The sequence below is a fragment of the Streptomyces sp. NPDC015144 genome, from assembly GCF_043079735.1.
Classification (GTDB): Bacteria; Actinomycetota; Actinomycetes; order Streptomycetales; family Streptomycetaceae; genus Streptomyces.
Window position 1 is genome coordinate 57,672 of record NZ_JBIBUU010000007.1, and the last position, 111,901, is coordinate 169,572.

The window sequence follows — 111,901 nt, forward strand, 5'->3', positions numbered from 1 at the left end:
CTAGAGTTGGGCGCCGCACCAGGAGGCGTAGCCGATGAGGGCTTCCGGGGTGCGGCGGGCCGCGCGTACCAGGCCGGCGGTGGTTTCGCGTACGGACGGGTGGTACTTGGCCTGCTGCGGCGCTGCTTTGCGGGCCTTGAGCAGGGAGGCGAGTGCCGCGTCGGTCCTGCCGGTCCAGAGCTGGGAGCGGGCGGTGTCGATCCAGAAGTGGCCGAGCCGGTCCGGGAAGTAGTCCGCCGGGGGGTGTACCAGCTTGGCGAGCTGGAGGGACTTTCCGTGGTTGCCCAACTCCATCTCCGCCGCCGCCGCGTGGATGGCCACGTTGGTCGGACCGAACGACTGGACGTGTGCTCCGTCCCGGGCGCCGCCGACCACCTCGCGCCCCAACTGTTCGGCCAGGCGCCGCGCTTCGGCCAGTTCGTTGCGGGCCGAGTCGGCGTCGCCCTGCCGGGTGGCCAGCATCGCCGCGCGCAGGTGCAGGTTCCCGGCGGAGCAGAGAGCGGGGAGTTCACCGGCACGTACGCCGGGTTCCACGGTCTCGCGCGCCCTTGCGGTGATCTTCTGTCCGACCTCGTGCCGCCCGGTGGCGAAGGTCGAGTAGGCGCGCATGTAGCCGTACAGGCTCATCAGGTACGGGTCGCCCGCGCGCTGGGCGGAGTAGTCCATGCGCGACAGCAGTAGCGCCACCAGGTCCGACAGGCCGAGCCCGTAAGCCACGTCGTAGGCGGACCGGTACACGTGCGCGAGCAGCCGGTGCGCCTCCTCGGCCGGTCGGCCCTGCGCGGTCTGGGAGACCTGGACCAGTTCGTCGATGAGCGGGGGTGCCATGGCGACGATCCGCCCGAAGTTCGCCTTCCTGCGGGCGAGGAGCACCGCGTGAACGTCGGCGTCGATGTCCGGCAGGGGCCTTACGGGGAGTTCGTCGAGCGGGAAGTCGTAGTTGTCGAGTGCGGCACGCAGGTCGGTCAGGGGGCCGTCGAGCCGGTCGTGCGCGTGGTCGGCCGCGTAGGGCTGGCCGGTGAAGGTGGTGACGGGCACACCCATGGCCCGTGCGACGGCCGCGATGAACGAGCCGCTGGCGGGGCGGCGACCCTGTTCGACCTTGACCAGGAGCGAGTAGGAGACGGTTGCTTTGGTGGCGAGTTGCTTCTGCGTCAGGCGGTGCAGGCGCCGGTACGCGGCGATCCGTGCCCCTGTCCCGACGCCGGTGGGCGTGGACATACTGTGCTCCGTCCTCGTAGTCGCGTACTGGGACGGTACCCGTCGGCATGCGGCGGGGGATGCGGCTTCGCGCGCCGTCGACGGGGTGGATCGCGCGGTTCGGACTCTCTCGGCCTCGCGATTCCTGCGGTCCGTGTCTGCGGGCCTGTTCCGGTCAACCACCTTGTGCCCCAACGTTGTTGACCTGTCACGCGGTCGAACCCGGCTTCCGTGTCCTCGGCCCCGAAGGGCCTGCGGGCCGGGTCCGGGTGCGACGCTCCCGATTCACCGAGGGATGCCCGGAGGTGGCTGACGTGGCCCCTGCCGCGCCGTCGTCGGCCGTGCGGAATCGGGGGTTGCCTTTCCCGGGTTGCTGTCGAAGAGGGGCGAGTGGGGGAAGAGGGGCGAGCGGGGAAGGTGCCGCCGTCGTGGGGCCGGGGTGACCGCAGGAGTGTGATCCGGCCCTTGGGGCGCGCTGCCGGGCTCACCCGCTCCTGTTGTACTTCGGCAGCGCCACCCGGCAGGGCGAGGCGATCGGGTACGCCAAGGCTCATTTCGAGGACACGAAGCTTCCCGTGGTGCCCGAGCCCGGGGCCGTGATCGCGCATGAGATCACTGCGGAGGGTGTCGCCGACATCCGTGCCTGACCGCTACCGCCTGACAGCGAAAGGAACCTGATGGCAGAGAAGTTCGAGGTCGAGGCTCTGGGATACGTCGTCGGGGGGCGGGCGGAGCCGACCGACGACTACTGGGGCGGTACGCGCGCGATCATCCGGTTGGACGGGGCCTTCCCGGTGGAGGCGACGAAGGGGCTGGAGGAGTTCTCGCACCTCGATGTGGTCTTCCGGTTCCATCTGACCGACCCGGCCGATCTTCCGCTCCGGGCCCGGCGGCCCCGGGACAATCCCGACTGGCCCGAGGTCGGGTTCGTGGGGCATCGCAACATGCGTCGCCTCAACTGGCTGGGCGTCTCGCGCTGCCGACTGGTCGGGGTGGACGGGCTGGACCTTCATGTGGAGGATCTCGACGCGGTGGACGGCACCCCGGTGATCGAGGTGAAGCCGTGGTTCGAGGAGATGGGGCCCCGGGGCGAGGTCCGGCAGCCCCGGTGGGTCAGCGACATGCTCGGCGACTACTACGCCCCGGCCCGGGACTGACCCGCGCGTTCCTCGCGTACGACGCCCGCGCGTTGCTCGCGTACGACGCCCGCGGGTTCCTCGCGTACGACGTACGAAAGCCTCCGCCCCGCGAGACCGTTCGCGGGGCGGAGGCTTTCGGGCCCGGTCGTGTTACGCGACCGTGCGGATGAGCTTCTTGTTGACGAACTCCTCGATGCCGGGGCGGCCCAGCTCGCGGCCGAAGCCGGAGCGCTTGATGCCGCCGAAGGGCAGTTCGGCGCCCTCGGCGCCGACGCCGTTGACGAAGACCATGCCAGCCTCGATGCCGTCGGCGACGCGGGCGGCCTGCTCGGGGTCGGTGGTGAAGACGTACGAGCCGAGGCCGTACGGGGTGTCGTTGGCGATCCGCAGGGCGTCCTGCTCGTCGGCCGCCCGGAAGACCATGGCGACCGGGCCGAAGAGTTCCTGGCGGGCCGTGGCGTGCTCGGTGGTGAGGCCGGTGAGGACTCCGGCCGGGAAGTGGGCGCCCTTGCGCTCGCCCTCGGTGTGGAGGGTGGCGCCCTCCGCGACGGCGGCGGCCACCTGGCGCTCCAGGGTGTCGGCCGCGGCGACCGAGGAGAGCGGGGCGCCGGACTGGCGGGCGAGGAGCGCGGCGGTGAACTTCTCCACGAACGTGTCGTAGAGGTCGGACACGACGACGAACCGCTTGGCGGCGTTGCACGCCTGGCCGGTGTTGTCGAGGCGGGCGGCGACGGCGGAGTCCACGACGGCGTCGAGGTCGTCGGTGGAGAGCAGGATGAACGGGTCGGAGCCGCCGAGTTCGAGGACGACCTTCTTCAGGTGCCGCCCGGCGATCTCGGCGACGGCGGCACCGGCGCGCTCCGAGCCGGTCAGGGAGACGCCGTGGACGCGCGGGTCGGCGATCACCTCGGCGATCTGCTCGTTGGTGGCGTACACGTTGACGTACGCGCCGACGGGGAAGCCGGCCTCGGCGACGAGCCGCTCCAGCAGGGCCGCGGTGGCCGGGCACTGCGGGGCGTGCTTGAGGACGATGGTGTTGCCCAGGGCGAGGTTCGGCGCGGCGAACCGGGCGACCTGGTAGGCGGGGAAGTTCCACGGCATGATGCCGAGCAGGACGCCCACCGGGCCGCGGCGCACGACGGCGCGGCCGGGGCCGGAGGTGACGGGAAGCTCCTCGTCGGCGAGGAAGCCCTCGGCGTGGTCGGCGTAGTAGTGGTAGATGTCGACGCAGAAGTCGATCTCGCCCTCCGCCTCTTCGAGCGGCTTCCCCATCTCGCGCACGATGCCCGCCGCCAGCTCGGCGCGGTGCTCGGCGTGCAGGTCACCGAGCCGGCGCAGGAGCGCGGCCCGCTCGGCGACGGTGGTGGAGCGCCCCCAGGCGGTGGCGGCGTGGGCGGCGTCGACGGCCGCGGTCACCTCGGCGTCCGTGGCGGTCGGGTAGGCGTGGGCGGTCGTGCCGGTGGAGGGGTCGGTGACGGCGTACATCGGGTCTCCAGGAAGTGCGGGGGAGTGGTGCCGGTGCCGTGGCCGGTCCCGCGTCCGGGTGGGGCGCGGGGCCGGTACGGCGAAGTCCTACGGTTCGAGTATGGTCCGGGCGCCGACGGCGGACTTCAGGTCCTCGAACGCGGCGGCCGCCTCGTCGAGCGGACGGACGTTGCCGATCAGCTCGTCCAGCGGCAGCCTGCCGGCCAGGTACAGGCGGGCCAGCTTGGGGATGTCGATCGCGCCGACGCTGGAGCCGTAGTTGCAGCCGAGGATACGCTTGCCCTGGTCGGCGAGGTCGAAGAGGTTGAACGCGCCCGTCGCCTCGACGGGGGCCATGCCGACGAGGACGGCCGCCCCGCCGGAGGTGAGCATCGCCGGAAGGGTCTCGATGACCTTGGGGCTGCCGATGGCCTCGAAGGCGTAGTCGGCGCCGCCCAGCTCCTCCTGGCACCAGGCGGCCACGTCGGTGGTGGCGGCGTCGAGGGTGTGCGTCGCCCCGAAGCGTTCGGCTGCGGCCAGGCGCTCGGGCGAGAGGTCGACGGCGACGATCGGGTCGGCCCCGACCAGCCGCAGCCCCATCACCACGGACAGGCCCACCCCGCCGGCGCCGATGACGACCGCGGACTCGCCGGGGCGGACGCCCGCGGTGTTCATGGCGGCGCCGATCCCGGTGGAGATGGAGCAGCCCAGGAGGGCGCCGATGCCGAACGGCAGCTCGTCGGGGACCTTGACGGCGGCCGACTCGGGTACGACGACCCGGCTGGTGAACGCGCCGAGGCCGAGGTAGGGCCAGACCTCCTCGCCGTCGGCGTCGGTGATGGGGGTCGTGCCGTCGGGCAGGGTGTTCGCCACGGCCTGGGTGCCGGTGCAGAGCCAGGCCATCCCGGCCAGGCACTTGCGGCAGCGGCGGCAGGGCGCGAACCAGGAGAGGACGACGTGGTCGCCCGGCTTCACCGAGCTGACGCCGCCGCCGACGTTCGTGACCACACCGGCGGCCTCGTGGCCCAGGACGAGGGGGCGGTCGCTGGGCCAGTCGCCCGTCAGGATGTGCAGGTCGGAGTGGCAGACCCCGGCGGCGCGGACGTCGATCTCCACCTCGCCCGGTCCGGCGGGCCGGTGGGAGACCTGGCGGGTGTGCAGGCCCGCGACGGGGTCGTAGGCGATGGCGGGGGAGAGGTTCGCGGACATCAGAGAGCCTTGATTTCTTCGGACGGCGAGGTGTTCGACGACGGGGTGTTCCCGGAGGTGGGGGCGTTCCCGGACGGGTTGGTGGGGGACGCGAGGCGGGTGTGGGGCTTGGCGACGGCGATGTAGACCAGGCCGACGACCAGCAGCGCGGAGAAGACCACGATCACGGCCCAGACCTGGACCCAGCTGCCCGACGGAGGGGCGAGCTCGGCGCGGGGCCAGGCGATGTTGACCGCCTCGAAGAGCAGCCACACCACGGCCAGGACGTTCACCACCAGGCCGGCCCGGCCCAGGCGGAACTCGCCGTCGGCCGGGTTCCACCGGCCGCGCAGCCGTGCGTAGAGCGCGACGAGGGCGACGGTCAGGAAGATGAGGTAGAAGCCGCCGGAGCCGAAGGAGATCAGCGTGGCCGCCGCGTTTCCGTTGAGCCCGAGCAGCAGGCCGAGACCGGCCAGGACGGCCGTGACGGTGAGCGAGACCCAGGGGATCTGGCGCTCCCCGACCTTGGCGAGCTGGGTGGAGCAGGGAAGCTGCCGGTCGCGGGCGAAAGCGAAGACGGCCCGCCCGATGTACGTCTGGATCGAGATGGCGCAGGCGAAGAACGCGACCAGGACCACGACGACGAACGGCTTCTCGCTCCAGCCGCCCAGGCTCTGCGTCACCGCGTCGAAGACCGGGTCCACGGTCTTGCCGGAGACGGCGTCCTCGGGGCGGCGCAGCGAGAACGTCACCGCGACCGAGGTCAGCAGCACCGTGAACGCCACGAACACGTAGCTGCGCAGCAGCGCCCGGGGCACGCTGCGTCGCGGCTGCTCGGTCTCCTCGGCGACCTGCGTGGTCGCGTCGAATCCCAGGAAGGCCCAGCCGGCCACGGCCAGACACGTCACGAACCCGGCCACGGCGGATCCGCCCGAGGCGGATTCCGCGCCCAGGGTGTCGAAGAGGATGCCGAAGCCGTTGTTGCGGGCGAAGACCAGCAGGAACACGCTGATGGCGATGGAGGCGACGCCCTCCGCGACGATGCCCGCGTTGAGGAAGTGCTTGACCGGGTTGACGCCGAGCAGGTTGATGCCCAGGGCCACGACGATGAAGACCACGCCGAGCAGGACGTGGGTCGCGGGGGAGAGCTCCGCGTCGCTGAAGAGCATGTGCAGCCAGCTGGAACCGAGGTACGCCACGGTCGTCAGCGACGCGATGGCCGAGGCGAGGTAGATCCAGCCCACCAGCCAGCCCAGCCGGGGCCCGCCCAGCCGGCGGACCCATTGGTAGACGCCGCCGGTGATCGGGAACTGCGAGGAGAGCTCGGCGTAGACCGTGGCGACCAGCAGCTGTCCGAGGAAGGCGACGACGACCGCCCAGATCCAGGTGGGTCCGGCGAAGACGAACCCGAGCTGGACGACGGCGTAGATGCCGACCACCGGGGAGATCGTCGCGAAGCCGAGAGCGAATACGGCCCAGGGGGAGAGGGTGCGCTTCAGCTCTTGCTGGTAGCCGTACTCAGCCAGGTCGCCGGCATCGGCGCGGTTGTGGTCCACGTTGTACTCCTGGCATTGCTAGGGCCCGCGTCCGGCGGCGCCCACAGGTGGAGGTCGGTCGCCGGCCTGCCGTTCCCACCGGCTACGAGGCCGGTGCCACGGTGGTCGTTCGAGGGGCGACCATGTATTGGCTGTAGAGCCAATTGTTATTTGGCTGCACAGCCAATAGCATCTTCGCCATGGCGTCAAGGGGTACCGGGAAACAAGTGCGCAAATCGGCGGCGGAGCGGCGCCGCGAGATCGTGGCCGCGGCCGCGCTGGTCGGGCTGGAGGAGGGCCTGGAGTGCGTCACCCGGCAGCGGATCGCCGACGGCCTCGGGGTCCAGTCCGGACTCATCCACCACTACTTCCCGGTGGTCGAGGAGCTGGTGGCGGAGGCGTTCGCCCGGGCCACCACGGCGGAACTGGACGGCCTGCTGCCCGAGGCGGCGGCCGGGGCCGAAGCGGCGGACGGAGTGGACGGGGTGGAGGGAGGACCCCTGGACGCCTTCCGGCGCTTCTTCACCCTGATATCGGGCGCCGAGTTCGACAACGTCAGCAAGCTCTGGCTCAACGCGCGGCACCTGTCCCGCTACCGCCCCGCGCTCCACGGCCAGGTCGTCAGCCAGGAGCTGCGCTGGTGCCACCGCATCGAGCAGATCATCGCGCGCGGGGTGCGGGAGGGGGAGTTCCGCTGCGAGGACCCGTGGGCGTCGGCCGTGCGCATCCTCGCCGTCGTCGACGGCGCCAGCGCGTACATCAACACCAGCGCGGACCGGCGTACGGAGCCCCTCGCCGACCTCGCGCGCAGACTCGCGGAGGCCGAGCTGGGCCTGGCGGCCGGTGGTCTGAGACTGCCCTGACGCGCCTCTCTCCATGGCGTCCAGGTTTGTGGAAGTCTCATAAAGTCCCGCCTCCGAATCGGTGGCTCGCGCTCCTGATTCCCCTTTTCCCTCGCTGAAATGATCGTTGTGGAGCGATTCGGGTGCTGTTGGGCATCCACATAATCCGAGGAGGCCCGTATGACCCGCGACGGACGTGTGCTGGTGACCGGCATCGGTGCGATGACACCGTTGGGGGACGATGCCGCGGCGCTGTGGGCGGGCCTGCTGGACGGCAGATCGGGGGTGCGGTCCCTGACGGAGGAGTGGGCGGAGGACCTGCCCGTGCACGTCGCGGCCGCGCTCCCCACGGACCCCGCCTCGCTGCTCCCCAGGACCGAGGCGAGGAAGCTGGACCGGGGCGAGCAGATGGCCCTGCTCACCGCCCGGGAGGCATGGCGGGACGCCGGGGCGCCGCAGGTGGAGCCGGAGCGGCTCGCCGTCGTCCTTGGTACGGGGACCGGGGGCGTCCTCACCACGCTGGGGCAGGACGACGTCTTCGAGCGCGCCGGGGCCCGCCGGCTCTCGCCGTTCGCGGTGCCCATGCTGATGCCCAACGGGCCCGCCGCCTGGGTGAGCATGGACCTGGGCGCGAAGGGCGGCGCACGGACGGTGGTGAGCGCCTGCGCCTCCGGGGCGGAGGCCCTCGCCCTGGGGCAGGACCTGATCCGCAGCGGGCGGGTGGACGTGGTCGTCGCCGGTGGCGTGGAAGCCTGCCTGCACCCCTTCACCCTCGCGGCGTTCGCCCAGATGAAGGCGTTGTCGACGCGGTCCGAGGACCCGGAGGCGGTGTCCCGGCCGTTCGACGTCGGGCGGTCCGGCTTCGTGATGGGCGAGGGCGCGGGAATGATGGTGCTGGAACGCGAGGAGTTCGCCCGCGCCCGTTCCGTACGCGGCTACGGGGCGCTGGCGGGCGGCTCCGTCGGATCGAGCGCGGACCACATCACGGCCTCCGACACGGCGGGCCAGGTCCGCGCGATCGAGCTGGCGCTGCGCGACGCCGGCCTGGCCCCGGCGGACATCGGCGTCGTCCACGCCCACGCCACCTCGACCGAGTCCGGCGACCTGGCGGAGGCCGAGGCGGTCGCCCGTACGATCGGCGACCACGCCGCGGTGACGGCGACGAAGTCGATGACCGGCCACATGCTGGGCGCCTCCGGCACGGTCGGCGCCATGGTCGCCCTCCTCGCCCTCCGGCACGGCACGCTCCCGGCCATCCGCAACCTCGACGAACCCGATCCGCGCGTGGAGCTGGACCTGGTACGCGGCGAACCCCGCACCGGCCGGTGGACCGCCGCCCTGGCCAACTCGTTCGGCTTCGGCGGCCACAACGTCAGCCTCGTCCTCACCGGCTGACCGTGGCGGGCGGCCGCGCGGCTCAGCGCTCCCGGGGGACCCGGACGCCCGTCAGGGCGAGGACCAGGGCCAGGGCCGCCGCGCAGATCGGTACGGCGTAGCCCTGGACGCCCCCGACATGCTCCACGAACCAGCCGCCGGTCGCCGAACCGGCCGCGATGCCGCCCAGCAGCGCGGTCACGGCCAGGGTCATCCCCTCGTTCAGCCGGCCCTCGGGGGTGAGGCGCTGGATCAGGGTCATCCCGGTGACCATGGTCGGTGCCGTCGCCGCGCCGGCCAGCAGCAGCGCGGCCGCCAGGACGAGCACGGAAGGGGTCGAGGCGGCGGCGATCAGGGGCAGGGACATCAGGGCCGTCATCCCGGTCAGGCAGACCAGCAGGCGCCGCCGGATGCTCGCGGCCGGGCGGAGCGAGCCGTAGAGCAGCCCCGCGACGCAGGAACCGGCCGCCTGGAGCGCCAGGACCGCACCGCCCGCGTGGGCGATCGTGACGACCTCCATCGAACCGAAGACCGCCCCGGTGGCCAGGAACGCGGCGAGCAGCGGCGGCATGCCCCGGGTGCGGAGCGGGGAGCCGGTGCGGGTGCGGGGGGCGACGGGGGGTTCGGTGGCGCGCTGGGCGGCGAAGACCAGTACGCCGGTCATCAGCAGGACGGCGGAGACCAGGGTCCCCGCCTCCGGGAAGAGCGCCCCGCACAACAGCGCGGCCAGTGCCGGGCCGAGCATGAAGCAGAGCTCGTCGGCGGCCTGCTCGAAGGAGTTCGCGGTGTGCAGCGCGGCGGGGTCGCCCCGGTGCAGATGGGCCCAGCGGGCCCGGGACATCCCGCCGGTGTTGGGCGTGGTGGCGGTCGCGGCGTAGGCGGCGAAGAGGGTCCAGGCCGGGGCGTCGTAGTGCACGCAGAGCAGCAGCGCCAGCGAACCGAGCACGGCGATCGCGGTGGCGGGCACCGCGATCCGGGCCTGCCCGTACCGGTCGACGAGCCGGGCCGTCCAGGGGGCGACCACCGCCGTGGCGGCGAGCCCGGTCGCGGTGACGGCCCCGGCCAGGGCGTACGAGCCGCGCGTCCCGGCGATCATGATGACCGCGCTGACGCTGAACATCCCGCTGGGCAGCCGTGCGATGAGGTTGCCCGCGGTGAAGGCGCGGGCGCCCGGGGTGGCGAGCAGCCGGACGTACGGATTGCTGGACGCCCGCCGGACGGGGGCGGTGCGCGGGGCGATGACCAGCTGGCCGCCGGAGACGGCGAGCAGGGGGGAGGACGAGGACGGGGACGAGGAAGGGGCTGGAGCGGTCTCGTACGGCATGGAGCAAGCCTCCGGGCGGGCGGCCCCCGGGGTCCAACACCTTCTCCGCACCGATTCACGCATCTGTGATGTGAATATTGACGCACCTGTGTTGTAGGTTCCGGTGTGGTCTCCTCCGCCGCCGGATCCGGCGCCCCGACGCAGCACCCCCGCCCCCACACCGACCCGCGCCTCCTCCGCGTCTTCGTCGCGGTCGCCGAGGAGCTGCACTTCACCCGCGCCGCCGCCCGCCTCTACGTCGCCCAGCAGGCGCTCAGCCGCGACGTCCGCCGCCTGGAACGCGAGCTGGGCGTGGAGCTGTTCGTGCGGACCACCCGGCAGGTCGCCCTCACCGCGGACGGGGAACGGCTCCTGCCGTACGCGCGACGGGTGCTGGAGGCCCACGCAGAGCTGGCCGCCGCCTTCACCGACCGGGCGGACCTGCCTCTCTTCGTCGACCTCAACACCGACGGCATGACGGCCGCCCGGGTCCTCGCCCGCGCCCGCGAACTGGCCCCCCGGTGCGAGCTGATGGCGCGCTTCGAGAGCGGGCTGACCTGGGCGGCCGACGAGATCCTGGCCGGCCGGCTCGACGTCTCCTTCGGCCGCGCGGCCGGACTCGGCCCGGCGGTACGGGCCCGGCTGGGCATGCGGCCGGTGCGGTACGAGCCGATGGCCGTGCTGCTCCCCGACGACCACCGGCTCGCCGCGCGCGAGACCGTCCCCCTCGGCGATCTGGCCGGGGAGACCGTCTACGCGGGCGCCGGAAATCCGCGCACGGTGGAGTGGACGGAGTTCGCCCGGCTGCTCTTCACCGCATGGGGCATCGAGCTGGCGCCGCCCGTCCCGCTCGCGATCGGTGTCGCCGAGTTCCAGCGGGTCATGGCGAAGTCCCGGAACCCGGTGCTGGTGGTCGACGAGTTCCCGCCGATGCCGGGCACCGTGGTGCGCCCGCTGGTCGACCCCGTACCGCTCTCGCCGCTGCTGCTGGTCTGGCGCAAGGGGCTGCGCCATCCCGGGCTCGACGCGCTGTGCGAGGCCGCCGCGCTGCTCGGGGCCGAGGAGGGGTGGCTGGTGCGCCCGCCCGGCAGCTGGCTGCCCGAACCCGACGCGACCCTGATGCTCGGCGGGCGGTGACGCGGCCGTGACGCTCGGGGGGCGGTGACGCGGCCGTGATGCTCGGTGGGCGGGAACCAGTACGTATACCGTCGCCGGACACGGCCGCGAGATGAACCCACGGCGTAACCGGCGGGAAACACGGGTGAACCGGCCCCGTCATGTGCCCCGCGCATCATGGGCGGCCGCGGGAACGCCAACGGGAGCGGAACGGGAGTCGGCCGACCACATGCACCAGGACGACGAGGAGTACGGACCCCTCACGGGCTTCACCGTCGGGGTCACCGCCGCGCGCCGCGCGGAGGAGTTCGGGGCGCTGCTGGAACGGCGGGGCGCCTCGGTCGTGCACGCCCCCGCCCTGCGGACCGTGCCGCTCGCCGACGACGGCCAACTGCGGGCCGCCACCCGGGAGATCATCGCCTCCCCGCCGGACGTGGTCGTCGCCACCACCGCGGTCGGCTTCCAGGGCTGGATCGGTGCCGCCGCGGAGTGGGGCCTCGCCGACGCGCTGCTGACGGCGCTGGACGGGGCCGAACTGCTGGCCCGCGGCCCCAAGGCCAAGGGCGCCGTCCGGGGAGCCGGGCTCACCGAGACGTGGTCGGCCGCCTCCGAAGCCATGGCCGAGGTGCTGGAACGGCTCCTGGCCGAGGGCGTCGCGGGCCGTCGCATCGCCGTCCAGCTGCACGGCGACTCGCTCGCCGAGTTCATCGGGCCGTTGCGCGCGGCGGGCGCCGAGGTCCGCCCCGTCCCCGTCTACCGCTGGACGGAGCCCGAGGACATCGCCCCGCTCGACCGGCTGCTCGACCTCACCGTCGCCCGCGGCCTGGACGCCCTCACCTTCACCAGCGCCCCGGCCGCCACGGCGCTGCTCGGGCGGGCCGAGCGCCGCGGGCTGCTCCCGGAACTGCTGGGCGCGCTGCGCGAGGACGTGCTCGTGGCCTGCGTCGGACCGGTCACCGCCCGGCCGTTGGAGGAGCGCGGGATCGGCACCGTGCAGCCGGAACGCTTCCGGCTCGCCCCGCTCGTCCAGCTCCTCTGCGCCGAACTGCCCGCCCGCGAAACGGAGTGGGAGATCGCCGGGCACCGGGTGGCGGTCCGTGGGCGGGCGGTGCTCGTGGACGGCGGGCCGCGCCGGGTGACACCCGCCGGAATGGCGCTGCTGCACGCCCTGGCCCGGCACCCCGGCCGGGTGGTGTCCCGCGCCGAACTGCTGCGCGCGCTGCCCGGCGGCGGTCTCGACGAGCACGCGGTGGAGACGGCCGTCGCCCGGCTGCGCACGGCACTGGGCGACCCCGCTCTCATCCGTACGGTGGTCAAACGCGGCTACCGGCTGGCGCTGGACCCGCGCTGAGGAGCTGACGGGGCCGCGTTGTCAGTGCCCGCTGCTACAACGGACCCAGAGGCAACGGGCGAGCGGGCAGGGGGACTCCATGGGCACCTGGGGCAGTGGCAACTTCGACAGCGACGCGGCGGCGGACCATCTCTCGGGCATCACCGGGCGGCTCGTCGAGCGGATCGCGGAGGCGATGGCCGGTGATCCGGTCTGTCTGGAGCCCGACGAGTACGAGGGCGTCACCGTGCCGTGCGACATCGAGCTGCTCTGCCTGATCGCGGAGCAGGGGTACGCCGGCGCGGGTGTGCCGGAGCCGGCGGTGGTCGCGGGCTGGCGGGAGACGTTCATGCCCGTGTGGGAGGGGACCATCGACGATCTGGAGCCCACCCCCGAGTACAAGGAGGAGAGACGGGCCGAGCTGATCCGCACCTTCGACCGGCTGGCCGCCCTCGCGGAACGGGCGCACTGACCGGGCCGCGCCCGGGAAAGGACGGGGCTGCCGTGGCCTGCCGGGATACCTTGCGGGGATGGACGACAACGACATCTACCAGCTCGACGCGGAGATACGGCTGCGCCCCGTCGAGCTGCGGGACGCGGCCTCCCTCGCCGACTCGCTGACCCGTAGCCGGGCCTACATGCAGCCGTGGGAGCCCATCCGGCCCGACCACTTCTACACCGAGCAGGGGCAGCGCGAGCGGCTGACCGGGCTGCTCGTGGAGTGCGAGGCCGGCCGGGCGAAGGGCTGGGTGCTGGCCGACGCGGAGGACCGCGCGGTCGGCGGGTTCAACCTGAACGGCATCGTGCTCGGCCCGCTGCGCAGCGGCGCGCTCGGCTACTGGGTGGACGTCGAGTGCGCGGGGCGCGGGCTGGCCACGGCCGCCGTGCGCCGGATCTGCGAGCTGGCCAGGGACGGGCTGGGGCTGCACCGGATCGAGGCGGGGACGATGGTGGACAACGTCGCCTCGCAGCGGGTGCTCGCCAAGTGCGGCTTCGAGCAGTACGGGTTGGCGCCCCGCTTCCTCCACATCAACGGGGACTGGCGCGACCACCGCGTCTTCCAGCGGATCCTGCACGACGGCCCGCCGCGCGACTGAACCGTCCCGGCGCGTCCGCATCCCCGGCGCGGGCGGCAGGGGTTCCGGGCGGGCCGTCGGCGGGGCACCCTGGGGGAGACCCGACCGGTGACCCGAGGCGGTGGCATGCCCATGATGACCGGCAAGAGCGCGTACGAGTGGCGGTTCGACGCGGGCCGGCCCTGTCTCGACCTGGTGGCGACGGGCATCGGCACCACCGGTTCGTGCGAGCTGCTGGACGGCGCCGAGCGGCTCGCCGACTGGCTGGTCGCCACCGGGCTCGTACCGGACGGCACCCGGCTGGACGCCGTGGACGAGAGCTGGGTGGTCCGCTTCCGGCAGTTACGGGCCGGTGTCGACCGGCTGCTGACGGCGGAGCTGGGCGGCCGGGGCGACCGGTACGCCCTGGAGCGGGTCAACGCGCTCGCCGCCGGGGCACCGCCGGGGGTACGGGCGGTACGCGGCCGGGGCGGCAAGCTGGTCCGCACGCTCAGCGGCGATCCCGAGTGCGGGGAGCTGCTGACCGCCGTCGCCCGCGACGTGGTGGACCTCCTCACCGACCCGGTGGCGCGGGCCGGGCTGCGCCGCTGCGAGGCCGTGGGCTGCCGACGCTTCTATCTCGACACCTCGCGGGGCCGCCGCAGGCGCTGGTGCTCCAGCGAGGTGTGCGGCAACCGCGAACGGGTGGCCAGGCACCGGCGCCGGGCGGCGGCCCGGGCCGCGGGCGCGGGCGTGTCCTGAACCGGGGTTCCGGACCGGATGCGAGGTGGGCCGGCGCGGGTGCCGTCCCGTCCCCGGGGTCCGGACCCGCTGCGCACCATTTTCGGCATGCGCGGCAGGTGCGCGGCGGGCATCCCTTCGCCTAAGGTTGACGGCTGCCCAAATGCACATCAGAAAGGGGCCTCGGTGGCCGCGCAGGATGCCGCTGTCGATTCGTTGCGGGACCGGGAGATCGGGGTCGAGCAGAAACACCTCGACCGGGTGTACCACCGCCTCGAGGAGAAGATCCACGAGGCGGAATTTCTCATGGACGACGCCGTCAAGCGCGGCCAGGTCGGAACGCCCGGGGCGCTCGCCGAGCGCGACGCCCAGGTGTTCCGCGCCGGGATCCACCTCAACCGGCTGAACAGCGAGTTCGAGGACTTCCTCTTCGGCCGGATCGATCTGCTGCTCGGCAAGGACGGCGAACGCGGCCCCGACGGCGCGTACACCTCCGTCGAGCCCGCCGACGACGCGGTGCGCGACGACGCCACGGCCGACATCGCGGAGACGCTGCACATCGGCCGGATCGGGGTCCTCGACGCCGACTACGCCCCGCTGGTCATCGACTGGCGCGCCCCGGCCGCCGCCCCGTTCTACCGTTCGACGCCGAAGGACCCCGGCCGGGTCGTACGCCGCCGGGTCATCCGCTCCAAGGGCCGCAAGGTCCTCGGCGTCGAGGACGACCTGATGCGCCCCGAACTCACCGCGTACCTCGACGGCGGAAAGCTGCCGGTCATCGGCGACGGCGCCCTGATGGCGGCGCTCGGCCAGGCCCGCAGCCACACCATGCGGGACATCGTCTCCTCCATCCAGGCCGAGCAGGACCTGGTGATCCGGGCCCCCGCCGCCTCCGTCACCGAGGTCTCCGGCGGCCCCGGCACCGGCAAGACCGCCGTGGCGCTGCACCGGGCCGCCTACCTCCTCTACCAGGACCGACGGCGGTACGCGGGCGGCATCCTCATCGTCTCGCCGACCCCGCTCCTGGTCGCCTACACCGAGGGCGTGCTGCCCTCGCTCGGCGAGGAGGGGCAGGTCGCGATCCGCGCGGTCGGCTCGCTCTCCGACGACGCGGCCGGCGTCGAGGGCGCCACCACCTACGACGAGCCCGCCGTCGCCCGGATCAAGGGCTCCTCGCGAATGCTCGCCGTCCTGCGCAAGGCCGCCCGCGGCGCCCTGGAACAGCCCGGCACCCCGCGCCCGCGCCACGACACCGGCGGCCAGCTCGCCCTCGGCGAGGAGGAGCCGGCGCGGACCACCGCCCCGGCCACCCCGGCCCGGCTGCGGGTCGTCGCGTTCGGCGCCCGGATCGAGCTGGAGGCCGACGAGCTGCGCCGCATCCGGCAGTCCGTGCTCGGCGGCACCGCCCCGGTCAACCTGCTGCGCCCGCGCGCCCGCCGGATGCTGCTGGACGCCCTGTGGAACAAGTCCTCCGGCCGGGGCCGCTACACCGACCCCGAACTCGCCGCCGAGCTGCGCTCCTCGTTCGACGAGGACGTCTCCACCGAGACGGACTTCCTCGACTTCCTGAACGCCTGGTGGCCCGAACTGACCCCGCGCGGGGTGCTCGCCGCGATGGCCGACGAGAAGCGGCTCGGCCGCTGGGCCCGCCGGGTCCTCAACCAGGGCGAGACGCGCCGCCTCGCCCGCTCCCTGAAGCGGCTCGGCCCCGACGGCAAGGGCCCCCTCTCCGTCCACGACGTGGCGCTCCTCGACGAGCTCCAGACCCTGCTCGGCGCCCCGCCCCGGCCGAAGAGGAAGCGCGAGGCCGACCCGCTGGACCAGCTCACCGGTCTGGAGGAGCTGATGCCGCAGCGCGAGGAGACCCAGCGCGAGCGGGCCGAGCGGCTGGCCGCCGAGCGCACCGAGTACGCGCACGTCATCGTCGACGAGGCGCAGGACCTCACGCCCATGCAGTGGCGGATGGTCGGCCGCCGGGGCCGCCACGCCACCTGGACGATCGTCGGCGACCCGGCCCAGTCGTCCTGGTCGGACCCGGACGAGGCGGCCCGCGCCCGTGACGAGGCGCTCGGCAACCGGCCGCGCCGCCGCTTCACCCTCACGGTGAACTACCGCAACCCCGCCGAGATCGCCGAGCTGGCCGCCAAGGTGCTGGCGCTGGCGATGCCCGGGATGGAGTCGCCCGCCGCGGTCCGCTCCACCGGCGTACGCCCCCGCTTCGCGGCCGTGGGCGACGGCGACCTGGCGGCGGCGGTGCGCGAGGAGGCGCGGCGGCTGCTCGCCGAGGTCGACGGCACGGTGGGCGTGGTCGTCGCGATGAACCGGCGCGCGCAGGCCCGGGAGTGGCTCGCCGAGCTGGGCGAACGGGTGGTCGCGCTGGGCAGCCTGGAGGCCAAGGGCCTGGAGTACGACGCCACGGTGGTGGTCTCGCCCGCCGAGATCGCTGACGAGTCCCCGGCCGGTCTGCGGGTGCTGTACGTGGCGCTGACGCGGGCAACGCAGCAGCTCACGGTGGTGTCGGGGGCGCGGGACCTGCCCGACGGGGACGGGGTCCCGGACCTGCTGAGGGACTGAGCGCCGGCCGGTCCGCCCGGGGAGCGTCCCCGGGCGGACGGATCGTTCCGCCGGTCGGCCCGCGCCGTGGGGAATCGCTTCTGCGCGGTCTTTGTTAGCCTGGTGTCGGCACCGGCTCGATCCAAGCCCCCGGGCCCAACCTTCGTCGCTTCGAGCGACCACTTGCCGCGAGGCGAGCATGGCGGGCCGGTGTCGTACAGCTCGACGACAGACCCGCGTCACCTTCCGGTGGCGCGGGTCTGTTCTCGTTTGCGGGACGCACCCGGGGCGGGCGCGCGGGGCGCGTCGGCGGGTCCGGGGGTGGGCCTGTTCTCGCGGGTCCGTTTCCGGTCGGGGCTTCCACTGAAGCCATGACTTCTCGTATGGTGGAAAAAGATTTCCGAAGTGCGGCAGGCGATTACCGGCTACCCGCCAGTAGGTGCGACGATCGGAAAGCGTGTCCGAGGTGAGCGCCCCGGCCGCGCAGCAATGAAGCTAAGGAAAGCGAAGGTCTCGGCCATGGCAACGGCGCCCAGCGTCTCGTACTCGATGACGGTCAGGCTGGAGGTGCCCGCGAGCGGTACCGCGGTCTCCCAGCTCACCACGGCCGTGGAGTCCTCCGGCGGGTCGGTCACCGGTCTCGACGTGACCGCCTCCGGCCACGAGAAGCTGCGGATCGACGTCACCATCGCGGCCACCTCCACCGCACACGCCGACGAGATCGTCGAGGGGCTGCGCGGCATCGACGGCGTCGTCCTGGGCAAGGTCTCCGACCGTACGTTCCTGATGCATCTCGGCGGCAAGATCGAGATGGCGTCCAAGCACCCCATCCGCAACCGTGACGACCTCTCGATGATCTACACCCCCGGTGTGGCCCGGGTCTGCATGGCGATCGCCGAGAACCCCGAGGACGCCCGGCGCCTGACCATCAAGCGCAACACGGTTGCGGTCGTGACGGACGGCTCCGCCGTCCTCGGCCTCGGCAACATCGGCCCGATGGCCGCCATGCCGGTGATGGAGGGCAAGGCGGCCCTCTTCAAGCGCTTCGCCGACATCGACGCCTGGCCGATCTGCCTGGACACCCAGGACACCGACGCCATCGTCGAGATCGTCAAGGCGATCGCCCCCGGCTTCGCGGGCATCAACCTGGAGGACATCTCCGCCCCCCGCTGCTTCGAGATCGAGGCGCGGCTGCGCGAGGCCCTGGACATCCCGGTCTTCCACGACGACCAGCACGGCACCGCGATCGTCGTCCTGGCCGCGCTGACCAACGCGCTGCGCGTGGTCGGCAAGGGCATCGGGGACGTGCGGGTCGTCATGTCCGGCGCCGGAGCCGCCGGTACGGCCATCCTGAAGCTCCTGCTGGCCGCGGGCGTCAAGCACGCCGTCGTCGCCGACATCCACGGCGTGGTGCACGCCGGTCGCGAGGACCTGGTCTCCGCCGCGCCCGACTCGCCGCTGCGCTGGATCGCCGACAACACCAACCCGGAGTCGGTCACCGGCACGCTCAAGCAGGCCGTGGTCGACGCCGATGTCTTCATCGGCGTCTCCGCGCCGAACGTGCTGGACGGCGCGGACGTCGCCGCCATGGCCGAGGGTGCCATCGTGTTCGCGCTCGCGAACCCGGACCCCGAGGTGGACCCGGCAATCGCCCGCGAGACGGCCGCAGTTGTCGCCACCGGCCGCTCCGACTTCCCGAACCAGATCAACAACGTGCTGGTCTTCCCGGGTGTCTTCCGCGGCCTGCTGGACGCCCAGTCCCGGACGGTCAACACGGAGATGATGCTCGCCGCCGCGGGCGCCCTCGCCGATGTCGTCGCCGAGAACGAGCTGAACGCCAACTACATCATCCCGTCGGTCTTCAACGACCGGGTCGCCGGTGCCGTCGCCGGCGCCGTCCGGGACGCCGCGCGGGCGGCCGCCGGTGGTACGAAGGGCGCGGGCGACCGCGTCTGACCCGCGCCGCCCCGACCCGGCGGGCCCCCGGCTACGGCGCGTCGCGGGACGCGCCGCCCCAAACGCCCCTTTAGGGTGGGCGGGCGGCGCGAACCGGTGAGTCCCGCACCCACTGCGGAACGCTTCCGGAGAGTCGACGGAACGTCACCACGGCGAGGCCCTGGCGCTTTTCGTGTGACTCCGGAGGGTGCCGGATTGGCGTTACCGCCGCAGGTGGGGGCAGGATGCGTAATCGGGCGCGAGGGTCTGACGACAGACCCGGGTCCGGGGACTGTCCGAGGGCCCTGGCAGCATCGGCTTCGATCTCACGCCTCACAGGCAAGAAGAACACGGGAGTAACAAACATGAACCGCAGTGAGCTGGTGGCCGCCCTGGCCGACCGCGCCGAGGTGACTCGCAAGGACGCCGACGCCGTGCTGGCCGCGCTCGCCGAGACCGTCGGTGAGATCGTCGCCAAGGGCGACGAGAAGGTCACCATCCCCGGCTTCCTGACCTTCGAGCGCACCCACCGTGCCGCTCGCACCGCTCGTAACCCGCAGACCGGCGACCCGATCAACATCCCGGCCGGCTACAGCGTGAAGGTCTCCGCGGGCTCGAAGCTCAAGGAAGCCGCCAAGGGCAAGTAAGGCTTCACAGCCTCATCGCCCCACAGGCGCGACGAAGGGCGGTCACCCATCCCGGGTGACCGCCCTTCGGTGTACCGGCCGTCAGGGCCCCGTTCTGTGCCTCTGCGAAGGCCCGCCCGGCGGCGCGTCCCGCCCGCCCCGGCCCGCACAGGCCCCGGAACGCGGGAACGGGGGCCCGGGACACTGTCCCGGACCCCCGTCGGAAGTCCTCCGGCGCCCGCGCTCAGACCAGCGGGCCGCCCGGCAGCTCGACCTTCGCGCCGAGCTTCTCCAGCTTCTCCATGAAGTTCTCGTAGCCGCGGTTGATCAGGTCGATCCCGTGCACCCGCGAGGTGCCCTGCGCCGCCAGCGCGGCGATCAGGTACGAGAAACCGCCCCGCAGGTCCGGGATGACCAGGTCCGCGCCCTGCAGCCGGGTCGGGCCGGAGACGACCGCCGAGTGCAGGAAGTTGCGCTGGCCGAAGCGGCAGTCCGAGCCGCCCAGGCACTCCCGGTAGAGCTGGATGTGCGCACCCATCTGGTTGAGCGCGGAGGTGAAGCCGAGCCGGGACTCGTACACCGTCTCGTGGACGATGGACAGGCCCGTGGCCTGCGTCAGGGCCACCACCAGCGGCTGCTGCCAGTCGGTCTGGAAGCCGGGGTGCACGTCCGTCTCCAGGGCGATGGCGTTCAGCGGGCCGCCCGGGTGCCAGAAGCGGATGCCCTCGTCGTCGATCTCGAAGGCGCCGCCGACCTTGCGGAAGGTGTTGAGGAAGGTCATCATCGAGCGCTGCTGCGCGCCCCGTACATAGATGTTCCCCTCGGTGGCCAGCGCCGCGGACGCCCAGGAGGCCGCCTCCAGGCGGTCCGGGATCGCCCGGTGCGTGTAGCCGTCCAGCCGGTCCACACCGGTGATCCGGATGGTCCGGTCGGTGTCCATCGAGATGATCGCGCCCATTTTCTGCAGTACGCAGATGAGGTCCTCGATCTCCGGCTCCACGGCCGCGTTGGACAGCTCGGTGACGCCCTCGGCGAGCACCGCCGTCAGCAGCACCTGCTCGGTCGAGCCCACCGACGGGTACGGCAGCCGGATCTTGGTGCCGCGCAGCCGCTGCGGGGCCTCCAGGTACTGGCCGTCCGCCCGCTTCTCGATGACCGCGCCGAACTGCCGCAGCACGTCGAAGTGGAAGTCGATCGGCCGGCCGCCGATGTCGCAGCCGCCCAGCCCGGGGATGAAGGCGTGGCCGAGCCGGTGCAGCAGCGGGCCGCAGAAGAGGATCGGGATGCGCGACGAGCCCGCGTGGGCGTCGATGTCGGCGACGTTCGCGCTCTCCACATGGGTCGGGTCCAGGATCAGCTCGCCCGGTTCGTCACCCGGACGGACCGTCACACCGTGCAGCTGCAGCAGCCCCCGGACCACCCGCACGTCCCGGATGTCGGGCACGTTGCGCAGCCGGCTGGGCCCGCTGCCGAGCAGCGCGGCGACCATCGCCTTCGGCACCAGGTTCTTGGCGCCTCTGACGCGGATCTCGCCCTCCAGCGGGGTTCCGCCGTGGACAAGCAGGACATCGTCTGTGCCGGTCATGAATCTCGCGTTCCGGAGTGGTCGGGCAGGGGGCCAAACGAAAGAGTAATGGCCCGCCACCCCCTCCCCGTAAGAGAACGGGGGGTGTACGAACGTCATGAATCCGCCACAACACGCTCTGCTCCCCGGGTCTTGCGGAGCGTCACCGTCCGCATGGCCCTCCGCAGGGCGCGCTCCCCGTGCACCCGTGCGCCCTGAGCTGCGCCGCGTCCTGCCGGGTGGCGGGGCGCCCCGCCCGGTGCCCGCGCGGGGCGAAGATGCGGGATCATTTCTGCCATGACCGAGGTGTCCTCGCTCACAGGGCGACTGCTCGTGGCCACACCCGCGCTCGCGGATCCGAATTTCGACCGCGCCGTGGTGCTCCTCCTCGACCACGACGAGGAGGGCTCCCTCGGCGTGGTCCTGAACCGGCCGACCCCGGTGGGCGTCCGCGACATCCTGACCCCCTGGGCGGGCCTGGCCGGCGAGCCGGACGTGATCTTCCAGGGCGGCCCGGTCTCGCTGGACTCGGCGCTCGGCGTGGCGGTCATCCCGGGCGACGAGGGTCCGCTCGGCTGGCGCCGGGTGTACGGGGCGATCGGCCTGGTGGACCTGGAGGCGCCGCCGGAACTGCTGGCGGCGGCCCTCGGTTCGCTGCGGATCTTCGCCGGTTACGCGGGCTGGGGCCCGGGGCAGCTGGAGGCCGAACTGACCGAGGGCGCCTGGTACGTGGTCGAGTCGGAACCCGGTGACGTCTCCTCCCCGCGCCCCGAGCGCCTGTGGCGTGCGGTCCTGCGCCGTCAGCGCAGCGAGCTGGCGATGATCGCCACCTACCCGGACGACCCGTCGCTGAACTGAAGGCCCTGACGATCGGTACCCTTGGCGGTTATGAGCACTCTTGACGAGCCCGAGCGCGGGGCAGGTACCGGAACCCTCGTGGAGCCGACGCCGCAGGTGTCGAACGGCGACGGCGACCACGAGCGCTACGCCCATTACGTCCAGAAGGACAAGATCATGGCGAGTGCCCTGGAGGGCACCCCCGTGGTCGCACTGTGCGGGAAGGTCTGGGTGCCGGGGCGCGACCCCAAGAAGTACCCCGTCTGTCCCATGTGCAAGGAGATCTACGAGTCCATGGGCGCCGGCGGCGACAAGGACAAGGGCGGCAAGGACAAGAAGTAGCGGTCCTCCCGGCCGTTCGGCCGTATCGCTCGGGGCCCCCGGGGTGCGTTCCCACACGCACCCCGGGGGCCTTCGCGTTGCCCGGGGCGTCCCCGTCCGCAGGTCCGCCGCGTTGCACGGGCTGCTCCACCGGGTCACAGAGTGGTTGAGACCACTTGTCGGTATCTGCGCGCGCACCTACTCTCCTGCCAGTTGTGCAGTACGAAACGCCCGTTGCGTATGTTGCAACACCTACCGGTAGGGGTTCCCGGATGAAACTGTCTGCCCGAATTGCCGCCCCGGTCGCGGCGCTCGTCCTGGCGGGGCTCACCGCCACCGCCTGCGCGCCGCAGACGTCCGACAACAAGGCCGAGGGGGACGCGAAGACCGGCACCCTGCGGGTCTGGCTGTTCCAGGAGGTCGGCAACAAGCCCAAGGAGAAGGTCGTCGACGCGGCGGTCGCCGAGTTCGAGAAGGCCCACAAGGGCGCCAAGGCCGAGATCGAGTACATCCCCGTCGACACCCGCGCCCAGCGCATCAAGGCGGCGTTCAACGACCCGAAGAGCGCCCCGGACCTGATCGAGTACGGCAACACCGACACCGCCGGATACGTCAAGGACGGCGGACTCGCCGACATCAGCGAGGAGTTCGCCGCCTGGGGCGAGGCCGCGGACACCGACCCCGTCGCCCGCCAGTCGGTGACGGTCGGCGGCAAGGTCTACGGCGCCCCGCTCTTCGTCGGCGTACGGGCGCTGTACTACCGCACCGACGTCTTCCGGGAGCTGGGCATCGAGGCCCCGAAGACCCAGGCCGAGCTGATCTCCACCGCGAAGAAGATCCACCGGAAGAAGCCGGACCTGTACGGGCTGGCGGTCGGCGGCGCGTACACCTACGGCGCGATGCCGTTCATCTGGGCGGCCGGCGGCGAACTCGCCGAGGAGAACGGCGGCACGTACCAGGCCGCCATCAACAGCGCCAAGGCCCGCAAGGGCATCGAGGCGTACACCTCGCTCTTCGGCGACGACAACTGTCCGGCCGCCAAGTGCGCCGCGATGGGCGGCAACGCGACCGTCACCGCCTTCGCCTCCGGCAAGGCCGCCATGGCGATCGGCGGCGACTTCAGCCACGCCGCCGTGGAGGCGGGCTCGGTGAAGGGCAAGTACGCCGTCGTCCCGCTGCCCGGCACCACGGACGGCTCCGTCGCCCCCGCGTTCGCGGGCGGGAACAACATCGGCGTACTGAAGAGCAGCGCGCACCGGAGCCTGGCCGTCGACCTGATGAAGTCGCTGACCGGCAAGCGGACGCAGGAGAAGATGTTCGACGCGATGGGCTTCCTGCCGACCTACACCGACGTGCGGAACACCGTCGCGAAGAAGGAGCCGTTCGTCGAACCGTTCGTCCGGACGCTCGGCGCGGGCGCCAAGTTCGTCCCGGCCTCGCCGGGCTGGGGGCAGATAGACGCCTCGCTGGTGCTGCCGACGATGTTCCAGGAGATCGTCAGCGGCCGTAAGGACGTGGCGAAGGCGTCGGACGACGCGGCGAAGAAGATGGACGCCGCGTTCGCCGACGCGGGCTGACGATGACCACGACCAGCACCACACCCCGCACCACCGCCAAGGCAAGGGCCGGGGCCGGGGCCGCGCACCGGGCGCGCGGCTCCGGCTGGACCCCCTGGCTCTATCTGCTGCCCGCGCTCGTCCTGCTGGGCGGGCTGCTCGTCTACCCGATCTACCAACTCGGCCTGATCTCCTTCCTGGAGTACACCCAGGCCCAGGTCAGCGGCGGCGAACCGACCACCTTCCGGGGCCTGGGCAACTACGCCGAACTCTTCGGCGACGGCCAGTTCTGGCAGGTCCTCCTGGCCACCGTGCTCTTCGCCGCCGCCTGTGTCGTCTCCACCCTGCTCGTCGGCTGCGCGCTCGCCGTCCTGCTGACCCGGATCAGGGCCGTGCCCCGGCTCGTCCTGATGGTGGCCGCGCTCGGTGCCTGGGCGACGCCCGCGATCACCGGGTCCACCGTCTGGGTGTTTCTCTTCGACCCCGACTTCGGCCCGGTCAACCGGGTGCTGGGGCTCGGCGACTTCTCTTGGACGTACGGGCGCTACAGCGCCTTCGCCCTGGTGCTCCTGGAAGTCCTGTGGTGCTCGTTCCCGTTCGTGATGGTGACGGTGTACGCGGGCATCCGGGCGATCCCCACCGAGGTGCTGGAGGCGGCGGCGCTGGACGGCGCCTCGCAGTGGCGGATCTGGCGCTCGGTCATGGCCCCGATGCTGCGGCCGATCCTCGTCGTCGTCACCATCCAGTCGATCATCTGGGACTTCAAGGTCTTCACCCAGATCTACGTCATGACCAACGGCGGCGGCATCGCGGGCCAGAACCTGGTGCTCAACGTGTACGCGTACCAGAAGGCGTTCGCCTCCTCGCAGTACAGCCTCGGCTCCGCCATCGGCGTCGTCATGCTGCTGATCCTGCTGGCCGTCACGCTGGTCTACCTGCGCCTGGTACGGCGCCAGGGGGAGGAACTGTGAGCGCCCGGAGCACACCGCTCATCCGCCGGCCCGGCCGGCTGGCCGCCGAGGCGGCGGCCCTGCTGATTGCCGCCGCCGTCGCCTTCCCGCTGTACTGGATGGTGCTCTCCGCCCTCAAACCGGCCGGGGAGATCCAGTCCACCAGCCCCCGCCCCTGGACGTTCGCGCCGTCCCTGGACTCCTTCCGCCGGGTCTTCGAGCAGCAGGACTTCGGGCGGTACTTCCTCAACAGCCTGATCGTCGCCGGCACGGTCGTCATCGCCTCCGCGCTGGTCGCCTTCCTCGCGGCGACGGCGGTCACCCGGTTCAGATTCCGCTTCCGCACCACCCTGCTGATCATGTTCCTGATCGCGCAGATGGTGCCGGTCGAGGCGCTGACCATCCCGCTGTTCTTCCTGATGCGGGACTTCGGCCAGCTCAACACCCTCGGCGCGCTGATCCTGCCGCACCTCGCGTTCTCGCTGCCGTTCGCGATCTGGATGCTGCGCGGATTCGTCCGGGCGGTGCCCGAGGCGCTGGAGGAGGCCGCGTACCTCGACGGGGCGAGCCGCACCCGCTTCCTCTGGCAGATCCTCTTCCCGCTGGTCCTCCCCGGCCTCGTCGCCACCAGCGTCTTCTCGTTCATCTCCACCTGGAACGACTTCCTGTTCGCGAAGTCGTTCATCATCAGCGACACCTCCCAGTCGACCCTGCCGATGGCGTTGCTGGTCTTCTTCAAACCCGATGAGAACGACTGGGGAGGGATCATGGCGGCATCGACCGTGATGACCGTCCCCGTACTGGTCTTCTTCGTACTCGTACAGCGCCGCCTGGTCTCCGGACTCGGCGGAGCGACAAAGGACTGACTCATGGACCTGGACAAGGGCCTGATCCCCGCCCCCGTGCACACCGGTGACGACGGGCGGCGCGGCTTCCAGTTCGACCCGTCCACCACCATCTCCGCCGCCCCCGGCACCGAGGACACCGAACGCTGGCTGCGCTCCACGCTCGGCGCCGCCTTCGGACTGGCCCTCGCCCCCGGCGGCTCCGGGGACGAGGAGGACGCGGGGGACGCGGGGGACAACTCCGTACGGCTGCGCCTGGACCCGGCGCTGGAGCCCGAGGGCTACCGCCTGACCACCGGGACCGGGCAGTACGTCGAGATCACCGGCGGCAGCCCCGCGGGCGTCTTCTGGGGCGCCCAGACGCTCCGCCAGCTCCTGGGCCCGGAGGCGTTCCGCCGGGCCCCCGTCACCCCCGGGGCGCCGCGCTCCGTCCCCGCCGCACGGATCGAGGACCACCCCCGCTTCCCCTGGCGCGGCATGATGCTCGACGTGGCACGGCACTTCCTGCCCAAGGACGACGTCCTGCGCTACCTCGACCTCCTCGCCGCCCACAAGCTCAACGTCTTCCACTTCCACCTCACCGACGACCAGGGCTGGCGCATCGAGATCAAGCGCCACCCCCGGCTCACCGAGATCGGCTCCTGGCGGCCCCGCACCAAGCACGGCCACCGGGCCTCCGAGCTGTGGGACGAGACCCCGCACGGCGGCTACTACACCCAGGACGACATCCGCGAGATCGTCGCGTACGCCGCCGAGCGGCACATCCGGGTCGTCCCCGAGATCGACATCCCGGGCCACTCGCAGGCCGCCATCGCCGCCTACCCCGAACTCGGCAACGCGGACGTCGTCGACACCGCCGCCCTCTCCGTCTGGGACACCTGGGGCATCAACGCCAACGTGCTCGCCCCGACCGACACCACCCTGCGCTTCTTCGAAGGCGTCCTCGAAGAGGTCCTCGACCTGTTCCCCGCCGCAACCTCGCCGTTCATCCACATCGGCGGCGACGAGTGCCGCAAGGAGCAGTGGAAGGACTCGCCCGCCGCCCAGGCCCGGATCGAGGAGTTCGGCCTGGCCAACGAGGACGAGCTCCAGTCCTGGATCATCCGTCACTTCGACGCCTGGCTCACCGCCCGGGGCCGCCGGCTGATCGGCTGGGACGAGATCCTGGAGGGCGGCCTCCCGGCGGGCGCCGCCGTCTCCTCCTGGCGCGGCTACCGAGGGGGCGTCGCCGCCGCCGAGGCGGGCCACGACGTCGTCATGTGCCCGGAGCAGCACGTCTACCTGGACCACCGTCAGGACGGCGGCCCCGACGAGCCGATGCCCATCGGCTTCATCCGCACCCTGGAGGACGTCTACCGCTTCGAGCCCGTTCCGCCCGGCCTCTCCGAGGAGGCGGCCCGGCACATCCTGGGCACCCAGGCCAACGTCTGGACCGAGGTGATGCAGAACCGGGCCCGCGTCGACTACCAGGTCTTCCCGCGCCTCGCCGCCTTCGCCGAGGTCGCCTGGTCCCCGCTGCCCGCCCCCGCCGAACGGGACTACGCGGACTTCGAGCGCCGCATGACCGCCCACTACCCCCGGCTCGACGCCCTCGGCGTCGACTACCGGCGCCCGGAGGGACCGCTGCCCCGGCAGAAGCGACCCGGAGTGCTGGGCCGCCCTCTCGACGGACCACCCCCGAACGTGTGATCCCGGCCGCCGGCCCGACCGGCCCCGGCTCCGGCCGACGCACCCCGGGCGGGTGCGTCGGCCGGCGGTTTTTTGTCCGGAACTCGCCCCGCCGCGCGGGCGTGGCGCGGGGGGACACCGCCCCGTTCCAACCGCGACAAGCGGCGACGAACAGCGGCAATTCACACTCCACACCGAATCAGTCCGAAACAGGAACATTCCCTCGATCGAGGAGGGATGCGCCCTTCGCGGACCCTCGCGCCGGTCCGATCCGAAGATGTGCCAGAGTTGCCACGTCCGGGCTTCGAGCACGTACCGTACGGCCAAACAGCCGGACAGCCGGGACACCGGGAAGGGGCAGCTGGGTTGACCACGCACGCACCGCAGGCGCCGCAGTCGGTGACGCTGCCGGCCTCGCTCGACGAGGCCGTGGCGGCGCTCGACGCCATGCCCGCCGCCGTTCCCGTGGCCGGTGGAACGGACCTGATGGCGGCCGTCAACAAGGGGCTGCTGCGCCCCTCCGGCCTGGTCGGCCTCGGCCGGATCAGCGAGCTGCGCGGCTGGCACTACCAGGACGGCCACGCCCTGCTCGGCGCCGGACTCACCCACGCGCGCATGGGGCGGCCCGACTTCGCCGCCCTCATCCCCGCCCTGGCCGCCGCGGCCCGCGCCGCAGGGCCGCCCCAGATCCGCAACGCCGGGACGCTCGGCGGCAACATCGCCACCGCGGCCCCGACCGGTGACGCGCTCCCGGTGCTCGCCGCGCTGGAGGCCGAGCTGGTCGTCGCCGGGCCGGGCGGCACCCGCCGCGAGATCCCCGTCTCGCACCTGCTGGCCGGCCGCGCGATGCTCGAACCGGCCGAGCTGATCGGCTTCGTCCGGGTCCCGCTGCTGCACGCCCCCCAGGTCTTCCTGAAGGCCACCGGCCGCACCGGCCCCGGCCGGGCCACCGCCTCCGTCGCGATCGTCCTCGACCCGGCCCGGCGCGGGGTGCGCTGCGCGGTCGGCGCCATCGCGCCGATGCCGCTGCGCCCGCTGGAGGCCGAGCACTGGATCGCCTCGCTGATCGACTGGGACGGGGAGCGGGGGCTGGCCCCCGACGCGCTGGCCGCCTTCGGCGAGTACGTCGCCGCGGCCTGCGTCCCGGACCACGAACCGCCCGCCGACGGGGGAGAGGCGCCGGCGCTGCCCCCCGCCGTACTGCACCTGCGGCGGACCGTCGCCGCGCTGGCCCGACGCGCGCTGGGGAGGGCACTGTCGTGACCACCGAGGACCGCAACGACGAACACGGCCGCCAGGACGACCACCTGCGCTACGGCAGCTGGCAGCCGACGCCGCAGGGCGGCGAGTACGACGACGGCGCGACCGCCTTCGTCCAGCTGTCGCCGGAGGACCTGGCGAACATCCCGCTGGCCGCCCCCGGCCACGGCTACGTCCCGCCGATGATCGTGCCGCTGACGCCCGCCGCCGGGCTGGACCCGACGGCCACCGGCACCTGGGCGCAGCCGGACCACCAGCCGGAGACGGGCACCGCGGAGCAGCCGTCCCAGGGCGGCGCGGTGCACTGGCCGGACCCGAACCAGCAGCAGGGGCCGTACGACTACGGCTACGAGTACCCGCAGGCCGTCGCCCCGCACACCACCCAGCACCCCCAGCAGACCTCGCACGCACCGCAGGCCCCGCACGACCCGCGGACCCCGCACGCACCCCAGCCTCCGCACGACCCGTTCGCACAGCTTCCTCCGGAGCAGTACGGGGAGGGGCAGGGGCAACAGGCGACCGGACAGTGGAACTTCACCGAGTCGGCGGAGTACGGCCTCCCCGCCGGGCAGGCGCCGCACACCGCCCCGGCCGGTGAGCACCCGGGCCACGGCGGGCACACCGGGCAGTGGACGATCCCGGTCGCCGAGGGCGAACTCCCCGAGGAGTCCGGCGAGTTCGCCGCCTCGGCGCTGGCCGCGCAGTGGTACGGGAACGAGAGCCCCTCGGCCACGCTGCCCGGCGGCGCCCCCGCCCCGTGGGCGACGCAGCCGGAACCGGCCGTACGGCAGGAGCCCGTCGCCCAGCCGGAGCCCGTCGCCCAGCCGCAACCGACCGTGCAGCCGGAACCGGCCGCGGTCGTGGAGCCGGAACCCGCGCCCGTAGCCGCGCCCGTGCCCGTCGTGGAACCAGAACCGGAACCGGAATCGGAACCTGTTCAGGAGTCCGGGCCGGCCCCCGTGGCGGAGGCGGTCGCTCAGGCGGCGCCCGTGGCGGAGCCGGTCGCGGACGCCGTGCCGGAGGCCGCTTCCGGGCCTGCTCCGGAACCCGTTCCGGAACCTGCGGCGGAGCCCGTGGCCGGGCCCGTTCCGGCCGTGGACGAGGCCCCCGCCGAGCGGGCACCGGAAGAGGTGCCGGAGCCCGAGACGGAGGCCGGACCCGCCACGCTCCCGGAGGACGCCCCGTCCCCGGCGGACACACGGACCCCGGCGGACACGGAGGCCCCCGAGGCCGAGGCCGCCGACAGCCCGGAGGACGCCGACCCCCAGGTGCAGCCGGGCCTCCCCGACGAGCACCCCGCCGTCTCCTACGTCCTGCACGTGAACGGCGCCGACCGCCCGGTCAGCGACGCCTGGATCGGCGAATCGCTCCTCTACGTGCTCCGCGAGCGCCTCGGCCTGGCCGGGGCCAAGGACGGCTGCTCGCAGGGCGAGTGCGGCGCCTGCAACGTCCAGGTGGACGGCCGGCTCGTCGCCTCCTGCCTGGTCCCGGCGGCGACCACGGCCGGCAGCGAGGTCCGTACCGTCGAGGGCCTCGCCGTGGACGGCGAACCCTCCGACGTCCAGCGGGCCCTGGCCAAGTGCGGGGCCGTCCAGTGCGGCTTCTGCATCCCCGGCATGGCCATGACCGTGCACGACCTGCTGGAGGGCAACCACGCCCCCAGCGAACTGGAGACGCGCCAGGCGCTCTGCGGAAACCTCTGCCGCTGTTCCGGCTACCGCGGCGTCCTCGACGCCGTCAACGAGGTCATCGCGGGCCGCGAGGCGCTCCACGCCGCCGCCTCGTCGGACTCCACGTCCCCGGAGCCCGACGAGGCCGGTATCCCGCATCAGGCGGCCCCCGGGGCCGGTAGCGAGACGCACGCCCAGGACGGAGGCATGGCGTGAGCAACGACGCAGCCACCGCTGCCAACGCCGCCAGCACACGGATCACCACCCCGGCGTTCGACGGCCCCGCCGAACCGCCCGCGCTCGGCATCGGCGTCTCCCTGCCGCCCGCCGACGCCCGGGCGAAGACCGAGGGCACCTTCCCGTACGCCGCCGACCTGTGGGCCGAGGGCCTGCTCTGGGCGGCCGTGCTGCGCTCCCCGCACCCGCACGCCCGCATCCGGTCCGTCGACACCTCGGCCGCCGCCGCGATGCCCGGCGTACGGGCCGTCATCACGCACACGGACATCCCCGGCGAGAGCCTGTACGGGCGCCGGGTCGTCGACCGCCCGGTCTTCGCCTCCGACCTGGTCCGCCACCACGGCGAGCCGATCGCCGCCGTGGCCGCCGACCACCCCGACACGGCCCGGCTCGCCGCCGCGGCCATCGCCGTCGAGTACGAGGTCCTCGAACCGGTCACCGACCCCGAGCAGGCGTTCGCCGCCGAACCGCTGCACCCCGACGGCAACCTGATCCGCCACATCCCGCTCCAGTACGGCGACCCCGAGGTCACCGGCGAGGTCGTCGTCGAGGGCCTGTACCGCATCGGCCGCCAGGACCCGGCCCCGATCGGCGCCGAGGCCGGGCTCGCCGTGCCCCGCCCGGACGGCGGCGTGGAGATCTACACCGCCTCCACCGACCCGCACGCCGACCGCGACCTCGCCGCCGCCTGCTTCGGCCTCGAAGCCGAGCGGGTGAAGATCGTCGTCACCGGCGTCCCCGGCGCCACCGGCGACCGCGAGGAACCCGGCTTCCAGCTCCCGCTCGGCCTGCTCGCCCTGCGCACCGGCTGCCCGGTCAAGCTGGCCGCCACCCGCGAGGAGTCCTTCCTCGGCCACTCCCACCGCCACCCCACCCTGCTCCGTTACCGCCACCACGCGGACGCCGACGGACGGCTGGTCAAGGTCGAGGCGCAGATCCTGCTCGACGCGGGCCCGTACGCCGAGTCCTCCTCGGAGTCGCTGGCCGCCGCCGTCGCCTTCGCCTGCGGCCCGTACGTCGTCCCGCACGCCTTCATCGAGGGCTGGGCGGTCCGCACCAACAACCCGCCGTCGGGCCATGTCCGCGGCGAGGGCGCGATGCAGGTCTGCGCCGCGTACGAGGGCCAGATGGACAAGCTGGCCGCCAAGCTCGGCATCGACCCGGCCGAACTGCGGCTGCGCAACGCCCTGTCCACCGGCGACATCCTGCCCACCGGCCAGACGGTGACCTGCCCCGCCCCGGTCGCCGAACTCCTCACCGCCGTACGGGACTTCCCGCTCCCCACGCTGCCCAAGGACACCCCGGAGGGCGACTGGCTGCTGCCCGGCGGCCTGGAGGGTGCCGGCGAGCCCGGTGCGGTCCGCCGGGGCGTCGGCTACGCGCTGGGCATGGTCCACATGCTGGGCGCGGAGGGCGCCGACGAGGTCTCCACGGCCACGGTCCGGGTCCACGACGGCATCGCCACCGTCATCTGCGCCGCCGTCGAGACCGGGCAGGGCTTCTCGACCCTGGCCCGCCAGGTCGTCCAGGAGACGCTGGGCATCGAGGAGGTCCACGTGGCCTCCGTCGACACCGACCAGCCCCCGGCCGGACCGGCGACGCACGGCCGCCACACCTGGGTGTCGGCCGGGGCGGTGGAGCGCGCCGCGAAGATGGTCCGCACCCAGCTCCTCCAGCCGCTGGCCCACAAGTTCGGCATGTCCACGGAGCTGCTCCAGATCGCCGACGGCAAGATCACCTCCTACGACGGGGTGCTCTCCACCACGGTCACCGAGGCGATGGACGGCAAGGAGCTGTGGGCCACCGCCCAGTGCCGCCCCCACCCGACCGAGCCGCTGGACGCCTCCGGCCAGGGCGACGCCTTCGTCGGCCTCGCCTTCTGCGCGATTCGCGCGGTGGTGGACGTCGACATCGAGATCGGCTCCGTCCGGGTCGTCGAGATGGCGGTCGCCCAGGACGTCGGCCGGATCCTCAACCCGGCGCAGCTCGCGACCCGGATCGAGGCCGGGGTCACCCAGGGCATCGGCGCCGCGCTCACCGAGAACCTCCGCACCGCCCGCGGCCTAGTCCGCCACCCGGACCTCACCGGGTACGCGCTCCCGACCACGCTGGACGCCCCGGACATCCGGATCGTCGAACTCGTCGAGGAACGCGACGTGGTGGCCCCCTTCGGCGCCAAGCCCGCCTCCGCGGTCCCCGTGGTGACCTCCCCGGCAGCGGTGGCGGCCGCCGTCCGCGCGGCCACCGGCCGCCCGGTCAACCGCCTCCCGATCCGCCCCCAGGCGGCCGTCGCCGCGCCCAACTCCTGAGCTCCGCGCGCGTGGCGTGATCCGGGTTGCATCTGCAACCCGGAAATGCGCTCCGTCACCGTCCCTCACTAGGGTGGCCCCGAAGTCGGGAGCCGACCGTCGGCCGGCTGCCGTCCAACGGGGGAGGGCACTGTGGGATCGAACGAACCGGGGACGGGTTTACCGTCGTACCCCTGGGGCGTCATCGGCGCCGCGGGAGCCGTCGGCGCGGTCTCCCCGGGCGCCGCGAGCGAACTGGTCACCGAAGTCTCGTCGTTCACGAAGTTCCGCGACCGCGTCGACCACCTCCTCCAGGACCTCGCGGCCTCCCCGGCCGCCCCGGGCCGGGTCGGCGCGGACACGGTGGGCCGCGACCGGTTCGGCGGCGGCAGGGGCGAGTGGACGGAGGCGGACGCCCTGCACAGCGCGTACGCCAAGGTCGTCGACGAGCTGGAGGGCCTGTCCCGGCTGCTTTCCGATTGCATCGAGGGCATGAGCATCGCCGTACTCGGCGCCCACCAGGGCTACCAGAACGTCGACCTGGAGATCCGGGAACGCATGAGCGCGATCCAGGACAGCGTGAACGGCCAGCGCGGTCCCGAGACGCCACCGGCGGCAACGGAGCACGGCGACGGCCGCACCGGCCGTCAGCAGCCGCCGACAGCCGTACCGGAGGACACGTCCGGCGGCGAGGAACTGTGACCCGGCACGTGAGCGCGGAAGAGGCGGCGGCATGAGCCCGACCTTCGAGAACATGAGCCACGAGCAGATGCTGAAGTGGCTGGACGAGGCCAGGAGCGGCGAGATCCGGGGCGCGGCGGACCGCCTCCTGGACGCGGCTTCCGAGATCCGCCGGATCGCCGAGGACCTGAAAGTCCGCCCGCAGTGGGTGGAATGGAAGGGACAGGGGGCCGACGCGTTCCGTACCTGGAGTGCAGATCTGGCCAATGCGACGCTGCGCCTGGGGGACTACAGCGAGGGCGTGTCCAAATGGCTCGGCGAGGCGTCGAACGCGGTCGCGTCGGCACAGGCGTCCATTCCCCGGCCGGAGGCGGGTGCCCGGGCCAACCTGGAGGCGGCCCTCGCCGCGCGGAACGACCCCGATGCCTCGGACGTGGCGCGGAAGTCCGCGGCGGAGCTGATCGAGACGGGGAGGCGGAACCGCGAAGAGGCGGCCGCGCAGATGAGGAAGCTGTCGCAGACGTACGCCATGTCGACGTCGCAGCTCGCGTCCCTGGAGAAGCCGGTGTTCCCGGAGATCCCGCAGGCGATGGTCTCGCAGGGATCGCTGGGACGTGACGGGCAACAGCACAGGAGTGTCCCGCCGGGAGAAGAGGGCGCTTCCACTCCCGGGAGCGTCGGGCGCTCCGCCGGTTCGGGGAACAGCGTGGAAGCGGCCTCTGGTGGGTCCGGGGGGACGAGGAGCGTGGCGGGAGCAAGCGCGGCTCCGTACGTGGCGCGGCCTTCCGCCCCGGGGGCGGTGAGCATGGAGGTCGACGGGGTGGCCGCACTGCCGGACGTCTCGTCCCCGCCGGCCACGAATCCGGTGGCGCTGTCGGCCGGTCCGAGGGCCGACGGTGTCCCCTCCTCCCCGGTACAGGGTGCCGTTCCGCCGGTGCCTCCTTCCCGCACCGGGCCCGCCGGGCCGCGCGGTACGAATGGAGCGGGTGGCACGACGGACCTGCCACGTCCGCCGGTGTCGGTCCCCGGGCCGACCGCTCCGGGGCCCGGACCGGTGGGGCGGCCGCCGGGGGGCAACGGGATCGTCGGGGGCCACGCTGTACCTCCTGGACCGGCACGCCCCGCCGTGGGCATCCCGCGCGGAACGGTCATCGGCGGCGAGACCGCCCGTGGCGCGGCGCCCCTGGGGCGAACGTCGGGCACGAGCGGCGGCGTTTCCCGGGTCCCTCCGATCACGGGTGGTGCGGTCGGCGGCCATCAGCAGGGGCGTGGACCGTTGCGTGGACCGGCGGGTGTGGGTTCCGGGGCGAACAGGGCGGGACGGGACGAGCGGTGCGACCGGCCGGACTACCTGGTCGAGGACGGAGAGACATGGCAGCAGGGCGTTCGCCGCGTCGTCCCACCGGTCATCGACTGATCAACAACGAAGTCACGAGGGACTGGGATGCGCATCAGAGGCGAAGGACCGAAGCGCTGGCGACCGGCAACGGCGGCCGTCCTGGGCATGCTCCTAGTGGTCGGTTCAGCGGCGTCCGCATCCGCTGGTTCCGTGCGGTCCAAGCAGTGGCATCTCGACGCCATGAAGGCGGACGAGATGTGGCGGACGAGCACCGGCAAAGGTGTGGTCGTCGCCGTGATCGACAGCGGTGTGGACGAGAAGAATCCGGATCTGGTGGGGCAGATCGTCAAGGGGAAGGACCTCGAACCGGATGTCCCGGGTGACGAGCGCGCCGACTACGACGGCCATGGCACGGGTGTGGCGGGTCTGATCGCGGGCACGGGCCGGGGCCACGGAGGGGACGGGGCCTTCGGGCTCGCACCGGGCTCGAAGATCCTTCCGATCCGCATGCCGGAAACGGGAGTCGGGGAAACCCAGGATGTGGGGGAGGCCGAGTTCAACCGAGTCGTCTCCGTGGCCATTCGCTACGCGGCGGATCGCGGCGCAAAGGTGATCAACATTTCCATGGGGTCGCAGAGCGGCTCGCAGGCGCTCACCGACGCGGTGAAGTACGCCCTCGCCAAGGGCTCATTGATCTTCGCGGCAGCAGGAAACAGCGGGGGCGGGGCCAACATGCCCGAGTACCCGGCGAAGACCCCCGGAGTCGTCGGGGTAGGTGCCGTCGGTCACGACGTGAAGAAGACCGGAGAGTCCCAGTACGGGCCGCAGATTGACCTTACGGCCCCAGGAATCGACATGGTCCATCCCTGCAAGGGAGGGACCCAGCTGTGCGAGACGAGCGGAACCAGCGCCGCCTCCGCCATCGCCTCCGCCTCCGCCGCGCTCATCTGGTCGAAGCATCCCGACTGGACCAACAACCAGGTCCTCCGGGTCATGCTGAACACTGCCGGCAAGCCGAAGAGCGGCGCCGAGCGCAACGACTACGTCGGCTACGGCGCGGTCCGCCCACGCGTCGCCCTCAAGGCCCCGGGCGACCCCGGTCCGGCAGACGTGTATCCGCTCCCGGACCTCGCGGCCGCCGAGAGCCCGAGCCCCAGCCCGGCCGGCGCTTCCTCCGAGAGGCCTTCCGGCGCGGCGGCCGCCGACGCACCGGCCACGGCCGCCCCCACTGCCGACGCCTCGGGCAGCGGTGGCGGCACGGTCCTCTGGATCGGCCTGGCGACCGGCGTCGTCGTACTCGCCGGTGCGGTGGCCGTGGCCCTGGCCGCACGTTCCCGTCGGCACTCCGTTCCGAGAGGGACCGGCTGAACCGGCGAGCAGGCCGGAGCCGCGACAACCGCCCCGTCTCGCTGCCCCTCGCTCCGGTGGCAGCGGTGCTGGTGGCTCGGGCAAGAAGAACGGCCGCCCGCGTCGTGCGGGCGGCCGTACCGTACCGGCTCTGCTCCGTGGAGGCCGTGACCGGATTCGAACCGGTGTAACTCGAGTTGCAGTCGAGCCCCTGAACCACTCGGGCACACGGCCGGGTCGCCCTCGGCGTGCTTCGACGGTAGGTCCGGGCACCCCGGGGCCTCAAGGGCGCGGCCCGGTGCGCAACGCGACTGCCATGCCCCGTTCACGTTCGGGCGGGTGGTCCTACGCCCAACGGACGAGCACGGGCCCGCCCCACGACAGGGGCCGAGCGGCTTTCCGGCCCTTACTCTTGGGTCCATGAGTGCCCTGGAACCGCGTGACGACACCGACCTTCCCCCGCTCGCCGCGCAGTCCCCGGCCACCGTCGTGCCCGAGGCCCCGGCCGGCGGGGTGCTCGGCCGTGGGTACCGGGCGCTCAGCATCGGCATCGTCTCCGTCGTCTTCCTGATCGCCTTCGAGGCGACCGCCGTGGGCACCGCGATGCCGGTCGCCGCCCGCGACCTGCACGGCATCGGGCTGTACGCGTTCGCGTTCTCGGCGTACTTCACGACCAGCCTCTTCGCCATGGTGCTCTCCGGGCAGTGGGCGGACCGGCGCGGTCCGCTGGGGCCGCTCGCCGCCGGGATGAGCGCCTTCGTGCTGGGGCTGCTGCTCTGCGGGACCGCCGGGAGCATGTGGGTCTTCGTCGCGGGGCGGGCCGTCCAGGGGCTGGGCGGCGGCCTGGTGATCGTGGCCCTGTACGTGGTGATCGGCCGGGCCTACCCGGAGCGGCTGCAACCCTCGATCCTGGCCGCGTTCGCCGCGAGCTGGGTGGTCCCCTCGGTGGTCGGGCCGCTCGCGGCCGGGACCGTCACCGAGCACCTCGGCTGGCGCTGGGTCTTCGTCGGCATCCCCGTCCTCGTCGTCTTCCCCCTGGCCCTCGCGCTGCCGCAGATCCGGCAGCGGGCCTCCGGGTCGGCCGACCCGGAGGCGGCCGCCGCACCGTACGACCGGCGGCGCATCCGGCTGGCCCTCGGGATCTCGCTGGGCGCGGCGCTGCTCCAGTACGCCGGGCAGGAGCTGAACTGGTTCGCGCTGATCCCGGCGGTGGCCGGCTTCGCGCTGCTCGTCCCCGCGGTGCGCGGACTGCTGCCCCCGGGCACGGTGCGGGCGGCGCGCGGGCTGCCCGCGGTGGTGCTGCTGCGCGGGGTGGCGGCCGGTTCGTTCATCGCCGCCGAATCGTTCGTTCCGCTGATGCTGGTGACCCAGCGCGGGCTCAGCCCGACGATGGCCGGCTTCTCGCTCGCCGCCGGGGGCGGGACCTGGGCGCTCGGCTCGTACATCCAGTCCCGGCCACGTCTGGAGCCGTACCGGGGGCGGCTGATGGTGGGCGGCATGCTGCTGGTCGCCGCGGCGATCGCGGCCGCGCCGTCCGTGCTGATCGAGGCGGTGCCGGTCTGGACCGTGGCGGTGGCCTGGGCCTTCGGCTGCCTGGGCATGGGCGTCGTGATGGCCTCGACGAGCGTGCTGCTGCTGAAGCTGTCGGCGCCGGAGGAGGCCGGGGCGAACTCGGCGGCCCTCCAGATCTCCGACGGGCTCTCGAACGTCCTGCTCCTCGCGGCGGGCGGGGCCGCCTTCGCGGCCCTGGGCGGCGGCACGCTGGGCGCCGTCCACGACGTGGCGGCCTCGTCGGACGCCACCGGATCGCACCCGGCGGCCTTCGCGGCGGTCTTCCTCCCGATGGCGCTGGTGGCCCTGGTGGGGGCATGGGTGTCGTCGAGGGTCCGAGCCAAGTCCTGAGGGTGTGAAGAGGGTCTCAGGTGGTCCGAACCACCGCTCGTCCGTACGGGGTTCCGTCCGGCCCCCCGGTAAGGTGGCCCGGTTGTCGTATCGCGTGCGCGTCCGATCCGTACGCCCCGGCAGCCACCCCACGTACCCGAGTGCCCCGAACCGGAGACCGTGACTACTACCGCCTCCCACCACCTCTCACCCGCCTTCCCCGGCCGCGCCCCCTGGGGCACGGCCGGCAAGCTGCGAGCCTGGCAGCAGGGCGCCATGGAGAAGTACATCCAGGAGCAGCCGCGCGACTTCCTCGCGGTCGCCACCCCCGGCGCGGGGAAGACCACCTTCGCGCTGACCCTCGCGTCATGGCTGCTGCACCACCACGTCGTGCAGCAGGTCACCGTGGTCGCGCCGACCGAGCACCTGAAGAAGCAGTGGGCCGAAGCGGCGGCCCGGATAGGGATCAAGCTCGACCCCGAGTACAGCGCGGGCCCGCTGAGCAGGGAGTACGACGGCGTCGCGATCACCTACGCGGGTGTCGGCGTCCGCCCGATGCTGCACCGCAACCGCTGCGAGCAGCGCAAGACCCTGGTGATCCTCGACGAGATCCACCACGCCGGTGACTCGAAGTCCTGGGGCGAGGCGTGCCTGGAGGCGTTCGACCCGGCCACCCGGCGGCTCGCGCTCACCGGCACCCCGTTCCGCTCCGACACCAACCCGATCCCCTTCGTCACGTACGAGGAGGGCAACGACGGCATCCGGCGCTCCTCGGCCGACTACACCTACGGCTACGGCAACGCCCTCGCCGACGGCGTCGTCCGCCCCGTGATCTTCCTCAGCTACAGCGGCAACATGCGCTGGCGCACCAAGGCCGGGGACGAGATCGCCGCCCGGCTCGGCGAGCCGATGACCAAGGACGCCATCGGGCAGGCCTGGCGCACCGCGCTGGCCCCCACCGGCGAGTGGATCCCCAATGTGCTGGCCGCCGCCGACAAGCGGCTGACCGAGGTCCGCAAGGGCATTCCGGACGCGGGTGCGCTGGTCATCGCCACCGACCAGGACTCGGCGCGCGAGTACGCCAAGATCCTCAAGAAGGTCACGGGGGAGAAGGCCACCGTGGTCCTCTCCGACGAGAAGGCCGCCTCGAAGAAGATCGACCAGTTCAGCCAGGACGGCTCCCGCTGGATGGTCGCGGTCCGCATGGTGTCGGAAGGCGTCGACGTCCCGCGCCTCGCCGTGGGCGTCTACGCCACCACCATCTCCACGCCGCTGTTCTTCGCCCAGGCCGTCGGACGCTTCGTGCGCTCCCGCAGGCGCGGCGAGACCGCCTCGGTCTTCGTGCCGACCATCCCGATGCTGCTGGACTTCGCCAACGAGATGGAGGTCGAGCGGGACCACGTCCTCGACAAGCCCAAGAAGGGCAGCGACGAGGAGAACCCGTTCGCGGAGGAGGACAAGCTCCTCGCCGACGCCGAGAGGCTGGAGGACGAGGAGACCGAGGACCAGCTGCCCTTCGAGGCCCTGGAGTCCGACGCGGTCTTCGACCGGGTGCTGTACGACGGTGCCGAGTTCGGCATGCAGGCGCACCCCGGCAGCGAGGAGGAGCAGGACTACCTGGGGATTCCCGGGCTGCTGGAGCCCGACCAGGTGCAGCTGCTGCTCCAGAAGCGGCAGTCCCGGCAGATCGCGCACAGCCGCCAGCGGCCGGCCGAGGAGGCCGACCTGCTGGAGAAGCCGGCCGAGGCGCGGCCGGTCGTCACGCACAAGCAGCTGCTGGGCCTGCGCAAGCAGCTCAACACGATGGTGTCGGCGTACACCCACCAGAGCGGCAAGCCGCACGGCGTGATCCACACCGAGCTGCGGCGGGTGTGCGGCGGCCCGCCGAGCGCGGAGGCCACGGCCGGGCAGATCCAGCAGCGGATCAAGAAGGTCCAGGAGTGGGCCACCCGGATGAAGTAGGCACCATCCGGTACGGGCCCGGGTCGGGGACAGCGGTCCCCGACCCGGGCCCGTAACGTTCCCGGGGAGCCCGGTCGGCCACCGGCCGCCGGAGTTACCAGACGTGCGGCGCGGACTGGATGACCGTGGCGACGCACGGCACCGTGGCCGACGTCGGGGACGACGCCACGATCTGCAGCGACCAGTTGGTGGCGCTCGGGGGCGAGGACAGCACCTTGGAGTTCGTGCTGTCGCCCGCCGCCAGGGTGCCGGAGGTGAGCTTCAGCGGGCCCAGGGTGATCGGGTTGCCACCGCTCATGCCGGGGTTGGTCTTGCCGGAGAACTGCACCTCGCTGGTGGCGCCGCCCGAGGTCTTGGTGAGCTTGAGCGTCGTCGTGATGCTGTTCGGGTCGGCGGTGGTGCCGGCCGGCATGGTGATCGCGCTGGACGTGATCTTGATGGTCTTGGCGGTGCCCGAGTCGGCGGCGGTCAGGGTGGCCAGACCGCTGCCCCAGGTGCCGCAGTCGTACGTGGCCGTCGCCATCAGCGGGGTCACGGCGTTGGCGGTCGGGGCCAGGGCGAGGGCGCCGGCCACGGCACAGGCCGCGGTCAGGACGAGTGGGAGGCGTCTGCGATTCGAAGGCATGACGGAGACCCTTTCGGCGATGAATTGCGTGGATGCGCTGGTGGCGCGCGGCTGATGCGAGGTCGATCCGCTGCTCATTCATTTCGCTGCTGATGCGCCGCGGGTGTGCCGAGGATTCGCTGCGGGCTGATCGGAGCGGACCGGATCTTTCCTCCGGGACCGGCATGTCGGTGCAGTGAAACGGCGGCCCTCGGAGAAGTCAAGAGAGGCCGACAGGCGCACTTGAATTTCTCCGGGAAATGCTTTTCGGGCATTTCAGATCTGGATCAATCGGCTTCCCAAGGATCAATCGGTTCGCTCTTGACTTCTCTGCACCCGGCCCCCTCAATGTGCGCAATCAATGGGCCATGCGGCCGTGCGGCCATGGAGGGGTGTCTGGTGATACGACGACGAAGACCCGGTGCGACCGGTCTGCTCGCGGCCTGCTTCGCGCTGACGCTGGGCTGCGCCGGCGCCACCGCCCAGGCCGCCCCGCTCGCGGACGGGCCCGCCGCCGCCACGATCGCCCCGACCGTCCACTGCGTCCTGCCCGCCGGCCAGGGAGAGGCGACCGGGCCGCAGGACATGACCGTCGAGCTGTCGCCCGCCGTCGTCGCGCCCGGCGGCAAGGTGCACGCGAAGGTGACCCTCGGCCCGTCCCCGGCGACCAGCGCCCTTCCGCTGAAGGACGTACCGACCATCCCGAGCATCGACCTCACGATGTCCGGCGGGGCGAGCGGCACGGTCACGGTGCGGGGCGCCGAGATCACCATGGACATCCCGTCCGGTGTGCCCATCGAGATCCCGCCGTACGAGGGCGACTTCCTGGTGCCCGCGACCGCCTCCGGGCCGGTCTCGTTCGCCGTCGCCCGCACCCTGACCCAGACCAAGGTGCTCGGTTCGGTCTTCGAGACCCCGTGCGACGTCGTCGACGGCGGGGCGGACGTCGCCACCGTCACCGTGGAGGGCACCGGCTCCACGCCCGCCACCCTGTCCGCGCCCGCCGACCCCGTACGCCCCAGCACCGCCGTCCCGTTGGGCGGTTCGGGCTGGACGGCGGGGGCCACCCCGGTGCCCTCGCTCTGCGCGGAGGGCGGGGGCGGCTGCGACCCGCTGAAGTTCAAGTCCAACGACCTGGGCATCGACGGGGACGGCACCCTGCACGGCACGGCCACCCTCGCGGAGTCCGGCGCGGTGCCGGACGGCCGTTACGTGGTGAAGGTCAACGACGGTACGAAGGAGGCGACCGCCCCCCTCACCGTCAAGGCCGTCGCGGCCGGGGAGCGGGAGATATCCCTCTCGAAGAGCCGGGGCCCGGTCGGCAGCGTGATCACCGTCAGCGGCCGGAACTACAACCCGGACCGCTGGATCAACGTCATCGGCCTCGACGCGAGCGGCACCGGGCTCGACGACAGCGCGGTCTACGCCAAGAGCGCCCCGGACGGCACCTTCTCCGTCGAGTTCACGGTGATCTCCGACGCCGTCGTCGCCGTCCAGGCCGACGAGGGCAACGACCCCGAGACCGTGCGCACCGCCCCGTTCACCGTCGCGGACGACGGCGGCGGGGAGGAAGGGTCCAGCGCCGACCAGAAGCTGACCACCTCGGTCCGGGCCGGGACCCTGTCCATGGTCCAGGACGGCGACACGGTCGACTTCGGCACCACCGTCCTGGGCACCGGCAGCGGGGTGCAGCGCTCCCGGCTCAACCGGGTCGAGGTGGAGGACGCCCGCGGCGTCGACAGCGGATGGTCGCTGACCGCCACCCTCACCGGCTTCACCGCCGCGGGCGGCGCCACCATCCCGGCCGACGCCGTGCGGTGGACGCCCAGGTGCACGGCGCAGCCGGGCAGCGTGGGCGTGCCGGTCGCCGGATCGCCCACCGCGCTCGGCTCCACGGCGGCGAGCCTGTGCCGGATGGACCCGGACGGCAGCCGCCCGTTCACCGCCGGACGGTTCGACGCCGACGCCAATCTCACCCTCACCGTTCCCGGGACCACCCGGCCCGGGGACTACAGCGCCACCCTCACCCTCACCCTTCTCTGACCCGGGGCGAGGGGCACGACAGGAAGTCCCGGAGGCGCCCGCCCGCTCCGCATCGCGTCGGAGCGGGCGGGCGCCTTCGTTCCGAACGCAGGAATCCCCCTGGAGGAGCCGTATGTCCGTCAGACCGTCCACCCCGCCACCGGAGAGAAGGCCACGGCCGGGCGGAGCGCTGCGCCGCGCCGTCGCCCTCACCGCCGGGGCCGTACTCGTCTGGACCGGGGGCACCGTGGCCCTCGCACCGGCCGCCGCGGCCGGCACCGTCACCCCCACCGTCCACTGCTCCCTGCCCGCCGGCCAGGGCGAGGCGACCGGGCCGCAGCAGATGAGCGTCGACCTGTCGCCCTCGATCGTCGACCCGGGCGGCAAGGTGCACGCCAAGGTGTCCCTCGGTCCGTCCCCCGCCACCAGCGGGCTCAGCCTGAACGACGTGCCCACCACCCCCAGCATCGACCTCGCCATGTCCGGCGGCGCCACCGGCACGGTCACCGTCACCGGCCCCCAGATCAACCTGAACATCCCGTCCGGCAAGCCCATCGAGATCCCGCCGTACGAGGGCGACTTCCTGCTTCCCGCCAACGCGAGCGGCCCGATCACCTTCACCCCGGTGCGCAACCTGACCCGTACGAAGGTGCTCGGCTCCACCTACGAGACCCCCTGCGACGTGGTGAGCGGCGGCGGCTCCGTCGGCACGGTCACCGCCGAGGGCACGGCGGGCCACCCGGCCACCCTGAACGCGCCCGCCACCGCCGTCCGCCCGTCCACCGCCGTCGCCCTGACCGGCAGCCTGTGGACCGCGGGGGCCACCCCCGTACCCTCGCTCTGCGCGGCGGACGGCGGCGGCTGCGACCCCGGCAAGTTCGCCTCCAGCACGCTCGCCATCAGCTCCTCGGGGGAGCTGACCGGAGCCGCGGTGCTGGCCGCCGCCGGGACCGTCCCGGACGGCTCGTACCTGGTCAAGGTCGGCGACGGTACGAAGGAGGCGACCGCGCCGCTCACCGTGAAGGCGTTCGTCCCGGCCGGCCCCCGGTCCGTCGTGCTCTCCCGCGCCGCGGCACCGCTCGGCAGCGTCATCCAGGTCACCGGCAGCAACTACTTCCAGGACCGGTGGGTCAACACCGTGGCCCTGGACGCCAGTGGGGCCACCCTCGACGACACCGCCGTCTACACGAAGAGCACCTCGGACGGCACGTTCCGCGCCGAGTTCACCGTCTCCGACCCGGCCATCGCCGCGATCCAGGTCGACGAGGGCAACGATCCGGCCACCGTGCTGACGACGCCGTTCACCGTCACCGACGCCTCCGCGACGCTCGACGCCGGCGCGGCGAAGGTCCGGCCGGGCGGCACGATCGCCGTTTCCGGCGGCGACTGGCCCAGCGGCACCACCCCCACCGCCGCGCTCTGCGGGGCCGACGGCGGAAGCTGCGACAGCGCGCGGATCACCGGCTCCACCCTCCGGATCGGCGCCGACGGCACGCTCTCCGGCACGGTCACCGTCGCCTCCTCCACCCCGCGGGGCGACTACTCCCTCCAGGTCACCGCCGGGGTGGCGCAGACCCGTACCGCGCTGACCGTCGCCCCGTCCTTCATCGTGCTGACCCCCTCGTCCGGGCCGCGCGGCACCTCCGTCACCGTGGTCGGGCAGGGCTTCGCGAAGGTGGCGACCGTCTCCATCGTCGGGCTGCGGGCCGACGGGTCGCAGACCTCCGACGCGGCGAAGACCAAGGTGGTCGGCCTGGACGGGGCCTTCTCGCAGACCTTCAAGGTCAACGCGGCCGACACCGTCGCCCTCCGGGTCCGTGAGGTGCTCGTCAACCCGCGTACCGAGACGGCGGCGTTCACCGTCCAGGACGGGACCGTGCCCGCCGGGCCGGCCTTCGCCCTCTCACCGCCCGAGGGGCCGCCCGGCACGGCGGTCCAGGTGACCGGCCGGGGCTTCGCCCCGGTCGCCACCGTCTCGGTGACCGGCCGGACCGCCGACGGCAAGCAGACCTCCGACGGATACGTCACCCGGATCGTCGGACTCGACGGCACCTTCGCCCTCGTCTTCACCGTCCGCGACCCGGCGACCCGGTCGATCCGGGCCTGCGAGGTACTCGTCAACGGAAAAATCGTGCAGCAGTCCTTCGCCGTGACCTGAGGACCGTTCGCCCTCGGCACGGGAAGTGCCGCGAAGGCGTCGGCCGACCTGGACGCGCGTAGATCGTCCCGGGTCGGCCGATGCGCCGCTGACCGGCGCTTATGCGGCTTCAAGCCAACCTTGTTCCGGACAACGCCCGGATTCTGGACGAGGTCTTCCGCTGAGCGGACTCGCTCGCTACTGTCCCCGAAACAAACGCCCCAACGCCCCGTGGCAGAGCCGCTCCGGGGCGCAGCCGTTGCCTGGCCAGGCGGGCGGCCTCTCCGTGCGTCGCCGCTGGGACCGGCGGCTCACATTCCGTGGGGACCAGCCGCCGCCGCTCATCTAAAGAGGGAGAGGGCGTCGTGACCGCGGAGACCTCCCAGACGCTCGACCGGGGCCTCAGGGTCCTCAAACTGCTGGCCGACACCGACCACGGCCTGACCGTCACCGAGCTGTCCAACCGGCTCGGGGTCAACCGGACCGTGGTCTACCGTCTGCTCGCCACGCTGGAGCAACACGCCCTGGTCCGACGGGATCTGGGCGGCCGGGCCCGGGTCGGGCTGGGGGTGCTGCGGCTGGGCCGGCAGGTGCACCCGCTCGTCCGGGAGGCCGCGCTGCCCGCGCTGCGCTCGCTGGCCGAGGACATCGGGGCCACCGCCCACCTCACCCTGGTCGACGGGAGCGACGCGCTGGCCGTGGCCGTCGTCGAGCCGACCTGGACCGACTACCACGTGGCCTACCGGGCGGGTTTCCGCCATCCGCTGGACCGGGGCGCCGCCGGCCGGGCGATCCTCGCCGCCCGCCAGAAGCCGGTCGGCGAGACCGCCTTCACCCTGACCCACGGCGAGCTGGAGACCGGGGCGAGCGGGGCCGCCGCCGCGCTGATGGGGGTGACCGGGGTGGAGGGCAGCGTGGGTGTGGTGATGCTCGCCGACTCGGTGCCCGAGCGGGTCGGCCCCCGGGTGGTGGACGCCGCCCGCGAGGTGGCCGAGGCGCTGCGGTAGCTCCCGGCCGCGGCGGTGGCCCGCGTACGGGGCCGCGTACGAGAGTGGTCCCCGCACGCGGGGGCCGCGTACGTGGCCCCCGGCGCCGGGTGTGCGGGCCGGTGCCGGGATGTCCGGGTCGTGACGGGGGCCGGTTAGATTGGGCGGGTGCTCACTCGTCTCTCGCGCCCCCGTGCCCTCGCCCTGTGCGCCGTGCCCGTCCTCGCCCTGTTCGGGGTGGCCGCCTTCGCGCCGCTGCCCTTCACCCTGGCGCAGCCCGGCACGACCGCGAACGTGCTCGGCAGCGACCACGGCACGCCCGTGATCAGCATCGAGGGCGCGCCGACCCGCCCCACCAAGGGCGAGCTGCGGATGACGACGATCGTCGCGACCGGCCCCACGGCCGAGGTCGGTATCGGGGACGTGGTCGACAGCTGGTTCCGTACGGACCGGGCGGTCCTGCCCCGTGACTCCGTCTACCCGACCGGCGGCTCCGAGAAGGAGATCGAGAAGCACAACCTCGACGACATGGTGAAGTCGCAGGACGACGCGGTCTCCGCCGCCCTGAACTACCTGGGCAGGAAGCCCGGTTCGGTGGACGTGACCCTGCACCTCGCCGACGTGGGCGGCCCCAGCGCCGGACTCTTCTTCGCCCTCGGCATCGTCGACAAGCTCGACGGCGACGGCCACGGCGGCGACCTCACCGGCGGCCGCACCATCGCGGGCACCGGCACGATCCAGCCGGACGGCGAGGTCGGCGCGGTCGGCGGAGTCTCGCTGAAGACCCAGGCCGCGCGCCGCGACGGGGCGACCGTCTTCCTCGTACCGAAGGCGGAGTGCCGGGAGGCTAAGGCCGAACTCCCCGGGGGGCTGCGCCTGGTCCCGGTCACCACGCTGAAGGACGCGGTGGGTTCACTGCGGGCCCTGTCCGGGAACGGGAAGGTCCCGAGCTGCTGAACCCCTCGGGGGCGGCACGCCGCCTCCGTAGCTCTCCTCGGCCTTCCCCCGCCCCGCGGCGTCCATGCCGCGCCAGGCCGGGAACACCAGGGGCCCCAGCGCCGCCAGCAGGTACACCCCGCCCATCGCCAGCAGCGCGCCGTCCGCACCGGCGGCCTCGACCAGGAGCCCGGCCGCGAGTCCGCCCACCGGCATGGCCAGCTCGCCGCCCGCGGTGAGCACCCCGGAGACCCGGCTGCGCAGCGCGTCGGGGACGGCCGTGTAGATCACCGTCGTCAGGATCGGGTTCAGCATCCCGCCCGCGATCCCGCTCAGCACCATGGTCACGGCGAGCGGCGTGGTCGTCCCGGTCAGCGCCGCGACCGTGTACCGGGGCGCGCCGCACAGCAGCAGGCACACCGTGAACACGGCCCGCCGGGAGAAGCGGTGCCCGACCGCCCCGTACAGCAGTGCGCCGGCCAGGCCGCCCGCGCCGTACAGCGCGGCGAGCAGTCCGATGTCCGTGGCGCCGCCGAGTTCGGCCGAGGCGTGCACCGGCAGCAGGACCGCGTTCCAGCCCTGGTCGGCGCCGTTGACGAACAGGACCGTCACCACGACCGCGAGCAGCAGCCGGTGGCCCCTCAAATAACTGAATCCTTCGCGGAGTTCGGTGCCGTAGGCGCGCGCCGACACGGGTGTGGCGGTCCTGCCCGGCGCGGCGGCGGCCACCCCGCGCAGCCCCACCGAGATGAGCAGCGCGGAGGTCAGGAACGTCCCCGCGTCCAGCAGCAGCACGTTCTCCGCGCCGGCCACCGCGATCAGTACGCCGGCCAGCGCCGCCCCGGCCATCCTGGCCCCGCGCGAGACGGCGTCGAAGAGGCTGGCGGCCCGGGCGAGGGTGGTCCCGGCGTGCGCGGCGATGTCCGGCACCAAGACGTAGCGCGCGGTGGAGCCGGGGGTGTGCAGCAGCCCGACGGTCGCCATCAGCGCGCACAGCATCCAGAAGTCGAGGGCGCCCGCGTAGTACAGCAGCGGAACGGCGGCGACGGCGAGGCCGCACGCCAGGTCGGAGCCGACGGAGACCCGGCGCCGCCCGATCCGGTCGATCACCGGCCCGCCGATCAGGGCGGAGAGCGCGATCGGCAGGGTCGCGCAGAAGGCGACGATCCCGGCCCGGCCGGCGCTCCCGGTGGTCTCCAGGACGAACCACGGCACCCCGATCGCGGTGAGCGAGGTGCCGGCGGTGGAGATGGAGTTGGCGGTCAGTACGGCGACGAGCGGTACGCGGGTGCGGTGCTCCGGTACGGTCACGCCGGGCTGTGGGCGGTGAACGGGCGGGCCGCCTGCCGGGGCAGGACGCGCAGGCCCAGCTCGACGAGGGCCCAGCCCAGCCGGGTGCGCAGCCCGGGGCGGGGCGCGGGGGCCGGGAGGGTGAACTCCGGTTTGTGGCAGTGCGATTCAGCGGTGCGCAGGTGGTGCAGCAGCAGATGCGTGTCGGAGTGCATGGCGGTGTCCTTCTGGTCGGGCGGAGGGCCTGGTCGGGCCCTACTCCGCCGGGCGTGGGAAGAGATGCACATGGCTGCGGACGGTGGCCGCCCCCTCGGTGCCCTCCGGGACCCGGTCCCGGTAGCTCTCGACGAGCGCGTGGACCTTGCCGATGAGTTCCTCGGTGAGCTCCGGGGTCAGCAGCATCTTGAAGTTGCTGATGTCCCAGCCGTTGCGCCATTCCTCGGGCCATTCGTGCATGGTGCCGATCCAGGTGTTCAGCTCCCGGGCGTGGGCGTCCGCCGTCTCGTGGAGCACGACGCCGACGGCACCGCGGACCTCGGGGTCCGGATGGTCCAGGAACCGACCGCTGTCGAAGACGGTGCCCCGGTGCACGGCCCGCCACCAGCGCTCGCGCCCCTTGCCGCGCTCCGGGTCGTCCTCGACGAATCCGTACGCCGCCAGTTGCCGCAGGTGGTAGCTGGTGGAACCGCTGGACTCGCCGAGCCGGGCGGCGAGGGCGGAGGCGGTGGCGGAACCGTACTCCCGCAGTGCGGCCAGCAGCCGCAGCCGCAGGGGGTGGGCGAGCCCGCGCAGGCTGCGGGCGTCGACCTTGTGGAGGTCCGGGGCTTCGGTGGGGGACGCGGCGTCGTCCGGTGTTTCGGGCACGGTGGAACCATAGCGTGCAAAGCCTTCTTTGCAACAGGTTTTTTGCAACGTCTTCTTTGCATGTGGTCCGCGCGCGGCACCGCCCGGCCCGGTCGGCCTCCGTCCCCGGCCCGGTCAGCGCTGCTTGATGAAGCCCTCCTGGATCAGCCAGTCCTTCGCCACCTCGTGCGGGTCCTGGCCGTCCACGTCCACCTTGGCGTTGAGGGTCTGGGCGACCGAGGTGGTCAGCTTCCTGCTGACCGGGTCGAGGAGCGCGGCGATCTGCGGGTACTTGTCGAAGGTCTTGGTGTGGACGACCGGCGCCGCGTTGTAGTTGGGGAAGAAGTGCTTGTCGTCGACCAGCACCTCCAGGTCCATGGCCTTGATCCGGCCGTCCGTGGTGAACACCTCGCCCAGCAGGCAGGAGCCGGACTTGGAGACCTGGGTGTAGATGATCCCAGCGTCCATCTTCCTGATGCTGGAGGCCGGCAGGGACATCCCGTACGCCTTCTCCATGCCGGGCAGTCCGTCGTCGCGGGAGGCGAACTCGTTCTCCACGCAGACCGTCACCGCCGACGGGTCCTTCTTCGACAGCGCCGCGACGTCGGAGAGCGTCCGCAGGTGGTACTTGGCGTTCTTCGCACGGCTGATGGCGAGCGCGTAGGTGTTGTTGAGGGTGGACGGGGCGAGCCAGGTCACCCCGTTGCGCCGGTCCGCGTCCCGGACCGCCACCCACTGCTGGTGCGGGTCGGGGATCGGCTTCGCGTGGCCGAGGTAGGTGATCCAGGCGGTGCCGGTGTACTCGTACATCGCGTCGGCGTCGCCCTTGACGATCGCCTCGCGGGCGCTGATCGAGCCCGGCAGGTTCGTCCGGTCCAGGACCTCGGCACCGGCGGCCTTGAAGACCAGCCCGACCATCTGGCCCAGGACGATGTTCTCGCTGAAGTTCTTCGAGGTGACGGTCAGTGTGGCGCCGCGCAGCGGCTGACCCCGCCCCACCGAGCCCGGCACCACGTCGTCCACCATCGGCGAGCCGCTCTTCAGCCCGCACCCGGAGACCACCGCCGCCAGCGCCAGCACGCCCAGCAGCCCCGTACGCGCCTTCCACCCGCCCGCGGCCCCGGCCGTCATCGCTCCACCTCCAGTCCGCGCGGTGTCAGCGCCACCTCGGCCAGCGAGGCCAGCCAGTCCACCAGCAGGGCCAGCACCACCGTCAGCACCGAACCGAGGACCAGCACCGGCATCCGCTGCGTCTGGATGCCCGAGGTGATCAGGTCGCCCAGCCCGCCGCCGCCGACGAACGTGGCCAGGGTCGCGGTGCCCACGTTGAGTACCAGCGCGGTACGCACCCCGGCGAGGATCAGCGGGACGGCGAGCGGCAGCTCGACCCTGGTCAGCGTCCCCATCCCCGACATCCCGATGCCGCGCGAGGCCTCGACCAGATTCGGCTCGATCGCCCGGAGCCCGGCCACGGTGTTGGAGAAGACCGGCAGCACCGCGTAGATCACCATGCCGATGATCGCCGTGGTCGGCCCGATGCCCAGCCAGATCACCAGGAGCGCCAGCAGACCGATCGCCGGGGTCGCCTGCCCGATGTTGGCGACCGCCGTGACCACCGGGGCCCCCTTGCTCAGCCCGCGCCGGGTCAGCGCGATCCCCAGCGGGATGGCGATGATCAGCACCCAGAACGTCGAGATCGCGGTCAGCCGCACATGCTGCCACCAGCGCAGTTGCACGTTGCCGCCGGTGAGCGAGTTCCGTGCGATCGAGTCGAGATGGATGTTGCTGATCCACAGATACGTGACCACCAGCACGAGCACCAGCACCAGCGGCATCACCAGCAGCTTGCGCCAGGTGAACCGGCGCGGCGGCCCGGTCTGCGGCGGTGCGGGCTCCTCCTCCTCGTCCCGGAAGGCATGGCCCTTGACGTCGTGCTCACCGGGCGGACGGTCCTTGTCGGAGGACGGCTCCGGCGGCGCCGAGCGGCCCCGCCGGGGGGATCCGGAGTCCAGCGGCGCCCCGCGGGTCATGCGCCCGCACCACCTTCCAGCTCCGTCGACGTCTGGTGGCTGCGCAGCTCCTCCAGGTCGTGCTGGTGCTCGATGGCGGCGAGCCGGTCCGCCTCCAGCAGCTCGTGGACGGAGTTCATCAGCGTCTGCATGTCGACGACCCCGATGAACTCCCCGCGCCGCCCGGTCACCGCGACCCGCCCGCCGCTGTCGGTGAGCACCGCCTCCAGCGCGTCGTGCAGCGTCGCGTCGCGCGTCACCGTGTCGTGCACCAGCTGCCCGGCCCGGGCCAGCGAACCCCGGGCCCGCATCAGGTCGCCACGGCGCAGCCACTTGTACGGGCGGTTCCTGCGGTCCAGCATCAGCAGTTCGTTGTGCGGGCCGCTGCGCAGCTTGTTGAAGATCGACTGGAGCGGGTCGTCGACCGTCACCGTCGGGAACTCGGCCATCTCCACGTCCCGGACCCGGGTGAGGTTGAGCCGCTTCAGCGCCGCACCGGCCCCGACGAAGCCCGAGACGAAGTCGTCCGTCGGGTTGGTGAGGATCGCCTCCGGGGTGTCGAACTGGGCGATGTGCGAACGCTCCCGCAGCACCGCGATCCGGTCGCCCAGCTTGATCGCCTCGTCGAAGTCGTGGGTGACGAAGACGATCGTCTTGTGCAGCTCGTGCTGGAGCCGGATCAGCTCGTCCTGGAGGTGGTCGCGGGTGATCGGGTCGACCGCGCCGAACGGTTCGTCCATCAGCAGCACCGGCGGATCGGCCGCCAACGCCCGTGCCACACCCACCCGTTGCTGCTGCCCGCCGGAGAGCGCCCGGGGGTAGCGCCCGTGGAACTCGCGCGGATCGAGCCCCACCAGGTCGAGCATCTCCTCGACCCGGTCCTTCACCCGCGACTTGGACCAGCCGACCATCTTCGGTACGAGCGCGATGTTCTCCGCCACCGTCATGTGCGGGAAGAGCCCGGAGGACTGGATCGCGTACCCGATCTTCCGGCGCAGCTTCACCGGGTCCATGTCGGTGACGTCCTCGTCGTCGATCCTGATCCGCCCGGACGACGGCTCGATCAACCGGTTGATCATCTTCAGCGTGGTGGACTTCCCGCAGCCGGACGGGCCGACGAAGATCACTGTCTCGCCGGCCTTGATGTCCATCGAGACGCTGTCCACGGCGGGGTTGGGATTGCCCGGGTACCGCTTGGTCAGGTTCTCCAGCTGGATGGTGGCGCCGGAAGCCGTCTTCCCGGAGCCGGAACCGGAGCCAGAACCTGAGCCGGAGGCGCCGGCGGCGGTGCTCCCCGCGGCGGTGCTTCCGCCGGGGGCGTTCCCGTTGGCGGTCTCAGACACGAATCCCCCTCGGAATGGTGAGCCGCCCCAGCAGGACGTACGCGGCGTCGAAGAGCAGGGCGAGGACGACGATGCCGAGCGTGCCGGCGAGGACCTGGTTGAGCGCGTTGGCGCTGCCCAGTGAGGCGATGCCGCGGAAGATCTCGTTGCCGAGGCCCGGGCCCGAGGCGTACGCGGCGATGGCGGCGATGCCCATCAGCATCTGGGTGGCGACCCGGATGCCGGTGAGGATCGGCGGCCAGGCGAGCGGCAGCTCCACCCGGCACAGCCGGGCCAGCCGCGACATGCCGATGCCCTTCGCCGCGTCGACCAGCGCGGGATCGACGCCGCGCAGCCCCACGATGGAGTTGCGGACGATGGGCAGCAGCCCGTACAGCGTCAGGGTGATCACCGTGGGGGCGACCCCGAGGCCGACCAGCGGGATGAGCAGGCCGATCGCGGCGAGGGACGGGATGGTGAGCACCGCCGCCGTCGAGGTGATGGCCAGTGAGCCCGCCCAGCCGCTGCGATAGGTGACGACCCCGATCAGGATGCCCAGCACGGTGGCGATCACCATGCACTGGAAGACCGCGCTGACGTGCTGGTACGCGTCGACGAGCAGCTGTTGGTGCCGGTTGCCCAGGTACTCCCAGAAGCTCACGCGCCCCTCCTCGGCTCAGTCGTGGTCCTCCGCGGCCTGCTCGACGAGCGGGATGATCCGCAGCGGCACCGGGTTCTCCATGACGATCGCCGTGGAGGCCCGGACGATGCCATCAAAACCGACAACCCGGTCGATCACCCGCTGAAGATCGGCGTTGGAACGCGCCACGAGGCGGCAGAACATGTCGCCGTGCCCGGTCGTGGTGTGCAGCTCCAGCACCTCCGGAACGCCCGCCAAGTGGGCCCGTACGTCGGCCCCTTGACCCTGTTTGATCTCCAGCGTGGCGAAGGCGGTGACCGGGTATCCGAGCGCCGCCGGATCGACGGTCGGACCGAAGCCCCGGATGACTCCGTTCGACTGAAGCCGGTCGAGCCGGGCCTGCACCGTCCCCCGGGCGACCCCGAGTCTGCGCGATGCTTCCAGCACACCGATCCGGGGTTCGTGGGCCAGCAGCACGATGAGCCGGCCGTCCAGCCGATCGATCGCCATGAGTCATCTCCCGGAACGTCGACGTGATGGTCATCATGTACAGATAGCCTGGCCATCATGCTCATTCGCTGTACAGATTGACCAGTGAAAACGCAAACTATTGCGCACCTTGCGAAGCGAGGAGAGCCTTCGGACATGACTGAGACTCTGCACACCACCCCCGAATCCGCCCGGCAGGCCGACCCCTTCCCGGTCAAGGGAATGGACGCGGTCGTCTTCGCCGTCGGCAACGCCAAGCAGGCCGCGCACTACTACTCGACGGCCTTCGGAATGAAGCTGGTCGCCTACTCCGGACCGGAGAACGGCAGCCGCGAGACGGCGAGTTACGTGCTGACCAACGGTTCGGCGCGCTTCGTCTTCACCTCCGTCATCAAGGCGGTCACCGACCACGGCCGCTTCCTCGCCGACCATGTCGCCGAGCACGGCGACGGCGTCGTCGACCTGGCCATCGAGGTCCCGGACGCCCGCGCGGCCTACGCCTACGCCGTCGAGCACGGCGCCCGCGGCATCGACGAGCCGTACGAGGTCAAGGACGAGCACGGCACCGTGGTGCTCGCCGCGATCGCCACGTACGGCAAGACCCGCCACACCCTGGTCGAGCGCTCCGGCTACAGCGGCCCGTACCTGCCCGGGTTCGACGCCGCCGACCCGATGGTCGAGCCGCCCGCCAAGCGCTTCTTCCAGGCCATCGACCACTGTGTCGGCAACGTGGAACTCGGCCGGATGAACGAGTGGGTCGAGTTCTACAACAAGGTCATGGGCTTCACCAACATGAAGGAGTTCGTGGGCGACGACATCGCCACCGAGTACTCCGCGCTCATGTCGAAGGTCGTCGCCGACGGCACCCTCAAGGTGAAGTTCCCGATCAACGAGCCGGCGATCGCCAAGAAGAAGTCCCAGATCGACGAGTACCTGGAGTTCTACGGCGGCGCCGGTGTCCAGCACATCGCGCTCGCCACGAACGACATCGTCGCCTCGGTACGGGCGATGCGGGCGGCGGGCGTGCAGTTCCTGGACACCCCCGACTCGTACTACGACACCCTCGGCGAGTGGGCGGGCGAGACCCGGGTGCCGGTGGAGATCCTGCGCGAGCTGAAGATCCTCGTCGACCGCGACGAGGACGGCTACCTGCTCCAGATCTTCACCAAGCCGGTCCAGGACCGTCCGACTGTCTTCTTCGAGATGATCGAGCGCCACGGCTCGATGGGCTTCGGCAAGGGCAACTTCAAGGCCCTGTTCGAGGCGATCGAGCGCGAGCAGGAGAAGCGCGGCAACCTCTGACGCCTCGCGGCGGGGGTACCCCTGTCGTCCGGATGTGACACTCCCGCCCCGAGTGTCACATCCGCGAACGACCCCACTCCGCCGGGCCCCCGAGCCTCCCCGCGAAGGCGCCCGGCGGTAGGGGCGGCCGGGCGGCCTACGCGTCCTGCGGGCCGTCCGCCGGCGGGGCGGCCAGGTCGTCCAGCGCCTTCCGGGCGGCCGGCCCCCCGAGCGGCGAGAACCCCGGACCGGCGCTCAGCGCCCGCTCCAGACTGCGGCGCGCCGGGCCGTACTCCCCCAACTCCCGGTGGACCATCCCCAGGTGGTACGCGTACGAGGCGTTCCCCCCGCCCGCGTCGACCGCCCGCCCGGCGTACTCCAGCGCCCCCGAGGGGTCGCCCGCGCGGTACCGGGCCCACCCCAGCGCGTCCGCCACCGCGGCACTGCGGTGCCCGCGCGCCCACTCCGCCTCCAGCAGCCCGACCGCCGCGTCCGGATCACCGTGGTCGGCCTCGAACCGCCCCCTCAGCAGCGCGTTGTCCACGCCCCGCTCCTCGTCCCGGTCGAGCGCGTCGCGCAGCCGCGCGTACTCCTCGTCGGCCTCCCGGTGCCGCCCCAACGACTCGTAGAACTCGCCCAGCTCCAGCAGGTACGCGGGGCGGGGCTGCCGGGCCAGCACCGCCCGATAGGCGCGCACCGCCTCCTCGGCGCGGCCGAGCGCCGCCAGCGCCCCGGCCCGGCCCGCGAGCGCCGGACCGTGATCCCGCTGCGCCCGCAGCGCGGCGTCGTACCGGGCCAGCGCCTCCTGCGGCTCGCCCCGGTCCCGGGCCAGCTCGCCCAGGAGCGACAGGCACTCCGCCTCCTGCGCGGGCGTGGCCGCCCGGCCCGCCGCGGCCAGCGCACCGTCCAGCGCCTCCGCGGTCCGGCCCCGGTCCCGGGCCGTCCGGGCGGCCCGGACCAGCGCGGGCGTCCCCGCGCGCAGCGCCGCGAACCTCGCCACCGCCGCGTCCGCCGCCCGCCGGTCCCCGAGACCGTCGTACGCCTCGATCAGCGCCGGATACACCGTCCATCGCTCCGGCTCCCGGGTCCGCACCGCCTCGCCCCACTTCCGGGCCTCGGCGAAGTCGTTGCGGGCGTCGGCGAGCGCCGCGAGCCCCGCCCAGGCCGCGGTGTTGCCCCGCTCGCCCGGCTGGACCTCCAGCGAGCGCTCCAGCGCCCGCTCGGCCCGCCCGTAGTACGAGGAGTCCGCGGAACGCCGCCCCCACTCCACGTACGCCGTACCGAGCACCGCCCAGGACCCGGCGTCGGCGGGGTGCGCCTCCACCCACCGCTGCCGGTCCCCGATCAGCGCCGTCAGATCGGAGAGCGAGGCCGGCGCGCCCGCCGCGGCCGCCGCCATCGCCCGCGAGACCGGCCCGCCCGGAACGGGTGAGGTGGAGGTGGCGGGCCCGCCACCGTCCGGCACGGCCACCACCGCCCCCGTCAGCAGCACCGCCCCCGCCACCACCCCCAGCGCCGTCCTGCGCAGCGCCGTACGCAGCGTGAGCGGCGGCGGCTCGGACGACGGCGGACCGGTGAGCGCGGAGAGCGCGGTCGCACCGGAGAACGCGGAGGCGTCGAGAGGCGGACGGTCGGGGTCGGAGGGGCGCGGAGGCTGCTGCGGCATGACATCCATGCCGATCACTCTGCGTCAGTCATACGAGCACACCACGGTGTGCGAAGGGCACGGCAGACGGGTTCACACCAATGGGCCCGGGTGCCACGCTTGGATCATGAACGGACTTCTCGAAGCACTGCGCGCCGGGCTGCCTGCCGAAGCCCTGATCACCGACCCCGACGTCACCGCCTCCTACGCCCACGACATGGCGAGCTTCTGCGAGGCGGGCGCCCCGGCGGTCGTCGTGCTCCCGCACACGGTCGAGCAGGTCCAGCACGTCATGCGGACCGCCACCGCCCTGCGCGTCCCGGTCGTCCCGCAGGGGGCCCGGACCGGCCTGTCGGGCGCGGCCAACGCCACCGACGGCTGCATCGTGCTGTCCCTGGTGAAGATGGACCGCATCCTGGAGATCGACCCGGTCGACCGGATCGCCGTCGTCGAACCCGGAGTCGTCAACGCGGTGCTCTCCCGGGCGGTCGACGAACACGGCCTGTACTACCCGCCGGACCCCTCCAGCTGGGAGATGTGCACCATCGGCGGCAACATCGGCACCGCGTCCGGCGGCCTGTGCTGCGTGAAGTACGGGGTCACCGCCGAGTACGTGCTCGGCCTGGAGGTCGTGCTCGCCGACGGGCGCCTGCTCACCACCGGCCGCCGCACGGCCAAGGGCGTCGCCGGATACGACCTCACCCGGCTCTTCGTCGGCTCCGAGGGAAGCCTCGGCATCGTCGTCCGGGCCGTGCTCGCGCTGAAGCCCAGGCCGCCGCGCCAACTGGTCCTGGCCGCGGAGTTCCCGAGCTCGGCCACCGCCTGCGACGCGGTCTGCCGGATCATGGAGCGCGGTCACACCCCGTCACTCCTCGAACTGATGGATCGCACGACGATCCAGGCCGTCAACCGGATGGCCGGCATGGGCCTCCCCGACACCACCGAGGCGCTGCTGCTCGCCGCCTTCGACACCCCCGACCCCACGGCCGACCTGGCCGCCGTCGCCGAACTCTGCGCCGCGGCGGGCGCCACCGAGGTGGTCCCGGCGGAGGACACCGCCGAGTCCGAACTGCTGCTCCAGGCGCGAAGGATGTCGCTCACCGCGCTGGAGACCGTCAGCTCGGCCACGATGATCGACGACGTCTGCGTACCCCGCTCGCGGCTCGGCGCCATGCTGGAGGGGACCGCCGCCATCGCCGGGAAGTACGGCCTCACCATCGGCGTCTGCGCCCACGCGGGCGACGGCAACACCCATCCCGTCGTCTGCTTCGACCACACCGACGCCGACGAGTCCCGGCGGGCCCGCGAGTCCTTCGACGAGATCATGGCGCTCGGCCTGGAACTCGGCGGCACGATCACCGGCGAGCACGGCGTCGGCGTCCTGAAGAAGGAGTGGCTGGCGCGCGAAGTCGGCGAGGTGGGCGTCGAACTGCACCGGGGCATCAAGCAGGCGTTCGACCCCCTGGGCCTGCTCAACCCGGGCAAGGTGTTCTGACGGGCCCGCGGGGGCGGGACCCCGCGCACCGCCCGCCCCCCGCCGCCGGCCCCTCACGCCTCGCCGTCCTGCGGCTCGTCCGAGGCCCACGGGTCGCGCATCCACAGGTCGTCGGCCGGCAGCGGGGCGAGGAGTTCGGCGAGGGCCTCGTCCAGCCCGAGCAGCTCCGCCTCCGTACCGGGCGGGACCACCCGCAGCGTCCGCTCCACCCAGGCGGCCACCTGGGCCGACGGCATCTCCAGCAGGGCGTCGCCGTCGGGCGAGGTCAGCGCGACGAAGATGACGTTGCGCCGGTCGACCTTGGTCGGCCAGATCCGCACGTCCCCGTGGCCGCAGGGCCGGAAGACCCCCTCGACCAGCAGGTCGCGGGCGAACGTCCAGTGGACCGGGCAGTCGGAGCCGATGTGGAAGGTGATGTGCACGGCGTACGGGTCCGCCGCGCGGTACATCAGCCGGGCGGGTACGGGGATGCTCCGCTCGGGCGACAGGACCAGCTTGAGTTCCAGCTCGCGTTCCACGACGGTGTTCATGAGTACGTCCTTCCGGTGCCTGTGGACCGGTCTCCTGACCGGCCCGCACAGGGAGAGAGCGCCCTTCCCGCGATCCATTACGCGACTTCCGGAAAAAATTTCCGGGCGGCGGGAGAGCGGCCAAAGCCCCGGAGTGGCCCGGCGGTACGCGGGTGTCTGGTAGATGTGGACCCCTTGCAATCAGGCCTCGAAGAGATACGGGACCACGGTGATGAGCGCCCCAACCCCGGCACCCGGTGAAGAACGCCCCCACGAGGGGTACTACCCCGATCCCTCCATCCCTGGATATGTCCGGTACTGGAACGGTGCCTCGTGGGTGCCCGGCACGAGCCGTCGCGCGCCCCAGCAGGGCGAACCGATGCCTGAGACACCACCCGCGACGCCTGATCCCGAACCCGGGCCCACCGCACCGGAGGCCGCCGCCGGGCCCGTCGGCGGGCCCGCCGCGCGGACGGCCGAGCCGGATCCGGCGCCGGTGGAGGAGACCGGTCCGGTCTTCCTGGACGAGGGGCCGTCCGGGAACGACCGCCCGGAACCGGCCACCGCCTGGCAGGCCGACGCCTCCCGGCAGACCGGCTTCGGCGCCGACCGCGACCGCCGGGTCTCCTGGGGCGGTACGGCGGACTCCCCGGCCCCGGGCGCATCCGCGTCCCCCGCAACCCCCGTGACCCCGGGCGCCCCTGACGGCCCCGCGGCTCCGGTCGACCCCCGGCGGCCCACCGCACCGGCGTCCACGTCCGCCCCCGAGGCCGCCCCCGCCGCGGCGGCCGGGCCCACCCCGCCCGTCGTGCCGGCCCCGGCCCCCGCCCCCGAGCCGGCTCCGGAACCGCCCCCCGGCCCGGCCACGGGCCAGGCGCCCGAGCACACGGTGGCGATCCGGATGACCCGGCCCGGCCGCCGGGACGCCGAACCGGCCTCCTCGGACGGGACGATGTCGATCCGCGCCGTCAGCCCGGGCGCGGCCCCGCAGCCCCCCGCCGCCCCCGTACCGAACCAGGCCCCGGTACCGAACCAGGCACCCGCGCCGCACCGGCCCCCGGCGCAGGGCCAGGTACCGCCCCAGGGCCAGACCCCCGCCCCCTGGGCGCAGCAGGCCGGTCCCCCCGCCCCGTACGCGGGCCCGCCCGCCCAGCAGGCCCGCCCGCAACTCCCGGCCCAGCAGCAGCACTCCCAGCTCCCGGCCCAGCAAGCCCCGCAGCTCCCTCAGCCCCAGCAAGCCCACCCGTTCCAGCAGCCCCCGCAGACCGTCCCGCCGCAGTTCGGTGCGCAGGCGGCCGGGCCCGACCAGCCGGTCGTCCCGTGGAAGCCGCCGGTCGACGACCCCTTCCAGCAGCTCGCGCGGGCCCAGGCGGCGGCCCGGCCAGCCGGGCTCGGCAAGCGGCTCGCCGCCCGGCTGATCGACTCCGTCGTCCTGATGGCGCTCGTCGGCGCGGTCGGCTTCCCGCTCGTCACCCGGGCGCTGGACCACATCGACGGGAAGCTCGAGGCGGCGCGGCGGTCCGGCGAGACGGTCACCGTCTGGCTGGTGGACTCCACCACGGCCGTCCTGTTCGGTGGTGTGCTCGCCGCGTTCCTGGTGCTCGGCGTCCTGCTGGAGGCGCTGCCCGTGGCCAAGTGGGGCCGTACGCTCGGCAAGAAGCTCTGCGGGCTCGACGTGCGGGACATCGAGTCCCACGACACCCCGTCCTTCGGCGCCGCGCTGCGCCGCTGGCTGGTCCACGGCGTGCTGGGGCTGCTCGTGATCGGGGTGGTCGACATGGCCTGGTGCCTCGTCGACCGGCCGTGGCGCCAGTGCTGGCACGACAAGGCGGCGCACACCTTCGTCGCCGGCTGACCCGTCCCGGGGAAGGGGCGACCCGGGCGGGCCGGTCCCCCGAACGCACCTGAGCCGTTGCGAGCACCCCCGGCCCGGGGTGCACTGCCCCCATGAGCAACGATCAGCCGGCGTCCGGTCAGCCGCCCGAGGACGACCCGTTCCTCAAGAAGCCGCACGAGCAGCCGCCGTCATCGGGATCGCCGTACGGCAGCGGTCCGCCCCCGCCGCCGCCGTACGACCCCGGTCCCTACGGCGGCGGCCCGTACGGCGGTGCGGACCCGCTCGCCGGGATGCCTCCGCTGGCGGAGCCGGGCAGGCGCATCCTGGCCCGGCTGATCGACTTCCTGATCATCTCGATCCCGCTCTATCTGATCTCCCTGCCGTGGGGCGGCGCGGTCGAGGTGACCAACGACAACGGCAACGGCAGCGGGGTCGGCGACGTCTTCAGCCAGACCTACAGCGGGCACCAGCTGATCTGGTCGCTGATCGGCCTGGTCGCCTACGTCGCGTACGACACGTACTTCACGCACAAGGACGGCCGCACCCTCGGCAAGCGGATGCTGAAGATGCGGGTCGCGATGCTCAACGACGGCCGGGTCCCGGACAGCGGCACGTCGTTCCTGCGCGCCGTGGTGCTGTGGCTGCCGGCGCTGCTGTGCTGCCCGTGCCTGTGGTGGCTGATCAACATCGTGCTCATGTTCACCGACAAGCCGTACCGGCAGGGCCTTCAGGACAAGGCGGCGAAGACGGTGGTCGTCCAGACCAACTGAGTCCCCAGGGCCCGGCCGTGACGCCCGGTCGTGACGCCGGGTCCGGGCCCGTGGCCGTACACCCCCGTGGCCCCGTGGCCCCGCGACCGGGCGCCCGGCTCAGCGCCGCAGGGACGACGACCGGTCCACGGGCTTCGCGGAGGGGGCGGCGGGCCCCGGCGCGGGCTCGGCGGCCGGGCCCCGTTCCCCGTCGCGCGCGAGCCCCTCGGCCGCGACGGCCTCGGAGACCGGGTCGGGCTGCACGGGCACCGCGCGCCGCCGCGCCCCGGCGCGCCGCGCGGCCGTCGAGGGGACCGGCCGGGGCACGGTCATGGCCACCAGCAGGCCGAGCAGTAACCCGGCCGTACCGGCGACGGCGATGCCGGCGGTCGAATCCGTACGGGAGAGCAGCAGCATCGCGACGGTCGAGAGGACCACGGTGAGCGAACCGTAGGCGAACTGTGCGGGGGTGGGACGAGGCATGGCGGAATCCGTCCTCGGGGCGACGAAGGCCGGTCGCCCGACACGGTCACCCGGCCAAGCGGCGCGGGAGGACGCCCGATCGGCCGGGCATCCCCTACGACGGTGGATGCCCGGGGGCGGCATCGGATAAGCCCGGGCCGCCCCGTGGTTCCGGTGCACGGGGGGCGCACGGAGTCATGTCCGGCCCCGGTTCCGGCCCCTGACGCGCTGGCCACCTGGGCGACCGGCGTCCGGATAGCGGAAGGGCGCTCCTGCATAGTGCACTTGGCCTGCACAAGTCAAGGTCTGTCTTTTCTCGCTTAACTCCGGTCGAATGTCGTCACTTGTGACGCGTATTCGCGCGCGCGGCCCCACACCTCACCCTGGCCGCAGCGGCGAGTGCCGGGGAGGACTACATCAAGTGACCACAAACAGACGTGCGCTTCGCGCTGCCGCGGTTGTCGTGACCATGGCCGCGACCGTCGCCACGGCCTCGGCCTTCACGGCCCAGGCGGACGACCAGGCGCCGGGTGCCAAGGGCACCACGGTCGAGCGCCGCGACCCGGGTTCGGCCAAGGGCAACGAGCACGACCTCAAGGGCCCGTTCACCAAGCAGCAGGACGCACAGCGTCAGGCGGCCCTGGAGAAGGTCATATCCGGCGACAAGAAGGTCGCGAAGCGCGGCGGCTCCAAGGTCGTCAAGCTCGACGACAAGAAGTACGTCGAGCTCGGCCGCGAGAAGACCGACAAGATCTTCACGGTCCTCGTCGAGTTCGGCGACAAGGTCGACAACAGCACCATGTACGACCCGGACGGCGAGGGCCCGAAGCCGCCCGTCGTGAAGTACGGCGGCACCCCCGGTCCGCTGCACAACACGATCGCCAAGCCGGACCCGAAGAAGGACAACAGCACCGCCTGGCAGGCCGACTACAACCAGGCCCACTTCCAGGACCTGTACTTCGGCGAGGGCGCGGGCAAGAACTCCCTGAAGACGTACTACGAGAAGACGTCCTCCGGGCGCTACTCGGTCGACGGCGAGGTCTCCGACTGGGTCAAGGTTCCCTACAACGAGGCGCGCTACGGCTCGAACTACTGCGGTTCGACCAACTGCGCCAGCGTCTGGGACATGGTCCGCGACGGCGTGAACGCCTGGGTCGCCGACCAGAAGGCCAAGGGCCGTACGCAGGAGCAGATCAAGACCGATCTCGCCCAGTACGACCAGTGGGACCGGTACGACTACGACAACGACGGCGACTTCAACGAGCCCGACGGCTACATCGATCACTTCCAGATCGTCCACGCTGGCGAGGACGAGTCCGCGGGCGGCGGCGCCGAGGGCACCAACGCCGTCTGGGCCCACCGCTGGTACGCCTACGGCACCGACGCCGGTGCGACCGGCCCGTCCTACAACAAGGCCGGCGGCACGCAGATCGGTGACACCGGCATGTGGGTCGGCGACTACACCGCGCAGCCCGAGAACGGCGGCCTGGGCGTCTTCGCCCACGAGTACGCCCACGACCTCGGTCTGCCGGACCTCTACGACACCACCAACACCGCCGAGAACTCGGTCGGTTTCTGGTCGCTGATGTCGGCGGGTTCCTGGCTCGGCACCGGCAAGAACGAGATCGGTGACCTGCCCGGCGACATGACCGCCTGGGACAAGCTCCAGCTGGGCTGGCTCGACTACGCCGAGGCCAAGGCCGCGACGAAGTCCACCCACAAGCTGGGCGTCTCCGAGTACAACACCAAGAACAAGCAGGCGCTCGTCGTCACGCTGCCCGAGAAGGCCGTCACCACCGCCGTCACCAAGCCGGCGGAGGGCTCCAAGCAGTGGTGGAGCGACATGGGTGACAACCTGAACAACACCCTGAGCCGCTCGGTCGACCTGACCGGCAAGTCCAAGGCCACCCTCGACCTCGCCGGCTGGTGGGACATCGAGAAGGACTACGACTTCCTCTACACCGAGGTGTCGGACAACGGCGGCGCCAGCTGGACCGCGATCGACGGCACGGCCGACGGCAAGGCGATCCCGCGCGACGCCAGCGACAAGCCGGCCCTGACCGACGTCTCCGGCAAGTACCAGAAGCTCTCGTACTCGCTGGACGCCTACGCGGGCAAGAAGATCGACATCCGCTTCCGCTACTCCACCGACGGTGGCGCGGGCGGCGCCGGCTTCGCGGCCGACACCATCGCGGTCACCGCCGACGGTGCGGTGCTCTTCTCGGACAACGCCGAGGGCGACGACAACGGCTGGGCCGCCAAGGGCTTCTCCCGCGTCGGCGAGTCCTTCACCAAGGACTACCCGCAGTACTACATCGCGGAGAACCGCCAGTACGTCAGCTACGACAAGACCCTCGAGGTCGGCCCGTACAACTTCGGCTTCTCCAAGACCCGCCCCGACTGGGTCGAGCACTACCCGTACCAGACCGGCCTGATGGTCTGGCTGTGGGACAAGTCGCAGAAGGACAACAACGTCTCGGTCCACCCGGGCCAGGGCCTGATCCTTCCGGTCGACGCCCACGCCAAGCCCCTGAAGTGGGCCGACGGCACGATCATCCGCAACAAGATCCAGCCGTTCGACGCCCCGTTCAGCCGGTTCGCGACCGACGCGTTCACGCTGCACAACGCGGACGTCCCGGTCCGGATCAAGTCGCAGGCCGGCGTTTCGGCCTTCGACGACCACAAGGGCACGTACTGGTACGCGGAGAACCCGACCGGAAGTGTTCAGGTACCTGACACGAACACCCGGATCTCGATCGTCAACCAGCCCGCCAGCGGCAAGACGATCACCGTCCAGGTCGGTCCGTCCAAGAAGTAATCTCGCATAACCGCAGGTCAAAGCATGATCGGCCGTCGCCCTCTAGCGGGCGGCGGCCGATCGTGTTTAGGTGCGTCTTGTTCAGATACTTATTGACGCGATGTCTCACGGGGGAGCACGGAGCATGGCAGGCGGCGGATTCTGCACATTGCCGAACGGCAGCGTGGTGGTGGCGATCACGCTGCCCAGCCCTAAGGGCGGGGCGGCGCCGGGGACCCCGGTCCGGGTCCTGGTGCACGCGGCCAACCGGCCCCGCGCCCTGACCCGGCTGCGCAACGCGGGCCTCAGTTCGGTCTACCTCCGGGGCAACGCCGAGCCGCCCACCCCCGACGAGATCACCGCCGTGCTGCACCACCCCGACGGGCTGCTGTGGCGGGCGCGCCCGGAGCGGGCCCAGGAGCTCTGGCACCCGATCCGCGCCCTGCTCCGCCCGGCCCGGGCCGTCCCGGCCGGCGGAACCGCCTGAGGCGCGTGCCCCGCGGAACGGCCCAGGGGTCGAAGGAGAGGGCTCAGACCACCGGCTTGCCGGTGAGCCTCACGCCCGCCCGGCGGAGCTCCTCCAGGGCCCGTTCCGTGGTCTCCTCGGCGACGCCCGCGGTCAGGTCGAGCAGGACGTGCGTGGTGAAGCCCGCCCGGACCGCGTCCAGCGCCGTCGCCCGTACGCAGTGGTCGGTGGCGATGCCCACGACGTCGACCTCGGTGACGTGGTGGGCGTGCAGCCAGTCGGCCGGGCCCGCGCCGTTCTCGTCGATCCCTTCGAAGCCGCTGTACGCCGCCGCGTAGGCGCCCTTGTCGAACACCGCGTCGATCGCCCCGGAGGCGACCGCCGGGGCGAAGTTCGGGTGGAAGCCCACCCCCTCCGTCCCGGCGACGCAGTGCGCGGGCCAGGAGTCCTCGAAGTCGGGCCGGTCCGAGAAGTGGTCGCCGGGGTCGATGTGGTGGTCCCGGGTCGCGATCACATGGCGGTACCCGGCCTGGGCGTCACCGATCAGGTCGGTGATGGCGGCGGCGACATCGGCGCCGCCCGCCACGGCGAGGCTGCCGCCCTCGCAGAAGTCGTTCTGAACGTCGACGACGATCAAGGCGCGGTGCATGACGGGTGTCCTTAGCGGGTGGGGGCGGTGGCGGTGGTGGGGGATTCGTTTTCGAGCCTAGGCACTCCGGCCCCGACCCGGGAGGGGGCGGGGCCGAAGTCGTGCCGCTTTCGACGCCCGGCCGGGGCGTGGGGAGCGGGCGGACGCGGGGCGGCGCTCAGACGTACTCGGTGGGGATCACCGGCTCGCCCCGCGACAGCTGCACCGCCGACATCGGCAGCCCGGACCGGGCCGTGATGTGCCGCTCGCGCGCCGCGTCCAGCGGCTCCCGGGCGACCACCTCGCCGCCCCGGACCAGCTCGACCAGCAACTGCCGGTCGGCCAGCTCCGCGGGCACGGGGCCGGTGCCGACCACCTCCGCCTCGGCGACCCCGTTCCCGTCCAGCCGGCGCGCGGCCCACTTGCGGCCGCCCATCGACGACTTCGAGCCGAGCGACTTCTTCGCCACCGGGCGCAGCGGCGCGGCGGGGTCGGCGCTGTCGGCGCGGGCGACGAGCTTGTAGACCATCGAGCAGGTGGGCTGCCCGCTGCCGGTCACCAGCTGCGTGCCCACCCCGTACGCGTCGACCGGGGCGGCGGCCAGTGAGGCGATGGCGTACTCGTCCAGGTCGGAGGTGACCACGATCTTGGTCTCGGTGGCGCCCAGCTCGTCCAGCTGCTGGCGGACCCGGTGCGCGACCAGCAGCAGGTCGCCGGAGTCGATCCGTACCGCGCCCAGCTCCGGGCCGGCGATCTCGACCGCGGCCCGGACCGCCTCGGCGACGTCGTACGTGTCGACCAGCAGCGTCGTTCCCCGGCCGAGCGAGTCGACCTGGGCCCGGAAGGCGTCGCGCTCGGTGTCGTGGAGCAGGGTGAAGGCGTGGGCGCTGGTCCCGACGGTGGGGATGTTGTAGCGGAACCCCGCCGCCAGGTCGGAGGTGGTGTCGAAGCCGCCGACGTACGCGGCGCGCGCCGAGGCCACCGCGGAGAGTTCGTGGGTGCGGCGCGCGCCCATCTCGATCAGCCCGCGCCCGCCGGCCGCGGCGGACATCCGCGAGGCCGCGGCGGCGATCGCCGAGTCGTGGTTGAGGATCGAGAGGATCACCGTCTCCAGCAGCACGCACTCGGCGAAGGAGCCCTCGACCCGCAGGACCGGCGAGCCGGGGAAGTACACCTCGCCCTCGGGGTAGCCCCAGATGTCGCCGCTGAAGCGGTGGTCGGCCAGCCAGTCGAGCGTGGGCCCGTCGACGATCGAGCGCTCGCGGAGGAAGGTGAGCATCTCGTCGTCGAAGTGGAAGTTCTCCACCGCGTCCAGTACGCGCCCGATGCCCGCGACGACGCCGTAGCGCCGCCCCTCGGGGAGCCGGCGGGTGAAGGCCTCGAAGACCGAGCGCCTCTCGGCCGTGCCGGCCTTCAGCGCCGCCTGCACCATCGTGAGCTCGTACTGGTCGGTGAAGAGCGCGGTCGAGGGCACGCCGACCCGTCGACCAAGGTCCGCAGAGTTCATGTTCCGGATGCTACCCCTATTTCGTCAGAGTGACGAGATGTCGGGTCGTTTGTGCGATGCGCCCTCCCGGGTGGCAGCATGGGGTGGGTGAGTGTCGCCCCTGTAGAGATCGAGCGTCCCGAATCGGCCGAGGAGAACCTCGTCGTCCCCGAGCCCGACGTGCCCTGGGTGACGCTGGTCCACAACGACCCGGTCAACCTCATGAGCTATGTGACCTATGTCTTCCAGACCTACTTCGGTTACTCGAAGGACAAGGCGCGCAAGCTGATGATGGACGTCCACCAGAAGGGCCGCGCGGTCGTCTCCAGCGGCAGCCGCGAGGAGATGGAGCGCGACGTGCAGGCCATGCACGGCTACGGGCTGTGGGCCACCCTCAGCCAGGACCGCAACTGACCGGAGCCCCGCGCCCCCCGTCCCCGTCCGTCCCCGCCCCGACCGACCCATCAATCGGAGAAGATCCATGGCCGGCCATTTCGAGGCCACCCCCGGCGGCGGCGCGTCCGTCGTGCTCGACGAGGTGGAGATCGCGATCCTGCGCTCCCTCGCCGTCCAGTTGCTGGAGCTGATCGGCCCCGGCGACGAGCCCGCCGAGGGCGCCGACCCGCTCGCCGCGCTCTTCGCGGAGGGGCCCAGCGAGCCGCCCGCCGACCCGGCCCTGGCCCGCCTCTTCCCCGACGCGTACGGCACCGACGACACCGAACTGCGGGCCGCCTCCGCCGAGTTCCGCCGGTTCACCGAGAACGACCTGCGCGCCCGCAAGCGCACCGACGCCCTCGCCGTCGTCCGCGCCCTGGACGCACTCAAGGCGGACGAGGACGGCGAGGCCGTGCTCGAACTCGACGCCGACGCGTCCCGCAGCTGGCTCGGCACCCTCAACGACCTCCGGCTCACCATCGGCACCCGGCTGGAGATCACCGAGGAGGACGACGGCGACGCCGGCTCGCTCTACCGGCTCCCCGACAGCGATCCGCGCAAGCCGATGGTCATGGCCTTCCTCTGGCTCGGCGCACTCCAGGAGACCCTGGTGGAGACGCTGATGTCCTGAGGGCCGCCCGGCAGGCTCCGGGGCCGCCGCCGAACCGCGAGCCCCGAAACAGTGATCCCGGTCCCGCCATCCATCCCGGCCCGTGATTTCCGGGCCGTGAGTAAACCGGGGACGGCAAACAGATGACAACGAAAACCTCACCTGAATGGCCGCCATTACGGCGACTGGGTGGGTTCAACGGCTTTTCCTTGTGCTGACCGCCACATCATTCCCGGTGGGCAGCACGGCGAAAGGCGCGGCGCATGACATCGGCACAGCTCGACGAGGGCCAGGACGGCCGCCGCCCGCAGGATGCCACGGGAACGGGGACCGGCGCGGCGGCGGGGGAGGGCTACCGGCGCGCCCTCGGCGCCCGGCAGATCCAGATGATCGCCATCGGCGGGGCCATCGGCACCGGCCTCTTCCTCGGCGCGGGAAAGGCGATCGCCAAGGCCGGACCCAGCCTCGTCCTGGCGTACGCGGTCGCCGGGCTGGTCGTCTTCTTCATCATGCGGGCCCTGGGCGAACTCCTCATGTACCGCCCGGTGTCGGGCTCCTTCTCCGAATACGCCCGGGAATTCGTCGGCCCCTTCGCGGGATTCGTCACCGGCTGGACGTACTGGCTCTTCTGGGTCGTCACCGGAATCACCGAAGTCACCGCCGCCGCGCAGTACATGACGTACTGGTTCGCCGCCCCGCAATGGGTGTCGGCGCTGGTCTTCACGGTCGTCCTGTACGGCGCGAACCTCATCTCCGTGAAACTCTTCGCGGAAATGGAGTTCTGGTTCTCCATGGTGAAGGTCACCGCCATCATCGGCATGATCCTCATCTGCGTCGGCATTCTGACCCTCGGCTTCTCCGAGGCCGGGGAGACCGCCTCGGTCACCCACCTCTGGGCCGACGGCGGGTTCTTCCCGCACGGCGTCGGGGGCACCCTGGCGACGCTGCAGATCGTGATGTTCGCCTTCGTCGCCGTCGAGCTCGTCGGCGTCACCGCGGGCGAGTCCAAGGACCCGGCGACCGTGCTGCCCCGGGCCATCAACGCCGTGCCGTGGCGCATCGCCGTCTTCTACGTCGGCGCCCTGGTCATGATCCTCTCCGTGGTCCCGTGGACCGCGTTCGGCCCCGGCGTCTCCCCGTTCGTCGCCGCCTTCCACACCATGGGCCTCGGCATCGGCGCCGGGATCGTCAACTTCGTCGTCCTCACCGCCGCGCTCTCCTCCTGCAACTCCGGGATGTACTCCACCGGCCGGATGCTCCGCGACCTGGCGCGCAACGGGCAGGGGCCGCGGGCCTTCACCCGGCTCACCCCCGGCGGCACCCCGCTCGCCGGCACCACCTTCTCCGCCGCCCTGATGCTCGTCGGCGTCTGGATCAACTACCGCTGGCCCGGCGACGCCTTCGGCTACGTCGTCTCCTTCGCCACCGTCTCCGGCATGTGGGCCTGGATCATGATCCTGGTCTGCCAGCTCCGCTACCGGCGCCTCGCCGACCGCGGCCTGCTCCCGCGCTCGCCCTTCCGCGCCCCCGGCGCCCCGTACACCAGCGTCTTCGCGCTGGCCTTCCTCGGCCTGGTCGTCGTGATGATGGCCCTCGACGCGGAGACCAGGATCTCGCTGTACTGCGCCCCGCTCTGGGCCGCCCTCCTCGGCGTCGCGTACCGGGTCCTCAAGGCCCGCGACCCCGCCAACCGGGCCTTCGCCCGGGGGTGAACCGCACCCGCGTATCCACCATGCGGGCGGCCGCGTACCACACTCCGGTACGCGGTGGCCGGCATGCCTATCCTGGCGCCATGCTGACCATCACCCAGGCGCTCCACGACCAGATCGTCGCGCACGCCCGCGCCGACCACCCCGACGAGGCGTGCGGCGTGGTCGCCGGACCGGCCGGGACCGGCCGCCCCGAGCGGTTCGTCCCGATGCTCAACGCCGCCCGCTCGCCCACCTTCTACGAGTTCGACTCCGCCGACCTCCTCAAGCTCTACCGCGAGCTGGACGACCGCGACGAGGAGCCGGTGATCATCTACCACTCGCACACCGCGACCGAGGCGTACCCCTCCCGCACCGACGTCACCTACGCCAACGAGCCCGGCGCCCACTACGTGCTCGTCTCCACGGCGGACACCGACGACGCGGGCCCCTTCCAGTTCCGCTCGTACCGCATCGTGGACGGGGAGATCACCGAGGAAGAGGTCCGGGTCGTCGAGGCGTACGAACCCGCCTGACCAGGGCCTCACCGGTGCCGCACAGGTGGGCGGGGCCGGGGCGTACACCGCCCCCGTCCACCTGGCGAACGGCATACGTCCGTCAGCTGAGATCACACTCGGGATCGCGGACCGGGAATCGATACGATGAGCCCATGGTTTCCCATGACGTGAGCGAGAACACGCCGGGCACACTGCTCGTCGCGCGGCTGCACGTCGACCTGTGCAGGCTGGCCAGCGCGATCTGTCCAAGCTGCCCGCCCGCCGGACGCAGGGCCTGACCGGGTCCTGAGCAGGGCCGCGGCACCGGCCGCACCATCACGCACCAACCCCCGCGCGGGGGTCGAGCCGCGCGCCCACGCCACTTCCGCAACTCCCGCATCCTCTGCATCCGACAGGAGCCCGTCATGGCCATCGAGGTCCGCATCCCGACCATCCTCCGCACCTACACCGATGGTGCCAAGGCCGTCGAGGGCAACGGCAAGACCCTCGCCGACCTCCTCACGGACCTGGAGAGCCGCCACACCGGCATCCGCGAGCGCATCGTCGACGGCGAGGAGCTCCGCCGCTTCGTGAACGTCTACCTCAACGACGAGGACGTCCGCTTCCTCGACGGCATCTCCACCGAACTGAGCGACGGCGACAGCGTCACGATCCTCCCGGCCGTCGCCGGAGGAGCCGCCGACGCGGTGGACGGCCGACCGGCGGGCATGCGCTGATGCGGTACGACAGTCCGCTCGCCGCGGTGGGCAACACCCCGCTCGTCCGCCTGCCGCGGCTGTCGCCCTCGGACGACGTCCGCATCTGGGCCAAGCTGGAGGACCGCAACCCCACCGGCTCGGTCAAGGACCGCCCGGCGCTCCACATGGTCGAGCAGGCGGAGAAGGACGGCCGGCTCACCCCCGGCTGCACCATCCTGGAGCCCACCAGCGGCAACACCGGCATCTCGCTCGCCATGGCGGCCAAGCTCAAGGGCTACCGCATCGTGTGCGTCATGCCGGAGAACACCTCCCAGGAACGGCGCGACCTGCTCACCATGTGGGGCGCCGAGATCATTTCCTCCCCGGCGGCCGGCGGCTCCAACACGGCCGTGCGCGTCGCCAAGGAACTGGCCGCCGAGCACCCTGACTGGGTCATGCTCTACCAGTACGGGAACCCGGACAACGCGGGCGCCCACTACGCCACCACCGGCCCGGAGATCCTCGCCGACCTCCCCTCCGTCACCCACTTCGTGGCGGGGCTCGGCACCACCGGCACCCTGATGGGTGTCGGCCGCTACCTGCGCGAACACAAGCCGGACGTCAAGATCGTCGCCGCCGAGCCGCGCTACGACGACCTGGTCTACGGACTCCGCAACCTCGACGAGGGCTTCGTCCCCGAGCTGTACGACGCCTCCGTCCTCACCACCCGCTTCTCCGTCGGCTCGGCGGACGCGGTCACCCGCACCCGCGAACTCCTCCAGCAGGAGGGCATCTTCGCGGGCGTCTCCACCGGCGCCGCGCTGCACGCCGCGATCGGCGTCGGGAAGAAGGCCGTCAAGGCGGGGGAGAGCGCCGACATCGTCTTCGTCGTCGCCGACGGTGGCTGGAAGTACCTGTCGACGGGCGTCTACACCGCCCCGTCCACCGAAGCGGCCATCGAAACCCTGCACGGCCAGCTCTGGGCGTAGAACCGTTTCCTCAGGAGACGGCCCAGGGGCCCCTCCGGCGGGCCGGTCCCGGCGACCGGCCCGCCGGGGACCGCCTCACCCCAGCTCCCGCACCCGCTTCCACACCGCCGCGTCCACCACACCCACCCGCCGCCGGAACGCGCGCACGGCCACGTCCCTGAGCTCGTCCGTCTCCAGGAAGCTCGCCCGGCCCCGCGCATCGCCCACCGCCCCCGCGGGCAGCGCGATCACCCCCGGCCGCTCCGCGTGATGCTTGCTGGTGATCTTCGCGACGCGCGCCGAACCACCCCGCACCGACAGCACCAGGCACGGCCGGTCCTTCGCCCCGGGCCCGTCCTCGTACGGCACCTCGGCCCACCAGATCTCACCCGCCCGAGGCCCGCGCCCCGTACCTTCGGCCCGGCCGGGACCGCGACCCGCACCCTCCGCCCGGCCCGGACCGCGCCCCGCACCGCGCCCGGGACCCGTCGGCGGACGCGTCCGGCCGCGCGGGCCGCGCCCGCCCCGCCCCCGTCCGTCGGACACCGCCGCGACGAGCGCGAGCAGCACGACCAGGGCCAGAGCGATCCACCACCAGGGCATGTCCATGCCCCGACCGTACCGGTGCCCCCGCCGCTTCCATCAAACCGGTGACAGCGCAGGTGAGTTCCCCCACAACGGGCGGCCGTGAAGGAGCGACCGGCCGATTCGCGCCTTACGCTCGACGAACCGCTCAACCGACCGCACGAACCCTCCCCGTTCCCACGCCCCGGAGGTTCACGCTCCATGAAGCTCACCGTCGTCGGCTGCTCCGGCTCGTTCCCGTCCCCGGGATCGGCGTGTTCGAGCTACCTCGTAGAGGCCGACGGCTTCCGGCTGCTCCTCGACATGGGCAACGGCGCCCTGGGCGAGTTGCAGCGCCATGTGGGTCTCTACGACCTCGATGCCGTCTTTCTCAGCCATCTCCACGTCGATCACTGCATCGACATGTGCGCGTACTTCGTCGTCCGCTACTACCGGCACGACGGCGGCCGCCCCGCCCCCCTCCCCGTCTACGGACCCGAGGGCACCGAGCAGCGGCTGACCACCGCCCACGGCGACACCCCGTCCGAGCAGGCGATGGGCGAGGTCTTCGACTTCCACACGCTGAAGCCGGGCTCCTTCGACATCGGCCCCTTCTCGGTCCGTACGGAGAAGGTCTGCCACCCGGTCGACACCTTCGCGATCCGGATCGAACACGGCGGCCGTTCGCTGGCGTACTCCGGTGACACCGGGGTCTGCGAGGCCCTGGACGAACTGGCGGAGGGGGTCGACCTGTTCCTGTGCGAGGCGTCGTTCGTCCACGGCAAGGAGGACATCCCGGACCTCCACCTCAACGGCCGCGAGGCGGGGGAGACCGCCGCCCGCGCCGGGGTGGGACGGCTCGTCCTGACCCACATCCCCCCGTGGACCGACGCGGAACGCAACCTGGCCGACGCTCGCGCGGTCTTCCACGGCCCGGCGGAGGTGGCGGTGGCGGGCGCGGTGTACGAGGTCTGAGGTGACGAAGGCGCGACGAAGCCCCCGTCCGGAAGGGGACGGGGGCTTCGTCACGCGCGGCCGGGGCCGGGCCGGGGCTACTTCGCCTCGGCCTTGAGCAGTTCGGCGAGTTCCTCGTCGGACTCGCGGCCCGGGGTGGGCAGGTTGAACTTGGTGATCGCGAACCGGAAGACCGCGTAGTAGACCACCGCGAAGCAGAGGCCGACCAGCACCAGCATCCAGGGCTTGCTCGCGATGCCCAGGTTCAGGAAGAAGTCGACGGCGCCCGCGGAGAAGCCGAAGCCGTCCTTCATGCCGAGCCCCCAGGTCAGGGCCATCGAGACACCGGTGAGCACCGCGTGGATCGCGTAGAGCACGGGGGCGATGAACATGAACGTGAACTCGATCGGCTCGGTCACACCGGTCACGAACGCGGTGAGCGCGAGCGAGAACATCATGCCGCCGACGACCTTGCGGCGCTCCGGACGGGCGCAGTGCACGATGGCGAGACAGGCGGCCGGGAGGGCGAACATCATGATCGGAAAGAAGCCGGTCATGAACTGCCCGGCCGTCGGGTCACCGGCCAGGAAGCGGTTGATGTCGCCGCTCTTGCCGTGGAACTCACCGGCCTGGAACCACGGGAACGAGTTCAGCAGGTGGTGCATGCCGACCGGGATCAGCGCACGGTTGGCGACACCGAAGATGCCCGCGCCGACCGCGCCGGAACCGACGAGCCACTCACCGAAGTTGTGCAGTCCGGTGCCGAGCACCGGCCAGATGTAACCGAAGACGATGCCGATGACCAGACCCGCGAAGGCGGAGAGGATCGGGACGAGGCGGCGGCCGCCGAAGAAGCCGGCCCAGGCGGGCAGCTTCGTACGGTAGAACCGCTGGTAGAGCAGGGCGACGACGATGCCCATCACCACGCCGCCGAGGACCTTGGCGTCCACGGGGGCGTCCGTCATCACGACCTTGCCGTCGACGACCGTCGCGACCTGCGGCAGGTTGCTGTCGGTGAAGGTGGCCAGCACCTTCTGGAAGACCAGGTAACCGGTGACGGCCGCGAGCGCGGTCGAGCCGTCCGACTTCTTGGCGAAACCGATCGCGATGCCGACGGCGAACAGCAGCGCCATGTTGTCGAGGATCGCGTTGCCGCCCGCGGCCATGAAGGACGCGATCTTGGTGATGAAGGCGGGGAAGGAGTCCCTGCCGAGCATGTCGTCGTTGCCGAGGCGCACCAGCAGCGCGGCGGCGGGCAGCACGGCGACGGGCAGCATGAGGCTGCGGCCGATGCGCTGCATGACCGACATCACGCCGGCGCCCTTCTTCTTGGGAGCCGCGGACGCGGCGTCTGCCGTGGACATCAACTTCCTCCATGGGGGGCAAGGCGCCGCCCAGGACGTTGATTCGGGGGGAGGCGGCGACTCGAAGAACGCGGCAGAGCGCCACGTGGTCTGGACCACTCAGTGGTGTAGACCAGTTGTAGCACGGTGAGGGTTGGATAAGGAACCTGCAAAAACCGACTACTTCGCATCAGCTATCGCTGACCCTCCGTAACACGCCGAAGGCCCTCGGACCGCATGGGTCCAAGGGCCTTCCGGAAGGAGGGCGGAGAGCGTCCCCGCTCTCCTGACGTGCTACTTCGTGAGGTTTCTCTCGATCTCCTCCTCCACCTCGTCGGGCTCCCGGCCCGGCGTCTGGAGGTTGAACCGGGTGATCGCGAACCGGAAGATCACGTAATACACGACGGCGAAGGCCAGGCCGATCACGATGATCAGCCACGGTTTGGTCGCCAGGCTCCAGTTGATGACGTAGTCGATCAGCCCCGCCGAGAAGCTGAAGCCGTCCTTCACCCCCAGGGCCCAGGTCACCGCCATCGAGACACCGGTGAGCACCGCGTGGATGCCGTACAGCAGCGGCGCGACGAAGAGGAACGAGTACTCGATCGGCTCGGTGATGCCCGTCACGAATGACGTCAGCCCGACCGACAGCATCATCCCGCCGACCGCCTTGCGCCGGTGCGGCTTCGCGCAGTGGTAGATCGCCAGCGCCGCCGCCGGCAGCGCGAACATCATGATCGGGAAGAAGCCCGAGGTGAACTGACCGGCCGTCGGGTCGCCCGCCAGGAACCGGTTGATGTCACCGTGCACGACCGTCCCGTCCGGCTTGGTGAAATCGCCGAACTGGAACCAGACGAAGGTGTTCAGGAACTGGTGCAGCCCGATCACCAGCAGCGCCCGGTTGGCCAGACCGAAGATGCCCGAACCCACCCAGTCCAGGTCCACCAGCCACTTCGAGAAGCTCGTCAGCCCGTCGCCGATCGGCTGCCACAGCCAGGCGCACAGCCCCGCGAAGAGCAGGCCGACGAACGCCATGATGATCGGAACGAGCCTGCGGCCGTTGAAGAAGCCCAGCCAGTCCACCAGCTTCACCCGGTGGAACCGCTGCCAGAACCAGGCCGACAGCAACCCCATCACGATGCCGCCGAACACCCCGGGATTCTGGTACGCCGCCGCCGTGACCTTGGCGTCCGTGGTCACGCAGGTACCGAACCAGATGCCGCCGGGGGTGAACGTCGAGCCCGGACCGCAGTCCACCGGAAAGGCGTGCAGCACCGCGTAGTAGACGAGGAAGCCGGCCACCGCCGCGAGCGCCGTCGAACCGTCGGACTTCTTCGCCATGCCGATCGCCACACCGATGCAGAACAGCAGCGGAAGGCCGAGCCCCGAATCGAGCAGCGCGCCGCCCGCCGCCGCGAAGACCTTGGCGATGTTGTTCCAGCCCAGGCCCTCGTCACCGAAGACGTCCGGCTGGCCCAACCGGTTCAGGATGCCGGCCGCCGGCAGCACGGCGATCGGCAGCTGAAGGCTGCGGCCCATCTTCTGGAGCCCCTGGAACAGCCCGTTCCACCAGGTCTTCCGCGGTACTGCGGCGCTGCTCGCGCTCATCGGCGTCCTCCCGGAACAGGGCGTGCTCGGCAGTCGTTGCACAATGGTGTAGACCACTTGGGGTACGGTGCGTAACCCGCGTGGAAGATGGTGCATCGATGATCGTCATCATTCGGGACGGGCCGGTCACCCGCTCGCGAAGTTGGGCCAAACGTGCGTTACGGTGACGAAACGGACCCGGAGTGGGCCGTCGCACGCCTGCGAAGAACCATGTGAACAACCAGGGAGAAGGCCATGGCCAGCAAGGCTGAGAAGATCGTCGCCGGGCTCGGCGGTATCGAGAACATCGACGAGATCGAAGGCTGCATCACCCGCCTGCGCACCGAGGTCCACGACCCCAGCAAGGTCGACGAAGCCGCGCTCAAGGCCGCCGGCGCCCACGGCGTCGTCAAGATGGGCACCGCGATCCAGGTCGTCATCGGCACCGACGCCGACCCCATCGCCGCCGACATCGAAGACATGATGTGACCGGCCCCCGAACCCCCCGCTGAGCCCACCGCTCGGCCCCGCGCAGGCCCCGCCCACCCCGGACGGGGCCTGCGCCGTACCCGGCCGACGCACCCGTCCCGCACCGCGACCGGGGCCCGCCCCGCACCCGAACGGACGCCCCACCCGCACCCGATAGGGTCGACGCCATGTCTCGTATCGACGGCCGCACCCCCGAACAGCTCCGCCCCGTCACCATCGAACGCGGGTGGAGCAAGCACGCCGAAGGCTCCGTGCTCATCTCCTTCGGCGACACCAAGGTCTTCTGCACCGCCTCCGTCACCGAAGGCGTCCCCCGCTGGCGCAAGGGCAGCGGCGAAGGCTGGGTCACCGCCGAATACTCCATGCTGCCCCGCTCCACCAACACCCGCGGCGACCGCGAATCCGTCCGCGGCAAGATCGGCGGCCGCACCCACGAGATCAGCCGCCTCATCGGCCGCTCGCTGCGCGCCGTCATCGACTACAAGGCCCTCGGCGAGAACACCATCGTCCTCGACTGCGACGTCCTCCAGGCCGACGGCGGCACTCGCACCGCCGCCATCACCGGCGCCTACGTCGCCCTCGCCGACGCCGTCGCCTGGGCCCAGCAGAAGAAGATCGTCAAGCACGGCCGCAAGCCGCTGACCGGCACCGTCTCCGCCATCAGCGTCGGCATCGTCGACGGCACCCCCCTCCTCGACCTCTGCTACGAGGAGGACGTCCGCGCCGAGACCGACATGAACGTCGTCTGCACCGGCGACGGCCGCTTCGTCGAGGTCCAGGGCACCGCCGAGGCCGCCCCCTTCGACCGCACCGAGCTCGGCGCCCTCCTCGACCTCGCCACCGCCGGCTGCGCGGACCTCACCGCCCTCCAGACCGAGGCCCTCTCCCGCACCCTCGGCGCATAACGGCTGCCCCGTACACGCTTCCCGGCGGAGCAACCGCGCACCCACCGCACCGCGTCGTTACGAGCACGGGCGCACGGATCGAACCGTGCGCCCGTCCACGTAACCGCACCGCATCCGCCCCCGGGAGGAACGGACCATGGCCACGGCCACCCGCCGACGCATCGCCGCCGCGCTGACCTTGAGCACGCTCGCCCTCACCGCCGCGACCGGCTGCGGCGCCGTCGACAAGGCACTGGACTGCGTCCGCGCCGCCGACGCCATCGCCACCAGCGCCGACAACCTCCAACAGGCCGTCTCCAACGCCACCTCCGACCCCACCCAGGCGTCCGAGGCCCTCGACGAGATCGACAAGGAGATCGGCGAACTCGGCGGCAGGACCGGCGACGCCGACCTCGGCAAGGCCATCGGCGACCTCCAGAACGGCGTCGCCAACGTCCGCGAGGCCATCGACAAGGGCGACACCACCCCCGACATCGGCCCGGTCACCGACGCCGCGGCCGAGATCGGCAAGATCTGCACCCCCTGACCACCCCCGATACTGGGGGGTATGACCCGCCTCATCCTCGCCACCCGCAACGCCGGGAAGATCACCGAACTCCACGCGATCCTCGCCGACGCAGGTCTCACCCATGAACTCGTCGGCGCGGACGCGTACCCGCACATCCCCGACGTCAAGGAGACCGGCGTCACCTTCGCGGAGAACGCCCTGCTCAAGGCCCACGCCCTCGCCAAGGCCACCGGCCACCCCGCGATCGCCGACGACTCCGGCCTCTGCGTGGACGTACTCGGCGGCGCCCCCGGCATCTTCTCCGCCCGCTGGGCCGGCCGCCACGGCGACGACCGGGCCAACCTGGACCTCCTCCTGGCCCAGCTCTCCGACATCGACGCCCCCCACCGCGGCGCCCACTTCGCCTGCGCCGCCGCCCTCGCCCTGCCCGACGGCACGGAACGCGTCGTCGAGGGCCGCCTGACCGGCACCCTGCGCCACGTCCCCGCCGGAACCCACGGCTTCGGCTACGACCCGATCCTCCAGCCCGAGGGCGAGACCCGCACCTGCGCGGAACTGACCCCGGCCGAGAAGAACGCCATCAGCCACCGGGGCAAGGCGTTCCGGGCGCTGGTGCCGGTGGTGCGGGAGTTGGTGGGCTGAAACAGCGAGCGGCCGTCACCTTCGGAACGAAGGTGACGGCCGCTCTGCGGATGTGGGCCCGGTGGGACTCGAACCCACGACACACCGGACCTAAACCGGCGCCCTCTTGGCCAGCTGGGGTACGGACCCATCGGCCCCACTCTACTGTGCGGCGCCCCGCCGCTTCGAGAAGGTCGCGGTCTGGCTGTGACAGGACGGGCACAAGTACCGGAGGTTCTCCGGGCAGTTGTTGAGCCGGTCGCCGTCGATGTGGTCGATCTCCAGGACGAGGCGGTTCCCGCGCCATGTCTCGCCGGTCCCGCACCGTGTGCACCTGTGAGGGACACCGATGTCGTCGAGGGCTCTCCGCAACAGGGTCGTTCTCGTGCGGGGCGCTCCGGGTCCCAGGCGGCACAGGATCTCTGCCGAGGACCTGCGGGACCGAGAAGGCGTGCCCCGAGGATGCCCTTGACCAGAGAAATGGGCAGTCGACAGGCCGTGCGCTTCGATATCCCGCTTCAGCCGGGCGCGGGCTCCGCCGCTGTCGGTCTGCCCCAGGGCCCTCAGAGCACCGGCAAGGCTGTGGGAAGCGGCGATGGCTGCCGCCAGCTCCTGGCCGGGAGTGGGGCGCGATGCGTACCTTCGTCCGCCGGTGAAGTGGGACGTGTCGATGCCGAGGCGGTCCATCTTCCTGCGCAGGTAGCCGTAAGGGCTGTCGCTCGGTGGCAGGCCCATGTACTCGAACATCTCCCGGATGCTGTGCGTGTGGGCGGCCGCTTCGATGAGCAGTTCTTCCGGGTACGCGTGCGGCGCTCGGCCCGGCAGGGCTTCCTCGGTGAAGTGGGAGGTGTCGATGTCGTAGTGCCTGAGCCGGGCGCGTACATAGCGGAGCGTCTTGCTGCCCAGAGGCGCATCGAGCCGCCGCAGGACGTCGGCGAGACTGCTTGCCGTGGCTGCCGCTCGCTCGAGCGCGTCGCGAGGGTAGGTGTTCCGGCTGCTCATGCTGTCGCCCGGCGTTTGCGGCTGCGGTAGGTGTCGGTCGCCGCGTGGCAGTTGGGGCAGAGGAGCCGGAGGTTCTCCGGGCGGTTGTCCCACCAGTCGCCGTTGACGTGGTCTACTTCGAGCCGGAGCGGTTGCCCCAGCCACTGCCCGCCATTGCCGCAGTCGGCACAGGAATCGTCGACGCCCCGCCGGACGAGTTCGCGGCGCAGCCGCTGCCCCGGAACCCGGCCGTTCGACGGGGCGCCGAGAACCAGCGGATTCCCCAGGGATCCCTTGGGTCCATGCGGTGTCGTGCCCGGGAAATGCGACGTGTCGATGCGGAGCTTGGCCGCGCGACGGCTGATGTGCGCATGATTGCCACCGACGGGGCTGATGCCCAGTTTGCGTACCACCTCGGCCATGCTGCTGGAGCAGGCGATGACCTCGCGCAGTCTCTCTTCGGTGTGGCGCACCCGCGTGTCGGTGAAGTGCGAGACGTCCACCCCCGCCTCGGCCATCTTCCGGCGCAGATAGCTTCGGCTCCCAGGTGTGGGCGTTCCCCCGCACCAGCGGACCGCGTCGTTCGCGTTGGTGGTTTCCCGCACGGCCTCTTCGAGCAGCTCGCGGGTGTATCGAGTAGCCATGCTCCGCCCCTCCGTATCCGGCCGTGTGTTCGTGGCCTCGTACGGATCAACGCTCCGGATACCGGTGAGTCACGTCCGAATTCCGACAAGATGCGGAATGCCCCGCACCGCTTCGGCCGGAGCTGAAGTGGTGCGGGGCATTCCGAAAAAGAGCGGGACCCGGTCAGATGCCGAGGTCCTTGATGATCTTGGCTACGTGGCCGGTGGCGCGGACGTTGTAGAGGGCGCGCTCGACCTTGCCCTCCTCGTCCACGACGATCGTGGAGCGGATGACGCCCGTCACCGTTTTGCCGTAGAGCTTCTTCTCGCCGAAGGCGCCGTACGCCTCGAGGGTCTCCTTGGACGGGTCGCCGACCAGGGTGACCTTCAGGTTCTCCTTCTCGCGGAACTTGGCGAGCTTCTCCGGCTTGTCGGGGGAGACGCCGATGACGTCGTACCCGGCGCCCGTGAGCAGGTCCAGGTTGTCGGTGAAGTCGCAGGCCTGCTTGGTGCAGCCGGGGGTCAGGGCGGCCGGGTAGAAGTAGACGATGACCTTGCGGCCCTTGTGATCGGCGAGCGAGATCTCGTTGCCGTCGGCGTCGGGGAGGGTGAAGGCGGGGGCGGTGTCGCCGGGCTGGAGTCGCTCGCTCATGGTTCTCCTCGGGTGGCACGTGGGGTGTACGGGACCGAGAGTAATAGGGGTGCCGCCGGGTGTGTGGGGGGTCGAGCTGACAGACTGTCGATGAAGGTTTACCGGACGAGGACCACGGAGGCGGCGCAGTGTCGGATGCCAGAACCCCTGCGCAGATCGAGGCGGACATCATCAGCAGGCGGGAGCAGCTCGCGGTGGTGCTCGACGAGATCGGGGTGCGGGTGCACCCCGATACGATCATGGGAGACATGAAGGCCAAGGCTGCCGAGGCCGTGGACCGGACGGCCGGGCGGGCTTTCGTCGCGGTGAACCGGGCGGTGTCGGACGTGCGGGCCCGGTTCGTGGACGAGGAGGGCGCCCCACGGCTGGAGCGGGTGGTTCCGGCGGCGCTGCTCGCGGTGGGTGTCGTGGGGCTGATCGTGGCGTCGAAGCGGCGCCGGAAGGGCTGATGCGGCGGCCCGCGCACCCCGGAGGGGTGCCGGGCGGCGCCGGGCAGGTAGGTTGCGGGGCGTGAGCGAGAACACCGACGACAAGCTGCCCATCCGCATGCTGCACGACCGTGTGCTGGTCCGGACCGATACGCCCGAGGGCGAGCGGCGTTCCGGTGGCGGCATTCTGATTCCGGCGACGGCCGCGGTCGGCCGTCGGCTGGCCTGGGCCGTGGTGGTGGCGGTGGGGCAGAACGTGCGGACGGTGGAGCCGGGCGACCGGGTGCTGTACGACCCCGAGGACCGGGCCGAGGTCGAGGTGCGCGGGGTGGCGTACGTGCTGATGCGGGAGCGTGATCTGCACGCGGTGGCGGCCGACCGGTTCGAGGGTTCGGTGGATTCGACCGGTCTGTATCTGTAGTCCTCCGGTCCGGCGCCGATTCGACGTGGTGGAAGGGCAAAGGGCCTGGTGACCGTTGTCACCAGGCCCTTTGCCCTTCCTTTGCTAGGCTGGGGGCACCCCGACGAGACGCGCCGTACCGGGTTCCGCAAAGACGACGCACCCGTTGTCCGCGTGTTCTGTCTCGCCGGAGGTGCTGTCGTCATGGCGTGGGTTCTGCTGGTTGTCGCCGGTCTGCTCGAAGTGGCCTGGTCGATAGGGATGAAGTACACCGAGGGGTTCACCCGGCTGTGGCCGAGCGTGTTCACCGGTGCCGGAATCGTGGCGAGCATGGTGCTGCTGTCCCATGCGGCCCGGACGCTGCCGATCGGTACGGCCTACGGGGTGTGGGTCGGGATCGGTGCGGCCGGTGCGGCGGTGCTCGGCATGGTGGTGCTGAACGAGCCGGTGACCGCCGCCCGGATCTTCTTCGTCTGTCTGCTGCTGGTCGCCGTCGTCGGCCTGAAGGCGACCTCGGGTCACTGACCGGGGCCGGTTCCCGGGCCGGGTACGGGGGTACCCGGGCTGCCGGGCCGGGCGCCGGGGCCGTAACCGTAGCCTCCGGCGCCCGCGCCGCCGCCGTTGTCGCCGCCGCCCGGGCCCCCGCCGCCGGTCTCGCCGCCGCCGGGTCCGCCGTTGTCGCCGCCGCCGTTCTGCGCCCCGCCGTTCCCGGCGCCCCCGTTGTCGGTCCCGCCGCCGTTCTGGTTGCCGGTGTCGGTGCCGGTGCTGGGCGGTTCCTCGCTGCCTGGGGGTGAGGGGATCTCGGGCGGGGTGGTTCCGGGGGTGTTCGGGCCGGTGCTGGAGGCGGGGCCGGAGGGTTTCGTGGTGCCGCCGGGGGTGGTCTGCCCGTTGGTCGGGGTGGACTGCCCGGTGCCGCTCTCGACGGTCAGGTCGAAGTCGGTGGCCGGGGTGTTGCGCAGCGCCGCCTCGGTGTACTGCGCCCAGACCTGGGCGGGGGCGCCGCCGCCGTTGATGCGGGCGAGGCCGAGGGCCCCGTACAGCGGTTTCTGCGCGCCGGTCTCGGGGTCCTGGCCCATGACGGCGACGACGGTGGTGAGGTCGGGGGTGTATCCGGCGAACCAGGCGGCCTTGTCCTCCTCGGCGGTGCCGGTCTTGCCGGCGGCGGGGCGTCCGGCGGCCTGGGCGGCGGTGCCGGTGCCGCCCTCGACGACGCTGCGGAGGATCGCGGTCGTGGTGTCGGCGGCCTCGCGGTCGACGGCCTGGCGGGTGGGCCCCCGGCCGGGGACGTCGAGGTCCTCGCCGCCCTTGCTGACCCGGTCGACCAGGACGTACGAGCCGTGCCGGCCGTGGTTGGCGAGGGTGGCGTACGCCTCGGCCATGTCGAGGACGCTGGCGGTGGCGACGCCGAGGGCGATGGACGGGGTGGCGGTGAGGTCGGGGGTGCTCTTGGGGAGTCCGAGGTCGATGGCGGTCTGCCGGACCTTCTCGGGACCGACGTCCTCGGCCATCTGGGCGTAGACCGCGTTGACGGACTTGTCGGTGGCCTCGGTCACGGTGATGGGCCCGTAGCTGCGGTCGTCCTCGTTGGCGGGGGCGTATCCGGTGGAGCCGTTGGGGCCCTGGACCGTCCGTTTGTTGGTGCCGTCGTAGACGGTGTCGGGGGTGATGGTCCGGCCGTCCTGGGTGGTGGAGTGGTTGGCGACGGCGGAGGTGAAGACGAAGGGTTTGAAGGTGGAGCCGACCTGGTAGTCGCGCCGGGTCGCGTTGTTCACGTACTGCTTGGTGTAGTCGACGCCGCCGTACATGGCGACGACGCGGCCGGTGCCGGATTCGACGGAGGCGCCGCCGACACGGACGTCGCGGTCGGCCGGGCGGTCCGGGCTGGTCTGCGACATGACGTTGTCGTCGACCGCGCGGACCAGGGCGTTCTGCTTCTTCTTGTCCAGGGTGGTGGTGATCCGGTAGCCGCCGGTGGCGAGGGTGTTCTCGTCGACGATGTCGTGGTCGGCGAGGTAGTCGTCGATGGCCTGGACGAGGTAGCCGCGCTGTCCGGAGAGCCCGGTGGGCGGGTGGACCTTGCCGGGGACGGGGAACGTCATCGCGGCGCGTTCGTCGGCGCCGAGCCACTTCTCCTTGACCATGCCGTCCAGGACGTAGTTCCAGCGGGCGACGGCGGCGGACTTGTTCTCGGGGTGGACGACGACGTCGTAGGCGCTGGGGGCGTTGAGCAGGGAGGCGAGGTAGGCGCCCTGGGCGGTGGTGATGTGGTCGACGTCCTTGGCGTAGTAGGCCTGGGCGGCGGCCTGGATGCCGTAGGCGTTGCGGCCGAAGTAGCTGGTGTTCAGGTAGCCCTGGAGGATCTCGTTCTTGGACTGCTCGCGGTTGAGCTTGATCGCGATGAAGAATTCCTTGAACTTGCGGACGACGGTCTGCTCCTGGCCGAGGTAGTAGTTCTTGACGTACTGCTGGGTGATGGTCGAGCCGCCCTGTTTGCCCTTGCCGGTGAAGGTGTTCCAGGCGGCGCGGACCATGGCCTTGAGGTCGACCGCCCGTTCGGAGTAGAAGTCGCGGTCCTCGGCGGCGAGTACGGCGCGCTGGACGGTGAGCGGGACCTGGGCGAGGTCGACGCTCTCCCGGTTGACCTCACCCGAACGGGCGATCACGCTGCCGTCCTTGTAGAGGTACACATTGGCCTGCGCGGTGGCGCTGGAGTTGGCGGCGGGGATGCCGACGAGCTGGTACCCGGCGATGAAGCCGCCGACCAGGAGCACGGCGACGACCAGGAGTCCGCCGAGCGTCATCCGCCAGGTGGGTACGGCGCGGCGCCAGCCGGTGCGCCTGGGCCGGCGGGGCTTTCCGGAAGGTCCGGCCGCGGATCCGGCCGTGGGTCCGGCCCCGTCGCCGCCGCCGCTCCCGCCGTCACCGGGGGTGTCCGGTCGCTGTCTGGGGGCCCAGCCCTGGGGGCCGTCGCCGCTCTCGTTCCCGCCGGGCTGCTGTGGCTCGTCGCTCATGTCCGTGCAGACTCCTCGACTGCGATCAGTTATCCCATACTGCCCTTTTTTAGGGAATAAGCACCGGATCGACCTCGCCCCGCCCCCGGAAAAACCGGTCGCGACGGACGATCCCGCCGCACTAGGGTCGTGCGCTTTGGTGCCCGCGACCGTGCGGCACCCGGACCATGGGGGTGCATGCGGTGCGGCTCTACGCGGTGGTGGCGGCGGGCGGGTTCCGGCGCCACGCCACCTACCGGATCGCCACGGCGTCGGGGGTGTTCACCAACACCGTCTTCGGTTTCATCCTGACGTACACCTATGTGGCGCTGTGGGACGAGCGCCCGCAGCTCGGCGGCTACGACATGCCGCAGGCGCTCAGCTACGTGTGGCTGGGGCAGGCCCTGCTGATGACCTGTTCCATGATGGGCGGCGGCTTTGAGGACGAGCTGATCGAACGCATCCGCACCGGTGACGTGGTGGTCGACCTCTACCGGCCGGTCGACCTCCAGTTCTGGTGGCTGGCGGGCGACCTGGGCCGGGCCGCCTTCCACCTGCTGGGCCGGGGCATCGTGCCGATGCTGGTGGGCTCGCTCGCCTTCGAGCTGGCGATGCCCTCGTCCGGGTGGACCTGGCTGGCCTTCCTCGGCTCGGTGGCGCTCGGGGTCGTGGTCAGCTTCGCGATCCGCTACCTGGTGGCGCTCTCCGCGTTCTGGCTGATGGACGGGGCGGGGGTGGCGCAGATGGCCTGGCTGTTCGGGATGTTCTTCTCCGGGATGCTGCTCCCGCTGACCCTCTTCCCCGGGCTGCTGGGGGACGCGGCGCGGCTGATGCCGTGGTCCTCGCTGCTCCAGGTGCCCGCCGATGTGTTCCTCGGCAAGTACCCGGGGTGGGAGCTGGCGCGGGCGTACGGCTTCCAGGCGGGCTGGGCGGTGGTGCTGCTGCTGGTGGGGCGGATGGTTCAGTCGGTGGCGACGCGACGGGTGGTGGTCCAGGGTGGCTGACGCGAGCGGTGCGGTGGAGGTGCCCGGCGGCCGGTCCGCCGACTGGTCCCAGGAGGCGTTCGCGCGGCGGGGGTGGCCGCGGCGGTTCGGCGAGGGCGTGCGGGCCTACGGGCTGATCGTGGCGATGTGGCTGCGTTCGACGATGGCCTACCGGGCGTCGTTCGCGATGGCGGCGCTCGGCAACTTCGCGGCCACCGCCTTCGACTTCGTCACGATCCTGCTGATGTTCACCCACGTGGACCGGCTCGGCGGCTACGGGCTCTCCGAGATCGCCCTGCTGTACGGGGCGTCGGGCACCGCGTTCGGCCTGGCCGACCTGCTGATGGGGTCGATGGACCGGCTGGGGCGGCGGGTGCGGGACGGGACGCTGGACACCCTGCTGGTGCGGCCGGTCCCGGTGCTAGCCCAGGTCGCGGCGGACCGGTTCGCGCTGCGCAGGCTGGGGCGGGTGCTCCAGGGGGCGCTGGTGCTGGGGTACGGGCTGGCGACGGTGGACGTCGAGTGGACGGTGCTGAAGGTGGCGGTGGTGCCGCTGATGCTGCTGGGCGGGGCGGGGCTCTTCGGTGCGCTCTTCGTGGCGGGGGCGGCGTTCCAGTTCGTCGCGAACGACGCCTCCCAGGTGCAGAACTCCTTCACGTACGGCGGCAACGCCCTGCTCCAGTACCCGCCGTCGATCTTCGCGAAGGAGCTGGTGCGCGGGGTGGTCTTCGTCGTGCCGCTGGCTTTCGTGAACTGGCTGCCCGCGCTGTATGTGCTGGGGCGGCCGTTGCCGGTGGGGCTGCCGGGGTGGGTGGCGTTCCTGTCCCCGGTGGTGGCGGCGGGGTGCTGTCTGCTGGCGGGGCTGGCGTGGCGCGCGGGGCTGCGCGCGTACCGCAGCACCGGCAGTTGACCGGCCGGGCCGGGCCATCGGGCATGGGCTTCGGACTTCGGACTGCCGCGGGCTTCGGACTTCGGGCTTCGGGCGGAGGCGGCGGAGCAGCCGCCATGAAAGGACAGGGACGTGAATACGAGCACGAGTACGAGCGCGAGTACGAGTACGGGCGCGGGCACGGGCGGCGACCCCGGGTTCATCGAGCTCGACGAGGTCGAGAAGGTCTTCGACGTACGCCGCAGAACCGGCTTCCTGCGCGGTGAGCGGCGCCAGGTCCGGGCGGTCGACTCGATCAGCTTCCGGGTCGCCCGCGGCGAGATGGTCGGCTACATCGGCCCGAACGGCGCCGGGAAGTCGACCACGATCAAGATGCTGACCGGCATCCTCACCCCGAGCGGCGGCCGGCTGCGGGTGGCGGGCATCGACCCGTCGCGGGAGCGTACCCGGCTGGCGCACCGGATCGGCGTGGTCTTCGGTCAGCGCACCACGCTCTGGTGGGACCTGCCGCTGCGCGACTCGTACCGGCTGATGCACCGGATGTACCGCATCCCCGACGCCCGGTTCCGGGAGAACATGGACCGGTGCGTCGAACTCCTCGATCTGGGCGATCTGTTGGAGGTTCCGGTGCGTCAGCTCTCGCTGGGGCAGCGGATGCGCGGGGACATCGCGGCGGCGCTGCTGCACGATCCCGAGGTGTTGTACCTGGACGAGCCGACGATCGGCCTGGACGTGGTCTCCAAGGCGAAGGTCCGTGGATTCCTGCGGGACTTGAACGCCGAGCGTGCCACGACCGTGCTGCTGACCACCCACGATCTGACCGACATCGAGCAGCTCTGCTCGCGGGTGATGGTGATCGACCACGGCCGTCTGATGTACGACGGTGCCCTGGAGGGGCTGCACGAGCTGGGGGAGAGCGAGCGGACGCTGGTGGTCGACCTGGAGCGCGAACTGCCGCCGATCCGGCTGGAGTCGGCGCCCTCGGTGCGGACGGTGAAGGTGGAGGGGCCGCGCCAGTGGCTGGCCTTCCCGGCGGCGGAGTCGGCGGCGGCGCTGGTCGCCCGGATCGCCGCGGAGTACCCGCTGGTCGACCTTTCGGTACGGGAGCCGGACATCGAAACGGTCATCGCGAGGATGTACGCCTCGACCTCGGAAGCGGGCGTTCAATAGGGTTCGCGGTATGACAAGTGAGAGTCCGGAAATGCGTGCCTCCGATGCCGAGCGTGAGCGTGTGGCCGAAACCCTGCGCGAGGCGGTCGCCGAGGGCAGGCTGGGGATGGAGGAGTTCGACCAGCGGCTGGAAGCGGCCTATACGGCGCGTACGCACGGGGAGTTGGAGCCGCTGGTGCGGGATCTGCCCGCGCCGGGCGCGGTGGTGGCGCCGGTCGGCGGTGCGGCTGTGGCGCCGACCGGTTCGGGGAAGCCGTGGGCGGACCGGATCGGCCGGCCCGCGACGTCGAACGGGGCCTTCGCCTTCTGGGGCGGTTTCGGGCGCCGGGGCAACTGGACGGTGGGCCGGAAGTTCACCGCGTTCGCCTTCTGGGGCGGCGGTGAGATCGATCTGCGCGAGGCGAACTTCGAGGACCGCGAAGTGGTCATCCGGTGCATCGCGATCATGGGTGGGATGCAGGTGACGGTTCCGCCGGAGCTGAACGTCGAGGTCCGGGGCATCGGCATCATGGGCGGCTTCGGCGAGCGCGCGAAGGACGAGGGCGTCCCGTCGCCGGACGCCCCGCGGGTGCGGATCACCGGGTTCGCGCTGATGGGCGGTGTCGGGGTGGAGCACAAGCGGAGCAAGGCGGAGCGCAAGCGGCTGCGGGACGCGGAGCGGGAGCGGTCGAAGGGGCTGGACGGCGGCCGGGAGCGCGGCCGCCTGGAGAAGGGCCCGGACGGCGCCTGACGCCGACGCCGGGAGCCGCCCGTCCCCGGCGGGACGCGCCCGCCCCGGCCGGCCCCTGATCGGTACGTCCCGCCCCGCCCCTCTCCCTCGCCTCTCAGAGCTGGTCGGAGACGGTTTCCTCGTGCTCCAGCGACGCCAGGTCCACCAGTGAGCCCAGCCGCTGGTAGCCCGCGTCGTTGAGGTGGAGGTGGTCGCCGCTGTCGTACTCCGGCCGGAGCCGGGTCGGGCGGTGCGGGTCGCGGGCCGCCGCGTCGAAGTCGATGACGTCGTCGTAGACGCCGCCCGCCCGGATCAGTTCGTTGACCCGCTGCCGTACGGCTTCGCGGGCCGGGGTCCAGGTGCGGTAGCCCTCGAACGGCATCAGGGTCGCCCCGACGACCCGCAGTCCGCGGGCGTGGGCGCGCTCGGTCAGTTGGCGCAGGGCGTCCGCGATGTGCTGCGGGTGGGTCTCCTGCGGTGAGCGCTGCACGTCGTTGATGCCGAGCGCGACGACGACCGTACGCACCCCGGCGACGTCCAGTGCGTCGCGCTCGAAGCGGTCGAGGGCCCGTACGCCGCTGCCGTCGAGCAGGAGGCGGTTGCCGGCGATGCCCGCGTTGGCGACCCCGTACCGGCCGTGCAGCCGGTCGGCGAGGACGTCGGGCCAGCGGTTGTTGGTGTCGGTGCTGGAGCCGGTGCCGGCGGTGAGCGAGTCGCCGATCACGGCGATGGTCCCGACGGCGGTGAGGGTGTGGACGTCGACGGCGGTGAGGTAGCGCCAGTCGTCGGTCCGCCGGGTGCCCCACGCGGTGTCCAGGTACGAGGTCTGGTGGCTGCGCTCGTGGACGGTGACGGGTCCCTCGGGGCTGCGGACGCGCAGGGTGACGACGAGGTCGGCGTCGGGGGCGACCGGTCCGGGCACGGCGTCGCTGACGACCTGCCCGCCGGTCGGGACGGTCACGGAGCGCGCCCCGCCGAAGGTGGCGGGGCGGCCGCCGACCCCGGCCTGCTCGACGACCAGCGGATGGGTGCCGAAAAGGTTCGAAAGAGTGATGCGGGCCGCGCTCCCGCCGATGCTCGTATGGACGACGTTACGAATGGTGCGGCGGTGCAGGGTGCTGCCGGTGGTGGAGTCGGCCATCCCGGTGACGGGGGAGGCCGTCCAGGTGGCGGCCCAGAGCCCGGTGGTGTGCGCGGGGGCGGCGGGCGTCCGGGGCGCGGACCGCGGCCCGGGTACGGCCACCACCGCGCCCGACTGGTCGCCGGGGCCGGAGAACAGCAGGGAGCCGGCGAACGCCACCGTGGCGGCGAGCGCGGCGGTGCCCGCCACGGGGGCGATGAGCGGGGGGAACCCCTGGCGCCTGGGCATGGGCGGTGTCTCTCCTCAAGATCAAACGGACTGGTCCCATGATGGGGCAGGACGGGAGGGGCGCGGCGCCGGGAACTCGGCGTGCGGCCCGGGAGTAGGTCAGGTAGGGACGTTGCGTACGGTTTTCCGGGCGCGAGGAGTGCGCGGACAGGTGGAGCGGATGGAACGGAACGATCGGACCGGCCCCGGGGAGCCGGGGGCGCGGCAGCCGGCGCGTACGGGCGAGCGGAACGGCAGCGGGGCCGGGGAGGGCTCCGGGGCCGGGGAGGGGCCCGGGGCCGGGGAGGGGCCCGGGCGCCCCCGGCCCGCGCCGCTCGGCTCGTTCGCGTACACCGCGGCCGACGAGGAGAAGCGGCGCGGGGTGCGCCGGATGAAGACCACGGCCACGGGCCTCCTTCTGCTGGTCGCGCTGGTGTACGCGCTCGCCACCTGGGCGAGGAGCGCGGGGGTGGGCGGCTGGCCGGGCTTCGTCGCCGCGGCCGCCGAGGCGGGGATGGTGGGCGCGCTGGCCGACTGGTTCGCCGTCACGGCGCTGTTCAAGCGCCCGCTCGGCCTGCCGATCCCGCACACCGCCATCATCCCCACCAAGAAGGACCAGCTCGGGGCCTCACTGGGTTCCTTCGTCGGGGAGAATTTTCTCTCCGGTGACGTGGTCCGGGGCCGGATCCACGCCCTGCGCGCCGGGCGGCGGCTCGGTGCCTGGCTGGCCGATCCGGCCCATGCCGACCGGGTGACCGCCGAGTTGTCGACCGCGCTGCGCGGGGCGATGCGGGTGCTGCGGGACTCCGACGTGCAGGCGGTGGTGGGTGAGGCGATCACCCGGCGGGCCAACGCGGCGGAGGTCGGTCCCGGGCTCGGGAAGATGCTGGAGAAGATCGTCGCCGACGGGGGACACCGCAAGGTGGTGGACCTGGTCTGTGTGAAGGCCCACGACTGGCTGGTGCGGCACGGCGATTCGGTGATGGACGCGGTGCAGGGCGGGGCGCCGGGCTGGACGCCCCGGTTCGTCGACAAGCGGATCGGGGAGCGGGTCTACAAGGAGCTGCTGCGGTTCGTCACGGAGATGCGGGACATGCCGGGCCATCCGGCGCGCGCCTCGATCGACACCTTCCTGACGGACTTCGCGTCCGACCTCCGGACCGATTCGGACACCCGGGCCCGGGTCGAGCGGCTGAAGTCGGAGATCCTGGGGCGCGGCGAGGTCCAGGACGTCATCGCCTCGGCCTGGTCGTCGGTCCGCGCGATGATCATCGCGGCGGCGGAGGACGAGCAGAGCGAGCTGCGGCTGCGGGCGCGGGCCTCCCTGATGGCGCTGGGCGCCCGGCTGTCCACGGACGAGCGGCTCCAGGCGAAGCTGGACGGCTGGCTGGAGGACGCGGCGGTCTATGTCGTCACGACGTACCGCACCGAGATCACGTCGCTGATCAGCGACACCGTCGCGGGCTGGGACGCGGACCAGACGTCGAGGAAGATCGAGGCGAACATCGGCCGCGACCTCCAGTTCATCCGGATCAACGGCACGGTGGTGGGCGCGCTGGCCGGTCTGCTGATCTACACGGTGTCCTGGGCGCTGGGCGCGTAACGGGGCGGTGCCCTGGGCGCCGGGCGCGGGGCGCGCAACGGGGCCGGTGTGCGTCGTGTGCGGGAAAGGGGCGGGGCTTCCGGATCTCTCCGGGAGCCCCGCCCCTTTTCGCGTTCCCGTACGCGGGGAGGCCGCCCCGCGCCCGTTCCCGTACCCGGCTCTCAGGCGGCCCGGCGGGTGACCGCCCACGAGGCGACGGCCATGGAGCCCGCCACGGCGAAGACGGAGGGCCAGGCGCCGATCTTCTTGGCCAGCGGGTGCGATCCGGCGAACGCGGCGAGGTAGGCCGTCGTCAGGCCGGCCGCCGCGCGCGGCCCGGCCTGCCGGTTCCACTCGTACGCGGCGACCGTGCCCGCGGCGGCGAGGGCGACCCCGCCCAGCGGCCGCTTCCTGGTCCACCGGGCCACGGCGTATCCGCCGACCAGCCCGCCCGCCGCAACCGCCGCTGCCGGAACCTTCGCCATCGCAGCCACCCTCGCCTTCTCGTCTCGGTGATCCGGGCCCCGTGGGCGTGTCCGACACGTCCCGGCCCGGGTCTTCGAGGCTAACGCGGTTGCCGGGGTACCGGTCGCCGAGGGGGTGCACACGCGTTTACCCTGGGGTGAACGCGCGTACACCCCAGTCGTCCCGGACCCTGTACGGAGAGCCATGCCAGCGGACATACCCGCCGACCCGACCCCCGCCGCGAAGCAGTCCGCACACCCCCGGTTCGCCGTCGGCGTCCTGGCGTTCTGCGGCGTCGTCGTCGCGGTGATGCAGACGATCGTCGTCCCTCTGCTCCCGCACATCCCGGCCCTCACCGGCGCGAGCCCGGCCGCCGCGAGCTGGCTGGTCACCGTCACCCTCCTGACCGGTGCCGTCTTCACCCCCGTCCTGGGCCGGGTCGGCGACATGTACGGCAAGCGCCGGGTGCTCGTCGCCTCGCTCGGGGTGCTGGTGGCCGGTTCGGTGCTGTGCGCGGTCAGCTCCCACATCGGCGTACTGATCGCCGGACGCGCCCTGCAGGGCGCCGCGCTCGCCGTACTGCCGCTGGGCATCAGCATCCTGCGCGACGAACTCCCGCCCGAGCGCGTGCTGTCCGCCGTGGCGCTGATGAGCTCGACGCTCGGCATCGGCGCGGCGGTCGGCCTGCCGGTCGCGGCCCTGGTCGTCGAGAACTTCTACTGGCACACGATGTTCTGGGTCTCCGGCGCGATCGGTGTCCTCGACATCGTGCTCGTGCTGTGGTGCGTGCCGGAGTCGCCGCTGCGCAGCCGGGGCCGCTTCGACGCGCTCGGTGCGCTCGGGCTCTCCGGGGCCCTGGTCTGTCTGCTGCTCGCGGTCACCCAGGGTGCCGACTGGGGCTGGACCTCGGCCCGGACGCTCGGGCTGCTCGGGGCGGCCGTCGTCGTGGCGCTGTGCTGGGGGGCGTACGAGCTCCGGGTCGCCTCGCCCATGGTCGACCTGCGGATCTCGGCCCGCCCCGCCGTCCTGCTCACCAACGTCGCCGCCCTGCTCATCGGCTTCGCCTTCTACGCGAACTCCCTGGTCACCGCCCAGATGGTCCAGGAGCCCAAGGAGACCGGCTACGGGCTCGGCGCCTCGCTCGTCGTCAGCGGCCTCTGCCTGCTGCCGGGCGGCGTGATGATGGTCGCGCTCTCCCCGGTCTCGGCCCGGATCTCCGGGAAGCACGGCCCCAAGGTCAGCCTGGCCCTGGCCGCCGCGGTGATCGCCACCGGCTACGGGGTCCGCTACTTCACCAGCCACAACCTCTGGCTGATCATCGCCGGAGCGACGGTCGTCGCCTCCGGCACGGCCATCGCGTACTCCGCCCTGCCCGCCCTGGTCATGCGCGGCGTCCCGATGAGCGAGACCGGCGCGGCCAACGGCCTCAACACCCTGATGCGCTCGATCGGGCAGGCGTTCTGCAGCGCGACGGTCGCCGCCGTCCTCGCCAACCTCACCTTCCGGGTGGGCGGCCGGACCGCCCCGACGCTCCACGCGTACCAACTCGTTTTCCTGATCGCCGGGGGCGCGGCGCTCCTCGCGCTGCTGGTCACCCTGTTCCTGCCGGGCGCGCGCACCTCCGCGACAGGTACGGTCGAAAGCAGCCGCGACGTCCCGGGCGACCGGAAGGACGGTGTGCGGACGATGCCGATCCAGGAGAGCACATGACCAGCGGGCAGGCCGCCGTACCGGCCCCGGTCCGGTCCGACACCGACCCGGGCGGCCCCGGCACGCGCGAGCCGCGCACGGGGGACCCGGGTACGGGCGATGCGGGCACGGGCCGCGACGCGATCCTGCGCGCGGCCCGCCGGGCGTTCACCCAGCGCCCGTACGCCGACGTCACCATCCGCGGCATCGCGGCCGACGCCAAGGTGAGCCCCTCGCTGGTGGTCAAGCACTTCGGCCGCAAGGAGGAGCTCTTCAACACGGTCGCCGACTTCGGCCCCGCCGCCGCCGAACTCTTCGACGCCCCGCTGCCCGTACTGGGCCGCCACATGGTCGTCACGCTCGTCCGCCACCGCCGCACCCTCCAGTCGGACCCGCTGCTCCGCGTCGTCTTCTCGCTCGGCAACCGCGACGAACGCTCCCTGCTGCGCGACCGCTTCCAGGAGCAGGTCACCGACGCCCTCGCCGCCCGCCTCACCGGCCGCGAACGCACCCTGCGCGCCGAACTGATCGCCGGTCACCTCATCGGCCTCGGCGCCACCCTCGGCCTCCACCGCTCCGGCGCCGGGGCGGACGCCACCCCCGAACACCTCGCCGACCTGTACGCGCCCGCGCTGCAGGCCCTGATAGACGGGTCCTGATCCATGGAAATCCTCGAATACGTGGCGTTCAGCACGGACCCCTCCGGCGGGAACCCCGCGGGCGTGGTCCTCGACGCGTCCGGGCTGGACGACGCGGCCATGCTCCGGATCGCGGCCGAGGTCGGCCACTCGGAGACCGCGTTCGTCCTCCCGCCGCGGGGCGCGGCGCAGCCGGGACGGGAAAGCCACCTAGACGTCCGGTACTTCAGCCCGCTGGCCGAAGTGCCGTTCTGCGGGCACGCCACCATCGCCACCGCCGTCGCCCACGCCCAGCGGCACGGGGCGGGCGAGCGCACCTTCCGCACGAAGGCCGGCGAGGTGCTGGTGGCCACGGAGACCGGGCCGGACGGATCGGTCATGGCCACCCTGGTCAGCGTCGCGCCCCGGTCCGAGCCGATCCCGCAGGACGTGACGGACCGGCTGCTCGCGGCGCTGCGCTGGTCGGCGGAGGACCTGGACCCCGCGCTGCCCGTGCGGGCCGCGTACGCGGGGGCCTGGCACCCGGTGGTCGCGGCGGCGGACCGCGCCAGGCTCGCCCGGCTGGACTACGACCGGGAGGCGCTCGCCGCCCTCATGGCGCACCGCGGCTGGACCACCGTCGATCTGGTCTGGCGCGAGTCCCCCTCGGTCTTCCACGCCCGCAACCCGTTCCCGCCCGGCGGTGTCGTCGAGGACCCGGCCACCGGCGCCGCGGCCGCGGCCTTCGGCGGCTACCTGCGCACCGAGGGCCTCGTCGACACCCCCGCGACGCTGACGGTGCACCAGGGGTACGACATGGGGCGGCCGAGCACGATCCGGGTACGGGTGCCCGCCGGGGCGGACACCGGTATCGAGGTCAGCGGCACCGCGGTGGCGATCTGAACCGGACCGCCCGCCCCGGCGCCGCCCGGATGTTCAGCTGAAGACGACCGAACGGAGCTTCAGCCGGCTGGAGGCGTAGCCGCCGTGCGGCCGGAGCGAGAAGTGGTCGCCCTCGCAGTCCGGGCCGGTGAAGACCGTCGCGGTGGAGCCGGTGAGATTCAGCGGGGTGGTCGCGGGCAGCGACGAGGACGGGTCGGCCACCTCGGGCAGCGTGATGCACATCCGGCTCGGCGGGGCGACCAGGTAGCCGGGCCGCAGCGAACCGTCGAGGCCGGAGTAGACGTACGTGAAGTCTCCGGTCGCCGCGCTCGCCGAGGCCGGGACGGCGACGACGAGCGAGAGGGCGCCGAGGGCGGCGGCAACGGCGGAACGTGGACACAGGCGCATGGGGAACTCCTTGTGCGAGGGGTGGGAAACGGCCCAAGTCTGTGCCCTCGGCATGCGGTTACCCGTCGCGTTCCGGCCTCCGTCACCTGGACGGCAACTGCTGAATCGGTTCTGCTGACGCCAACCGGGTCATGATCCGCCGTATCGGCCCCGGACGCCCGGACCGTCCGGACGCCTTCTGGACCGACCGGGTGAGGGCCGGACCCCGGCGGTGGCCCGACGCGGCCCCGGTCCGACCCCACCGCCATTTCCGGCCACAGCACGACACGCACCCACGAACATCACACCGCCATCACACCGCGCCGCTGCGCGCGTACCGCTGTACGGGCGCCGCTGTACGTGCCCCGCTGTACGTGCCCCGCTGTACGTGCCGTGCTGTCCGGGCTCCGCCGGGCACGTACATCCGCACGTGCACCGCTACGCGTCGCCGAGGTCCAGTTCGGCGACGACCTGGTCCCCGCTGGTCTCCCCGGTCAGCTCGAACCCGAGACCGCGGTAGAAGCCCTCGGGACCGTGCTCACCGGGAACGAAGGTCACCGTGGCCCGGGTGCCGCCCCGCCGCCGGATCTCCTCGCACACCGCCGTCACGGCGAACCGGCCGTACCCGCGTGCCTGCTGGTCGGCCGCGATGTTCAGCCGCCAGAGCCCGGAGCGCGTCCCCGCATCCTTCGGGTCGAACTCGACGTCGAAGAAGGCCATGACGAAGCCGACGAGCCGTTCCCCGTCGAAGATCAGCCGGGGCCAGGCGATGTCGGGGGTCGCGTACGCCTGGGCCAGCGACCAGGCGACCGGCTTCACGAGCCCTTGCTGGTCGGGGCGGACGGTCAGCGCACAGGCGGCCTCGACGTTGTCCGCCGTGACCTCTTCCAGGCGCAGTGATGACGATGAAGACATGGGCCCAACCTAACGACCGGCACCGGCTCCATCGAACGGGTTGTTTCCGCCCCTGGGCGCCGCCGCACCGGCGCTCTCGCGCGGATGCCCGGCCCCGCGGTGGGCGGGGTCGGGCATCCCAGCGAACTACCTTTGTCCGTACGTCAGTTGACGGGCGTCTGGTAGAGGCCCCGGCCGGCGCGGTGGGCCCGGGAGGTGGCGACGAGCCGGTCGAGGGTGCTGCGCACGGTGTTGATGCCGTTGGGCGTGAGCTCGCGCCCGAGCGCCTCCGTCACGTCACGGGCGCGCACGGGGGCACCGGCCTCCGCGAGCACCTTCAGGGTCAGCTCGGTGAGGCTGCCGCTCTCGTCCTCGGCCGTCGCCTTCTTGGCGGCCCGGGGCTTCGTCGCCTTGGCCTTCGCGGGCTTGGCGGCCTTGGCGGTGGTGGCGCTCTTCGGCGCCTTGGCCGCCGGGGCCGAGTCCACGACGGTGTCCTCGGCGGCGTTCTTGGCGGTGTCCTTGGCGACCTTGGCCCGGCCGCGCTGCTGGGCCTTCGGCTTGGCGGCGGCCCGCTTGCGGCTCTTGGGCGCGGCGGAGGTCTTGCGCGCGGCGGAACGGCGTGCGGGGGCGGCGGCCGGCTCCTCGGGCGCCTGCTCCTCCTCCGCCCGCGCGACGGACTCGGCGGATTCGATGGGCGCGACGGGCTCGGCGGACTCGTCGGGCTCGGCGGAAGTCCGCGCCTGCTGCGGGATCGCGGGCGCCTCGACGGCCGCGTCGGCATCGGCCGTCACCCCGGACGCCTCCCCGGCGACGGGCGCGGACGAGCCCGACAGCGCCCGCAGCGCGGTCAGTGCGGTCCGTACCGAACCCAGGCGCTCGGTGACGGCCGCGAGTTCCTTCTCCAGCGTCTGCTGGTGCTGCTCGAGGCGGGGAAGTTCCGCCTCCAGCAAGGAAGTTGTGGCGTCGATGGTGACCAATGTGCTGGTCTCGGAAGTCATGGAGGTGCCCTTCTGTCCCTGCTGACCGTTAGTGACCGATGTACCGCAGGGTAAGGGGTGTTGTGTTGTGGCCGGAAATCGACCTTCAAGCGAGACTTCTCCCGAACCACCGTCAGCTCTCCCGGCCAGTCTCCTGAACGGCGCTTCCGCGCACCCCGCACTCCGTACGGTTGCCACTCGTTCGGCCGTATCGGTTCACCCGTGCCCCGAGCCCCAGCCGCAGAGCCATCACCACCACGGCGGCGACCGCGAATCCCACTCCGACCCAGGGAAGTTGGCGTGCCCCGTACGCCGCCAGGGCCCATCCGCCGACGGCGGTGCCGAGCGTGATGCCCAGGTTGGAGAAGGAGATGAAGAGGCTGTTGCCGAACTCCGGTGCGTCGGTCGCGTCCCGCCCCAGCCAGTTCTGGCTCACGACGAGCCCGCCCGAGTGCACGGCGCCCCACACCAGGACCACCGCCGCCATCGGCGCGAACAGCGGGCCGACGGCGTACACCAGGCCGTAGACCAGCAGGCAGAGCACCGGGTAGGCGACGGCGGTACGGACGGGGGAGCGCCGCAGCAGGCCGCCGAAGGCGAAGTTGCCGAGGATCATCACCACGCCGAAGGCCATCAGCATCGCGCTGACCCACGTACCGCCCATCCCCGTGACCTGCCCCAGGTACTCCGCGAAGTAGCCGTAGACCGAGAACATCGACGCGAAGACGAGAACGACGGAGACGATGCTCAGCCAGGTACCGGTGCGCTTGAGCAGGCTCAGCTGCGCGCCGTAGGAGGAGCGCCGTTCGACCGGCATCGGCGGCACGAACCGCAGGATGCCCAGCAGGGCGAGGAGATTGACGAGTGCTCCGAACCAGAAGGCCGCGGCCAGCGAGAGGTGGTCGGCGAGGTACGAGGTCAGCGGCACGCCGAACGCGAAGCCGACGGTGACCCCGCCGAACACCGTCGTCGTGGCCCGGGTCGCGTTCTCCCCGGATGCCAGTCGGGCGGCGGAGGCGAGCGCGACCGCGAAGAAGACGGGATGGAACAGGGCGGGCACGATCCGGAAGGCGAGCATCACCCCGTACTGCGTGGTGAGCGCGTAGACGGCGTTGGACACGGCGAACACCGCGATCGAGGCGGCGAGCACCTTCTTGCGGTCGATCCCGGAGGCGAGCAGCGTGGTGAACGGTCCGGACACCGCGATGACCAGGGCGAACGCCCCGACGAGCCAGCCGGCGTCGGACGATGTGACGCCGAGTTCGGCCGAGACCCGGGGGAGCACGCCGACCATGCCCATCTCGGTGGTGATGATCCCGAACACGCCCAGGGCGAGTACCGGAACGGCGAGGGAGGCCCTTCTCATCGAGACGACCAAGTCCTTTCGTCAAATCGCGAAATCTAGATGTATACGGTGGCGGCGCGACGCCGCACCCGGTGGGGGCGGGCTCGCGCTCGTCCTACAGTTCGTCCCGTACGTGGGCGGCGAACTCGGCGATCGCCGCTTCGTCGCGGCGGTAGTAGGTCCACTTGCCGATGCGTTCCGAGGTGAGCAGCCCGGCGTCCTTGAGAGTCTGCAGATAGCCGGAGACCACGGACTGTGCCAGCCCGGAGCGCTTCTGGATGTCGCCGACGCAGACGCCGATGTGGAAGCCGAGCCCCTGCTGCCGGTAGGAGTCCTCGTCGAAGTGCTTCCCGGGCTCCTTGAGCCACCGCATGAACTGGAGGCGCGCGGGGTTGGCGAGCGCCTTGTGCACGGCCAAGGGGTCCATCGCTCCGCCTCCTCGTGGCGCTCATCAGGTACGCATCTATCTTTCGCGATACGTAGCGTCGAGTCAAATGCGGCCGCGCGCCCGACCCGGCCCCCGCCGGGCCCCAATCGTTATACGGCGCCGGGAGGGCAAAGGAGGAATAGGCGACAAGCGGGCATCTATGTGCCTTGACGGGATCATGCGACCGCAGGAGGCTGAGGCGCCCCCCACGGAAGCCCTTCTTCAGATGTTGGATTGTTCATGCGCCCACTTGCTTCCGCAGGCACGCTCACCGCTGCCGTAGCCGCAGCGATGATTTTCGCTCCTGCCGCCCACGCCAACCCTCCCGGCGACAACGGCACCGTGAAGATTCACGATGCCAAGACCGGCGAGGAACTCCGTAAGAACGAGCCGCACGTCTGCACGTTCTACCTCGACGCCTTCGGGTTCGACGGTGGTCAGAACGTCGACTGGCGCATCGCCGCCTGGGCCCCGACCGCCGCCGTCAAGGGCGAGATCGTGAAGTCCGGTTCGCTGAAGCTCGACGCCGACGGCCACGGCCGGACGCCGGACCAGACGCTGCCCGACGGCCACTACAAGCTGTACTGGAACTTCGACGGCGAGCACGGCAAGGCCAAGCAGAAGGTCTTCTGGACCGACTGCAGCGGCGAGAAGCCGGGCGAGGAAAAGCCGGGCGAGGAAAAGCCCGGCGAGGAGAAGCCCGGCGAGGAGAAGCCGGGTGAGGAGAAGCCCGGCGAGAAGCCGACGCCCTCCGAGTCCACCCCCGGCACCGACACCTCCACGCCGGCGACGCCGACCGGGACCCCGGGCTCGTCCGCCCCCACGGACGCCACCCCGTCCGCCTCGACCTCGTCCCCGGCGGCGGCCAAGCCAACCTCCGACGACCACGCCGAGGGCGACCTCGCCGAGACCGGCACGGGCGCCCCGGTGGCCCTGCTCTCCGCAGCAGCCGCCGCCCTCGTGGCCGCCGGCGCCTACCTGGCCCTCCGCCGCCGCAAGGCCGCCCAGCACTGACCGGCCTCAACACCGGCCCCCACTGCCCCCGCACTCCACGCCGTGGATTGCGGGGGCAGTGTCGTGTGTAGGTGAAGAGGCCAGTCAGCCGGCTGCAATTGACGAGTAGGTCCACACGTCGGCTGGCATCTCGTGGTGGAGCCTCCAGATGATGCCCATGGGCTTGCTGCCCTTGTGCTCGACGTAATCGGCGGGGCCGAGGAGCATCCAGGGTTGAGCCCCGCCGATGTCTGTCTTCTTGTAGCGGCGGACGAAGAGGAGGACGTTGGAGCCCTTCTCCTTGTGGGTCTGGTAGCGAACGCCGGTGGGTGAGGTTTCTGAGGTCTGGTTCTGAGATTCCCAGTGGAACAGATGCTCGTTGCGTGCGTAGTCCTTGTAACGAGTTTCCGGAGAGAAGTCTTTCTCGTCCTTTTCGAGGGTGATGAGCAGTGCGTCAGTCTGGATGCTCTCGCACCACTTCACGCCCTCGCGGAAGTGCCCAGGCATGAAGCCGCCAATATAGGACTGCCCGAGGGCAGGGAGGATCTCTTCGCGACTGTACGAGGCGTGGATGGATAGCGGTGCGTTTGTGTGTACGCCAAGAAGTGGGACGGGTACGTGGTCAGCTTGGTCGAGTGCGTGCGCGAGGACCTGGCGGAGTTCGTTGCGGAAGTCGTGCTGTGGACGAAGAGTGTCGAAGCCTTCTTGGTAGCTGCTAAACCCTCCACCCAATGGCCACAGCGAGAAGAAGAGCATGCGAGCGAGAGCTTGATCTTGTGCGCTGAGAGTGTCGTACTCGGGGGCGTCGTCGGTGAGCATCTTGGTGTACGTGGCGACGCGCAGTGGATCATCTACATGCAGGAAGGACGGGATGCGCTTGAGGAGTGAGGACTCTCCATCCGGGCCGGATTCGGGAAGGAGCTTCGCTCTGCGGAGTAGGCCAGTCCATGAGTTCCCGCTGCCTCGATAAAGCTCCTTGAGTTCGCGACGACTCTCCAGGAGATACTTGTCAATCTGCGGTTCGGCGTACTCTGCGACCTCGCGAGCGAGATGGGTCACGTTCACGCTGATCTGACTTCGGATGTTCTGGATGATGAGGTCCTTGGCCTTTGACTCAAGGATGATCTGGCAACCAGACGGCAACTGCGGAAAATCTTGCTCAACGTTAGCGAGTAGACGGTTGCGTGTGAGGTTGGTGAGCGCCCGGAACTGCTCCTCGAAGCGGAATTCTTTGCGGTGCTGCCCGATGAAGTCCAGGACGGTAAGGACGGCCTTGCCTTCTGTTCTTCTCAGCCCGCGCCCTAGCTGCTGAAGGAATACCGTGGCGCTCGATGTCGGGCGAAGGAGGAGGAGAGTATCGACATCCGGGATGTCGAGTCCTTCGTTGAACAGGTCGACGGAGAAAATAACCTGGATCTCGCCGGACCTGAGCTTCTCCAGGGCATTCTTTCGTTCGTCGCGTGGAGTCTCACCCGAGAGCGCGATGGCGTTGAGGCCGGCTTGGCGGAAGAAGTCGGCCATGAAGTTGGAGTGTGCGATCGATACGCAGAACCCCAGGGCGCGCATCGAGCCCGGGTCCGTGACCTTGTCTCGTACGGCTTGCACGACGAGTCTGGCCCGAGCGGTATTTCCGGTGAACAGGTTGCTGAGATCAGCTGAGTCGTAGGAACCGCGCTTCCAGGCGATGGCGCTCATGTCGGTGTTGTCGGTGACGCCAAAGTAGTGGAACGGGCTGAGCAGGTCGTTCTCCAGAGCTTCCCAGAGGCGCATCTCTGCCGCGATCCGGCCATCGAAGAACTCATCCTGGATGTTTAGCCCATCCATGCGCTCTGGGGTTGCGGTCAGGCCGAGAAGCTCTTGCGGTTCAAAGTGGTCTACTATCCTTCGATACGTCTGGGACGTACCGTGATGAAACTCGTCAATCACGATGACATCGAAGTGATCGGGATTCAGTCGATCCAACGCCCGCGAGCTACTGAGGGACTGAACGCTACCGAAGACATGTGTCCAGTTCTCTGGGATCTCTCCGCCGACGAAAAGCTCGCCAAAATTTGCATCTACCAGAACATTTTGGTAGACCCGCAGTGATTGCTCTAGAATTTCCTTGCGATGAGCAACGAAAAGAAGGCGCGGATCGCGGCCCAGAGTCTGTCGAAGACGCTTGAAATCCAAGGCTGCCATGACGGTCTTCCCGGTACCGGTCGCGGCAACCAGGAGATTGCGGTGTCGGCCATGAACGATGCGCTCTACTTCGAGGCGCTCAAGCATGTCGCGTTGGTGAGGATACGGGCGAACTTCAAGCCCAGAAAGCGTGATGACGGGCTGGCTACCCCTACTGGATCCGCCAGCTTGCGCCAGAGCCTCGTCCAGCCGTGAGGCATCAGTGTGGGGGTCGTAGAGCTCGAAAGACCGATCGCTCCAGTATGCGTCGAATGTTGCCTCGAACTTTCGGATGACAGCAGGCGTAGCAACCGAGGAGAGCCGCACATTCCATTCGAGGCCATCGAGCAAAGCAGCCTTGGAGAGATTTGAACTGCCCACGTACGCCGTGTCGAATCCGCTGTCGCGGCGGAAGAGCCAAGCCTTGGCATGGAGGCGCGTGGACCGGAGTTCATAGTTCACCCGGACTTCAGCGCCGAACTCGCGGACCAGACGGTCAAGGGCGCGACGCTCAGTGGCTCCGATGTATGTGGTTGTCAGTACGCGGATGGGAACGCCGCGCTCTTGTGCAGACGTGAGTGCTTGTTCCAGCACGCGCAGCCCGTGCCATTTAACGAAGGCGCAGAGCAGGTCGACGCGGTCTGTCGTGGCCAACTCGGCTCGCAACTCAAAGCCCAGGCTGGGGTCCTCGGGAGAGTTGGTGAGGAGAGCCGTCTCGGAGAGCGGGGTAGCTGGACGAATGGCGTATACCCCAGGTGCTTCTTGCTCGGCCACTGCAAGCAACTGGCGAGGGCCATCGATGACGAGGTCAACCCACTCGGTAGCGCCTTTGATCGTGCTGAGCGAGTCCAGGATGTGGTTGGCGGCGAGGACCTGCTCCGCGGGCGAGAGACCTTGTAGCACTCTGCGTACGACGCTTGCGATGTGGCGTGTCAGTACGTGCGGGGCGGATTCGGCCCCCACCGCTTCATCAATGGAACGCCATCCCGCGGCGTCGAACTGCTTCATGCGGTCTTCGAGACGTCGAGTAATCAGCGTTTCGTAGAGCCCGGCAACAGGAGCTGTGGCGTCTGCAGAGTCGTGAGGCACGACCGATCCCCCCTCATCCCAACATTGGGTATGCAGTTGTATCAAGCAGGACTGACGGCTCCCTGCCCAGCCCTGCGGACATAAGCGAGGGCGGGCCGGCCGTCGAGGTGGAGGGTTTCGCCGGTGGGGGTGAAGCCGGTGCGGGTGAGGACGGTGCGGGAGGGGGTGTTGGTGACGGCGGCTCTGGCTCGGAGGGTGGGCAGGGCGTAGTCGGTGGCCGCCAGGGTGCAGAGGTGCTGGACGGTGGCGGTGGCCAGGCCGCGGTTGGTGGCCTTCTCGGCCATGCGGAAGCCCAGTTCGGCGGCGCCGTCGACGGCGTCCATCAGGTTGAAGCGGCCCAGCACCTCGCCGTCGGGGTCGATCAGGACGTGGAAGTGGCTGATGCCGGCGGACTGCTCGGCCAGGAGGGCGGCGAGGCGGGCGTCGAAGTCGGTGAAGTAGGCGTCGCCCCGGTCCGGGACGGACGCGGCGAAGAACGCGCGGTTCTCGCGCTCGAAGGCGAGCAGGGCGGGCGCGTGGTCGGGGCGGAGGCGCTGGAGTTCGGGCATGGCGTCACCCTACGGATCGGCGGGCGTGCGGCCGATGTGTTTTGTCGTGGCGCGCGGATGTGACACATCGGGGGCGATGTGTCACATCCGTTCGCAGGGGAGTGTCAGTCCGCGCCGTGGCACTCCCGGTACGTGCGGCCGGACCCGCACCAGCAGGGGGCGGTGCGGGCCGGGGGCCAGGGGATGGCGCGGCCGCGGGCGGCGAGGGTGGTGGCGTACTGGGGGAGGAGGTCCGGGTCGGACGGGGACGTGGCCTCCGAGGCGGCGAACGCCTCGTACGACGGGACCGTGCCGGTCACGATGCCGAGGTTCGGGGTGCCGGCCTGGTGGAGGTCGCGCAGGGCGGATTCCAGGCGGGCCAGGTGTTCGGTGTGCGAGGGGTACTCGCCGCGCAGCTCCGGGTAGCCGGCGAGGAGTTCGGTGAGATCGTCCTCGGTCCAGTGCAGCACCGCGACCGGGAAGGGCCGGGACAGGGCGTCCCGGTACGTGCCCAACTCGGCGCGCAGGCGGGTGATCTCGGCCTTCAGCTCGGCCGGGTCGGACGAGCCCAGGGACCACAGGCGCTTGGGGTCGTGGAGCTCGTCCAGGGGGACGGACGCGGTGTGGAGGGTGTCGGCCAGCTCGTCCCAGGCGTCGTGGCCGGTGCCCATCAGCCTGCGGACCCGGTGGCGGCCGAAGAGCAGGGACCGGGTGGCGTACGGCACTTCCTCGCCGGGGGTCAGGAGCAGGGCCAGCGCGGCGGAGAAGAAGTCGTGGGCGGACTCCAGCTCGTCGTGGGCCTCGAAGGTGAGTGCCGCGATCTCCCAGGGGCCGGGGTCGAGGGGGCCCGCGGTGCGGATGCCCTCGATGATCGCGCGGGCCTCCGCCTCGTGGCCGTACTCCCACAGGTTGGCCGCGTTGAGGGCCTTGACCAGGTGGGGCCGGACGAGGTCGGGGGAGGCGAGGAGGTCGTCGTAGAGGGTGGTGGCGCGGGTGCGGTCGCCGGCGAGTTCCAGATGGGCCGCGGCCTGGATGAGCAGTGGCTCACGGTCCTCGGGATACCGCGCCGCGGCGCGCAGCAGGCGCTCGGCTTCGGCGGTGTGGGCGGCAGGCGTGTCGGGGCGCATGGACCACACCGTACTGCCGTGCGGGTCATGGGCGGAGGGTCGTTCGGACCCTGGAGAGTTACGGGCCGGGGGCCTATCGTGCGGGCCGTGCGGGAGCGGATACCGGTGGTGACACAACGGAGCGCGCGCGGGCGCAGGGCCGTCGCGCGCGGGCTCTGGACCGGCGCCGAGCTGGTGGTGACCCTCGGCGTCGTCCTGTTGTTGCTCGTTGTTCATCAGCTCTGGTGGACCAACCGGCAGGCCCGTGCCGGGGCCGGGGACGAGGTGCGGTCGCTCCAGCGGGAGTGGGCGGTGGGGCGGGCTGACACGGACGGGGACGGAGACGGGGACAGGGGCGGGAACGCGGGCGGGAGCGGGGACGGACGCGCGGGCGGGGACAAGCACGGGGGAGGCGGGGGCGGTGGGGGGCCCGGCGGGCGTACGGAGCCGCGGGGCGACCAGGCGTATGCCGTCATCCGCATCCCGCGGCTCGGGCTCGTCGCCCCCGTGGCCCAGGGCATCGACAAGCGGGGCGTCCTCGACAAGGGGTACGTCGGGCACTACCCCGGCACCGCGCAGCCCGGCCGCCCCGGGAACTTCGCCCTCGCCGGGCACCGCAACACGCACGGCGAGCCCTTCCGGTACATCAACCGGCTGCGGCGCGGCGACCGCATCGCCGTCGAGACCCGGGACGCCGTGTACACGTACACCGTCGACCGGACGCTGGCGCGCACCAGCCCGCGCGACGGCGGGGTCGTCGCGGCCGTTCCGCGCAGCAACCTGGCCCCGTACCCGGGGTACCACCGGGCCGGTTCCTATGTGACGCTCACGACGTGTACGCCCGAATTCACCTCCCGGTACCGGCTCGTCGTCTGGGGAAAACTGGTGGAGACCCGGTCGCGGTGACGCGGAGGGCCTAAGGTTCCCTGACGTGCTCAGACGACGTCCGCAGTTGTTGTGGTTGCTGGTCCCCTATGTGCTGTACCTGGGGGTGCTGCCGCTCGTGAACCGGGTCCACCCGGTGATTCTCGGGCTGCCGTTCCTCTTCGTGTGGCTGCTCGGGGCGACCCTGCTGACCCCCGTCGCCGTATGGCTGACCCGGCGGGGGGACCGCCGGTGAACGCCACGGTCGCGACCTCCGTCTTCGGCGCCTTCATGGTCGTCACCGTCGCCCTCGGGCTGCTCGCCGCGCGGGGGCGGCGGAAGGGCGGCGAGGGCGGCGGGCTCGCCGAGTGGTCCGTCGGCGGGCGCAGCCTCGGCACGGTGTTCATCTGGGTGCTGATGGCCGGCGAGGGCTACACCAGCTTCAGCTACCTGGGCGCCGCGGGCTGGGGCTACAACTACGGCACCCCGGTGCTGTACGTCGTCGCGTACATGTCCTGCGGGTACGCGGTCGGCTACGTCGTCGGCCCCATGCTCTGGGCGTACGCGCGCGAGCACGGGCTCGTCGGGATCACCGACATGGTGGCGCACCGCTTCGGGCGGCCCTGGCTCGGGGCGTTCCTCGCCGTGCTCGTCACCGTCTTCCTGCTCCCGTACATCCAGCTCCAGATCACCGGCATGGGCGTGGTCGTCTCGACGATCTCCTACGGGTCCATCAGCCTGAACTGGGCCTACTTCATCGCCTTCGCCGTCACCACCGGCTTCGTCGTGGTGAGCGGGCTGCGGGGCAGCGCCTGGGTCTCCGTGCTCAAGGACGTGCTGGTCATCGCCACCCTCGGCTTCCTCGCGTTCTACGTGCCGGCGCACTACTTCGGCGGGTACGGGCCCTTCCTCGACCGGCTCGTCACCGAGAAGAGCGAGTGGCTGACCTTCCCCGGGCACGGCGACAGCGGGCTCGGCCAGGCGTGGTTCATCACCACCTCGTTCCTCAACTCGCTCACCGTGGTCATCTTCCCGACCACCGTCGCCGGCTACCTCGGCGCGAAGAACGCCGACGTGCTGCGCCGCAACGCCATGCTGCTGCCCGCGTACAACGTGCTGCTGTTCGTGCCGATGCTGCTCGGCATGGCGGCGCTCTTCGTCGTGCCCGGACTGGTGGGCGCCGAGTCCAACCTGGCGCTCTTCAAGCTGGTCGTGGACTCGCTGCCGGCCTGGGCGGTCGGGGTCATCGGGGTGGCCGCCGCGCTCTCCTCGATCGTGCCGATGGCCGTCTTCATGCTGGTCATCGGCACCATGTGGGGGCGCAGCGTGGTCTCGCTCCTACCGCGCCTGGAGCGGCGGCAGAAGGGGGCCGCGCAGAGCGTCGTGGTGGTCGCGGGGAGCCTCGCGCTGCTGCTGACGTACACCGCGCCGAACACCCTGGTCCGGCTCTCCCTCATCTCGTACGAGGCGATGGCGCAGCTGCTGCCGATGGTGCTGCTGGGGTTGGTGTGGCGGCGGCTGACCTTGTGGGGGGCGTTGAGCGGGCTGGCCGTCGGTGTGGCCCTGGTGTGCGGGTTCGTGTTCACGGAGCACGATCCGGTGTGGGGGGTGAACGCGGGGATCGTGGCGCTCGCCGCCAACCTCGCCGTCGCGCTCGCCGTGACGTACGCGGGGCCGCGCGAGCGCGACGACCGGCCGGACGAGGAGGTGCTGGCACGGGACGAGGTCCGTCCTCCCGTGGCGGTGGAGTGAGGTCCGGGGTCCACGGCGCGGGCGTGGACCGGTCCCGCGGGTCGCCCTCGTAGGCCGGTCGTCACGGCCGGTCGTGTATAACGGCTGGAGAGCACCGGACGACGCGTCCGGCCGGAGGGAAGAGGGGGAGGGGCCGATGAACGGTGACATGAACCGTCTGCGCGGTGGCCTCGCCCGGCTGCTCCGCCCCGCCGGTCTGCTGCTCTTCCTCCTCACCGAGGTGCTGCTCGCCGAGGGCGGCAGCCTCTCCGCCGCGGTCGCGCTGGCCGCCACCGCGGCCGCCGGTTCCGCGCTCGCCGTCGCCTCCCTCATCAGCGCCCGCTGCGCGCCCCCGGTGCCCCGCACCCGGATCCGCACCGCCATCCGGGACCGGGAGAAACGCACCGCGTTCCTTCCCCAGCGCGACCCCGACGCCAAGGGGCGCAGACGCCCCCGAGCCCCCGGACACGCCCTCCCGACGACCGCGTAGGGGCTCGTTCCCGCCGCCGTCCCGGCCGTTCCGGTTCCCCCGGACACCGGCCGGAGCAGGCGCCGTTCGCCGCCCCGCCGCGCGGTCCGTCATGCCGATCCCGTACTTCTCCCGGCACGACGAGACCCCGGAGGGCTCACCCATGTCCGTCTTCATGTCCGCGTTCGCGGCCCTGGTCGGCGCGCTGGCCGACGCGCTGCACCCGCTCTTCCAGACCGCCTCCATCGCCGCCGCGATCGTGCTGTTCACCGCACTCGTACGGCTCGCCGTCCACCCCCTGTCGCGGGCCGCGGCGCGGGGGCAGAAGGCCCGCACCAGGCTCCAGCCGAAGATCGCGGAACTGCGCAGGAAGCACGGCAAGAACCCCGAACGGCTCCAGAAGGCGATGATGGAGCTGCACCGCGAGGAGAAGGTCTCGCCGCTCTCCGGCTGCCTGCCCAGCCTGCTCCAGATGCCCGCTTTCTTCCTGCTCTACCACCTCTTCTCCAGCCACCGCATCGGCGACGCCCCCAACGAACTCCTCGGCCACCAGCTCCTCGGCGCCCCGCTCGGCGAGCGCTGGCACGACGCGCTCGCGCACGGCGGGCCGTTCGGTACGCAGGGGCTGGTCTACCTCGCGCTCTTCGTGGTGGTCGCCGCCGTGGCCACGTTCAACTTCCGGCGCACCAAGCGGCAGCTGGCCGTCAACCCCGTCACCCCGGCCACCGGCCCGGACGGGCAGCCGGTGCCCGGCATGGGCGCGATGACCAGGCTGATGCCGCTGATGTCGTTCTTCACCCTCGTCACCGTGGCCGTCGTCCCGCTCGCCGCCGCGCTGTACGTCGTCACCAGCACCACCTGGACCGCGGTCGAGCGGGCCGTCCTCTACCGCGACATGCCGGCCGCCGGGGCCGCCGTGGCCAGCCCGGTCTGAGCGGGCGGGACGCGTACGGCGCCACCGGGAAGGCGGCCGTCGCGGTCCAGGTGGTGAACAGGGTCTTGTGGAGTGATCGGATGTCTTGGACGATCGGACAAGCCTGCGATGGCCGCCACCCATTCGACGGGCCCGATCTCGACCAAGGGGAGACAGAGAGTTGAAGCTGCTTCGTGTGGGTACGGCAGGGGCGGAACGACCGGCGCTGCTGGACGGGAACGGAACCCTGCGCGACCTGTCGGGGCTGGTCACCGACATCGACGGCGCCCTGCTCGCCGACGAGTCGGCGCTCGCCCGGGTGCGGGCCGCGGCGGCCGCCGGTGACCTGCCCGAGCTCGACGCCGAGGGGCTGCGGATCGGGCCGCCGCTCACCGGGATCGGCAAGATCCTGTGCATCGGGCTGAACTACCACGACCACGCCACCGAGACCGGTGCGGAGATTCCCACCGAGCCGATCCTGTTCTTCAAGGCGCCGGACACCGTCGTCGGACCCGAGGACACGGTGCTGGTGCCGCGCGGCAGCGTGAAGACCGACTGGGAGGTCGAGCTGGCGGTCGTCATCGGGCGCACGGCCCGGTACCTGGACTCCGCCGAGGAGGGGCTCGCGCACGTCGCCGGGTACGCGGTCGCGCACGACGTCTCCGAGCGCGAGTTCCAGATCGAGCGCGGCGGCACCTGGGACAAGGGCAAGAACTGCGAGACGTTCAACCCGCTGGGCCCGTGGCTGGTGACGGCGGACGAGGTCCCCGACCCGCAGGCGCTGTCGCTGAGGCTCTGGGTCAACGGCGAGCTGAAGCAGGACGGCACCACCGCCGACCAGATCTTCCCGGTGGGCGAGGTGGTCCGCTACCTGAGCCACTTCATGACGCTGTACCCGGGCGACGTGATCAACACCGGAACCCCGGCCGGCGTCGCGCTCGGGCAGCCCGAGCCCAAGCCGTACCTGCGGGCCGGGGACGTGGTGGAGCTGGAGATCGCCGGTCTCGGACGCCAGCGCCAGCAGCTCAAGGACGCGTAGGCGCCGGGGGCGCGCCCCCGGCACCCCGACTCAGGCGCCGGAAAGATCGGAGGCGTGCGGGGGCGTGGCGTGCGGCAGACGTACGGCCACGCCCTCGCGGGCCGACCGGCGGGCGGCCTCCAGGACGTCCAGCGCCGCCGCGGCCTGAAGAGCGGTCACCGGGTTCGGGCCCCGGCCGCGGAGCGCGTCGGCGACGGCCGCGTAGTACGCCGGATAGTCGCCCGGCAGGGTGCGGACCGGGGTGCCGCCGCCGGTGGACGGGGACTCGCCCGAGCCGATCCGGCCCCACCGCTCCTCGGGCTCCTCGCCCCAGGGGCGGCCCGGAGCCGGGCGCAGGCCGGCGCGCAGGTCGGCCTCCTGCGGGTCGAAGCCGTACTTCACGTACCCGGCACTCCGGCCGAGGACCCGGAAGCGCGGGCCGAGCTGGGCCGTCGTGGCGCTCACGTACAGGTGCGAGCGGACCCCGTTCGCATGGGTGAGCGCGAGAAAGGTGTCGTCGTCGGCCGCGGCCCCGGGGCGGCGCACATCGGCCTCCGCGTACACCAGCACGGCCGGCCCGAACAGGGTGAGCGCCTGGTCGACGACATGGCTGCCCAGGTCGTACAGCAGCCCTCCGATCTCCTCGGGATCGCCCGACTCGCGCCAGCCGCCCTTGGGCCGGGGACGCCACCGCTCGAAACGGGACTCGAAGCGCTGCACCTCGCCCAGCGCCCCGTCCGCGAGCAGCCCGGCGAGGGTGCGGAAGTCGTTGTCCCAACGGCGGTTCTGGAAGACCGAGAGCAGCAGCCCGCGCTCGTCCGCCAGGGCCGCGAGCCCCCGCGCCCCGGCCGCCGTCCCGGCGATCGGCTTGTCCACCACGACCGGCAGCCCGGCCTCCAGGGCGGCCGTCGCGAGCGGGACGTGGGTCCGGTTCGGCGAGGCGATCACGATCAGATCGGGGGCCTCGGAGGTGCCCGCGCGCTCCCACAGCTCCTGCGGCGAGGCGGCGAACCGTACCCCGGGGTGCTCGGCGCGGGCCGCCGCCCGACGCTCCTCGTTCCGGGTGACGACGGTGTCGAGGACGAGGCCGTCGGTCGCGGCGATCAGCGGGGCGTGGAAGACCGACCCCGCCAGGCCGAAGCCGACGAGCCCGACGCGCAGCGGGGCGTCGGACGGTCCGGGGTGCTGGTGGGGGGCGTCGGCGGTCTCGCCGCTACTCGCGTGGGCAGTCATGCCGCCACTCAAGCAACAGGCTCTTCCTTGTACAAGCGGGGTGCGAGCGGCGTACGGGCGGGGCGCGAGCGGCACGCGATCGGCGTACGCGCGGCGGGCAATCGGCGTACGGGCGGCATGTCGGCACCGCCCCTCGCGCGCGCGGGTGGCAGCGTCGGCCGGACCCGGTGAACTCCGGCGCACGGGGTGAGCCGACCGTTCCGCGCCCAGCGAAGGACCCCGATGGCCCCCACCCCGCCCCCCGAGAAACCCGCCGAGAAACCCGTCGGCACGCCCCCGGACACCCCCACCGCGCCCCCCGCCCCGCCGCGCCTCGCGCCGTACGCGACCGCCGCCCCCACCTCCGTACCGGTGACCACGGCCGCGTCCATCCCGGTGATCGCCGCCCCCGCGCACCCTCCCTCGCCCCCGCACCCGGCAGCTCCCGGGCGGACGAGGCACGGTTTCGCGCTCGGGCTGGCCGTGGCGAGCGTCGTCCCGGCGGTCGTCCTCGGTGGCACGTCCGTCGCGCCCGCCTCGGCCGCCCGCTCCACCACCGCCGCTCCCACGCCCGGCTCCTCCACCGCCCCGGCCCCGGCCCCCGACCCGGCCCCGGGACCGGGCGCCGTCCCCACCCCCGGGCCCCCGGCGGCCTGCGGGGACCCGGCGGCGAAGGACTTCCCCCTCACCACCCGCATCCACGGCGGCCCGGCCACCTACGCCTCCGGCGGCGGGTACGGCACCTGGTTCCTGGACCTGACCAACACCACCACCGAACCCTGCCGGGCCGTCCACCCCGTGCTCGTCCTCACCGACGAGGGCCGCAGGCTCACCTCCGACCAGATCCAGCTCCAGTTCTCCGAGCCGGCCCGCCCCGACACGGAGCACCGCGTCCGCTGGGAGACCACCGACCAGGACGAGCACATCGGGGTCTTCGGCGGCACCGGGGACGACACCTTCGCCGGTTTCACCGTCCCGGCGGGCGGCACCGTCACCGTCCGGGTCCGGATGGCGTTCACCTCCGACACCAGCCCCGGCCGGATCACCGCCAACGCCGCCGTCGTCCAGCGGCAGCGC

Annotated in this window: 105 protein-coding genes, 2 tRNA genes and 1 riboswitch (1 of these 108 running past the window's edge); of the genes, 67 read left to right on the forward strand and 40 right to left on the reverse strand. The window is 71.9% G+C overall.

Going from position 1 to position 111,901, the window contains the following annotated elements:
- On the reverse strand, window positions 1-1,221 hold the full coding sequence (locus ACF08W_RS14405) for a helix-turn-helix domain-containing protein (protein ID WP_392279393.1): 1,221 nt from the start codon (window positions 1,219-1,221) through the stop codon (window positions 1-3).
- A 476-nt stretch (window positions 1,222-1,697) separates the two neighbouring features.
- Here ACF08W_RS14405 and ACF08W_RS14410 point away from each other — a divergent pair, with 476 nt between their 5' ends.
- Both ACF08W_RS14410 and ACF08W_RS14415 read left to right on the forward strand, forming a co-directional pair.
- The gene (locus tag ACF08W_RS14410; protein ID WP_392279394.1) at window positions 1,698-1,847 is read left to right on the forward strand and encodes a hypothetical protein; all 150 of its coding nucleotides are present in this window, start codon (window positions 1,698-1,700) and stop codon (window positions 1,845-1,847) included.
- Between the two features lie 30 nt (window positions 1,848-1,877).
- Window positions 1,878-2,357, forward strand: coding sequence for a TrmO family methyltransferase (locus ACF08W_RS14415; protein ID WP_392279395.1), 480 nt, complete (start codon window positions 1,878-1,880; stop codon window positions 2,355-2,357).
- Between the two features lie 132 nt (window positions 2,358-2,489).
- Here ACF08W_RS14415 and ACF08W_RS14420 read toward each other — a convergent pair whose 3' ends face one another.
- The 3 genes from ACF08W_RS14420 to ACF08W_RS14430 form a co-directional block, all read right to left on the reverse strand.
- The gene (locus tag ACF08W_RS14420) at window positions 2,490-3,824 is read right to left on the reverse strand and encodes an NAD-dependent succinate-semialdehyde dehydrogenase (protein WP_392279396.1); all 1,335 of its coding nucleotides are present in this window, start codon (window positions 3,822-3,824) and stop codon (window positions 2,490-2,492) included.
- Window positions 3,825-3,911: 87 nt separating this feature from the next.
- Window positions 3,912-5,012, reverse strand: a complete 1,101-nt coding sequence (locus ACF08W_RS14425) for an alcohol dehydrogenase catalytic domain-containing protein (protein WP_352273674.1) — start codon at window positions 5,010-5,012, stop codon at window positions 3,912-3,914.
- Window positions 5,012-6,547, reverse strand: a complete 1,536-nt coding sequence (locus ACF08W_RS14430) for an APC family permease (RefSeq protein ID WP_392279397.1) — start codon at window positions 6,545-6,547, stop codon at window positions 5,012-5,014. Before ACF08W_RS14430 ends, ACF08W_RS14425 begins: the two co-directional genes overlap by 1 nt.
- 179 nt (window positions 6,548-6,726) lie before the next feature.
- On the opposite strand from ACF08W_RS14430, the gene ACF08W_RS14435 reads away from it, so the two are divergent.
- Window positions 6,727-7,389: a TetR/AcrR family transcriptional regulator gene (locus ACF08W_RS14435; RefSeq protein WP_392279398.1), complete on the forward strand. Its 663-nt coding sequence runs from the start codon at window positions 6,727-6,729 to the stop codon at window positions 7,387-7,389.
- A gap of 159 nt (window positions 7,390-7,548) precedes the next feature.
- On the forward strand, window positions 7,549-8,763 hold the full coding sequence (locus ACF08W_RS14440) for a beta-ketoacyl-[acyl-carrier-protein] synthase family protein (protein WP_392279399.1): 1,215 nt from the start codon (window positions 7,549-7,551) through the stop codon (window positions 8,761-8,763).
- A gap of 22 nt (window positions 8,764-8,785) precedes the next feature.
- On the opposite strand, the gene ACF08W_RS14445 is transcribed toward ACF08W_RS14440, so the two are convergent.
- Entirely contained in the window at window positions 8,786-10,066 is a 1,281-nt protein-coding gene (locus ACF08W_RS14445) for an MFS transporter (RefSeq protein WP_392279400.1), read from the reverse strand.
- Window positions 10,067-10,171: 105 nt separating this feature from the next.
- Here ACF08W_RS14445 and ACF08W_RS14450 point away from each other — a divergent pair, with 105 nt between their 5' ends.
- The 8 genes from ACF08W_RS14450 to ACF08W_RS14485 all read left to right on the forward strand — a co-directional run bounded on the left by ACF08W_RS14450 (window position 10,172) and on the right by ACF08W_RS14485 (window position 19,422).
- Entirely contained in the window at window positions 10,172-11,182 is a 1,011-nt protein-coding gene (locus ACF08W_RS14450; protein ID WP_392279401.1) for a LysR family transcriptional regulator, read from the forward strand.
- Between the two features lie 208 nt (window positions 11,183-11,390).
- The gene (locus ACF08W_RS14455) at window positions 11,391-12,512 is read left to right on the forward strand and encodes a uroporphyrinogen-III synthase (protein ID WP_392279402.1); all 1,122 of its coding nucleotides are present in this window, start codon (window positions 11,391-11,393) and stop codon (window positions 12,510-12,512) included.
- Window positions 12,513-12,591: 79 nt separating this feature from the next.
- Window positions 12,592-12,963, forward strand: a complete 372-nt coding sequence (locus ACF08W_RS14460) for a DUF4259 domain-containing protein (RefSeq protein ID WP_392279403.1) — start codon at window positions 12,592-12,594, stop codon at window positions 12,961-12,963.
- 58 nt (window positions 12,964-13,021) lie between these two features.
- Window positions 13,022-13,588, forward strand: a complete 567-nt coding sequence (locus ACF08W_RS14465; protein WP_352273682.1) for a GNAT family protein — start codon at window positions 13,022-13,024, stop codon at window positions 13,586-13,588.
- Between the two features lie 111 nt (window positions 13,589-13,699).
- A complete protein-coding gene (locus tag ACF08W_RS14470) occupies window positions 13,700-14,308 on the forward strand; it encodes a CGNR zinc finger domain-containing protein (protein ID WP_392279533.1) in 609 nt (202 codons plus the stop codon).
- Window positions 14,309-14,473: 165 nt separating this feature from the next.
- Entirely contained in the window at window positions 14,474-16,861 is a 2,388-nt protein-coding gene (locus tag ACF08W_RS14475) for a UvrD-helicase domain-containing protein (protein ID WP_352273683.1), read from the forward strand.
- 498 nt (window positions 16,862-17,359) lie between these two features.
- A complete protein-coding gene (locus ACF08W_RS14480) occupies window positions 17,360-18,796 on the forward strand; it encodes an NAD-dependent malic enzyme (protein WP_352273684.1) in 1,437 nt (478 codons plus the stop codon).
- Window positions 18,797-19,140: 344 nt separating this feature from the next.
- Complete coding sequence (locus ACF08W_RS14485; RefSeq protein ID WP_003968811.1) at window positions 19,141-19,422, forward strand: HU family DNA-binding protein; 282 nt, start codon at window positions 19,141-19,143, stop codon at window positions 19,420-19,422.
- Between the two features lie 223 nt (window positions 19,423-19,645).
- On the opposite strand, the gene murA is transcribed toward ACF08W_RS14485, so the two are convergent.
- Complete coding sequence (gene murA, locus ACF08W_RS14490) at window positions 19,646-20,986, reverse strand: UDP-N-acetylglucosamine 1-carboxyvinyltransferase (RefSeq protein ID WP_352273685.1); 1,341 nt, start codon at window positions 20,984-20,986, stop codon at window positions 19,646-19,648.
- Between the two features lie 276 nt (window positions 20,987-21,262).
- Here murA and ACF08W_RS14495 point away from each other — a divergent pair, with 276 nt between their 5' ends.
- The 12 genes from ACF08W_RS14495 to mycP all read left to right on the forward strand — a co-directional run bounded on the left by ACF08W_RS14495 (window position 21,263) and on the right by mycP (window position 35,985).
- Window positions 21,263-21,823 carry a YqgE/AlgH family protein gene (locus tag ACF08W_RS14495; protein WP_352273686.1) on the forward strand — a complete coding sequence of 187 codons (561 nt, stop codon included), beginning with the start codon at window positions 21,263-21,265 and terminating at the stop codon, window positions 21,821-21,823.
- A gap of 30 nt (window positions 21,824-21,853) precedes the next feature.
- On the forward strand, window positions 21,854-22,144 hold the full coding sequence (locus tag ACF08W_RS14500) for a DUF3039 domain-containing protein (RefSeq protein WP_352273687.1): 291 nt from the start codon (window positions 21,854-21,856) through the stop codon (window positions 22,142-22,144).
- A 251-nt stretch (window positions 22,145-22,395) separates the two neighbouring features.
- The gene (locus ACF08W_RS14505; protein WP_392279404.1) at window positions 22,396-23,700 is read left to right on the forward strand and encodes an extracellular solute-binding protein; all 1,305 of its coding nucleotides are present in this window, start codon (window positions 22,396-22,398) and stop codon (window positions 23,698-23,700) included.
- Between the two features lie 2 nt (window positions 23,701-23,702).
- The gene (locus tag ACF08W_RS14510) at window positions 23,703-24,650 is read left to right on the forward strand and encodes a carbohydrate ABC transporter permease (RefSeq protein ID WP_392279405.1); all 948 of its coding nucleotides are present in this window, start codon (window positions 23,703-23,705) and stop codon (window positions 24,648-24,650) included.
- Window positions 24,647-25,495, forward strand: coding sequence for a carbohydrate ABC transporter permease (locus ACF08W_RS14515; protein WP_392279406.1), 849 nt, complete (start codon window positions 24,647-24,649; stop codon window positions 25,493-25,495). Before ACF08W_RS14510 ends, ACF08W_RS14515 begins: the two co-directional genes overlap by 4 nt.
- A 3-nt stretch (window positions 25,496-25,498) precedes the next feature.
- Complete coding sequence (locus ACF08W_RS14520; protein WP_392279407.1) at window positions 25,499-27,163, forward strand: beta-N-acetylhexosaminidase; 1,665 nt, start codon at window positions 25,499-25,501, stop codon at window positions 27,161-27,163.
- Between the two features lie 345 nt (window positions 27,164-27,508).
- Window positions 27,509-28,405 carry an FAD binding domain-containing protein gene (locus tag ACF08W_RS14525; protein WP_352273692.1) on the forward strand — a complete coding sequence of 299 codons (897 nt, stop codon included), beginning with the start codon at window positions 27,509-27,511 and terminating at the stop codon, window positions 28,403-28,405.
- Window positions 28,402-30,288, forward strand: coding sequence for a 2Fe-2S iron-sulfur cluster-binding protein (locus ACF08W_RS14530; RefSeq protein WP_392279408.1), 1,887 nt, complete (start codon window positions 28,402-28,404; stop codon window positions 30,286-30,288). The genes ACF08W_RS14525 and ACF08W_RS14530 overlap by 4 nt, the downstream gene beginning before the upstream one ends.
- On the forward strand, window positions 30,285-32,618 hold the full coding sequence (locus ACF08W_RS14535; protein ID WP_352273694.1) for a xanthine dehydrogenase family protein molybdopterin-binding subunit: 2,334 nt from the start codon (window positions 30,285-30,287) through the stop codon (window positions 32,616-32,618). Before ACF08W_RS14530 ends, ACF08W_RS14535 begins: the two co-directional genes overlap by 4 nt.
- A gap of 132 nt (window positions 32,619-32,750) precedes the next feature.
- Window positions 32,751-33,299 (forward strand): hypothetical protein, encoded by a 549-nt coding sequence (locus tag ACF08W_RS14540; protein WP_392279409.1) that lies wholly within the window; start codon window positions 32,751-32,753, stop codon window positions 33,297-33,299.
- 31 nt (window positions 33,300-33,330) lie between these two features.
- A complete protein-coding gene (locus ACF08W_RS14545) occupies window positions 33,331-34,695 on the forward strand; it encodes a hypothetical protein (protein WP_392279410.1) in 1,365 nt (454 codons plus the stop codon).
- Between the two features lie 132 nt (window positions 34,696-34,827).
- Window positions 34,828-35,985: a type VII secretion-associated serine protease mycosin gene (gene mycP / locus ACF08W_RS14550; RefSeq protein ID WP_392279411.1), complete on the forward strand. Its 1,158-nt coding sequence runs from the start codon at window positions 34,828-34,830 to the stop codon at window positions 35,983-35,985.
- A 138-nt stretch (window positions 35,986-36,123) separates the two neighbouring features.
- Here the strand turns inward: mycP and ACF08W_RS14555 are convergent.
- Window positions 36,124-36,198: transfer RNA gene (locus ACF08W_RS14555), tRNA-Cys, on the reverse strand.
- A 186-nt stretch (window positions 36,199-36,384) separates the two neighbouring features.
- Here ACF08W_RS14555 and ACF08W_RS14560 point away from each other — a divergent pair.
- A complete protein-coding gene (locus ACF08W_RS14560; RefSeq protein ID WP_392279412.1) occupies window positions 36,385-37,866 on the forward strand; it encodes an MFS transporter in 1,482 nt (493 codons plus the stop codon).
- A gap of 159 nt (window positions 37,867-38,025) precedes the next feature.
- On the forward strand, window positions 38,026-39,807 hold the full coding sequence (locus ACF08W_RS14565; protein ID WP_352273699.1) for a DEAD/DEAH box helicase: 1,782 nt from the start codon (window positions 38,026-38,028) through the stop codon (window positions 39,805-39,807).
- 94 nt (window positions 39,808-39,901) lie between these two features.
- On the opposite strand, the gene ACF08W_RS14570 is transcribed toward ACF08W_RS14565, so the two are convergent.
- Window positions 39,902-40,432, reverse strand: a complete 531-nt coding sequence (locus tag ACF08W_RS14570; RefSeq protein WP_385209781.1) for a hypothetical protein — start codon at window positions 40,430-40,432, stop codon at window positions 39,902-39,904.
- Window positions 40,433-40,810: 378 nt separating this feature from the next.
- Between ACF08W_RS14570 and ACF08W_RS14575 the strand changes: the two genes are divergently transcribed.
- The 4 genes from ACF08W_RS14575 (at window position 40,811) to ACF08W_RS14590 (ending at window position 46,513) form a co-directional block, all read left to right on the forward strand.
- The gene (locus tag ACF08W_RS14575; protein ID WP_392279413.1) at window positions 40,811-42,454 is read left to right on the forward strand and encodes a hypothetical protein; all 1,644 of its coding nucleotides are present in this window, start codon (window positions 40,811-40,813) and stop codon (window positions 42,452-42,454) included.
- A 112-nt stretch (window positions 42,455-42,566) separates the two neighbouring features.
- Window positions 42,567-44,591 (forward strand): hypothetical protein, encoded by a 2,025-nt coding sequence (locus ACF08W_RS14580; RefSeq protein WP_392279414.1) that lies wholly within the window; start codon window positions 42,567-42,569, stop codon window positions 44,589-44,591.
- A 344-nt stretch (window positions 44,592-44,935) separates the two neighbouring features.
- Window positions 44,936-45,577, forward strand: coding sequence for a helix-turn-helix domain-containing protein (locus ACF08W_RS14585; RefSeq protein WP_352273703.1), 642 nt, complete (start codon window positions 44,936-44,938; stop codon window positions 45,575-45,577).
- 147 nt (window positions 45,578-45,724) lie between these two features.
- A complete protein-coding gene (locus tag ACF08W_RS14590) occupies window positions 45,725-46,513 on the forward strand; it encodes a S16 family serine protease (protein ID WP_385209788.1) in 789 nt (262 codons plus the stop codon).
- Here the strand turns inward: ACF08W_RS14590 and ACF08W_RS14595 are convergent.
- The 8 genes from ACF08W_RS14595 to ACF08W_RS14630 form a co-directional block, all read right to left on the reverse strand.
- Window positions 46,469-47,803 (reverse strand): MFS transporter, encoded by a 1,335-nt coding sequence (locus ACF08W_RS14595; RefSeq protein WP_392279415.1) that lies wholly within the window; start codon window positions 47,801-47,803, stop codon window positions 46,469-46,471. The genes ACF08W_RS14590 and ACF08W_RS14595 overlap by 45 nt on opposite strands.
- The gene (locus tag ACF08W_RS14600) at window positions 47,800-47,997 is read right to left on the reverse strand and encodes a hypothetical protein (protein ID WP_392279416.1); all 198 of its coding nucleotides are present in this window, start codon (window positions 47,995-47,997) and stop codon (window positions 47,800-47,802) included. The genes ACF08W_RS14595 and ACF08W_RS14600 overlap by 4 nt, the downstream gene beginning before the upstream one ends.
- A gap of 40 nt (window positions 47,998-48,037) precedes the next feature.
- On the reverse strand, window positions 48,038-48,646 hold the full coding sequence (locus tag ACF08W_RS14605; protein WP_385209796.1) for a helix-turn-helix domain-containing protein: 609 nt from the start codon (window positions 48,644-48,646) through the stop codon (window positions 48,038-48,040).
- Window positions 48,647-48,760: 114 nt separating this feature from the next.
- Window positions 48,761-49,756, reverse strand: coding sequence for a glycine betaine ABC transporter substrate-binding protein (locus tag ACF08W_RS14610; protein WP_352273708.1), 996 nt, complete (start codon window positions 49,754-49,756; stop codon window positions 48,761-48,763).
- Window positions 49,753-50,655: an ABC transporter permease gene (locus ACF08W_RS14615; protein ID WP_352273709.1), complete on the reverse strand. Its 903-nt coding sequence runs from the start codon at window positions 50,653-50,655 to the stop codon at window positions 49,753-49,755. Before ACF08W_RS14615 ends, ACF08W_RS14610 begins: the two co-directional genes overlap by 4 nt.
- Window positions 50,652-51,851, reverse strand: a complete 1,200-nt coding sequence (locus tag ACF08W_RS14620; RefSeq protein ID WP_352273909.1) for a betaine/proline/choline family ABC transporter ATP-binding protein — start codon at window positions 51,849-51,851, stop codon at window positions 50,652-50,654. The genes ACF08W_RS14615 and ACF08W_RS14620 overlap by 4 nt, the downstream gene beginning before the upstream one ends.
- Before the next feature lie 118 nt (window positions 51,852-51,969).
- Window positions 51,970-52,617: an ABC transporter permease gene (locus ACF08W_RS14625; protein WP_352273710.1), complete on the reverse strand. Its 648-nt coding sequence runs from the start codon at window positions 52,615-52,617 to the stop codon at window positions 51,970-51,972.
- Between the two features lie 15 nt (window positions 52,618-52,632).
- The gene (locus tag ACF08W_RS14630) at window positions 52,633-53,106 is read right to left on the reverse strand and encodes an Lrp/AsnC family transcriptional regulator (RefSeq protein ID WP_352273711.1); all 474 of its coding nucleotides are present in this window, start codon (window positions 53,104-53,106) and stop codon (window positions 52,633-52,635) included.
- A 135-nt stretch (window positions 53,107-53,241) separates the two neighbouring features.
- Between ACF08W_RS14630 and hppD the strand changes: the two genes are divergently transcribed.
- Window positions 53,242-54,387 carry a 4-hydroxyphenylpyruvate dioxygenase gene (gene hppD, locus ACF08W_RS14635; RefSeq protein WP_385209803.1) on the forward strand — a complete coding sequence of 382 codons (1,146 nt, stop codon included), beginning with the start codon at window positions 53,242-53,244 and terminating at the stop codon, window positions 54,385-54,387.
- A 136-nt stretch (window positions 54,388-54,523) separates the two neighbouring features.
- On the opposite strand, the gene ACF08W_RS14640 is transcribed toward hppD, so the two are convergent.
- Window positions 54,524-56,041, reverse strand: coding sequence for a tetratricopeptide repeat protein (locus tag ACF08W_RS14640; protein ID WP_392279417.1), 1,518 nt, complete (start codon window positions 56,039-56,041; stop codon window positions 54,524-54,526).
- Between the two features lie 97 nt (window positions 56,042-56,138).
- On the opposite strand from ACF08W_RS14640, the gene ACF08W_RS14645 reads away from it, so the two are divergent.
- Window positions 56,139-57,506, forward strand: coding sequence for an FAD-binding oxidoreductase (locus tag ACF08W_RS14645; RefSeq protein ID WP_392279418.1), 1,368 nt, complete (start codon window positions 56,139-56,141; stop codon window positions 57,504-57,506).
- Between the two features lie 53 nt (window positions 57,507-57,559).
- On the opposite strand, the gene ACF08W_RS14650 is transcribed toward ACF08W_RS14645, so the two are convergent.
- Window positions 57,560-58,036, reverse strand: a complete 477-nt coding sequence (locus ACF08W_RS14650; protein ID WP_352273715.1) for an SsgA family sporulation/cell division regulator — start codon at window positions 58,034-58,036, stop codon at window positions 57,560-57,562.
- Window positions 58,037-58,247: 211 nt separating this feature from the next.
- On the opposite strand from ACF08W_RS14650, the gene ACF08W_RS14655 reads away from it, so the two are divergent.
- Complete coding sequence (locus ACF08W_RS14655) at window positions 58,248-59,870, forward strand: RDD family protein (RefSeq protein WP_392279419.1); 1,623 nt, start codon at window positions 58,248-58,250, stop codon at window positions 59,868-59,870.
- Window positions 59,871-59,962: 92 nt separating this feature from the next.
- Window positions 59,963-60,622, forward strand: a complete 660-nt coding sequence (locus ACF08W_RS14660) for an RDD family protein (protein ID WP_352273717.1) — start codon at window positions 59,963-59,965, stop codon at window positions 60,620-60,622.
- 99 nt (window positions 60,623-60,721) lie between these two features.
- On the opposite strand, the gene ACF08W_RS14665 is transcribed toward ACF08W_RS14660, so the two are convergent.
- Window positions 60,722-61,084 (reverse strand): hypothetical protein, encoded by a 363-nt coding sequence (locus tag ACF08W_RS14665; RefSeq protein WP_352273718.1) that lies wholly within the window; start codon window positions 61,082-61,084, stop codon window positions 60,722-60,724.
- 400 nt (window positions 61,085-61,484) lie between these two features.
- Here ACF08W_RS14665 and ACF08W_RS14670 point away from each other — a divergent pair, with 400 nt between their 5' ends.
- A complete protein-coding gene (locus ACF08W_RS14670; RefSeq protein WP_352273719.1) occupies window positions 61,485-63,881 on the forward strand; it encodes an immune inhibitor A domain-containing protein in 2,397 nt (798 codons plus the stop codon).
- 124 nt (window positions 63,882-64,005) lie between these two features.
- Window positions 64,006-64,347, forward strand: a complete 342-nt coding sequence (locus tag ACF08W_RS14675; protein ID WP_385209818.1) for a hypothetical protein — start codon at window positions 64,006-64,008, stop codon at window positions 64,345-64,347.
- Between the two features lie 43 nt (window positions 64,348-64,390).
- Here ACF08W_RS14675 and ACF08W_RS14680 read toward each other — a convergent pair whose 3' ends face one another.
- Window positions 64,391-64,975, reverse strand: a complete 585-nt coding sequence (locus ACF08W_RS14680) for an isochorismatase family protein (RefSeq protein ID WP_352273721.1) — start codon at window positions 64,973-64,975, stop codon at window positions 64,391-64,393.
- Between the two features lie 157 nt (window positions 64,976-65,132).
- The gene (locus ACF08W_RS14685; RefSeq protein WP_352273722.1) at window positions 65,133-66,461 is read right to left on the reverse strand and encodes a nicotinate phosphoribosyltransferase; all 1,329 of its coding nucleotides are present in this window, start codon (window positions 66,459-66,461) and stop codon (window positions 65,133-65,135) included.
- Between the two features lie 78 nt (window positions 66,462-66,539).
- On the opposite strand from ACF08W_RS14685, the gene clpS reads away from it, so the two are divergent.
- The 7 genes from clpS to ACF08W_RS14720 all read left to right on the forward strand — a co-directional run bounded on the left by clpS (window position 66,540) and on the right by ACF08W_RS14720 (window position 71,357).
- Window positions 66,540-66,854 carry an ATP-dependent Clp protease adapter ClpS gene (gene clpS, locus ACF08W_RS14690; protein WP_352273723.1) on the forward strand — a complete coding sequence of 105 codons (315 nt, stop codon included), beginning with the start codon at window positions 66,540-66,542 and terminating at the stop codon, window positions 66,852-66,854.
- A 67-nt stretch (window positions 66,855-66,921) separates the two neighbouring features.
- Window positions 66,922-67,506: a DUF2017 domain-containing protein gene (locus ACF08W_RS14695; protein ID WP_352273724.1), complete on the forward strand. Its 585-nt coding sequence runs from the start codon at window positions 66,922-66,924 to the stop codon at window positions 67,504-67,506.
- Between the two features lie 242 nt (window positions 67,507-67,748).
- The gene (locus ACF08W_RS14700) at window positions 67,749-69,197 is read left to right on the forward strand and encodes an amino acid permease (protein WP_385209827.1); all 1,449 of its coding nucleotides are present in this window, start codon (window positions 67,749-67,751) and stop codon (window positions 69,195-69,197) included.
- An 80-nt stretch (window positions 69,198-69,277) separates the two neighbouring features.
- Window positions 69,278-69,709, forward strand: a complete 432-nt coding sequence (locus tag ACF08W_RS14705) for a M67 family metallopeptidase (protein WP_366296309.1) — start codon at window positions 69,278-69,280, stop codon at window positions 69,707-69,709.
- A 134-nt stretch (window positions 69,710-69,843) separates the two neighbouring features.
- On the forward strand, window positions 69,844-69,969 hold the full coding sequence (locus tag ACF08W_RS14710) for a putative leader peptide (protein ID WP_352273727.1): 126 nt from the start codon (window positions 69,844-69,846) through the stop codon (window positions 69,967-69,969).
- 126 nt (window positions 69,970-70,095) lie between these two features.
- On the forward strand, window positions 70,096-70,407 hold the full coding sequence (locus tag ACF08W_RS14715; RefSeq protein WP_352273728.1) for a MoaD family protein: 312 nt from the start codon (window positions 70,096-70,098) through the stop codon (window positions 70,405-70,407).
- The gene (locus tag ACF08W_RS14720; protein WP_352273729.1) at window positions 70,407-71,357 is read left to right on the forward strand and encodes a cysteine synthase; all 951 of its coding nucleotides are present in this window, start codon (window positions 70,407-70,409) and stop codon (window positions 71,355-71,357) included. The genes ACF08W_RS14715 and ACF08W_RS14720 overlap by 1 nt, the downstream gene beginning before the upstream one ends.
- A 75-nt stretch (window positions 71,358-71,432) precedes the next feature.
- Here the strand turns inward: ACF08W_RS14720 and ACF08W_RS14725 are convergent, their stop codons facing one another.
- On the reverse strand, window positions 71,433-71,945 hold the full coding sequence (locus ACF08W_RS14725) for a type II toxin-antitoxin system PemK/MazF family toxin (protein WP_392279420.1): 513 nt from the start codon (window positions 71,943-71,945) through the stop codon (window positions 71,433-71,435).
- Window positions 71,946-72,122: 177 nt separating this feature from the next.
- On the opposite strand from ACF08W_RS14725, the gene ACF08W_RS14730 reads away from it, so the two are divergent.
- Window positions 72,123-72,875: an MBL fold metallo-hydrolase gene (locus ACF08W_RS14730; protein WP_366296300.1), complete on the forward strand. Its 753-nt coding sequence runs from the start codon at window positions 72,123-72,125 to the stop codon at window positions 72,873-72,875.
- A gap of 77 nt (window positions 72,876-72,952) precedes the next feature.
- On the opposite strand, the gene ACF08W_RS14735 is transcribed toward ACF08W_RS14730, so the two are convergent.
- Complete coding sequence (locus tag ACF08W_RS14735; RefSeq protein ID WP_385209839.1) at window positions 72,953-74,218, reverse strand: PTS transporter subunit EIIC; 1,266 nt, start codon at window positions 74,216-74,218, stop codon at window positions 72,953-72,955.
- A 273-nt stretch (window positions 74,219-74,491) separates the two neighbouring features.
- Window positions 74,492-75,802: a PTS transporter subunit EIIC gene (locus ACF08W_RS14740; protein WP_385209841.1), complete on the reverse strand. Its 1,311-nt coding sequence runs from the start codon at window positions 75,800-75,802 to the stop codon at window positions 74,492-74,494.
- 234 nt (window positions 75,803-76,036) lie between these two features.
- Between ACF08W_RS14740 and ACF08W_RS14745 the strand changes: the two genes are divergently transcribed.
- The 4 genes from ACF08W_RS14745 (at window position 76,037) to rdgB (ending at window position 78,325) form a co-directional block, all read left to right on the forward strand.
- Complete coding sequence (locus ACF08W_RS14745; RefSeq protein WP_014156020.1) at window positions 76,037-76,270, forward strand: glucose PTS transporter subunit EIIB; 234 nt, start codon at window positions 76,037-76,039, stop codon at window positions 76,268-76,270.
- Between the two features lie 167 nt (window positions 76,271-76,437).
- Window positions 76,438-77,175 (forward strand): ribonuclease PH, encoded by a 738-nt coding sequence (gene rph, locus ACF08W_RS14750; protein WP_385209844.1) that lies wholly within the window; start codon window positions 76,438-76,440, stop codon window positions 77,173-77,175.
- Between the two features lie 136 nt (window positions 77,176-77,311).
- Entirely contained in the window at window positions 77,312-77,701 is a 390-nt protein-coding gene (locus ACF08W_RS14755; protein ID WP_352273735.1) for a hypothetical protein, read from the forward strand.
- A gap of 21 nt (window positions 77,702-77,722) precedes the next feature.
- The gene (rdgB, locus tag ACF08W_RS14760) at window positions 77,723-78,325 is read left to right on the forward strand and encodes an RdgB/HAM1 family non-canonical purine NTP pyrophosphatase (RefSeq protein WP_352273736.1); all 603 of its coding nucleotides are present in this window, start codon (window positions 77,723-77,725) and stop codon (window positions 78,323-78,325) included.
- Between the two features lie 53 nt (window positions 78,326-78,378).
- Here rdgB and ACF08W_RS14765 read toward each other — a convergent pair.
- From ACF08W_RS14765 to bcp, 4 genes are all read right to left on the reverse strand, one after another.
- Window positions 78,379-78,454, reverse strand: a tRNA-Leu gene (locus ACF08W_RS14765).
- Between the two features lie 12 nt (window positions 78,455-78,466).
- Window positions 78,467-79,306: an HNH endonuclease signature motif containing protein gene (locus ACF08W_RS14770; RefSeq protein ID WP_392279421.1), complete on the reverse strand. Its 840-nt coding sequence runs from the start codon at window positions 79,304-79,306 to the stop codon at window positions 78,467-78,469.
- On the reverse strand, window positions 79,303-79,929 hold the full coding sequence (locus ACF08W_RS14775) for an HNH endonuclease (RefSeq protein ID WP_392279422.1): 627 nt from the start codon (window positions 79,927-79,929) through the stop codon (window positions 79,303-79,305). The genes ACF08W_RS14770 and ACF08W_RS14775 overlap by 4 nt, the downstream gene beginning before the upstream one ends.
- Before the next feature lie 163 nt (window positions 79,930-80,092).
- Window positions 80,093-80,560 (reverse strand): thioredoxin-dependent thiol peroxidase, encoded by a 468-nt coding sequence (gene bcp / locus ACF08W_RS14780; protein WP_352273739.1) that lies wholly within the window; start codon window positions 80,558-80,560, stop codon window positions 80,093-80,095.
- A gap of 128 nt (window positions 80,561-80,688) precedes the next feature.
- Between bcp and ACF08W_RS14785 the strand changes: the two genes are divergently transcribed.
- The 3 genes from ACF08W_RS14785 to ACF08W_RS14795 all read left to right on the forward strand — a co-directional run bounded on the left by ACF08W_RS14785 (window position 80,689) and on the right by ACF08W_RS14795 (window position 81,913).
- A complete protein-coding gene (locus tag ACF08W_RS14785; RefSeq protein ID WP_352273740.1) occupies window positions 80,689-81,009 on the forward strand; it encodes a DUF3618 domain-containing protein in 321 nt (106 codons plus the stop codon).
- 61 nt (window positions 81,010-81,070) lie between these two features.
- Entirely contained in the window at window positions 81,071-81,409 is a 339-nt protein-coding gene (locus tag ACF08W_RS14790) for a co-chaperone GroES (protein WP_352273741.1), read from the forward strand.
- Window positions 81,410-81,476: 67 nt separating this feature from the next.
- Window positions 81,477-81,552: riboswitch (guanidine-III (ykkC-III) riboswitch) on the forward strand.
- Window positions 81,553-81,592: 40 nt separating this feature from the next.
- Window positions 81,593-81,913: a DMT family transporter gene (locus tag ACF08W_RS14795; protein WP_385209857.1), complete on the forward strand. Its 321-nt coding sequence runs from the start codon at window positions 81,593-81,595 to the stop codon at window positions 81,911-81,913.
- On the opposite strand, the gene ACF08W_RS14800 is transcribed toward ACF08W_RS14795, so the two are convergent.
- Window positions 81,907-84,399 carry a transglycosylase domain-containing protein gene (locus ACF08W_RS14800; protein ID WP_392279423.1) on the reverse strand — a complete coding sequence of 831 codons (2,493 nt, stop codon included), beginning with the start codon at window positions 84,397-84,399 and terminating at the stop codon, window positions 81,907-81,909. The genes ACF08W_RS14795 and ACF08W_RS14800 overlap by 7 nt on opposite strands.
- Window positions 84,400-84,581: 182 nt before the next feature.
- On the opposite strand from ACF08W_RS14800, the gene ACF08W_RS14805 reads away from it, so the two are divergent.
- The 4 genes from ACF08W_RS14805 to ACF08W_RS14820 all read left to right on the forward strand — a co-directional run bounded on the left by ACF08W_RS14805 (window position 84,582) and on the right by ACF08W_RS14820 (window position 88,150).
- Window positions 84,582-85,382, forward strand: coding sequence for an ABC transporter permease (locus tag ACF08W_RS14805; RefSeq protein WP_385210366.1), 801 nt, complete (start codon window positions 84,582-84,584; stop codon window positions 85,380-85,382).
- Window positions 85,375-86,271 carry an ABC transporter permease gene (locus ACF08W_RS14810; protein WP_392279424.1) on the forward strand — a complete coding sequence of 299 codons (897 nt, stop codon included), beginning with the start codon at window positions 85,375-85,377 and terminating at the stop codon, window positions 86,269-86,271. The genes ACF08W_RS14805 and ACF08W_RS14810 overlap by 8 nt, the downstream gene beginning before the upstream one ends.
- A 111-nt stretch (window positions 86,272-86,382) precedes the next feature.
- Window positions 86,383-87,420 carry an ATP-binding cassette domain-containing protein gene (locus ACF08W_RS14815; protein WP_392279425.1) on the forward strand — a complete coding sequence of 346 codons (1,038 nt, stop codon included), beginning with the start codon at window positions 86,383-86,385 and terminating at the stop codon, window positions 87,418-87,420.
- A 31-nt stretch (window positions 87,421-87,451) separates the two neighbouring features.
- Window positions 87,452-88,150 (forward strand): DUF1707 domain-containing protein, encoded by a 699-nt coding sequence (locus ACF08W_RS14820; protein ID WP_392279426.1) that lies wholly within the window; start codon window positions 87,452-87,454, stop codon window positions 88,148-88,150.
- Window positions 88,151-88,244: 94 nt separating this feature from the next.
- On the opposite strand, the gene ACF08W_RS14825 is transcribed toward ACF08W_RS14820, so the two are convergent.
- Window positions 88,245-89,498, reverse strand: a complete 1,254-nt coding sequence (locus tag ACF08W_RS14825) for an SGNH/GDSL hydrolase family protein (RefSeq protein ID WP_352273746.1) — start codon at window positions 89,496-89,498, stop codon at window positions 88,245-88,247.
- A 160-nt stretch (window positions 89,499-89,658) separates the two neighbouring features.
- Between ACF08W_RS14825 and ACF08W_RS14830 the strand changes: the two genes are divergently transcribed.
- A complete protein-coding gene (locus tag ACF08W_RS14830; protein ID WP_392279427.1) occupies window positions 89,659-91,080 on the forward strand; it encodes a DUF445 domain-containing protein in 1,422 nt (473 codons plus the stop codon).
- Window positions 91,081-91,241: 161 nt separating this feature from the next.
- Here the strand turns inward: ACF08W_RS14830 and ACF08W_RS14835 are convergent, their stop codons facing one another.
- Complete coding sequence (locus ACF08W_RS14835) at window positions 91,242-91,544, reverse strand: hypothetical protein (protein ID WP_352273748.1); 303 nt, start codon at window positions 91,542-91,544, stop codon at window positions 91,242-91,244.
- Between the two features lie 184 nt (window positions 91,545-91,728).
- On the opposite strand from ACF08W_RS14835, the gene ACF08W_RS14840 reads away from it, so the two are divergent.
- From ACF08W_RS14840 to ACF08W_RS14850, 3 genes are read left to right on the forward strand one after another with little or no spacing between them, the layout of a single operon-like run.
- Window positions 91,729-93,234: an MFS transporter gene (locus tag ACF08W_RS14840; protein ID WP_392279428.1), complete on the forward strand. Its 1,506-nt coding sequence runs from the start codon at window positions 91,729-91,731 to the stop codon at window positions 93,232-93,234.
- Window positions 93,231-93,872: a TetR family transcriptional regulator gene (locus ACF08W_RS14845; protein WP_392279429.1), complete on the forward strand. Its 642-nt coding sequence runs from the start codon at window positions 93,231-93,233 to the stop codon at window positions 93,870-93,872. The genes ACF08W_RS14840 and ACF08W_RS14845 overlap by 4 nt, the downstream gene beginning before the upstream one ends.
- 3 nt (window positions 93,873-93,875) lie before the next feature.
- The gene (locus ACF08W_RS14850; RefSeq protein ID WP_392279430.1) at window positions 93,876-94,733 is read left to right on the forward strand and encodes a PhzF family phenazine biosynthesis protein; all 858 of its coding nucleotides are present in this window, start codon (window positions 93,876-93,878) and stop codon (window positions 94,731-94,733) included.
- Between the two features lie 33 nt (window positions 94,734-94,766).
- On the opposite strand, the gene ACF08W_RS14855 is transcribed toward ACF08W_RS14850, so the two are convergent.
- The 5 genes from ACF08W_RS14855 to ACF08W_RS14875 all read right to left on the reverse strand — a co-directional run bounded on the left by ACF08W_RS14855 (window position 94,767) and on the right by ACF08W_RS14875 (window position 98,742).
- Window positions 94,767-95,120, reverse strand: a complete 354-nt coding sequence (locus ACF08W_RS14855) for a hypothetical protein (RefSeq protein ID WP_392279431.1) — start codon at window positions 95,118-95,120, stop codon at window positions 94,767-94,769.
- A 417-nt stretch (window positions 95,121-95,537) separates the two neighbouring features.
- Window positions 95,538-96,014 carry a GNAT family N-acetyltransferase gene (locus ACF08W_RS14860; RefSeq protein WP_385209881.1) on the reverse strand — a complete coding sequence of 159 codons (477 nt, stop codon included), beginning with the start codon at window positions 96,012-96,014 and terminating at the stop codon, window positions 95,538-95,540.
- Between the two features lie 143 nt (window positions 96,015-96,157).
- On the reverse strand, window positions 96,158-96,991 hold the full coding sequence (locus ACF08W_RS14865) for a hypothetical protein (RefSeq protein ID WP_392279432.1): 834 nt from the start codon (window positions 96,989-96,991) through the stop codon (window positions 96,158-96,160).
- 112 nt (window positions 96,992-97,103) lie between these two features.
- Window positions 97,104-98,336: an MFS transporter gene (locus tag ACF08W_RS14870; protein ID WP_392279433.1), complete on the reverse strand. Its 1,233-nt coding sequence runs from the start codon at window positions 98,334-98,336 to the stop codon at window positions 97,104-97,106.
- Window positions 98,337-98,430: 94 nt separating this feature from the next.
- On the reverse strand, window positions 98,431-98,742 hold the full coding sequence (locus tag ACF08W_RS14875) for a helix-turn-helix transcriptional regulator (protein ID WP_352273756.1): 312 nt from the start codon (window positions 98,740-98,742) through the stop codon (window positions 98,431-98,433).
- Window positions 98,743-98,982: 240 nt separating this feature from the next.
- Between ACF08W_RS14875 and ACF08W_RS14880 the strand changes: the two genes are divergently transcribed.
- On the forward strand, window positions 98,983-99,756 hold the full coding sequence (locus tag ACF08W_RS14880; RefSeq protein WP_385209891.1) for an LPXTG cell wall anchor domain-containing protein: 774 nt from the start codon (window positions 98,983-98,985) through the stop codon (window positions 99,754-99,756).
- A gap of 84 nt (window positions 99,757-99,840) precedes the next feature.
- Here the strand turns inward: ACF08W_RS14880 and ACF08W_RS14885 are convergent, their stop codons facing one another.
- The 3 genes from ACF08W_RS14885 to ACF08W_RS14895 form a co-directional block, all read right to left on the reverse strand.
- The gene (locus ACF08W_RS14885; protein WP_392279434.1) at window positions 99,841-102,903 is read right to left on the reverse strand and encodes a DUF3427 domain-containing protein; all 3,063 of its coding nucleotides are present in this window, start codon (window positions 102,901-102,903) and stop codon (window positions 99,841-99,843) included.
- 122 nt (window positions 102,904-103,025) lie between these two features.
- Window positions 103,026-103,532: a GNAT family N-acetyltransferase gene (locus tag ACF08W_RS14890; protein WP_392279435.1), complete on the reverse strand. Its 507-nt coding sequence runs from the start codon at window positions 103,530-103,532 to the stop codon at window positions 103,026-103,028.
- Between the two features lie 104 nt (window positions 103,533-103,636).
- Complete coding sequence (locus tag ACF08W_RS14895) at window positions 103,637-104,638, reverse strand: SEC-C domain-containing protein (RefSeq protein WP_392279436.1); 1,002 nt, start codon at window positions 104,636-104,638, stop codon at window positions 103,637-103,639.
- Between the two features lie 78 nt (window positions 104,639-104,716).
- On the opposite strand from ACF08W_RS14895, the gene ACF08W_RS14900 reads away from it, so the two are divergent.
- From ACF08W_RS14900 to ACF08W_RS14925, 6 genes are all read left to right on the forward strand, one after another.
- Window positions 104,717-105,523, forward strand: a complete 807-nt coding sequence (locus ACF08W_RS14900; RefSeq protein ID WP_392279437.1) for a class E sortase — start codon at window positions 104,717-104,719, stop codon at window positions 105,521-105,523.
- A 55-nt stretch (window positions 105,524-105,578) separates the two neighbouring features.
- Window positions 105,579-105,737, forward strand: a complete 159-nt coding sequence (locus tag ACF08W_RS14905) for a DUF3311 domain-containing protein (RefSeq protein ID WP_124723383.1) — start codon at window positions 105,579-105,581, stop codon at window positions 105,735-105,737.
- A complete protein-coding gene (locus ACF08W_RS14910; protein ID WP_392279438.1) occupies window positions 105,734-107,233 on the forward strand; it encodes a sodium:solute symporter in 1,500 nt (499 codons plus the stop codon). The genes ACF08W_RS14905 and ACF08W_RS14910 overlap by 4 nt, the downstream gene beginning before the upstream one ends.
- A 136-nt stretch (window positions 107,234-107,369) precedes the next feature.
- Window positions 107,370-107,702 carry a DUF6412 domain-containing protein gene (locus tag ACF08W_RS14915; RefSeq protein ID WP_352273774.1) on the forward strand — a complete coding sequence of 111 codons (333 nt, stop codon included), beginning with the start codon at window positions 107,370-107,372 and terminating at the stop codon, window positions 107,700-107,702.
- A gap of 142 nt (window positions 107,703-107,844) precedes the next feature.
- Window positions 107,845-108,615, forward strand: coding sequence for a YidC/Oxa1 family membrane protein insertase (locus ACF08W_RS14920; RefSeq protein WP_392279534.1), 771 nt, complete (start codon window positions 107,845-107,847; stop codon window positions 108,613-108,615).
- 160 nt (window positions 108,616-108,775) lie between these two features.
- Entirely contained in the window at window positions 108,776-109,633 is an 858-nt protein-coding gene (locus tag ACF08W_RS14925) for a fumarylacetoacetate hydrolase family protein (RefSeq protein WP_392279439.1), read from the forward strand.
- A gap of 30 nt (window positions 109,634-109,663) precedes the next feature.
- Here ACF08W_RS14925 and ACF08W_RS14930 read toward each other — a convergent pair whose 3' ends face one another.
- A complete protein-coding gene (locus ACF08W_RS14930) occupies window positions 109,664-110,845 on the reverse strand; it encodes a Gfo/Idh/MocA family oxidoreductase (protein WP_392279440.1) in 1,182 nt (393 codons plus the stop codon).
- A 222-nt stretch (window positions 110,846-111,067) separates the two neighbouring features.
- Between ACF08W_RS14930 and ACF08W_RS14935 the strand changes: the two genes are divergently transcribed.
- A protein-coding gene (locus tag ACF08W_RS14935; protein ID WP_392279441.1) for a hypothetical protein crosses the window boundary here: on the forward strand, window positions 111,068-111,901 show its 5' portion. Its footprint extends 390 nt past the window's final position; only the first 834 of its 1,224 coding nucleotides appear in the window; it begins with the start codon at window positions 111,068-111,070; its stop codon lies beyond the right edge, outside the window.

What these genes read in the sequence shown, in the direction of transcription:
- ACF08W_RS14645 (WP_392279418.1), top strand. Translation starts at nt 56,139, where the DNA reads ATGAACGGACTTCTCGAAGCACTGCGCGCCGGGCTGCCTGCCGAAGCC.
- ACF08W_RS14850 (WP_392279430.1), top strand. Translation starts at nt 93,876, where the DNA reads ATGGAAATCCTCGAATACGTGGCGTTCAGCACGGACCCCTCCGGCGGG.
- ACF08W_RS14405 (WP_392279393.1), bottom strand. Translation starts at nt 1,221, where the DNA reads ATGTCCACGCCCACCGGCGTCGGGACAGGGGCACGGATCGCCGCGTAC.
- ACF08W_RS14825 (WP_352273746.1), bottom strand. Translation starts at nt 89,498, where the DNA reads ATGCCCAGGCGCCAGGGGTTCCCCCCGCTCATCGCCCCCGTGGCGGGC.
- ACF08W_RS14520 (WP_392279407.1), top strand. Translation starts at nt 25,499, where the DNA reads ATGGACCTGGACAAGGGCCTGATCCCCGCCCCCGTGCACACCGGTGAC.
- ACF08W_RS14415 (WP_392279395.1), top strand. Translation starts at nt 1,878, where the DNA reads ATGGCAGAGAAGTTCGAGGTCGAGGCTCTGGGATACGTCGTCGGGGGG.
- murA (WP_352273685.1), bottom strand. Translation starts at nt 20,986, where the DNA reads ATGACCGGCACAGACGATGTCCTGCTTGTCCACGGCGGAACCCCGCTG.
- ACF08W_RS14460 (WP_392279403.1), top strand. Translation starts at nt 12,592, where the DNA reads ATGGGCACCTGGGGCAGTGGCAACTTCGACAGCGACGCGGCGGCGGAC.
- ACF08W_RS14505 (WP_392279404.1), top strand. Translation starts at nt 22,396, where the DNA reads ATGAAACTGTCTGCCCGAATTGCCGCCCCGGTCGCGGCGCTCGTCCTG.
- ACF08W_RS14500 (WP_352273687.1), top strand. Translation starts at nt 21,854, where the DNA reads ATGAGCACTCTTGACGAGCCCGAGCGCGGGGCAGGTACCGGAACCCTC.
- ACF08W_RS14930 (WP_392279440.1), bottom strand. Translation starts at nt 110,845, where the DNA reads ATGACTGCCCACGCGAGTAGCGGCGAGACCGCCGACGCCCCCCACCAG.
- ACF08W_RS14545 (WP_392279410.1), top strand. Translation starts at nt 33,331, where the DNA reads ATGAGCCCGACCTTCGAGAACATGAGCCACGAGCAGATGCTGAAGTGG.
- ACF08W_RS14920 (WP_392279534.1), top strand. Translation starts at nt 107,845, where the DNA reads ATGTCCGTCTTCATGTCCGCGTTCGCGGCCCTGGTCGGCGCGCTGGCC.
- ACF08W_RS14485 (WP_003968811.1), top strand. Translation starts at nt 19,141, where the DNA reads ATGAACCGCAGTGAGCTGGTGGCCGCCCTGGCCGACCGCGCCGAGGTG.
- ACF08W_RS14570 (WP_385209781.1), bottom strand. Translation starts at nt 40,432, where the DNA reads ATGCCTTCGAATCGCAGACGCCTCCCACTCGTCCTGACCGCGGCCTGT.
- ACF08W_RS14740 (WP_385209841.1), bottom strand. Translation starts at nt 75,802, where the DNA reads ATGAGCGCGAGCAGCGCCGCAGTACCGCGGAAGACCTGGTGGAACGGG.
- ACF08W_RS14720 (WP_352273729.1), top strand. Translation starts at nt 70,407, where the DNA reads ATGCGGTACGACAGTCCGCTCGCCGCGGTGGGCAACACCCCGCTCGTC.
- ACF08W_RS14830 (WP_392279427.1), top strand. Translation starts at nt 89,659, where the DNA reads ATGGAACGGAACGATCGGACCGGCCCCGGGGAGCCGGGGGCGCGGCAG.
- ACF08W_RS14665 (WP_352273718.1), bottom strand. Translation starts at nt 61,084, where the DNA reads ATGCCTCGTCCCACCCCCGCACAGTTCGCCTACGGTTCGCTCACCGTG.
- ACF08W_RS14775 (WP_392279422.1), bottom strand. Translation starts at nt 79,929, where the DNA reads ATGGCTACTCGATACACCCGCGAGCTGCTCGAAGAGGCCGTGCGGGAA.
- ACF08W_RS14455 (WP_392279402.1), top strand. Translation starts at nt 11,391, where the DNA reads ATGCACCAGGACGACGAGGAGTACGGACCCCTCACGGGCTTCACCGTC.
- ACF08W_RS14510 (WP_392279405.1), top strand. Translation starts at nt 23,703, where the DNA reads ATGACCACGACCAGCACCACACCCCGCACCACCGCCAAGGCAAGGGCC.
- ACF08W_RS14755 (WP_352273735.1), top strand. Translation starts at nt 77,312, where the DNA reads ATGGCCACGGCCACCCGCCGACGCATCGCCGCCGCGCTGACCTTGAGC.
- ACF08W_RS14895 (WP_392279436.1), bottom strand. Translation starts at nt 104,638, where the DNA reads ATGCGCCCCGACACGCCTGCCGCCCACACCGCCGAAGCCGAGCGCCTG.
- ACF08W_RS14600 (WP_392279416.1), bottom strand. Translation starts at nt 47,997, where the DNA reads ATGCACTCCGACACGCATCTGCTGCTGCACCACCTGCGCACCGCTGAA.
- ACF08W_RS14650 (WP_352273715.1), bottom strand. Translation starts at nt 58,036, where the DNA reads ATGAACACCGTCGTGGAACGCGAGCTGGAACTCAAGCTGGTCCTGTCG.
- hppD (WP_385209803.1), top strand. Translation starts at nt 53,242, where the DNA reads ATGACTGAGACTCTGCACACCACCCCCGAATCCGCCCGGCAGGCCGAC.
- ACF08W_RS14655 (WP_392279419.1), top strand. Translation starts at nt 58,248, where the DNA reads ATGAGCGCCCCAACCCCGGCACCCGGTGAAGAACGCCCCCACGAGGGG.
- ACF08W_RS14725 (WP_392279420.1), bottom strand. Translation starts at nt 71,945, where the DNA reads ATGGACATGCCCTGGTGGTGGATCGCTCTGGCCCTGGTCGTGCTGCTC.
- ACF08W_RS14860 (WP_385209881.1), bottom strand. Translation starts at nt 96,014, where the DNA reads ATGTCTTCATCGTCATCACTGCGCCTGGAAGAGGTCACGGCGGACAAC.
- ACF08W_RS14685 (WP_352273722.1), bottom strand. Translation starts at nt 66,461, where the DNA reads ATGAACTCTGCGGACCTTGGTCGACGGGTCGGCGTGCCCTCGACCGCG.
- ACF08W_RS14890 (WP_392279435.1), bottom strand. Translation starts at nt 103,532, where the DNA reads ATGCCCGAACTCCAGCGCCTCCGCCCCGACCACGCGCCCGCCCTGCTC.
- ACF08W_RS14560 (WP_392279412.1), top strand. Translation starts at nt 36,385, where the DNA reads ATGAGTGCCCTGGAACCGCGTGACGACACCGACCTTCCCCCGCTCGCC.
- ACF08W_RS14915 (WP_352273774.1), top strand. Translation starts at nt 107,370, where the DNA reads ATGAACGGTGACATGAACCGTCTGCGCGGTGGCCTCGCCCGGCTGCTC.
- ACF08W_RS14695 (WP_352273724.1), top strand. Translation starts at nt 66,922, where the DNA reads ATGGCCGGCCATTTCGAGGCCACCCCCGGCGGCGGCGCGTCCGTCGTG.
- ACF08W_RS14680 (WP_352273721.1), bottom strand. Translation starts at nt 64,975, where the DNA reads ATGCACCGCGCCTTGATCGTCGTCGACGTTCAGAACGACTTCTGCGAG.
- ACF08W_RS14870 (WP_392279433.1), bottom strand. Translation starts at nt 98,336, where the DNA reads ATGAGAAGGGCCTCCCTCGCCGTTCCGGTACTCGCCCTGGGCGTGTTC.
- ACF08W_RS14840 (WP_392279428.1), top strand. Translation starts at nt 91,729, where the DNA reads ATGCCAGCGGACATACCCGCCGACCCGACCCCCGCCGCGAAGCAGTCC.
- ACF08W_RS14730 (WP_366296300.1), top strand. Translation starts at nt 72,123, where the DNA reads ATGAAGCTCACCGTCGTCGGCTGCTCCGGCTCGTTCCCGTCCCCGGGA.
- ACF08W_RS14700 (WP_385209827.1), top strand. Translation starts at nt 67,749, where the DNA reads ATGACATCGGCACAGCTCGACGAGGGCCAGGACGGCCGCCGCCCGCAG.
- ACF08W_RS14425 (WP_352273674.1), bottom strand. Translation starts at nt 5,012, where the DNA reads ATGTCCGCGAACCTCTCCCCCGCCATCGCCTACGACCCCGTCGCGGGC.
- ACF08W_RS14660 (WP_352273717.1), top strand. Translation starts at nt 59,963, where the DNA reads ATGAGCAACGATCAGCCGGCGTCCGGTCAGCCGCCCGAGGACGACCCG.
- ACF08W_RS14465 (WP_352273682.1), top strand. Translation starts at nt 13,022, where the DNA reads ATGGACGACAACGACATCTACCAGCTCGACGCGGAGATACGGCTGCGC.
- ACF08W_RS14640 (WP_392279417.1), bottom strand. Translation starts at nt 56,041, where the DNA reads ATGGATGTCATGCCGCAGCAGCCTCCGCGCCCCTCCGACCCCGACCGT.
- rdgB (WP_352273736.1), top strand. Translation starts at nt 77,723, where the DNA reads ATGACCCGCCTCATCCTCGCCACCCGCAACGCCGGGAAGATCACCGAA.
- ACF08W_RS14795 (WP_385209857.1), top strand. Translation starts at nt 81,593, where the DNA reads ATGGCGTGGGTTCTGCTGGTTGTCGCCGGTCTGCTCGAAGTGGCCTGG.
- ACF08W_RS14855 (WP_392279431.1), bottom strand. Translation starts at nt 95,120, where the DNA reads ATGCGCCTGTGTCCACGTTCCGCCGTTGCCGCCGCCCTCGGCGCCCTC.
- ACF08W_RS14705 (WP_366296309.1), top strand. Translation starts at nt 69,278, where the DNA reads ATGCTGACCATCACCCAGGCGCTCCACGACCAGATCGTCGCGCACGCC.
- bcp (WP_352273739.1), bottom strand. Translation starts at nt 80,560, where the DNA reads ATGAGCGAGCGACTCCAGCCCGGCGACACCGCCCCCGCCTTCACCCTC.
- ACF08W_RS14435 (WP_392279398.1), top strand. Translation starts at nt 6,727, where the DNA reads ATGGCGTCAAGGGGTACCGGGAAACAAGTGCGCAAATCGGCGGCGGAG.
- ACF08W_RS14675 (WP_385209818.1), top strand. Translation starts at nt 64,006, where the DNA reads ATGGCAGGCGGCGGATTCTGCACATTGCCGAACGGCAGCGTGGTGGTG.
- ACF08W_RS14480 (WP_352273684.1), top strand. Translation starts at nt 17,360, where the DNA reads ATGGCAACGGCGCCCAGCGTCTCGTACTCGATGACGGTCAGGCTGGAG.
- ACF08W_RS14800 (WP_392279423.1), bottom strand. Translation starts at nt 84,399, where the DNA reads ATGAGCGACGAGCCACAGCAGCCCGGCGGGAACGAGAGCGGCGACGGC.
- ACF08W_RS14770 (WP_392279421.1), bottom strand. Translation starts at nt 79,306, where the DNA reads ATGAGCAGCCGGAACACCTACCCTCGCGACGCGCTCGAGCGAGCGGCA.
- clpS (WP_352273723.1), top strand. Translation starts at nt 66,540, where the DNA reads ATGGGGTGGGTGAGTGTCGCCCCTGTAGAGATCGAGCGTCCCGAATCG.
- ACF08W_RS14865 (WP_392279432.1), bottom strand. Translation starts at nt 96,991, where the DNA reads ATGACTTCCGAGACCAGCACATTGGTCACCATCGACGCCACAACTTCC.
- ACF08W_RS14420 (WP_392279396.1), bottom strand. Translation starts at nt 3,824, where the DNA reads ATGTACGCCGTCACCGACCCCTCCACCGGCACGACCGCCCACGCCTAC.
- rph (WP_385209844.1), top strand. Translation starts at nt 76,438, where the DNA reads ATGTCTCGTATCGACGGCCGCACCCCCGAACAGCTCCGCCCCGTCACC.
- ACF08W_RS14735 (WP_385209839.1), bottom strand. Translation starts at nt 74,218, where the DNA reads ATGTCCACGGCAGACGCCGCGTCCGCGGCTCCCAAGAAGAAGGGCGCC.
- ACF08W_RS14880 (WP_385209891.1), top strand. Translation starts at nt 98,983, where the DNA reads ATGCGCCCACTTGCTTCCGCAGGCACGCTCACCGCTGCCGTAGCCGCA.
- ACF08W_RS14470 (WP_392279533.1), top strand. Translation starts at nt 13,700, where the DNA reads ATGATGACCGGCAAGAGCGCGTACGAGTGGCGGTTCGACGCGGGCCGG.
- ACF08W_RS14610 (WP_352273708.1), bottom strand. Translation starts at nt 49,756, where the DNA reads ATGACGGCCGGGGCCGCGGGCGGGTGGAAGGCGCGTACGGGGCTGCTG.
- ACF08W_RS14580 (WP_392279414.1), top strand. Translation starts at nt 42,567, where the DNA reads ATGTCCGTCAGACCGTCCACCCCGCCACCGGAGAGAAGGCCACGGCCG.
- ACF08W_RS14875 (WP_352273756.1), bottom strand. Translation starts at nt 98,742, where the DNA reads ATGGACCCCTTGGCCGTGCACAAGGCGCTCGCCAACCCCGCGCGCCTC.
- ACF08W_RS14495 (WP_352273686.1), top strand. Translation starts at nt 21,263, where the DNA reads ATGACCGAGGTGTCCTCGCTCACAGGGCGACTGCTCGTGGCCACACCC.
- ACF08W_RS14845 (WP_392279429.1), top strand. Translation starts at nt 93,231, where the DNA reads ATGACCAGCGGGCAGGCCGCCGTACCGGCCCCGGTCCGGTCCGACACC.
- ACF08W_RS14440 (WP_392279399.1), top strand. Translation starts at nt 7,549, where the DNA reads ATGACCCGCGACGGACGTGTGCTGGTGACCGGCATCGGTGCGATGACA.
- ACF08W_RS14615 (WP_352273709.1), bottom strand. Translation starts at nt 50,655, where the DNA reads ATGACCCGCGGGGCGCCGCTGGACTCCGGATCCCCCCGGCGGGGCCGC.
- ACF08W_RS14715 (WP_352273728.1), top strand. Translation starts at nt 70,096, where the DNA reads ATGGCCATCGAGGTCCGCATCCCGACCATCCTCCGCACCTACACCGAT.
- ACF08W_RS14445 (WP_392279400.1), bottom strand. Translation starts at nt 10,066, where the DNA reads ATGCCGTACGAGACCGCTCCAGCCCCTTCCTCGTCCCCGTCCTCGTCC.
- ACF08W_RS14710 (WP_352273727.1), top strand. Translation starts at nt 69,844, where the DNA reads ATGGTTTCCCATGACGTGAGCGAGAACACGCCGGGCACACTGCTCGTC.
- ACF08W_RS14820 (WP_392279426.1), top strand. Translation starts at nt 87,452, where the DNA reads ATGCGTGCCTCCGATGCCGAGCGTGAGCGTGTGGCCGAAACCCTGCGC.
- ACF08W_RS14885 (WP_392279434.1), bottom strand. Translation starts at nt 102,903, where the DNA reads ATGAAGCAGTTCGACGCCGCGGGATGGCGTTCCATTGATGAAGCGGTG.
- ACF08W_RS14745 (WP_014156020.1), top strand. Translation starts at nt 76,037, where the DNA reads ATGGCCAGCAAGGCTGAGAAGATCGTCGCCGGGCTCGGCGGTATCGAG.
- ACF08W_RS14835 (WP_352273748.1), bottom strand. Translation starts at nt 91,544, where the DNA reads ATGGCGAAGGTTCCGGCAGCGGCGGTTGCGGCGGGCGGGCTGGTCGGC.
- ACF08W_RS14630 (WP_352273711.1), bottom strand. Translation starts at nt 53,106, where the DNA reads ATGGCGATCGATCGGCTGGACGGCCGGCTCATCGTGCTGCTGGCCCAC.